At 42.4% G+C, this 115,343-nt stretch carries 107 protein-coding genes; 57 read left to right on the top strand and 50 right to left on the bottom strand.

The window, feature by feature from the left end:
* Window positions 1–345 precede the first annotated feature (345 nt).
* Window positions 346–1,449 carry a 1-acyl-sn-glycerol-3-phosphate acyltransferase gene (locus tag HC752_RS17665; protein WP_190336493.1) on the top strand — a complete coding sequence of 368 codons (1,104 nt, stop codon included), beginning with the start codon at window positions 346–348 and terminating at the stop codon, window positions 1,447–1,449.
* Window positions 1,450–1,813: 364 nt separating this feature from the next.
* Here the strand turns inward: HC752_RS17665 and HC752_RS17660 are convergent, their stop codons facing one another.
* Window positions 1,814–2,410 carry a hypothetical protein gene (locus tag HC752_RS17660; RefSeq protein ID WP_446751447.1) on the bottom strand — a complete coding sequence of 199 codons (597 nt, stop codon included), beginning with the start codon at window positions 2,408–2,410 and terminating at the stop codon, window positions 1,814–1,816.
* A 214-nt stretch (window positions 2,411–2,624) separates the two neighbouring features.
* Here HC752_RS17660 and HC752_RS17655 point away from each other — a divergent pair, with 214 nt between their 5' ends.
* Window positions 2,625–2,876, top strand: a complete 252-nt coding sequence (locus tag HC752_RS17655; RefSeq protein ID WP_190336491.1) for a YnjH family protein — start codon at window positions 2,625–2,627, stop codon at window positions 2,874–2,876.
* 51 nt (window positions 2,877–2,927) lie between these two features.
* On the opposite strand, the gene HC752_RS17650 is transcribed toward HC752_RS17655, so the two are convergent.
* A complete protein-coding gene (locus HC752_RS17650) occupies window positions 2,928–3,224 on the bottom strand; it encodes a YfcZ/YiiS family protein (protein ID WP_190336490.1) in 297 nt (98 codons plus the stop codon).
* 505 nt (window positions 3,225–3,729) lie between these two features.
* On the opposite strand from HC752_RS17650, the gene HC752_RS17645 reads away from it, so the two are divergent.
* Window positions 3,730–4,191, top strand: coding sequence for a TetR family transcriptional regulator (locus HC752_RS17645; RefSeq protein WP_190336489.1), 462 nt, complete (start codon window positions 3,730–3,732; stop codon window positions 4,189–4,191).
* 72 nt (window positions 4,192–4,263) lie between these two features.
* On the opposite strand, the gene yiaY is transcribed toward HC752_RS17645, so the two are convergent.
* Both yiaY and HC752_RS17635 read right to left on the bottom strand, forming a co-directional pair.
* Complete coding sequence (yiaY, locus tag HC752_RS17640; RefSeq protein ID WP_190336488.1) at window positions 4,264–5,412, bottom strand: L-threonine dehydrogenase; 1,149 nt, start codon at window positions 5,410–5,412, stop codon at window positions 4,264–4,266.
* Between the two features lie 247 nt (window positions 5,413–5,659).
* Window positions 5,660–6,565 (bottom strand): chemotaxis protein, encoded by a 906-nt coding sequence (locus tag HC752_RS17635; RefSeq protein ID WP_190336487.1) that lies wholly within the window; start codon window positions 6,563–6,565, stop codon window positions 5,660–5,662.
* Between the two features lie 227 nt (window positions 6,566–6,792).
* On the opposite strand from HC752_RS17635, the gene ppiC reads away from it, so the two are divergent.
* The gene (gene ppiC, locus HC752_RS17630; RefSeq protein WP_190336519.1) at window positions 6,793–7,071 is read left to right on the top strand and encodes a peptidylprolyl isomerase PpiC; all 279 of its coding nucleotides are present in this window, start codon (window positions 6,793–6,795) and stop codon (window positions 7,069–7,071) included.
* A 53-nt stretch (window positions 7,072–7,124) separates the two neighbouring features.
* Here the strand turns inward: ppiC and HC752_RS17625 are convergent, their stop codons facing one another.
* The 6 genes from HC752_RS17625 to HC752_RS17600 all read right to left on the bottom strand — a co-directional run bounded on the left by HC752_RS17625 (window position 7,125) and on the right by HC752_RS17600 (window position 15,487).
* Window positions 7,125–8,480, bottom strand: a complete 1,356-nt coding sequence (locus HC752_RS17625) for a TRAP transporter large permease (RefSeq protein WP_190336486.1) — start codon at window positions 8,478–8,480, stop codon at window positions 7,125–7,127.
* Window positions 8,467–9,057 (bottom strand): TRAP transporter small permease subunit, encoded by a 591-nt coding sequence (locus HC752_RS17620; RefSeq protein WP_190336485.1) that lies wholly within the window; start codon window positions 9,055–9,057, stop codon window positions 8,467–8,469. The genes HC752_RS17625 and HC752_RS17620 overlap by 14 nt, the downstream gene beginning before the upstream one ends.
* Window positions 9,058–9,122: 65 nt before the next feature.
* The gene (locus HC752_RS17615; protein ID WP_190336484.1) at window positions 9,123–10,202 is read right to left on the bottom strand and encodes a TRAP transporter substrate-binding protein; all 1,080 of its coding nucleotides are present in this window, start codon (window positions 10,200–10,202) and stop codon (window positions 9,123–9,125) included.
* Between the two features lie 109 nt (window positions 10,203–10,311).
* On the bottom strand, window positions 10,312–11,343 hold the full coding sequence (locus HC752_RS17610) for a lipase family protein (RefSeq protein ID WP_190336483.1): 1,032 nt from the start codon (window positions 11,341–11,343) through the stop codon (window positions 10,312–10,314).
* 468 nt (window positions 11,344–11,811) lie between these two features.
* Entirely contained in the window at window positions 11,812–14,238 is a 2,427-nt protein-coding gene (locus HC752_RS17605; protein WP_190336482.1) for a PAS domain-containing hybrid sensor histidine kinase/response regulator, read from the bottom strand.
* A gap of 16 nt (window positions 14,239–14,254) precedes the next feature.
* Entirely contained in the window at window positions 14,255–15,487 is a 1,233-nt protein-coding gene (locus tag HC752_RS17600) for an ABC transporter substrate-binding protein (protein ID WP_190336481.1), read from the bottom strand.
* A gap of 306 nt (window positions 15,488–15,793) precedes the next feature.
* On the opposite strand from HC752_RS17600, the gene HC752_RS24830 reads away from it, so the two are divergent.
* Together HC752_RS24830 and HC752_RS17595 are read left to right on the top strand one after the other, a co-directional pair.
* Window positions 15,794–16,018: an ROK family protein gene (locus HC752_RS24830; RefSeq protein ID WP_238930548.1), complete on the top strand. Its 225-nt coding sequence runs from the start codon at window positions 15,794–15,796 to the stop codon at window positions 16,016–16,018.
* The gene (locus HC752_RS17595; protein WP_238930551.1) at window positions 15,912–16,208 is read left to right on the top strand and encodes a hypothetical protein; all 297 of its coding nucleotides are present in this window, start codon (window positions 15,912–15,914) and stop codon (window positions 16,206–16,208) included. The genes HC752_RS24830 and HC752_RS17595 overlap by 107 nt, the downstream gene beginning before the upstream one ends.
* 182 nt (window positions 16,209–16,390) lie before the next feature.
* Here the strand turns inward: HC752_RS17595 and HC752_RS17590 are convergent, their stop codons facing one another.
* Both HC752_RS17590 and HC752_RS17585 read right to left on the bottom strand, forming a co-directional pair.
* Complete coding sequence (locus HC752_RS17590; RefSeq protein WP_190336480.1) at window positions 16,391–16,645, bottom strand: YgjV family protein; 255 nt, start codon at window positions 16,643–16,645, stop codon at window positions 16,391–16,393.
* Between the two features lie 329 nt (window positions 16,646–16,974).
* The gene (locus HC752_RS17585; protein WP_190336479.1) at window positions 16,975–17,289 is read right to left on the bottom strand and encodes a DUF496 family protein; all 315 of its coding nucleotides are present in this window, start codon (window positions 17,287–17,289) and stop codon (window positions 16,975–16,977) included.
* A gap of 420 nt (window positions 17,290–17,709) precedes the next feature.
* Here HC752_RS17585 and HC752_RS17580 point away from each other — a divergent pair, with 420 nt between their 5' ends.
* The 7 genes from HC752_RS17580 (at window position 17,710) to phaC (ending at window position 24,999) form a co-directional block, all read left to right on the top strand.
* The gene (locus HC752_RS17580; protein ID WP_190336478.1) at window positions 17,710–18,372 is read left to right on the top strand and encodes a YceH family protein; all 663 of its coding nucleotides are present in this window, start codon (window positions 17,710–17,712) and stop codon (window positions 18,370–18,372) included.
* Entirely contained in the window at window positions 18,369–18,647 is a 279-nt protein-coding gene (locus HC752_RS17575; RefSeq protein ID WP_190336477.1) for a GIY-YIG nuclease family protein, read from the top strand. The genes HC752_RS17580 and HC752_RS17575 overlap by 4 nt, the downstream gene beginning before the upstream one ends.
* A 166-nt stretch (window positions 18,648–18,813) precedes the next feature.
* The gene (locus tag HC752_RS17570; protein WP_190336476.1) at window positions 18,814–19,953 is read left to right on the top strand and encodes a conjugal transfer protein TraF; all 1,140 of its coding nucleotides are present in this window, start codon (window positions 18,814–18,816) and stop codon (window positions 19,951–19,953) included.
* A gap of 778 nt (window positions 19,954–20,731) precedes the next feature.
* Window positions 20,732–21,472, top strand: coding sequence for an SDR family oxidoreductase (locus tag HC752_RS17565; protein WP_190336475.1), 741 nt, complete (start codon window positions 20,732–20,734; stop codon window positions 21,470–21,472).
* A 25-nt stretch (window positions 21,473–21,497) separates the two neighbouring features.
* Window positions 21,498–22,703, top strand: a complete 1,206-nt coding sequence (locus tag HC752_RS17560) for an acetyl-CoA C-acetyltransferase (protein ID WP_190336474.1) — start codon at window positions 21,498–21,500, stop codon at window positions 22,701–22,703.
* Between the two features lie 85 nt (window positions 22,704–22,788).
* Window positions 22,789–23,136, top strand: a complete 348-nt coding sequence (locus HC752_RS17555; RefSeq protein ID WP_190336473.1) for a phasin family protein — start codon at window positions 22,789–22,791, stop codon at window positions 23,134–23,136.
* A 57-nt stretch (window positions 23,137–23,193) separates the two neighbouring features.
* Window positions 23,194–24,999, top strand: coding sequence for a class I poly(R)-hydroxyalkanoic acid synthase (gene phaC / locus HC752_RS17550; protein ID WP_190336472.1), 1,806 nt, complete (start codon window positions 23,194–23,196; stop codon window positions 24,997–24,999).
* Window positions 25,000–25,109: 110 nt separating this feature from the next.
* Here phaC and HC752_RS17545 read toward each other — a convergent pair whose 3' ends face one another.
* From HC752_RS17545 to napF, 6 genes are all read right to left on the bottom strand, one after another.
* Window positions 25,110–25,247, bottom strand: coding sequence for a TIGR02808 family protein (locus HC752_RS17545; RefSeq protein WP_190336471.1), 138 nt, complete (start codon window positions 25,245–25,247; stop codon window positions 25,110–25,112).
* A gap of 10 nt (window positions 25,248–25,257) precedes the next feature.
* Complete coding sequence (locus tag HC752_RS17540) at window positions 25,258–25,836, bottom strand: NapC/NirT family cytochrome c (RefSeq protein WP_190336470.1); 579 nt, start codon at window positions 25,834–25,836, stop codon at window positions 25,258–25,260.
* Between the two features lie 25 nt (window positions 25,837–25,861).
* Window positions 25,862–26,320 (bottom strand): nitrate reductase cytochrome c-type subunit, encoded by a 459-nt coding sequence (locus HC752_RS17535; protein ID WP_190336469.1) that lies wholly within the window; start codon window positions 26,318–26,320, stop codon window positions 25,862–25,864.
* A 76-nt stretch (window positions 26,321–26,396) separates the two neighbouring features.
* Entirely contained in the window at window positions 26,397–28,886 is a 2,490-nt protein-coding gene (gene napA, locus HC752_RS17530) for a periplasmic nitrate reductase subunit alpha (RefSeq protein WP_190336468.1), read from the bottom strand.
* The gene (locus HC752_RS17525; RefSeq protein ID WP_190336467.1) at window positions 28,883–29,185 is read right to left on the bottom strand and encodes a chaperone NapD; all 303 of its coding nucleotides are present in this window, start codon (window positions 29,183–29,185) and stop codon (window positions 28,883–28,885) included. The genes napA and HC752_RS17525 overlap by 4 nt, the downstream gene beginning before the upstream one ends.
* A 12-nt stretch (window positions 29,186–29,197) precedes the next feature.
* Window positions 29,198–29,695: a ferredoxin-type protein NapF gene (gene napF / locus HC752_RS17520; RefSeq protein WP_190336466.1), complete on the bottom strand. Its 498-nt coding sequence runs from the start codon at window positions 29,693–29,695 to the stop codon at window positions 29,198–29,200.
* Window positions 29,696–29,947: 252 nt separating this feature from the next.
* Between napF and narQ the strand changes: the two genes are divergently transcribed.
* The 5 genes from narQ to HC752_RS17495 all read left to right on the top strand — a co-directional run bounded on the left by narQ (window position 29,948) and on the right by HC752_RS17495 (window position 37,074).
* A complete protein-coding gene (gene narQ, locus HC752_RS17515) occupies window positions 29,948–31,666 on the top strand; it encodes a nitrate/nitrite two-component system sensor histidine kinase NarQ (RefSeq protein WP_190336465.1) in 1,719 nt (572 codons plus the stop codon).
* Window positions 31,653–32,285, top strand: coding sequence for a response regulator (locus tag HC752_RS17510; protein ID WP_190336464.1), 633 nt, complete (start codon window positions 31,653–31,655; stop codon window positions 32,283–32,285). The genes narQ and HC752_RS17510 overlap by 14 nt, the downstream gene beginning before the upstream one ends.
* A 178-nt stretch (window positions 32,286–32,463) precedes the next feature.
* Complete coding sequence (locus tag HC752_RS17505) at window positions 32,464–33,558, top strand: autoinducer 2-binding periplasmic protein LuxP (protein ID WP_190336463.1); 1,095 nt, start codon at window positions 32,464–32,466, stop codon at window positions 33,556–33,558.
* Window positions 33,559–33,576: 18 nt separating this feature from the next.
* The gene (locus HC752_RS17500; RefSeq protein WP_190336462.1) at window positions 33,577–36,183 is read left to right on the top strand and encodes a LuxQ periplasmic sensor domain-containing protein; all 2,607 of its coding nucleotides are present in this window, start codon (window positions 33,577–33,579) and stop codon (window positions 36,181–36,183) included.
* A gap of 510 nt (window positions 36,184–36,693) precedes the next feature.
* The gene (locus HC752_RS17495) at window positions 36,694–37,074 is read left to right on the top strand and encodes a hypothetical protein (protein WP_190336461.1); all 381 of its coding nucleotides are present in this window, start codon (window positions 36,694–36,696) and stop codon (window positions 37,072–37,074) included.
* A gap of 161 nt (window positions 37,075–37,235) precedes the next feature.
* Here the strand turns inward: HC752_RS17495 and HC752_RS17490 are convergent, their stop codons facing one another.
* Together HC752_RS17490 and HC752_RS17485 are read right to left on the bottom strand one after the other, a co-directional pair.
* Complete coding sequence (locus HC752_RS17490; protein ID WP_190336460.1) at window positions 37,236–38,495, bottom strand: hydroxymethylglutaryl-CoA reductase; 1,260 nt, start codon at window positions 38,493–38,495, stop codon at window positions 37,236–37,238.
* A gap of 325 nt (window positions 38,496–38,820) precedes the next feature.
* Window positions 38,821–40,611 carry a PAS domain S-box protein gene (locus HC752_RS17485; RefSeq protein ID WP_190336459.1) on the bottom strand — a complete coding sequence of 597 codons (1,791 nt, stop codon included), beginning with the start codon at window positions 40,609–40,611 and terminating at the stop codon, window positions 38,821–38,823.
* A gap of 293 nt (window positions 40,612–40,904) precedes the next feature.
* On the opposite strand from HC752_RS17485, the gene HC752_RS17480 reads away from it, so the two are divergent.
* From HC752_RS17480 to HC752_RS17470, 3 genes are all read left to right on the top strand, one after another.
* Window positions 40,905–41,513 (top strand): histidine phosphatase family protein, encoded by a 609-nt coding sequence (locus HC752_RS17480; RefSeq protein WP_190336458.1) that lies wholly within the window; start codon window positions 40,905–40,907, stop codon window positions 41,511–41,513.
* A gap of 334 nt (window positions 41,514–41,847) precedes the next feature.
* Window positions 41,848–42,540 carry an AzlC family ABC transporter permease gene (locus tag HC752_RS17475; RefSeq protein ID WP_190336457.1) on the top strand — a complete coding sequence of 231 codons (693 nt, stop codon included), beginning with the start codon at window positions 41,848–41,850 and terminating at the stop codon, window positions 42,538–42,540.
* On the top strand, window positions 42,537–42,851 hold the full coding sequence (locus tag HC752_RS17470) for an AzlD domain-containing protein (RefSeq protein WP_190336456.1): 315 nt from the start codon (window positions 42,537–42,539) through the stop codon (window positions 42,849–42,851). The genes HC752_RS17475 and HC752_RS17470 overlap by 4 nt, the downstream gene beginning before the upstream one ends.
* Before the next feature lie 132 nt (window positions 42,852–42,983).
* On the opposite strand, the gene HC752_RS17465 is transcribed toward HC752_RS17470, so the two are convergent.
* Entirely contained in the window at window positions 42,984–45,920 is a 2,937-nt protein-coding gene (locus tag HC752_RS17465; RefSeq protein WP_190336455.1) for an HD domain-containing phosphohydrolase, read from the bottom strand.
* Window positions 45,921–46,258: 338 nt separating this feature from the next.
* Here HC752_RS17465 and HC752_RS17460 point away from each other — a divergent pair, with 338 nt between their 5' ends.
* From HC752_RS17460 to HC752_RS17445, 4 genes are all read left to right on the top strand, one after another.
* Complete coding sequence (locus HC752_RS17460; RefSeq protein WP_190336454.1) at window positions 46,259–47,005, top strand: phosphatase; 747 nt, start codon at window positions 46,259–46,261, stop codon at window positions 47,003–47,005.
* Between the two features lie 221 nt (window positions 47,006–47,226).
* Window positions 47,227–47,583 carry a hypothetical protein gene (locus tag HC752_RS17455; protein ID WP_190336453.1) on the top strand — a complete coding sequence of 119 codons (357 nt, stop codon included), beginning with the start codon at window positions 47,227–47,229 and terminating at the stop codon, window positions 47,581–47,583.
* A 133-nt stretch (window positions 47,584–47,716) separates the two neighbouring features.
* The gene (locus HC752_RS17450) at window positions 47,717–49,153 is read left to right on the top strand and encodes a PepSY-associated TM helix domain-containing protein (RefSeq protein ID WP_190336452.1); all 1,437 of its coding nucleotides are present in this window, start codon (window positions 47,717–47,719) and stop codon (window positions 49,151–49,153) included.
* A gap of 369 nt (window positions 49,154–49,522) precedes the next feature.
* Window positions 49,523–50,461, top strand: a complete 939-nt coding sequence (locus tag HC752_RS17445) for a ribonuclease E inhibitor RraB (protein ID WP_190336451.1) — start codon at window positions 49,523–49,525, stop codon at window positions 50,459–50,461.
* A gap of 71 nt (window positions 50,462–50,532) precedes the next feature.
* On the opposite strand, the gene HC752_RS17440 is transcribed toward HC752_RS17445, so the two are convergent.
* Window positions 50,533–51,447: a LysR family transcriptional regulator gene (locus HC752_RS17440; protein WP_190336450.1), complete on the bottom strand. Its 915-nt coding sequence runs from the start codon at window positions 51,445–51,447 to the stop codon at window positions 50,533–50,535.
* A gap of 182 nt (window positions 51,448–51,629) precedes the next feature.
* On the opposite strand from HC752_RS17440, the gene HC752_RS17435 reads away from it, so the two are divergent.
* Window positions 51,630–52,154 carry an NADPH-dependent FMN reductase gene (locus HC752_RS17435; protein WP_190336449.1) on the top strand — a complete coding sequence of 175 codons (525 nt, stop codon included), beginning with the start codon at window positions 51,630–51,632 and terminating at the stop codon, window positions 52,152–52,154.
* 43 nt (window positions 52,155–52,197) lie between these two features.
* Here the strand turns inward: HC752_RS17435 and HC752_RS17430 are convergent, their stop codons facing one another.
* Window positions 52,198–53,109, bottom strand: coding sequence for a LysR family transcriptional regulator (locus HC752_RS17430; RefSeq protein WP_190336448.1), 912 nt, complete (start codon window positions 53,107–53,109; stop codon window positions 52,198–52,200).
* 134 nt (window positions 53,110–53,243) lie between these two features.
* Between HC752_RS17430 and HC752_RS17425 the strand changes: the two genes are divergently transcribed.
* From HC752_RS17425 to HC752_RS17385, 9 genes are all read left to right on the top strand, one after another.
* Window positions 53,244–54,440 (top strand): glycine C-acetyltransferase, encoded by a 1,197-nt coding sequence (locus tag HC752_RS17425; protein WP_190336447.1) that lies wholly within the window; start codon window positions 53,244–53,246, stop codon window positions 54,438–54,440.
* Window positions 54,440–55,471: an L-threonine 3-dehydrogenase gene (tdh, locus tag HC752_RS17420; RefSeq protein ID WP_190336446.1), complete on the top strand. Its 1,032-nt coding sequence runs from the start codon at window positions 54,440–54,442 to the stop codon at window positions 55,469–55,471. Before HC752_RS17425 ends, tdh begins: the two co-directional genes overlap by 1 nt.
* Window positions 55,472–55,597: 126 nt before the next feature.
* Window positions 55,598–56,128, top strand: coding sequence for a hypothetical protein (locus tag HC752_RS17415; protein ID WP_190336445.1), 531 nt, complete (start codon window positions 55,598–55,600; stop codon window positions 56,126–56,128).
* Between the two features lie 252 nt (window positions 56,129–56,380).
* On the top strand, window positions 56,381–56,770 hold the full coding sequence (locus HC752_RS17410; protein ID WP_190336444.1) for a DUF3224 domain-containing protein: 390 nt from the start codon (window positions 56,381–56,383) through the stop codon (window positions 56,768–56,770).
* 76 nt (window positions 56,771–56,846) lie between these two features.
* Complete coding sequence (locus tag HC752_RS17405) at window positions 56,847–57,578, top strand: sulfite exporter TauE/SafE family protein (RefSeq protein ID WP_190336443.1); 732 nt, start codon at window positions 56,847–56,849, stop codon at window positions 57,576–57,578.
* A gap of 40 nt (window positions 57,579–57,618) precedes the next feature.
* On the top strand, window positions 57,619–58,116 hold the full coding sequence (locus HC752_RS17400; RefSeq protein ID WP_190336442.1) for a GNAT family N-acetyltransferase: 498 nt from the start codon (window positions 57,619–57,621) through the stop codon (window positions 58,114–58,116).
* A gap of 3 nt (window positions 58,117–58,119) precedes the next feature.
* Window positions 58,120–58,650, top strand: coding sequence for a GNAT family N-acetyltransferase (locus tag HC752_RS17395; protein WP_190336441.1), 531 nt, complete (start codon window positions 58,120–58,122; stop codon window positions 58,648–58,650).
* Between the two features lie 47 nt (window positions 58,651–58,697).
* Window positions 58,698–59,435 carry an SDR family NAD(P)-dependent oxidoreductase gene (locus HC752_RS17390; protein WP_190336440.1) on the top strand — a complete coding sequence of 246 codons (738 nt, stop codon included), beginning with the start codon at window positions 58,698–58,700 and terminating at the stop codon, window positions 59,433–59,435.
* 150 nt (window positions 59,436–59,585) lie between these two features.
* Complete coding sequence (locus tag HC752_RS17385; protein ID WP_190336439.1) at window positions 59,586–60,149, top strand: NnrU family protein; 564 nt, start codon at window positions 59,586–59,588, stop codon at window positions 60,147–60,149.
* Window positions 60,150–60,262: 113 nt separating this feature from the next.
* Here the strand turns inward: HC752_RS17385 and HC752_RS17380 are convergent, their stop codons facing one another.
* The 3 genes from HC752_RS17380 to yccS all read right to left on the bottom strand — a co-directional run bounded on the left by HC752_RS17380 (window position 60,263) and on the right by yccS (window position 63,439).
* Window positions 60,263–60,700, bottom strand: a complete 438-nt coding sequence (locus HC752_RS17380) for a hypothetical protein (RefSeq protein ID WP_190336438.1) — start codon at window positions 60,698–60,700, stop codon at window positions 60,263–60,265.
* A 68-nt stretch (window positions 60,701–60,768) separates the two neighbouring features.
* A complete protein-coding gene (locus HC752_RS17375) occupies window positions 60,769–60,936 on the bottom strand; it encodes a hypothetical protein (RefSeq protein WP_190336437.1) in 168 nt (55 codons plus the stop codon).
* Between the two features lie 334 nt (window positions 60,937–61,270).
* Window positions 61,271–63,439, bottom strand: a complete 2,169-nt coding sequence (gene yccS, locus HC752_RS17370) for a YccS family putative transporter (protein ID WP_190336436.1) — start codon at window positions 63,437–63,439, stop codon at window positions 61,271–61,273.
* 199 nt (window positions 63,440–63,638) lie between these two features.
* On the opposite strand from yccS, the gene helD reads away from it, so the two are divergent.
* The 4 genes from helD to HC752_RS17350 all read left to right on the top strand — a co-directional run bounded on the left by helD (window position 63,639) and on the right by HC752_RS17350 (window position 67,474).
* A complete protein-coding gene (gene helD, locus HC752_RS17365) occupies window positions 63,639–65,705 on the top strand; it encodes a DNA helicase IV (protein WP_190336435.1) in 2,067 nt (688 codons plus the stop codon).
* Between the two features lie 16 nt (window positions 65,706–65,721).
* Window positions 65,722–66,321 carry a DJ-1/PfpI family protein gene (locus HC752_RS17360; protein ID WP_190336434.1) on the top strand — a complete coding sequence of 200 codons (600 nt, stop codon included), beginning with the start codon at window positions 65,722–65,724 and terminating at the stop codon, window positions 66,319–66,321.
* Window positions 66,305–66,670: a VOC family protein gene (locus HC752_RS17355; protein WP_190336433.1), complete on the top strand. Its 366-nt coding sequence runs from the start codon at window positions 66,305–66,307 to the stop codon at window positions 66,668–66,670. The genes HC752_RS17360 and HC752_RS17355 overlap by 17 nt, the downstream gene beginning before the upstream one ends.
* 201 nt (window positions 66,671–66,871) lie before the next feature.
* Entirely contained in the window at window positions 66,872–67,474 is a 603-nt protein-coding gene (locus HC752_RS17350; protein WP_190336432.1) for a YceI family protein, read from the top strand.
* A 108-nt stretch (window positions 67,475–67,582) separates the two neighbouring features.
* Here HC752_RS17350 and HC752_RS17345 read toward each other — a convergent pair whose 3' ends face one another.
* From HC752_RS17345 to HC752_RS17325, 5 genes are all read right to left on the bottom strand, one after another.
* Complete coding sequence (locus tag HC752_RS17345; protein WP_190336431.1) at window positions 67,583–68,038, bottom strand: methylglyoxal synthase; 456 nt, start codon at window positions 68,036–68,038, stop codon at window positions 67,583–67,585.
* A 427-nt stretch (window positions 68,039–68,465) separates the two neighbouring features.
* Window positions 68,466–68,645, bottom strand: a complete 180-nt coding sequence (locus HC752_RS17340; protein ID WP_190336430.1) for a hypothetical protein — start codon at window positions 68,643–68,645, stop codon at window positions 68,466–68,468.
* A gap of 194 nt (window positions 68,646–68,839) precedes the next feature.
* Window positions 68,840–70,480 (bottom strand): VRR-NUC domain-containing protein, encoded by a 1,641-nt coding sequence (locus HC752_RS17335; RefSeq protein WP_190336429.1) that lies wholly within the window; start codon window positions 70,478–70,480, stop codon window positions 68,840–68,842.
* A 71-nt stretch (window positions 70,481–70,551) separates the two neighbouring features.
* A complete protein-coding gene (locus HC752_RS17330; RefSeq protein ID WP_190336428.1) occupies window positions 70,552–71,787 on the bottom strand; it encodes an L-lactate MFS transporter in 1,236 nt (411 codons plus the stop codon).
* A gap of 215 nt (window positions 71,788–72,002) precedes the next feature.
* Window positions 72,003–73,217, bottom strand: coding sequence for a sensor domain-containing diguanylate cyclase (locus HC752_RS17325; RefSeq protein ID WP_190336427.1), 1,215 nt, complete (start codon window positions 73,215–73,217; stop codon window positions 72,003–72,005).
* A 361-nt stretch (window positions 73,218–73,578) separates the two neighbouring features.
* On the opposite strand from HC752_RS17325, the gene HC752_RS17320 reads away from it, so the two are divergent.
* The 3 genes from HC752_RS17320 to HC752_RS17310 all read left to right on the top strand — a co-directional run bounded on the left by HC752_RS17320 (window position 73,579) and on the right by HC752_RS17310 (window position 75,788).
* Entirely contained in the window at window positions 73,579–73,935 is a 357-nt protein-coding gene (locus tag HC752_RS17320) for an NADH:ubiquinone oxidoreductase (RefSeq protein ID WP_190336426.1), read from the top strand.
* Between the two features lie 399 nt (window positions 73,936–74,334).
* Entirely contained in the window at window positions 74,335–75,339 is a 1,005-nt protein-coding gene (locus HC752_RS17315; RefSeq protein ID WP_190336425.1) for a response regulator, read from the top strand.
* The gene (locus HC752_RS17310) at window positions 75,339–75,788 is read left to right on the top strand and encodes a PAS domain-containing protein (protein WP_190336424.1); all 450 of its coding nucleotides are present in this window, start codon (window positions 75,339–75,341) and stop codon (window positions 75,786–75,788) included. The genes HC752_RS17315 and HC752_RS17310 overlap by 1 nt, the downstream gene beginning before the upstream one ends.
* A 121-nt stretch (window positions 75,789–75,909) precedes the next feature.
* On the opposite strand, the gene HC752_RS17305 is transcribed toward HC752_RS17310, so the two are convergent.
* Entirely contained in the window at window positions 75,910–76,905 is a 996-nt protein-coding gene (locus HC752_RS17305) for a 2-hydroxyacid dehydrogenase (RefSeq protein ID WP_190336423.1), read from the bottom strand.
* Window positions 76,906–77,317: 412 nt separating this feature from the next.
* Here HC752_RS17305 and HC752_RS17300 point away from each other — a divergent pair, with 412 nt between their 5' ends.
* Entirely contained in the window at window positions 77,318–78,361 is a 1,044-nt protein-coding gene (locus HC752_RS17300) for a GMP reductase (RefSeq protein WP_190336422.1), read from the top strand.
* 188 nt (window positions 78,362–78,549) lie between these two features.
* Here HC752_RS17300 and HC752_RS17295 read toward each other — a convergent pair whose 3' ends face one another.
* Window positions 78,550–79,005, bottom strand: a complete 456-nt coding sequence (locus HC752_RS17295) for a hypothetical protein (RefSeq protein WP_190336421.1) — start codon at window positions 79,003–79,005, stop codon at window positions 78,550–78,552.
* Between the two features lie 281 nt (window positions 79,006–79,286).
* Here HC752_RS17295 and HC752_RS17290 point away from each other — a divergent pair, with 281 nt between their 5' ends.
* The gene (locus HC752_RS17290; RefSeq protein WP_190336420.1) at window positions 79,287–79,538 is read left to right on the top strand and encodes a GNAT family N-acetyltransferase; all 252 of its coding nucleotides are present in this window, start codon (window positions 79,287–79,289) and stop codon (window positions 79,536–79,538) included.
* Between the two features lie 282 nt (window positions 79,539–79,820).
* Entirely contained in the window at window positions 79,821–80,618 is a 798-nt protein-coding gene (locus HC752_RS17285; RefSeq protein ID WP_190336419.1) for a Cof-type HAD-IIB family hydrolase, read from the top strand.
* Between the two features lie 125 nt (window positions 80,619–80,743).
* Here HC752_RS17285 and HC752_RS17280 read toward each other — a convergent pair whose 3' ends face one another.
* Window positions 80,744–81,202, bottom strand: coding sequence for a MarR family winged helix-turn-helix transcriptional regulator (locus HC752_RS17280; RefSeq protein WP_190336418.1), 459 nt, complete (start codon window positions 81,200–81,202; stop codon window positions 80,744–80,746).
* Between the two features lie 90 nt (window positions 81,203–81,292).
* On the opposite strand from HC752_RS17280, the gene HC752_RS17275 reads away from it, so the two are divergent.
* Both HC752_RS17275 and HC752_RS17270 read left to right on the top strand, forming a co-directional pair.
* A complete protein-coding gene (locus tag HC752_RS17275) occupies window positions 81,293–82,438 on the top strand; it encodes an Acg family FMN-binding oxidoreductase (protein ID WP_190336417.1) in 1,146 nt (381 codons plus the stop codon).
* A gap of 563 nt (window positions 82,439–83,001) precedes the next feature.
* Window positions 83,002–83,589: a tetratricopeptide repeat protein gene (locus HC752_RS17270; RefSeq protein WP_190336416.1), complete on the top strand. Its 588-nt coding sequence runs from the start codon at window positions 83,002–83,004 to the stop codon at window positions 83,587–83,589.
* Between the two features lie 115 nt (window positions 83,590–83,704).
* Here HC752_RS17270 and HC752_RS17265 read toward each other — a convergent pair whose 3' ends face one another.
* From HC752_RS17265 to phhA, 5 genes are all read right to left on the bottom strand, one after another.
* Window positions 83,705–84,091 carry an ectoine synthase gene (locus HC752_RS17265; protein WP_190336415.1) on the bottom strand — a complete coding sequence of 129 codons (387 nt, stop codon included), beginning with the start codon at window positions 84,089–84,091 and terminating at the stop codon, window positions 83,705–83,707.
* A gap of 29 nt (window positions 84,092–84,120) precedes the next feature.
* Window positions 84,121–85,386: a diaminobutyrate--2-oxoglutarate transaminase gene (gene ectB, locus HC752_RS17260; protein ID WP_190336414.1), complete on the bottom strand. Its 1,266-nt coding sequence runs from the start codon at window positions 85,384–85,386 to the stop codon at window positions 84,121–84,123.
* 23 nt (window positions 85,387–85,409) lie between these two features.
* Window positions 85,410–85,949: a diaminobutyrate acetyltransferase gene (gene ectA / locus HC752_RS17255; RefSeq protein WP_190336413.1), complete on the bottom strand. Its 540-nt coding sequence runs from the start codon at window positions 85,947–85,949 to the stop codon at window positions 85,410–85,412.
* Window positions 85,950–86,302: 353 nt separating this feature from the next.
* A complete protein-coding gene (locus tag HC752_RS17250; protein WP_190336412.1) occupies window positions 86,303–86,641 on the bottom strand; it encodes a 4a-hydroxytetrahydrobiopterin dehydratase in 339 nt (112 codons plus the stop codon).
* A 9-nt stretch (window positions 86,642–86,650) separates the two neighbouring features.
* Window positions 86,651–87,439: a phenylalanine 4-monooxygenase gene (gene phhA, locus HC752_RS17245; protein WP_190336411.1), complete on the bottom strand. Its 789-nt coding sequence runs from the start codon at window positions 87,437–87,439 to the stop codon at window positions 86,651–86,653.
* A gap of 347 nt (window positions 87,440–87,786) precedes the next feature.
* On the opposite strand from phhA, the gene HC752_RS17240 reads away from it, so the two are divergent.
* Window positions 87,787–88,413: an outer membrane beta-barrel protein gene (locus HC752_RS17240; RefSeq protein ID WP_190336410.1), complete on the top strand. Its 627-nt coding sequence runs from the start codon at window positions 87,787–87,789 to the stop codon at window positions 88,411–88,413.
* Between the two features lie 36 nt (window positions 88,414–88,449).
* Here the strand turns inward: HC752_RS17240 and HC752_RS17235 are convergent, their stop codons facing one another.
* A complete protein-coding gene (locus tag HC752_RS17235) occupies window positions 88,450–90,039 on the bottom strand; it encodes an EAL domain-containing protein (protein WP_190336409.1) in 1,590 nt (529 codons plus the stop codon).
* A gap of 423 nt (window positions 90,040–90,462) precedes the next feature.
* Here HC752_RS17235 and HC752_RS17230 point away from each other — a divergent pair, with 423 nt between their 5' ends.
* Window positions 90,463–91,656, top strand: coding sequence for an acetate/propionate family kinase (locus HC752_RS17230; protein WP_190336408.1), 1,194 nt, complete (start codon window positions 90,463–90,465; stop codon window positions 91,654–91,656).
* An 80-nt stretch (window positions 91,657–91,736) separates the two neighbouring features.
* Here the strand turns inward: HC752_RS17230 and HC752_RS17225 are convergent, their stop codons facing one another.
* From HC752_RS17225 to HC752_RS17215, 3 genes are read right to left on the bottom strand one after another with little or no spacing between them, the layout of a single operon-like run.
* Window positions 91,737–93,743, bottom strand: a complete 2,007-nt coding sequence (locus HC752_RS17225; RefSeq protein WP_190336407.1) for a flavohemoglobin expression-modulating QEGLA motif protein — start codon at window positions 93,741–93,743, stop codon at window positions 91,737–91,739.
* On the bottom strand, window positions 93,724–94,764 hold the full coding sequence (gene gshB, locus HC752_RS17220; RefSeq protein ID WP_190336406.1) for a glutathione synthase: 1,041 nt from the start codon (window positions 94,762–94,764) through the stop codon (window positions 93,724–93,726). The genes HC752_RS17225 and gshB overlap by 20 nt, the downstream gene beginning before the upstream one ends.
* The gene (locus HC752_RS17215) at window positions 94,764–95,114 is read right to left on the bottom strand and encodes a DUF413 domain-containing protein (RefSeq protein WP_190336405.1); all 351 of its coding nucleotides are present in this window, start codon (window positions 95,112–95,114) and stop codon (window positions 94,764–94,766) included. The genes gshB and HC752_RS17215 overlap by 1 nt, the downstream gene beginning before the upstream one ends.
* 922 nt (window positions 95,115–96,036) lie before the next feature.
* Between HC752_RS17215 and HC752_RS17210 the strand changes: the two genes are divergently transcribed.
* A complete protein-coding gene (locus HC752_RS17210; protein ID WP_190336404.1) occupies window positions 96,037–98,091 on the top strand; it encodes a hybrid sensor histidine kinase/response regulator in 2,055 nt (684 codons plus the stop codon).
* A 149-nt stretch (window positions 98,092–98,240) separates the two neighbouring features.
* Here the strand turns inward: HC752_RS17210 and cqsA are convergent, their stop codons facing one another.
* A complete protein-coding gene (gene cqsA, locus HC752_RS17205) occupies window positions 98,241–99,413 on the bottom strand; it encodes an alpha-hydroxyketone-type quorum-sensing autoinducer synthase (protein WP_190336403.1) in 1,173 nt (390 codons plus the stop codon).
* 222 nt (window positions 99,414–99,635) lie between these two features.
* Complete coding sequence (locus HC752_RS17200) at window positions 99,636–100,598, bottom strand: TDT family transporter (RefSeq protein WP_190336402.1); 963 nt, start codon at window positions 100,596–100,598, stop codon at window positions 99,636–99,638.
* A gap of 668 nt (window positions 100,599–101,266) precedes the next feature.
* On the opposite strand from HC752_RS17200, the gene HC752_RS17195 reads away from it, so the two are divergent.
* On the top strand, window positions 101,267–102,262 hold the full coding sequence (locus HC752_RS17195) for a CobW family GTP-binding protein (RefSeq protein WP_190336401.1): 996 nt from the start codon (window positions 101,267–101,269) through the stop codon (window positions 102,260–102,262).
* A 50-nt stretch (window positions 102,263–102,312) separates the two neighbouring features.
* On the opposite strand, the gene HC752_RS17190 is transcribed toward HC752_RS17195, so the two are convergent.
* The 3 genes from HC752_RS17190 to HC752_RS17180 all read right to left on the bottom strand — a co-directional run bounded on the left by HC752_RS17190 (window position 102,313) and on the right by HC752_RS17180 (window position 105,639).
* Window positions 102,313–103,101 (bottom strand): EAL domain-containing protein, encoded by a 789-nt coding sequence (locus HC752_RS17190; protein WP_190336400.1) that lies wholly within the window; start codon window positions 103,099–103,101, stop codon window positions 102,313–102,315.
* 528 nt (window positions 103,102–103,629) lie between these two features.
* Complete coding sequence (ylqF, locus tag HC752_RS17185) at window positions 103,630–104,565, bottom strand: ribosome biogenesis GTPase YlqF (RefSeq protein WP_190336399.1); 936 nt, start codon at window positions 104,563–104,565, stop codon at window positions 103,630–103,632.
* A 297-nt stretch (window positions 104,566–104,862) separates the two neighbouring features.
* On the bottom strand, window positions 104,863–105,639 hold the full coding sequence (locus HC752_RS17180; RefSeq protein WP_190336398.1) for an EAL domain-containing protein: 777 nt from the start codon (window positions 105,637–105,639) through the stop codon (window positions 104,863–104,865).
* 786 nt (window positions 105,640–106,425) lie between these two features.
* On the opposite strand from HC752_RS17180, the gene HC752_RS17175 reads away from it, so the two are divergent.
* Window positions 106,426–107,358 (top strand): LysR family transcriptional regulator, encoded by a 933-nt coding sequence (locus HC752_RS17175; protein ID WP_190336397.1) that lies wholly within the window; start codon window positions 106,426–106,428, stop codon window positions 107,356–107,358.
* Here the strand turns inward: HC752_RS17175 and HC752_RS17170 are convergent.
* The gene (locus HC752_RS17170; protein ID WP_190336396.1) at window positions 107,310–109,991 is read right to left on the bottom strand and encodes a bifunctional acetate--CoA ligase family protein/GNAT family N-acetyltransferase; all 2,682 of its coding nucleotides are present in this window, start codon (window positions 109,989–109,991) and stop codon (window positions 107,310–107,312) included. The genes HC752_RS17175 and HC752_RS17170 overlap by 49 nt on opposite strands.
* Before the next feature lie 354 nt (window positions 109,992–110,345).
* On the opposite strand from HC752_RS17170, the gene HC752_RS17165 reads away from it, so the two are divergent.
* Together HC752_RS17165 and HC752_RS17160 are read left to right on the top strand one after the other, a co-directional pair.
* Complete coding sequence (locus HC752_RS17165) at window positions 110,346–110,939, top strand: SPOR domain-containing protein (RefSeq protein ID WP_190336395.1); 594 nt, start codon at window positions 110,346–110,348, stop codon at window positions 110,937–110,939.
* Window positions 110,940–111,127: 188 nt separating this feature from the next.
* Window positions 111,128–112,123: a D-alanine--D-alanine ligase gene (locus tag HC752_RS17160; RefSeq protein ID WP_190336394.1), complete on the top strand. Its 996-nt coding sequence runs from the start codon at window positions 111,128–111,130 to the stop codon at window positions 112,121–112,123.
* On the opposite strand, the gene HC752_RS17155 is transcribed toward HC752_RS17160, so the two are convergent.
* Entirely contained in the window at window positions 112,120–113,076 is a 957-nt protein-coding gene (locus tag HC752_RS17155; RefSeq protein WP_190336393.1) for a tyrosine-type recombinase/integrase, read from the bottom strand. The genes HC752_RS17160 and HC752_RS17155 overlap by 4 nt on opposite strands.
* 100 nt (window positions 113,077–113,176) lie before the next feature.
* Here HC752_RS17155 and HC752_RS17150 point away from each other — a divergent pair, with 100 nt between their 5' ends.
* The 3 genes from HC752_RS17150 to HC752_RS17140 all read left to right on the top strand — a co-directional run bounded on the left by HC752_RS17150 (window position 113,177) and on the right by HC752_RS17140 (window position 114,969).
* Complete coding sequence (locus tag HC752_RS17150; protein ID WP_190336392.1) at window positions 113,177–113,527, top strand: DUF3319 domain-containing protein; 351 nt, start codon at window positions 113,177–113,179, stop codon at window positions 113,525–113,527.
* A gap of 36 nt (window positions 113,528–113,563) precedes the next feature.
* Window positions 113,564–113,875 (top strand): stress response translation initiation inhibitor YciH, encoded by a 312-nt coding sequence (yciH, locus tag HC752_RS17145; RefSeq protein ID WP_190336391.1) that lies wholly within the window; start codon window positions 113,564–113,566, stop codon window positions 113,873–113,875.
* A gap of 503 nt (window positions 113,876–114,378) precedes the next feature.
* On the top strand, window positions 114,379–114,969 hold the full coding sequence (locus HC752_RS17140; RefSeq protein ID WP_190336390.1) for a hypothetical protein: 591 nt from the start codon (window positions 114,379–114,381) through the stop codon (window positions 114,967–114,969).
* Window positions 114,970–115,343: the final 374 nt, after the last annotated feature.

Here is a 115,343-nt window from a genome sequence, read left to right as displayed (position 1 = left end):
GTAACTGAGGAAAAGAGTATCTTTTATTACCCTAAATGCCAATGAAAACTACGGTATTTAACGGATTAACGCGTCAGAGTTCGGTGATTTTTATCGTGATGATGGAATGACCAGTAAATTGAGGATCCTGAACCTTACACAAAATGAAAGCATGAAGAAAAGTCACGCAGTGTTCATTGGAAATTGACCCATTGTGATTTCAGTAACCTACCACCGCGCACAACAATTAAGTGGGCTGAAGTATATAATCTGGTCTGACCTTAATTGAATGAAGCATTCATTAGCTGCTTGTTTTCTCAAGTCCGCGTAGAATGTGCCGGATTTTAAAATTGACGTATAAATTAGATGACTAATAAAACGGATCCTTATAAAGAAATTCGTCCGTACAATGATGACGAGATTCCCGCCGCCATTGAACGCCTGATTAATGATGAAGAATTTATCTCTGCTATCTTAGAGCACCGCTTCAGTAACCATGCAAGTTGGTTTAAAAATACAGTAAGCCCAATGGTTAAGGTTTATCTTAAATTTAAGTGGGCTAAATTGGATTCCGTTGAAGCAATTCAGTTAGAAGTTGAAAAATATCTAAGCAAAACGCTCAATGCGACCACTGACGGCGTGACCTATTCTGGATTGGAGCAGTTGGATAAGAATACCCCTTATTTGTTCATATCCAATCACAGAGATATTGCAATGGATCCTGCATTGGTGAACTGGGGTTTGTACCACAATCAGCACAAAACGGTCCGTATTGCTATCGGCGATAACCTTTTGAAGAAACCTTGTGCCACTGAGCTAATGAAGCTGAATAAAAGCTTTATTGTCAACCGCAGCGCAAAAGCGCCTCGGGAAATGATGAAAGCACTCGGTCAGCTGTCTTCTTATATAAAGCATTCTTTAGACACCGGTAACTCGATTTGGATTGCGCAGAAAGAGGGCAGAGCGAAAGATGGGAACGACAAAACCGATCCTGCCATTCTAAAAATGCTGCATGTTGAAGGGCGAAAGCAAAAGATGCCTTTCGACGAATACATAAAGACGTTGAGAATTGTACCTGTAGCGATTTCTTACGAAAACGATCCATGTGATATTGCTAAAGCAAAAGAATTGTTTGAAAAAGCCGAGTCCGGTAGCTACGAGAAAAGTGAATTTGAAGATATTGAAAGTATCATTCAAGGAATTGTGGGGTATAAAGGCCGTGTTCATGTTAGCTTCGGCAGCGTAATTGAAGGCGGCTTTGAAACACCTGATGAATTGGCGCAGGAAATAGATGATCAGATTCATTCCATCTATAAGCTATTTCCAATCAACTATTATGCCGCTGCTGATACCGAGCATGCTGATTCCAGAGCAAAGGAATTATTGGACGGTAAACTACGAGAATTACCTGAAGGAGCGCATGATTTCCTTAAGCAGATGTACGCTAATCCAGTTGTGAACCAAGGCTAGGTTGTTCGGGCTTATTCTAAAATCATCCTGACCTAAAGTCATCTTGCTCATGATGCGCTCGCTTCCGAGTTCATCGCCATACAAGTTGGAAAAGAGCGCTATTATCTGACGTTCTTTTCCTTACTAGGTCTGATCCGTTGTAAAGCTCATGCTGCAACCATTGTGTCTCTCTTACTTAGCCCGGAATACCAACTCGCTTTCTGATGGCTCTTTTCACGTAATACTCTGCGTTGAATCCTTTCCCAGTAACCCGTTATTGGTTCGTGGTTTCGCCTTGCATTGAGTAAAAATATCTCATTAGCATAACCCAATAAGAAATTTCTATATTTTAATAGGTTAGCCAAGCTCTTATCCCGAGTTCAGCTTATCTAGCCACTGCGCCTCCAAGTTTTAGGTCTTTTGGCCAGTAGGTGATCTGGTTTCCGCCGAGGTAGATATTGCCATTAACCGTTAGCTCATCAGGCAGTTTGGTGATATTCGACCCCCCGATATATAAACTGCCTTCGACAGTTAAACGTTGTGGAAGCTCTTTTAAAGGTGTACGAATAACACTAAGGTCCCCCGTGACAATTAAGCCCGGTGGTAAGGTTTCAAGAGGGGTGTCTGTAAAGTTAAGGTAGCCACCTACTTTAACACCGGCATTCCAAGTGGTTATTTTTGAACCAAGAAAGTTGCCATACCCTTTAATATCGGTTCCTTTAGCAACAAATGAGAGTTGACTGTTTGAGGCATCCAAGCTGCCTCCAATGCTCAACCCCTTAGGCAGCTTTTCAATGGATGTTTTTGAAATATTGAGGTTTTTTTTAACCACCATTCCATCGGGTAGAGATGTGTAGTGTGTATTTCTTAAATTAACATTGCCATAAGAATCAATGTGGTTGAGCAGTTTATACGGATCCAGCGGTTTGGCGTGTACAACGCTGCTTAATAGCAACACAACAAAAAAGTATCCTGCTTTCATACGCATTCAAGATTAAACGGTGATTTTCATTTGATAGTAAGCGCAAAGTGTTGTTATGTATACCTAGCAATCTCAATATCCAGCGAGGGCATCTTAAAGAGACATTGGTATATAGGTTTGAAAACCCTGCTAAAGTTATAAATGCACTAGCGCATTCACAGTATGCTAAATCGAGGTCTTTCCTTTTTATAAATAATTTAACTATAGGGTCATTATGAGCAGACACCTTGTATTTATATTCACAATTCTCTCTGTTGGTGTTAATGCCAAAACGGTTACAACGCCAAAATCTCCAGTAATTGTTACTGATGGAACATTGTTTGAAAAAGTGTGTTATTACGAAGATAAAGCTTACACACTCGGTGCGGTGATTCAGGTAGGCGAGTTGTATTTAACCTGCGGTAAAGAGCAGGAATTCGAGTTGAATGGGGATCTAAGGTGGCTTCAATTGAAACAGGATGAGTGAAAAGTCGGGTCTTGTTTTGAGGGCGGCTAGAAAATCCGCCCTAATTGATGCTTATCGTGCTAGCGTTCGTGTCTTCAATTCAAAAATGAGTTTTTCGGCGCTGCAAGTGAATTGGAATCTTGTTTCAATACCAGCCTCGTCTTCAAGGCGTTGGCTTTCATATTTCACCTCGTTAGATACCGTATTGGCTAGATCTATGTATTTGTTTAGTTCAGATTCTAATGCCGCGAAATCACGACCAAACAAAGAAATGTTTGCCACATCGTCGCCTTCTTTGATGATGAATCCCATCTCTGCGCTGCATCCGCATGCTTCACAAACTTGATTGTCTTCTGCTTTCGTTGTCATAACGTATCCTCTTACAGTTAATGGGGGTATGTTACTCCTCTGATGCAGGTAAAACCACAGAATTTCAGCTGGTTGGGGTTAAATCATTAGATTCAACGGCCTCATAGGATAGTGTTTTGTAACGATATATTCATTTCATTTATGTGATCTTTATCACGAGGGAGTGAATCAAAATGTCGTTTTGTCGGGTCATGAAATAAGGTTGTATTGCCCAATTGAGTAATTTGTAAGAAAATCCAGTAAATCGGAATCATTTGCAATAGTGTTACTTTTAGTAAAATTCTATTGCCCGATATTTGGGTAAATCGAATAAGCGAATTTTTATCGATCTCGCTCTGTCGAGTTTACTTCTAGCAAATCACAAGTTTCGTGAACAGTGCTTCGTGAACAGTTGCTTGTATATTTTTCAATCTGTTGAGATTTGAAAAATATAGAACATAATACTATAAGTCGCTCATGCGCGAGTATGAGTGTACTTAAACATATAAAATAGAAGAGCCCTAACATGCCAAAGCGTAGTAAAGAAGATACTGAAATTACCATTCAAAAAATTATGGATGCGGTTGTAGACCAACTAATCACATTGGGCTACGACAAAATGTCTTACACCACTTTGAGTCAACAAACAGGCGTCTCTCGTACGGGTATCAGTCACCATTTCCCTAAGAAAACGGACTTCACAGCAGCACTAGATGGTCGAATCTTTAAGATGTTCGTAACACACCTAGTTCTGGATGAAGGTGTTGAGAGTTTTAAATTCAGCTGGGTTAAGGCTCTTGATAATACAGAGTTTTTGGCAATTCTTAGGTTGTTATTCCATCATGTCGTGACATCGGAAAGTGCGCACGAATTTGCTAAAGCTGGAATAGAACGTTTATATAAGATGGTAGAAGATAACTACGGTGATTCTGCTCGTGAGGATCTCGATGTGTTGTTTGGAAAAAGCTTAGTCCGTATGGCGGGCTAATCCTAAGCAGTATGTTGAAAAGAAAACCAGCCAAGTGGCTGGTTTTTGGTTTAAGAGCAGAGGCTTTTGAGCTTACATAGCTGCCGCAAAAATGGACGAAATTTCATCGTGGGTTGCTTGCTTGGGATTTGTCAGTCCACAAGCATCTTTCAGTGCGTTTTCTGCAAGCAATGGAATGTCTTCGGGTTTGGCTCCTAAAGCTTCGAGTCCTGTAGGAATACCTACATCTAAAGACAACTGTTTTATGGCATTTAGTGCAGCTTCTGCACCTTGTTCATCGGTTAAATTTGTGACGTTGACTCCCATTGCTGCTGCAACATCTTTTAATCGTTCAGGACACACCTGAGCATTATATTTTTGCACGTGCGGAAGTAATACCGCGTTACATACGCCATGTGGGAGGTCATAAAATCCACCAAGTTGATGTGCCATGGCATGAACGTAGCCCAGAGATGCATTGTTGAATGCCATGCCTGCCATAAACTGAGCGTATGCCATTTGCTCTCGGGCTTTTATATCTTCCCCTTGATTTACCGCCGTTCTTAGGTGTGCTTGGATCAGCTCTATCGCTTTGATGGCTACCGCATCGGTGATTGGCGTAGCGGCAGTAGAGACATACGCTTCTATTGCATGAGTTAATGCATCCATTCCCGTTGCGGCGGTAAGCGAAGCAGGTTTCGCAAGCATCAGTTCGGGATCATTAACAGACATAAGTGGCGTTGTGTGTTTGTCCACAATTGCCATTTTAATATGACGTTCTTCATCAGTAATGATGCAGAAACGTGTCATTTCAGAAGCTGTGCCAGCCGTAGTGTTGATGGCAATAAGTGGAACTTGCGGTTTCTCAGATTGGTCAACGCCTTCGTAATCGGCAATTTTTCCGCCATTGGCAGCAACCAGTGCAATACCTTTAGCGCAGTCATGGGGCGAACCGCCACCTAAAGAGATGACAAAGTCACACCCATTTTCTATCAATAACTCTAAGCCTTCATTTACGTTAGAAATTGTTGGATTTGGCTGGGTTCCATCATAGACAACAGTTGCAATTGCCCTGTCGGCAAGTAAATCGTTAACTTGTTTTACCACTCCGATTTGGTTTAACACTTTATCTGTTACTACTAGCCCCTTCTTAAACCCTTGAGATTGAATGCTATCAACGGCTTGAGTTAAACAACCCGCCCCCATTAGATTGACGGTAGGGATGTAAAATGCGCTTGTCATTTAGACTCTCCAATATTGTTATACATGCATCATTGCCTCTCCTTTTATTAGGAAAGGTCGTTTTGGTATATGCTCACTTTGCTTATGAAATTGGTTTGGTTTGTTGATCTGAAACAACGATTAACACCTATGTTTATTGATTTCATATTTATGTGATATGTATCGCAATGGTGATTTATTGAAGAAGGAAAGGAAGGAATGAAAAAACCGGCGAATTCGCCGGCTTACTGTTGATCTGAATACTGGGTTACGCAGTGCTTACTGATTCCTCAATTTGCTTAGCACCTCTGAGCATTGCTTGTACAAGTTCGGTGGCATCAAACTTTGTAAGGGCCTCATGGGCACCGACTTGATGCGCTCTGTCCACACAAATTTCGCTCGATAGTGAGGTATGTAGAATCCTATACGATCGGCTCAAAGCCGTATCATTTTGAATTTCAAATGCGAGCTCATACCCATCTAGCCCAGGCATTTCGATATCACTGACCAAAATATCGATTGGCTTTTGGTTAGCAGCATCTTCTTTCATTAAATTCAACGCATCTATACCGTTTTTACACACCTGATAAGGGATATTAATGCTGTCTAACGCATCAGACAGTTGCTTTCTTGCGATGCTAGAGTCGTCGACAAGAAGAATATTGAGAGGTTTTAGGCGCTCGCGTTCTATATCCGTCAGAATCGGTATACGCTGACTATCATGCTCTGGGTATATTTTGGATAACAAAAGCTCGACATCCAGCATTTGAACTATTTTGTCTTTATGGCGCGTTATGCCTGTCACGAATATATTGTTGCCTAATGTATCTGGCGTGGACTCAATCGAACGCCAATCACACTCAATAATTTTTTCAATATCACGCACCATAAAGGCAACAATTGTGCGTAAGCAATCTGTAACAATTAAATAGCTATTCTTATATTCCTCACGTGCAATAGGGCGAAACCCAATTGCGGCAGCCATATCAATCACAGGAACCGTCAACTCACGAATTGGAATGGTTCCGATTACATGAGGGTGAGAGTAGGGGATTTGTGTTGTTTGAGCATAAGGTACAATTTCTCTAACTTTCAATGTGCCAATGGCAAAGCTCTGCTGAAGTGTTAGCTTGAACATCAGCATTCCCTGAGACTGATTGGCTTTGCTTTTCATAAATAAATCCGCGTAAGTAAACTCACTTTCATTTTACAATTAATCTGACCCTTTGGCTCATTTTTTGATCAATAAAAGTGAATCTATATGTTTCGTTAGTGGCTCATTCGATGCTTTCGAATAGATGTGTATGGCTAAGTTGTGATTATACCTTAAAAGAATCAAACAATGCAGATAAACAATGTTTGAGTTACAATCCGTGCCTTTCAAACAAAGAGAGAACTTCCATGGCGAGAACGGCAGCAGCTTTACATATTTTGGTTAAGCATAAGGAGCAAGCAGAAGATATTGTTAATCAAATAAAGAAAGGCGCTAAATTTCAATCGCTTGCAAAGAAGTATTCCTCTTGTCCATCTGGAAATAAAGGTGGCGATCTTGGTGAGTTTAAGAAAGGTCAAATGGTTCCTCAATTCGACAAAGCTGTCTTTAGTGGGGAAGTGTTAACACCCATGGTGGTCAAAACCAAGTTTGGTTGGCATGTTATCAAGGTTCTTTACCGTACCTAATTTAAAAGGTCAGGCGTTGCCTGACCTTTTTTGTATGGTATGCGTTTTTTACTTTAGTAACCGTAAGCGATGCCAGGTAGCCATGTGACGATTTGCTGAAAGTTAAACACGATAGCGAGCGCGATAACTTGTAGCAAAATAAATGGAACGACACCTTTGTATATATCACCGATAGTCACGTTATCTGGAGCGACGCCCTTCATGTAGAAGAGTGCAAATCCAACTGGTGGGGTTAAAAATGATGTTTGCAAGCAAACGGCAAAAAGTACGGTAAACCAGATTAAGTCGAACCCTAGGGACGAGACGACCGGAGCAACAAGTGGAAGCACAATCAATGTGATTTCTATCCAGTCTAGGAAGAACCCTAACAAGAAAACCGCGATCAAAATGGCGATAATAATACCGCTTGGTGCCAAATCCAGATTAGTTAACGCACTTTCTATCAGCTCATCCCCGCCCAGCCCTCGAAGCACTAAAGAAAAGGCGGTTGCCCCAATAAAAAGCGCAAAGATGAAAGCAGTGGTCTTGGTGGTTTCTTCTCCAACCTCTTTTAATACGGTTTTATTGAGTGCTCCTTTAGACCAAGCGAGAAGTGTTGCACCTGCCGCGCCCACGCCAGATGCCTCTGTTGGTGTCGCGATACCAAAAAATATCGAACCAAGAACAGCAACTATAAGACCAGCTGGTGCGAGAACCGCTTTAAATACTTGTAAAATCACAAGAACGGATACGGGTTCAGCGGTGTCAGACAAAGGCGCTTTACTCGGCGCGACTAACCCAGTGAAAACGATGTAGCCCACATAAAGAGCAGCCAGCAACAAGCCTGGGAAGAGAGCGCCAAGGAACAAGTCACCAACGGAGAGACCAATTCGGTCGCCCATCATGACCAGCATAATACTTGGGGGGATCAATATGCCTAACGTTCCGGTGGCGCAAACTGTTCCACATGCGAGTGATTTGCTGTAACCCTGCTTTAGCATCAAAGGTATACCAAGGACGGACAGCAAAACCACAGCCGCTCCGATGATGCCTGTTGATGCTGCGAGTAGTAATCCCACAATGGTGACAGTAATAGCCAATCCGCCTCTGACACGGCCAAACAAGCGAACTAGATTCGTCATTAAATCTTGTGCGACACCTGAGCGATCAAGCATTAAGCCCATATAGATAAACATGGGCAGTGCGACCAATACCCAATTGTTCATAGTGTCCCATATTCTCGGTACAACAATAGATACATATTGCCAATCAATGCCGATCCATGTCTCTGCCCACGTATCTAAACCAAGCGCGATAGCGGAAAACAAAATAGACACACCGCCAAGGATCCACGCGACAGGAAATCCACTAAAAAGCAACAATATAAACGTCGCGAACATAGTAATGGCTAATATTTCATTGATTTCCATTCTCACCTCCATCCTGGGCGAATCTACCAGAAATCAGCGCAATACTAATGCGAGAAAATCGAGAGATAACAGCGATCAAAAGAAAGGCAAAGCCTACTAAAAGAATGGATTTAATAAACCATCGATAGGGAAGCCCTCCCGGTGCGGAAGAAACTTCACTGAGTTGCCAAGAGTATGCAATAAAAGGGAGTGAATAATTTAAAACAAGGACGATGAAAGGGACCAAAAGCGTAATGATGCCAATCAACTCTATCCAGCATTTCGTTTTTATAGAAAAGTGATCATAAAGAATGTCCACCCTGACATGGGAATCGGTAATAAAACAGTAGCTAAGACCCAATAGCCAGCCGGCGGAGTATAGATGCCACTGCAGTTCTTCGAATTCAACCCGGCCCTCGCCAATCAAATAGCGCATCAAAACGTTTATAACGATGATCGACATTAGAATTGGCCAAATCCAAATCATATAATCATTCACTTTACTTATTACCTTATCTAAGATGACCGATAATCGGGTCTCTGGAAGCTGGCTAAGCAGTGCCTTTTTATTGGATTCTGGGAAAGATATGGAGCTCATTCTTGGCGTCCTCTGAAAGAGTGGCGTCCATTGACGCCACTAAATAATGATTGTTCTAGTTGATTTTAGTAGTTGTTAGGTAAGTAAGCTTTTGACTTCCAAATGTCATATTCTTTAGAGAACGCCTGCTGCGATTGGTAAATTTCTTTAAAGTCTGCATCTTTAGCTGAAATTTCACTCATCACTTCATCTGTGAGCGTTTTAAGCTGTTCAAGTACATCGTCAGGTAGTTGACGAGCCGTCACGTTTTTAGCTTCAAACCCTTTTATGACAGCGCCTTGAAGGGCTTCTCCGCGTGTAAGCGCTCGAAAAGTACCGGCCGTACATGCCATATCGATCATGGCACGCTGGCTATCGGAAAGAGATTCCCAAGTTTCAGTATTCACAATTAAGTGAGAGGCAGTGAAAGTTTGGTGCCAGCCGGGGAAGTAATTATTTTTGGCAATTTTGTCAAAGCCCATCATTTGGTCGATGGCAGGCATAGAAAATTCACTCGCGTCAATGGCGCCTTTCTCTAAAGCAGGGAAAATTTCGCCTCCAGGTAAAACAGTGACGGAAGCCCCTGCTTTTTGCATGACTTTTCCACCCAGCCCAGCAAAACGAATTTTAAGCCCTTCAATGTCTTTTAAAGAGGTGATTTCTTTCTTGAACCAGCCTGCGGTTTCGGGTCCGATAACCGAGCATAAAACAGGGCGAATGTTGTGTTTCGCATACAGCTTTTCTGCTAACGCTTTGCCTTCACCATCGTACCACCAAGAAGCGTAAGCCCAGGGCTCCATTCCAAACGGAACCGCAGCAAATAGTGCGGCAGCGGGGATTTTTCCTTGGTCATATCCTAGCCAAGTGTAACCTGCATTCAGCTGCTTGTTTTTAACAGCTTCGGTGATTTCAAATGGCGGAACCAACTTCCCGGGTTCATAAATTTTGAATTGAATATCGCCGTTACTGGCTTCTTTTATTTGTTCAGCAACGTATTTGATGGGATCGCCTAATGCGGGCAAGTGCGTCCCAAATACGGCTTGAACTTTCCAGCGTACTTTACTTTCTGCGTTGGCTGGCATCCCTGCAACCGCTGCGGCAGAGATGGCAACCGCGATTCCGGTTTTCACAACGGCATTTCTTTTAATAGATAGCTTCGTTTTCATGATAAACACCTTATTTTTAACTAGGACATATTTTTAACTAGGACAGACAATTTCTGTCGGCATGTTTGATGTAATCAACCTGAAGGGTGATCTTGGTTTATGAACGTTGTTAAAACCCTAAGTCGGCTAGCAAGCTTGGCAATGAGTTGATTGCAAAGTTGGTTTGCCAAAACAGAACATCAAGGGTGTCATCTGTCCAATCGATGTAAAACATGGCTGTATAGCTATTGATATCGTTATCAATCGCGTTGTAATCATTCATATCGATGCGATAAATGGGTTGAGAAAGAAACATCAACTCTTCTTTAAGAGGGGTTGTGAAATGGCGTGTTAATCCATTGTTCACGTCTGGTAATGGGGTGAAACGTGAAGCCGATAAGTAGTAAATATCGCCATACTGTTTTGATGTTGGACCGAGAGTGTCAGCATCTTGTTGATAGTCGAGATCCGAAACAAACTCACCTTCTAAATTGAAATTCGTTACCTGCTTGGCATTTCTTTGCCATCGATTAGACGGTTTTCCTTGAGCGGCATGTTTGGACTTAATGCTATTTAAGACTGCGTTGGCAAGACCTGAAGCATCGAAAGCGGTTGCGGGGTCCCCAGTTGTAATTGCTGCTGCTGTTGCCAAGCCTCCACCAAGGCTGTGACCCGTGTAATGTATTTGATATCCAGGATATTGATTCTTGATTTCAATCGCCTTTTCTATGGCCATTGCATACTGAGCAGGAACTACGTCTTGCACCATAATGCCATTCGTCACCCAGTCGGACGTGCCTAATTCACTGCCTCGGAATGCCACGACAATTTGATTGGATTTTTTATAGATACCCGCGTAGAAACCTGAATCATAATCAACAACGTTATTCACTCTTGTCCAACCACGAGGTGAGCCGTTATTGGTATGGACAACTTCCGCAAACTCTAAATAATCTAACGCTTTGGCTGCTTGATTAATTGAAGGGGGTTGGTGGGTTTTATAGGTAGTACCAGTTGAATTGGCGGTGTTTGTGTAATTGGGAACCAATACCGATTCGATATACGCGCCTACACTGTTCGCTTCTTCTTGCGTTAGGGCGTAAGTTTGGGTCGATACAAGACCAAAACACAGTAACGTCACAACGTTATGTTTCAGTTTCATGCTCATTTCCTTAAGTCTTCTAGTTGTTTCCATTCTTCGTGATTCTCATTCCAAAAGTGGTAGGTGTTGGATATGTTTTGAGAATCACAATTGTTATATTGAGACTAATGGTCTCAATATAAACAAGGCTAATGCGTTTGAAGCACATGTTCAATAAGATTTTGAGCGACCAACAGATCAGATAGGCAGAATGAAACAAGGAATGATGGTGAGAAGACGCCCGTTACTGTAGGAAATATAAAGAAAATCTTGCAGTACGTGCGGTGTTAATTTGCGTTACAGTTCATTAACATCAATGATTAATACTGTGGATTATGTCTCATTTTATGTATGGGTATTCACCATAAAAAGTGGGTGAGGAGAAGAGTATGTAAATGAGTAACGCCAGAGATATCGACGTTACTGTTAATGAATTGTTTTTTAATTAAATCAATTTATTAAATCATATTGTGTAGGTCGATTAGTGTCCTATGCCATAAGATTTTTATGCAGTCGATGAAGCATATTATCAAGCAGCGTTTCTTTAATTGGCTTCACTAAGACGTCGTCACATCCGACGTTCATCATTGCCTCGCGGGTGGTTGCGTAGGCATCTGCTGTACACCCTATTATGATTGATTTCTTTCCCTTTATTTCTTGTGCTCGAATGAGCGTTGTTGCCTGTATACCATCCATAATGGGCATATGGTTGTCCATTAAGATAAAGGGGTAAAACGTGGTTTCAGTCAACTCTGTTGCCGCTTTACCAGTTGTTGCAAAATCGCAATCAAACCCCCGTGCTTGAAGGAATTTCTTCATGATCATGCTATTGACGCTATTGTCTTCTACAATGAGTGCTTTCATCCCGTGCGCTTGGTATTCCATGTGATTGTCTTGCGCTTGATCTGTATTTGAATGACCTAGTTGCAGCTCGACACTGGCCATAAATTGGCTGCCGCGATTTGGAGTACTGAGCAATTCAATTTTTCCAGACATGGCTTTACAAATCTGTTTTGCGATTGCGAGCCCCAGCCCCGTTCCACCGTAGTTTCGAGTTGTACTGCTTTCTGCTTGAATAAATGGGTTGAAAATGTCTGATTGTCGGTCTGGATCGATGCCTATTCCGGTGTCCGAAACCGACACGGTGAGTATAGGTTGCAGGTTTTCCGGCTTCGTACTTAAGCTCACCTTAACGGTAATACAGCCTTCAGATGTAAATTTAAGAGCATTACTCAGTAAGTTCGTTAAAACTTGCCTAATTCTTCCGCTGTCTCCGAGTAGCCATACCGTATCGTCAATTGCATGTATACACTTAAAGTCGATAGACTTCTCTTCGCAAAGTGGAGTGTATGTCGCTTTGATTTCATTGATGAGTGTTAGCAATGAGAAGTGTTCTGGGACCAACACCAATAATCCCGCCTCGATTTTTGAAAAGTCGAGCAAGTCATTGAGGAGTGACATCATATGAGAACCTGAACTGAGTAGAGTGTTGAGGTACTCTTGCTGTGTGTCCGTGAGTTCAGTTTTAGCTATTAACTGCGCAATGCCTAAAATACCGTTCATTGGAGTCCGTATTTCATGGCTAATACTGGCTAGAAAGTGAGATTTTGCCGTATTCGCTTTTTCCGCTCTATCGCGTGCTTCTTCTAGTGAAGCTTGGAGGCGTTGTTTTTCTGAAATATCTCTTTCTACCGCAATAAACCCTTCTATTGTGCCATTTTCATCTAAGACTGGGTTGATATCGATGTCTATCCAATACGGATCACCGGATTTATTGTAGTTAAGAATTTCTTCTCGTATGCCTTTACAGTGACTTACGGCTTCTCGGATGCGACACTTTGTGTTTTCGTTGGTGTTTTTGCCTTGGAGTAATTCCCCCGGTTTCTTTCCGATAACTTCATTCATTTCATATTGCGTAAGATGAGTGAAAGCGTTATTTACCCATGTGATATTTCCCTCTACATCCGTAATAATTACGATATCTTTAGCATGCTTGGCGACTTTCGCTAACCTGCGCGATTCTTGCTCTTGAATGTTAAGTTGTTTGGAATACTCAGCCAATTTCTGGCGGGACAAGGTAAGTTCTTCGAAGGGTTGAACCAGCAGTTTTCGACCAAACAAATAGGCACCAATTAAGCAAACAGCAAACGCGATCAGTGTCGTATTGATAAGGTTGTAAAGCAAAGTGCTTCTCTGTTGATTCTCAAGATCGGTATTAATGCCATACAGCAGTGTTAGACCAAATTGATTAACAGGTACCTCAAAAACGCGCCACGGGAAGGCTTGTGGTGGACGAGGGTTTACGTTGGTTTCTAACTGCTGAAGTGCGATCCATCGTTGACCGTCTTCCATTAGACCAGAAAAGAATTCTTTACTCTTAAATTCAAACTCCACCATAAATACGCCTTCAATGGAGTTATTGTAAGTAATTGGGACATACAACCAGAAAAATTGTTGCTGATTTTTTTGAACAAGAGACACAATGAACGAATCATTATTGATGAGGATTTTATTCACGTAATCCAAAGACAGTTGATCACGATACGAAAAATCTATCTCACTGAATACGAGATCACTTGCTATGTCGAACAATGCCACCTTGATCGATTCGTTGAAAATACGTTCTTTCTTTATGTGGTCAAATATTTCTTGATCGCTCACTGAGTTGCCCATCGCGGCATTGACCAAAGCAGGAGAGGAAGACAAGCGCTTAAAAGCGGTTTCTCTGTCTTTAAGGTATTGCAAAACGTATCGCTTCGCTGATACCTGCTCAATTTTGGTGGCTTCTGATTGAATGGATGTGAGGGCTATTTTACTTTGATGGTTAATCACCACGCCGCCAATCCCAGCGAATAGAATTGCCACAATAGTAATGAATAATATAAATAATTGTCTTGCCGATAGAGACTTAAGCAAACGCAAACTCCTCAACTCAGTTTAAGGTTTTTTGAATAACCGAAATGTTGTTTTCTGGATTGAATTTAGCCATGCATAAATCCGCTAATCCCAATGCTTCATGGGCATCAGGGTTTTGAACGGAAAACTCACTGAAAGGCTTATGATAAGTTTTGACTAACCCTTTTACTGGCTTATCGATCTTTTCAAGAGCCATGCGCAACTTGGATCGGTTTACCGTCATATCATCACCCAGTTCGATTTGGGACAAAGCTTGAATCAGGACTTTGGACAAATCGTAACCATGAATAAACCCTGTGGGCGCCTTGATGTCGTTAGCCGATTGAATTTCCGATGGGAATAGCTGCATTGCCTGTTTGAGTACATTGGAGGAAAAGGCCGTCTGTGATGATGATAAAAATGAAAAGCACGTTTGAATGACGTAAAGGTTTAAACGAGAGCGAACGGTATGAGGGACTTTCTCTGCAAAATCTCCTCCCGTAATTCCCCAGTGACTGACAACGGGAAGCCTTTCTTCTAGTGGAAATGAAGCCATCGCATTAACGATCTGAACACCTTCGGAGGCATTAGAAACCATTAAGATGCAATCCGCATTCTCTCGTATTATTTCTCGAATCTTAATGCGAGCGCCAGATTCGTTGATACCCCAGTTAAACCAAGTGACGTTAGGGACAGGCAGCCCAAAGCTTTTTATAGCAACGGTCATGTTTCTTTCGTTTGATTTTCCCCAAGGTGTTTCCTCTAGCAACAAATGAGGTTTTTTGCATTGTCTGTCTTTCACGGCAAAGTTTGCCATTCTTTCGCCTGCTTTTTTGTCATCGACCGAGAGCCTGAATACCCAGTTTTCTTTGCTTGGGTAGCGCGTAATTGGTGCCCCCGCCGCCCATGGGACAAGAATCAGTATGTTATTTTTATTGATGTACTCTCGGTATTTGATCAGCGGGGGCGAATGTAACCCTGCAAACATGACTAATGCATTCGGATCGTTAAGGTATGTCGTCATATTTTTTTTGCTTCGGAGCGAATTGCCTCTATGATCCAAGACAACGAAATTGACCTCTCGCCCCTGAATCGTGTTCCCCACCTCTTGAAAGGCAGTTTTAACGCCTTGCTCAATTGAGCGGGCAGATTCAATGTAGTTGGAACGATCGGCGTCAAGGTAAATATTTATAGTGGAAGTGTTGGCAAAAGCGCAAATGGGTACGAAAAGTGTTGCAATAAAACCCAGTAACCTACTTAACAATGTCATGTATAAACGCCTTACGTACATAGAAGTTTTGATTTTTCTTAGAGTATAGAAGGTATTTTTATATCAGCTCATTGAAGAACGAATCGCACACAGCAAAAATAAAAGCAGGTGCGTTAACATCTGCTTTTTTGGGGATACAGAATGTGATTTAACCGTATTCGTTCAGCTTAACTAGGGGAGCCTTTTTTTAATGCGGCATATCACTATTGGCGTTGTGTTATTTCATAAGGACTTTTTGCGTACACTGCTTACCCATTTCTTTTCCGTAAATCGCATTAAAGGGTAGAGCAATTCGACTATCCGGTCTTGATTGATAACGACTGTAAAGTTGCGGCGGTCGGTGAATATTATTCCGGGCTTTGGGAAGAGACAAAGCATTTGGTTCTGATTGAAATTGGTCATGGTATTGGTGGGGCTGTGATCGTTGACGGGAAACTTTATTCCGGTAGACACAATAATGTGGGTGAAATTGGAAGACATTCCGGACATTTCTCATCCGATTGTTGCGAATTGGATCAAACGCTCTGCTGAAAGGTTGATGCCAGCATTGTTGCTTACTCTGAGTTGGTTTGATCCCGAGTGCGTCGTTATTGGCGGCACCTCGCCGAAGGCAATAAGCGACGCATTGATCAGAGAGATGGATCTAACCGACGAGTGGAACAGCTGTTTTGATTACCCCGTTGCGGAGATAGCCTCTTCTAGAGTTGGAAAGTATTTGTAGTCTTACGGGGCAAGTATGTATCCCGTCTTTCAGACATTATCTTATCAAACATGATGCTTTCTTATTAAACACAGCGCTTTCATATCCAATATAACAAAAGACCCAATGGCAATGCTATTGGGTCTTTCTTTGGCACTTCTTTTATTTAAAGTTGAAGCACTTCAAATAGTAGGAAAAAGCACTTACGCTTTTGCTGCTTCCAAGTTTTCTGCTTTTTTCTCGTTATACATCTTGAGAAGGAAGTAGACGTTCACGCAAGCGATAAAACCGTTGGTAACGACCACAGGCATAGCATCGATCATCAAGCCATAGCTTGTGAAAAGTGCACACCCAATAAAGTTAAGTACTCGAAGCAATACGATGTCTTTCATCATGAGCGAGATTGCTACCATGATTGACGAAGCGTAACCCAAAATTTCTACAGTGCTGAATTCCATTAATTGACCCTCATAGTCTCATCGGTTTTACTGCTACCAATTCTTCTCTTCATGAGATGGTGGGGGTTATCCGTGCCCCGAATGGTCATTTTGTCTAACTATATCAAGAGCTGAATTGCTGGGGAATACAAGGTGTTAAGGAAAGTGAAAGTAAGCGATTACGCAAACGTTAAACGTAAAAAATAAATGGCTCTATACCGATTTATGTTGAGCGGATCAGTCAGTTTTGGTGCAGATATTGTTAAAGGAAAAAGAAAAACCCCTGCATGGCAGGGGTCTGAAAGCGAATATTAGATTAGGTTCAAACTAATACAGATAAGCGAGTTGGTTTATTTTTTACCTTGAGTTTGCTTGTCTGCCTCTGTGAGTTCGCGGATCTTGCGGCTGATGTCGCGGCGTACTTTAGAGATTTCTGCGCTTTTGATGATATGGTCATCAATGCGATCTTCATAATCGGCTTTCATGTTCTTAATAATAGCGACGATTTCATCAGGCTTCATTTCTGGCTTGATGTAGTCCAATAGGTTTTCTAGTAGATCAACACGCTTAGTGTTATCACGAATTTTCTTATCGTTATCTTGCAACTCACGTTTTAGTTTGTTTTTACGACGAGCTTGGTTAACGATTTCAAATACGTTGTTCATAGGATTTTTCCCCAAAATCAAAACGAGTAACTTTTTTTGATTAAAACATAATGCAGGAGCGCTTAACAGACTTTAGATCAATCCCTTGCGTCTTATGATGAAAATTTAAACATACACACTGAGAACAGTTGTGTTGAGCTCCTGAACCGCTATATCATCTTCCTAAGTATCTAAACAATTACCACGAAACTATGACACCTATCGATGAATGCAACACCAAAGAGAGCAACGCTTCCACGAGAAGTAAGCTAAGTTCTTCATATAAAGAAGGTCGTCAGTTGCAAGAAATTACTGAAATAGAACTGAGTCGAAGTAAAATAGTTGTCCTATCTTTGGATGGCATGCCACTACGAATTCCTTTGATCACTAACCATTAATTCAGGGGGCGTTATCAAAGGTAGAAATAAGAAGGAAGGTTGAATGAGCATTGAATTGAGCGCTATTGAAGCTCGTGTGATTGGCTGCTTAATTGAAAAGGAAGTGACGACGCCAGATCATTACCCGCTTACTTTAAACAGCTTAACGTCTGCGTGTAACCAGAAAAGCAATCGAGAGCCCGTGCTTTCATTGTCAGAAGGTGAGGTGCAAAATGCCTTGGACTCGTTAATACAACGCAGGCTCGTTACCGACGAAAGCAGCTTTAACTCTCGTGCGGCTAAATATCAGCATCGGTTTTGTAATACAGAATTTGGAAGTTTGAAATTTACGGCACAAGAAAAAGGCATTGTATGCTGTATGTTGCTCAGAGGAGCACAGACTCCGGGGGAACTTCGTACTCGAACAAATAGGCTTTGTTCCTTTATTGATGTCAAAGAAACAGAAAGTGTGCTGGAAGGGTTAGCTGCACGTGAAGAGGGGGCGTTAGTCGTAAAACTACCTCGTGAACCCGGAAAACGCGAATCTCGCTATCAGCACTTATTCTGTGGTGAAGTTGATATTGAGTCACAGTTTACTGTTTCAACAGAGTCTACTCACGATACCGCGAGAGTAGCAGCGCTAGAAGATGAAGTGTCTGAGCTGAAATCAGAAATTTCTGAGCTTAAGGATGCCTTAAAACAACTTCGAGCGTTAATCAATCAATGATCAGTGAAGACGCTTGGTTTGTTTACCTTGTAAGAGACAGAAATGCGTCTTTGTATTGCGGCGTTACCGACCACGTGATTCGTCGGTTTCGCCAGCATCAAATTGGAAAAGGGGCAAAATTCTTACGCGGAAAAATGCCTTTAACACTGGAGTGGTTCTATATAACAGACTCGAAGAGCACAGCGTTAAAGCTAGAATATCAAATCAAACAATTGCCAAAAGCACAGAAGGAAAGGCTCATTTCTGGTGAATCTCTTTTTACTTTCCTACCTTAACTTTCTCTTTTTTCCTTCGGTTTAACCTTTTCAAAAGGCGCTGTAGGTCACATTAAATCGCGGTTATTACTCCAGTCATACATTACAATAATCTATTGAAAGAGAGATTATCTTCATATTTTTTATGAAAATAATTGAGCTATATAAATAATAATTGGAATAGGTTATGAAAAACAAAAATGCGGTGGCTTTTGGCTTATCTTTGTTGTCGCTGTCTGTCAGTGCAGCTAATCATGTCGCCGATGGACGTGGAAATGGCATGGGTAATACTGGGATAGCGTCGGGAGAATACTTGGTTGCACCATTCTACAACCCTGCACTTGCGGCGATCAGTGAAGATTCGGACGACTTTGCAATACTGATTCCTGCTGGGGGAGTGAAAGTACGAGACACAGACAGTGCCATTGAACTCATTGATGACGTGAAAAAAACGTTTGAAAAAGTGCAGGCATCACCAAGCACTGCTCTACTTCAAGAACTAAATGGTCAGTTAGATTCCTTGTCTGGTCATAAGCCTCTTACCGTTTCTGGGAACTTGGGAATAGCAGTAGCGATACCAACTCAAGTTGTGTCGGCAAATGTGTTTTCTTCTGGCTATGTCGAAGTGATCGGGATAACAAATGTGGCGTCTAAAGTATCGGATAGTTTGAGTGATACGAGTCAAAGAGTTCAAGATACAGATGTCGATTTGGTTGCTTTTGGTTATACCGAAGTGGGGGTAGCGATAGCCAAACACATGAATGTTGGGGGACAGCAGTTCTCATTTGGTGTGACGCCCAAATTCCAAAAGCTGACGACTTATTCGCAAAGTATCAATGTTAATGACTTCAAAATAGATGAATACAATAAAGGAGAAACAACAGACTCGGCATTCAACCTAGATTTAGGTGCCGTATGGTTGTTGGGTAACCATTTTAGAGGGGCGATAGTAATTAAGGATATCCTAAAGCAATCAATAACAACTGATACAAATTTTGTCTATGAACTGTCACCTCAGATAACGGTAGGGGCAGCTTACATTTCAGAGTTCTTTACCTTAGCTGCAGATGCGGATGTAACGGCTCAAACGCGCTTCGTGGACGTGAATGACGATACACAATTTGTCCGATTCGGGGCTGAGGCAAACGCCTGGGATTGGGCTCAGTTACGATTAGGTTATGAGATCGATACCAAAAACACAGTAGATAATTCGGTCACATTTGGACTGGGCTTTAGTCCATTTGATGTTGTCAACATCGATCTTGCAGGTAGTTATGCAGGAAACAACCAATTTGGTGCATCAGGCAGTTTAGCTTTCACGTTCTAAATTCCCTTCACATTCGTTTAAAGCAACTTGGAAAATAGGACATATAAGCCAAGTTGCTTTTTATCCAATTAGTCAGCTAAAAACGAATAAAAGTGGCGCCTATTTCAAATATTATGATTTAGGTGACGCATCGTTTTACCATGTTGGATGAGCAGTTTTAACATGAGTTTTATGAATGAATGCAGAATGAAATATTCAACCTACCATTAACGCTTGGTTCTTTTTATATTTATATAAAAGTAAATACCATACGATTATATATTCATTAATGTTTTATAAATATAATATTACAAATCACTCAAAAAAATCCTGATGATATAAGTGTCATCGTAATTCAATGATGAATAATGGTTTTATTTGTCACCGCTCTTAATTTGTTTTATGAAAATAAAAATATTATCTCACTTCTTTAATTATACATTTATTTATATATGTTTGTAAGTTGTTGATATATATGATTTTGTTTCGATATTGGCATGCTAATGTTTCTAATTTGTAAACAATAGGTTTCTTGCTTATCGCTTTGTTAACATAAGTGTGTGATATTTGAGACTGTGATCTTGTTTTTAGGATAAATAAAACTTTGCGTATGGATTTATTAGGAATGTTGATTATTTTAAATAACAAGAAATAAAAACGTCATAGAATTCAATTAAATTAAAAAACAGAATCTATGAACGTATTAAACAATTTAATAACGAATCTCATTGAGACGTTGAAATAACGTCAGTTGGTTTTGACGTCTTGCGTCACGCTTGTTGTAAGAACGGAGTCATTAATGGAAAAACTCGCTTTGATCACTGGTTCCAAGGGAGGAATCGGGTCGGCTATTAGCACACAATTGGTTAGTGAGGGGTATCGTGTTATCGCGACCTACTACACTGGTAATTATCAATGTGCAAAGAAATGGTTCGATGAGAAGCAATTCACTGAAGAGCAAGTCTTGCTCTTGGAACTTGACGTAACGAACACTGCAGAATGCAGGGAAAGGCTTGAGAAAGTTCTCATAGAAGAAGGTACACCAGATGTTGTTATTAACAACGCTGGAATTACCAGAGATGGAGTCTTCAAAAAAATGTCGGCTGACAGTTGGTTTGAAGTCATTAATACCAACTTAAACAGTCTATTCAATGTTACCCAACCTCTTTTTTCCGCTATGTGCGAGAAAGGCGGTGGGCGAATTATCAATATTTCCTCAGTAAACGGTCTAAAAGGTCAGTTTGGACAAGCTAACTACGCGGCTGCTAAAGCCGGGATGATTGGTTTTTCTAAATCACTGGCTGCCGAAGGTGCACGTTCGGGCGTTACAGTTAACGTTGTTGCTCCTGGTTACACAGCGACACCTATGGTTACGGCTATTAGAGAAGACGTACTTGAGTCCATTAAAAGTGGCATCCCAATGAAGAGACTCGCAACGCCAGAAGAGATCGCAAAAGCGGTCAGCTATCTAGCAAGCGATGCAGCTGCCTATATTACCGGCGAAACATTGTCGGTGAATGGCGGTATGTACATGAGTTAACTTCAAATTTATTAAGGATTCTACAATGGAAAAAGTTTATATCGTCGGCGCAAAGCGTACTGCTATTGGCGCGTTTGGTGGCACTCTGAAAGATGTACCCGCTGGTGAACTAGGTGCGGTTGCAATCAAAGGGGCTCTAGAAGCGGCGAATGTTCAACCTGCTGACGTAGATGAAGTGATTGTCGGAAACGTCGTGGGTGCAGGGCAAGGCATGAGCATAGGTCGTCAAGCTGCCATTTTTGCTGGTGTACCTGAAACTGTACCAGCATACACACTGAATATGGTCTGTGGCAGTGGCATGAAAACGTTGATGGATGCCGCTTCACATATCCGCAGTGGTGATGCAGAAGTAGTGGTTGCTGCTGGCGTTGAAGTCATGTCGCAAATTCCTTTTGCTGCCCCAACAAGCTTACGCCAAGGGCACAAAATGGGCGATCTCAATTTCAAAGATCTGCTTGTATCAGATGGCTTAACCGATTTTTTCAATCAGTATCATATGGGTGTGACGGCTGAAAATATAGCCAAAGAAGTCGGTTTAACTCGCGAAACTCAAGATGAATACGCACTGTCGAGCCAGCAAAAAGCGGTTGCTGCGATAGAAGCAGGGAAATTCAAGCAAGAAATTGTGCCTGTTGAAGTGAAGAGCCGCCGAGAAACGATCATATTTGATACCGATGAATACCCCAAAGCGGATGCAAGCCTAGCTGGTTTGCAAAAGCTACGACCTGCCTTCGATAGAGAAGGTACGGTAACGGCGGGCAACGCATCTGGCATTAACGATGGTGCAAGTGCGCTCGTCGTAGCCTCTGAGTCCGCAGTAAAGCGTTTGAATCTAACGCCTCTTTGCGAGTTGGTTTCCTATGCTCAGACAGGTTTGGATCCAAAAGTAATGGGATTGGGACCTGTTAAAGCCGTGACATCCGCTCTAAGCAAAGCCGAACTTTCTATCTCAGATGTGGATGTGTTTGAGCTCAATGAGGCGTTTGCCGCGCAAGCATTGGGTGTCGTTTATCAACTGGCTGACCATCATGAAGTAGAAAAAGAAGCAATTCTTTCAAAAGCTAACCTGAATGGCGGCGCAATTGCACTAGGTCACCCTTTAGGGGCATCTGGAAACCGAATCATTGTATCTCTAATTCATGAGATGGAGCGTCAGGGCAGTAGTTCCGGTGTTGCATCACTATGTATTGGCGGTGGAATGGGAACTGCCGTGGTACTTAGACGCAGTTAAAGGCTGTTTTACTCATTGAGGCTATTGCCTCAAATGATTTGAAATCGATTCACTCAATGGAAATTTGTTTATCAGGAGAGACATCATGTACACAGATATTTTTAAAGTATTCACTGACCAAACTGAAAAAACGTTTGAACCTTACACAAAGTTCAACAAACTGATCACGAAAAACGCTGAAGTAGTGACCGAACTACACCTAAACGCTTTGCGCGCATACAGTGAGTTAGGTCTTTCTCAGCTGAAAGCCGCAAGTGAAGTAAGAGATGTCACGTCTTTAGCTTCATTCAGCAACCAGCAATTGTCTGTACTTACGCGTCTTTCTCAGCAACTAACAGAAGACAGCAATAAACTGCAATCCATTGCAACTGAATTCAAAGATGATGTTGAGAGTATTACTACAGAAAATCTGAAAGCTTCTACTCCAGCTTAAGATGATGGCGCCACCCTACTGGGTGGCGTTTTCTTGATCCGATGAAAGGGTTTTATCATGTTTCAAAACTTCTTATCGGACTACCTTGTTAAGCTCCAAGAGAGCAACCAGCAATGGTGGAAAGATCTTGAGCAAGGCAAGGCAGCCGTAAATACCCCTCTAAGCAAGGCAATGCAAGAAATCAGCCTTGAAGATACCGCAGAATTACTAGAAAAAGCCGCTCAACAACCAGCTGCATTGCTGGAAGTTCAAACTAAATGGTGGGAGCAGCAGCTAGAAATTTGGCAAAAAGTCGCACTTCAAGCCAATAAAGATTCGGTCATAGAATCTGAAAAAGGCGATAAACGTTTTCAAGACAAAGCTTGGCAAGAAGACGCTTTTTATAACTTCATTAAACAATCTTACCTATTGTTCAGTCGTACCTACATGGACACGATTAACGCAGTTGAAGGGTTAGATGAGAAAACGAAAGAAAGATTGAATTTCTTTTCTCGTCAGACAATTAATGCGATGTCACCAAGTAATTTTATTGCGACTAATCCAGAGTTACTTAAACTGACGATGGAGAAAAATGGCGAAAACTTGGTAACTGGTCTTCAGCACTTCAGAGAAGATGTTGAAGCAAGTGCGGACATTCTTAAAATCCGCATGACCAATACGGACTCATTCCAGATCGGTGAGCACGTTGCAAATACGAAAGGGGAAGTGGTTTTCCAAAATGAGCTATTTGAGCTCATTCAATATCGCCCTCTTACAAAGCAAGTCAATGCAACACCTCTATTGATTGTTCCGCCGTTCATCAATAAATACTACATTCTTGACCTAAGAGAGAAAAACTCATTGGTGAGGTGGTTGCTAGAACAAGGTCATGCCGTATTTATGATGTCTTGGCGCAATCCGGGACCATCACAGGCAAAAATTGAGTTTGGTGATTATGTAACCGAGGGAGTAGTAAAAGCAGTAAATGCCATTGAATCGATTACTGGTCAGGAGCAAATTAATGCTGCTGGGTATTGTATTGGTGGAACGGTATTGGCTTCTACTGTTGCTTACTATGCTGCGAAAAGAATGAAAAAGCGCATTAAATCCGCGTCTTTCTTCACGACGTTACTAGATTTCTCACAGCCTGGGGAAGTTGGTGCGTACATAAATGACACTGTCATTCGAGCGATTGAAGTCCAGAACAATTTACAAGGTTACATGGATGGGCGTTCACTCAGCGTAACATTCAGTTTATTGCGTGAAAACAGCCTATACTGGAACTACTACGTTGATAACTACTTAAAGGGTAATAGCCCTGTAGATTTTGACTTACTGTACTGGAACAGTGACAGCACCAATGTGGCAGCCAATACACACAACTTCCTTCTTCGTCAGCTTTATTTAGAGAATAAGCTTGTGAAAGACAAAGGTGTGAAAATCGGCGGCGTATGGATTGATCTCAAGAAAATCCGTATCCCGAGCTACTTTATTTCTACGAAAGACGATCATATCGCTCTGTGGCAAGGTACTTATTGTGGCGCTCTTAACACCGGAGGCAACAAGACATTTGTTCTTGGTGAGTCGGGTCATATCGCCGGAATTGTTAACCACCCTGATAAGGAAAAGTACGGTTATTGGACAAACGATAATCTTGAGGAGACAGCTGAAGAGTGGATGACGAATGCTGAGCACCATAATGGCTCTTGGTGGTTGCATTGGGATAAATGGCTGTCGCGCTTCAACCCAGAAGAGCAGCGAGAACCATTTAGTATAGGTAACGAAGACTACCCAGTCTTGGGGTCCGCTCCTGGAAACTATGTAAAACAAACGTTGCCAGTAATTGAAGATATAGTGAAAAAGAAAGAAGCGGAAACCGCCTAATATTGCTCGAAGCACAAATACTAACAACACAGTTGGCTAATACAAAAACTCCCACAAAAGTGGGAGTTTTCTTTTCATACATAACGGTCTTAGTAAGCTAAAGGTATCGATTAATTCACTTCTTTATCTTTCCCAAACGATAGTAGCCATAAAGACACAGCAGCTACGCCTAAAAAACCGCTAATGATGATGACTGGCATTGCAGAGTAGCCTAATACGTACCAGATAATTGATTCTAAATTACTCATTGAAACCTCCTTATTGCCAGCCTTCTACGCCATGCATATCAGGTAATTTGTGCGCGATGCCCTTATGGCAATCAACACATGTTTTTTCACCAGAGGCCAAAGCTGAAGAATGCTGCTTGGCACTTCTTGCACTTTGTTCGGAGAAATCCATAAAATCAAATTCGTGACAATTGCGACATTCTAAAGAATCGTTTTTCTTTAATCGCGACCACTCCCTTTCAGCAAGGTAGGCGCGGCGGTCTTGGAATTTCTCTGGGGTGTCTATGGTTTTTAATACAAAGTGAGCAAACAGCTCTTTAGATGCTTGAACTTTGCGAACAATTTTATCGCTCCATTCATGGGGAACGTGGCAATCCGAACAGATCGCGCGAACGCCAGAACGATTAGAGTAGTGAATCGTTTCCTGTATTTCAGCAACGATAGGAGCGTGACAGCCAGAACAGAACTCTTCTGAGTTTGTGGCTTCCATACCCGTGTTGAAGGCTCCCCAGAAGAGTAAACCTCCTGCAAACCCCATAAAAAGCACAACCCCAACGGCTGCCTTGCTAGGGCTTGTTAGTCTCTTCCAAAACGCTTTTAGTATATTCATAATTCGCCTCTTATGGAGTGACCAATCACTTATTTAGTGAGTCGACACTCTTAAACTCGTTTTCTACAAGCGGCTTTGCGTTTGCTTGAGGGACATGACATTGCAGACAAAAGTAACGTCTTGGTGACATGTCTGCTAACACAGCATCTTCACGGTTTACGTAGTGGGTTACACTCACTTTCGTGGCTCCCATTTCTTTTGCGTTTTTCCAACTGTGGCAAGCAAGGCATTTATTTGCGTTCAAAGACACTTCATAACCACGAATGTTATGAGGAATCAGTGGCGGTTGATAAACATAGCTACTATCCAGTACCTGTTCACGTGGGTATTTTTTAAAATCATCTGCAGGGCGAGTGGCTTCCAGCTCGCTTGCGCCGCGAAGCGATTCTACGCCACCAATTCCACCTGGATTTTCAAGTTCAGCAATCGCTGCTCCACTTAAAACTGCACCCACCGACAGCAGTGTTAACATGAGTTTTTTCATTATAAATCTCCGCCTTGTGGCTAAATTTCGATCAGACCGCCGCTACGGCGGTCAGTGCTATCTTTCGACTTTTTGATTACACAATTTTGGTTATTTTCACTGGGCACTTCTTAAAGTCGGTTTGTTTCGATAACGGATCCGTCGCGTCAAGAATAAGCTTATTAATAAGGATTCTAGCGTCGAAGAAAGGCACAAATACCAAGCCTTCAGGCGGGCGGTTTCTGCCACGAGTTTCTACTCGTACTCTTACTTCACCGCGTTTGTTGGACATCAGAACCTCATCACCACGGCGAAGACCGCGTGCTTTAGCGTCAGCAGGGTGGATGTAACACACTGCGTCAGGCACCGCTTTGTATAGTTCTGGTACTCGTCTTGTCATTGTGCCTGTATGCCAATGCTCGAGAACTCGACCAGTACACAACCAGAGATCAAATTCAGAATCTGGCGACTCAGGGGGCGCTTCATAAGGTGCTGAAATAATGAAAGCTTTGCCATCGGGCTTACCATAGAAATCCCAACCAGAGCCTTTTTTCGCATATGGGTCAGAACCTTCTTTATAGCGCCATAGGGTTTCTTTTCCATCTACGACAGGCCAGCGAAGACCACGAGTTTGATGGTATACGTCGTAAGGTGCTAAATCGTGAGCTTTACCTCGGCCAAATGAAGCATATTCTTCAAATAAGCCTTTCTGTACATAGAAGCCAAAATGGTGGGCATCGTCGTTCAGCTCACGAGCTTCCTCAATAGGGTATTTATCTACTTGCCCATTAGCAAACAACATGTCGTACATCGTTTTGCCCTTGTATTGGGGCGCTTGATCTAGCATTTCTTCGGTCCAAACTTCTTCCATCTTAAAGCGTTTGGAGAATTCCATGATTTGCCAAAGATCAGATTTTGCCTCTCCGACGGTACTAACTTGTTGATACCAAGCCTGAGTTCGACGTTCAGCATTCCCGTATGCCCCTTCCTTCTCAATCCACATTGCTGTGGGCAAGATCAGATCAGCAGCTTGAGCTGTGGCGGTTGGGTAAGGGTCCGAACACACGATAAAGTTTTCAGGGTTTCTGTAACCAGGAAGACGTTCGTTGTTAATGTTTGGTCCTGCTTGCATGTTGTTATTACACATCACCCAATACGCATTGAGCTTACCGTCTTTTAACATACGGTCTTGAAGAACAGCGTGGTATCCAGGTTTTGGTGGAATAACGCCCGGAGGAATGTTCCATATTTTTTCTGCGTATGCACGGTGCTTAGGATTCGCAACGACCATATCGGCAGGCAGGCGGTGAGCAAACGTCCCCACCTCTCGCGCCGTGCCACATGCTGAAGGCTGCCCAGTTAACGAGAATGGGCTGTTTCCTGGAGTGGAAATTTTTCCGGTAAGCAGGTGGATATTGTAGATCAAGCTATTCATCCAAACGCCACGGGTGTGTTGGTTCATTCCCATCGTCCAAAGCGACATCACTTTGGTATTTGGATCTGCATACTGTTTGGCCAGCTCGATGAGTTTGTCTTGAGATACCCCCGACATTTCAGAGGCTTTTTCGACGGTATAAGGAGCAACAGATTTCTTGTACTCTTCAAAGGAAATGGAACTCATTTTCCCAGAGTTCGGGTTTTGAGCTTTAATCTGCATAGGATCATCGTCACGTAATCCGTAGCCGATGTCCGTCGTCGCTTGCTTAAAATGGGTGTGCTTGTTTACAAAATCCCAGTTAACGGCATCATTTTCGATAATGTAATGTGCAATAAAGTTAGCGATAGCAAGGTCAGTTTGAGGCTCGAATATGTAGCCCTGATCAGCCAGTTCAAATGAACGATGGTAATAGGTTGAAAGAACATTGACTTTGACGTGCGGAAAGCTTAATCGGCGGTCGGTGATGCGTGTCCAAAGTACTGGGTGCATTTCTGCCATGTTTGAACCCCACAGTACGAAAGAGTCTGCGTGTTCAAAGTCATCATAGCATCCCATTGGCTCATCGATGCCGAATGAGCGCATGAACGCACCAACGGCAGATGCCATACAGTGACGCGCATTTGGATCAATATTGTTTGACCTCAGACCCGCTTTCATCATTTTAGCAGCAGCGTAACCTTCCATCACAGTCCATTGACCAGAGCCAAACATTCCGACACCCGCAGGTCCTCGTTTTTTCAATGCCTCTTTCCACTTCTCTGCCATGATATCGAACGCAGTATCCCAAGAGACTGGGGCAAAATCGCCGTCTTTGTGGAATTTGCCGTCTTTCATGCGCAGCAGCGGTTGAGTCAGGCGATCTTTCCCATACATGATCTTAGAAAGGAAGTAACCTTTGATGCAGTTAAGGCCTTTATTGACAGGCGCCTCTGGATCCCCCTGAGTTGCAACGACTTTGCCTCCCTGAGTGCCCACTAATACTGAACAACCCGTTCCACAAAAACGACAAGGTGCTTTGTCCCATGTGATTTTAGTTTGATCGGAGCTAGCAATCAGATTGGTGGCCGAGGCAGGTAGCGTTACACCTGCAACAGCGGCTGCCGATGCTGCTGCGTTTGCTTTCACAAACGCACGTCTTGTCATTTTCATACTTCATCCTCTAATTGGGAATGTTGCGTTCCGGTGTTTTCGTCGTTATCTAGGTCAGTTTCAATTTGGTGATAAACCAATACTGTGCTCAGGACGTCTGGCAAGTTATTAATTGCGTCAATGGTATCTGTGATGAAGCCTTGATTTTCTGTTTCCAAAACCACCACAATTTTCCCTTCTGGGCTATCACCGAAAACGTCTGCGTTTTCAAATTCCTCAATTCGAGATTTAGTCTGCAACAGGTGTTCCGGTGAAACCTGCACCACTAAGCTGGAAATATGCACTTCATTTAGTGACATCGTTATCTCTCGTTATTTTGTATGATCGCAAATTTGCATGCTCACATTGATGGATGACGTTGGGCACACCGATACACACGCACCGCAGCCATTGCATTCATCAAGAGTTAAATGGGGTTGCGCGACTTTTCCTACCACGAGCTTGAATTGAATCGCCATGGTTTCGCATTGGTCACCGCAAGATCGGCATTCGACCTTTTTTAAGGCAAGACATTCGTCATTAATTACCGCTTTAGCCGGCCATGCCATTTCGTTCTGGTCTAAAAAAAGAGGCTCAGGACAGACATCTGCGCATTGATAACAAAACGTACATTCACCGAGACCGAAATCAATGATGGGGAAGCCGCCGCTGCCGTGTTTAATGATTTGTGTTTCACACGCGTTCACACACTTATTACAGCGAGTACACCGATCAGTAAATTCGATGGCATTATTTAACCAAGGCAAGCGAGGTTGAGTCTCGGCTTCTTGTTTTCGTGTGAAAAAACGCCTTCGAAATTGATCAACCAAAACAGCCTCTTAATATAAATCGCAAAAATCTGTTAACAGCTCTTCACTACTGAGTATGGATAGTTTAGTTTTAGCCACAATTGATAAAATAACCCTAAAGGGGTAATCAGTATCTAAACTGTTTTAGATCAATAAAAAATCAACAATTCAAGTGCTAATGGTTATGAGATGACTGGTAATCTGTTCAAATGGGTCCATTAGGAAGCCGCCGAGGTTATCGTTTTGGACTTAACATCGATATGAGAAAACAATTTGTTTAAGTTACCCAAAAAACCAGTAACAAGCACAGTCGCACAAGCCTTGTTGCTTATCCTATTGCTCTCGATAACAACAACGAGTTTTGCGATTCTTACGTTGGCTTCAAGCCTTAATGATGCTGAAGCCGTAAACGTAGCGGGTTCTATGCGAATGCAAAGTTATCGGCTCGCCTATGATATTCAAAGTGATTCACTTGAATTCAATTTGCATGTAGAACAATTTGAACGTTCTCTGTTTTCACCTTCAATGTCAGCCCTTCATAATTGGACGGTTCCAGCGGACATTCAACAAGAATATCTGTTGGTTATTCAGCGATGGCGGCAGCTTAATATCTTGCTGCATTCGCAACAGAATGAGGCGTATTTAGGTCAGGTTGCCGATTTTGTAGAGCAGATCGACGAATTTGTCTTTGGGTTACAAGAATATTCTGAACGGAAATTGATCGCGCTATCGTGGATAGGAGGAGTGGGGTTGGGGGGCATTCTCATCATTTCTACTTTTGTTGTTCGCTACGTTAGAAGAGAAATTGTTAACCCATTAAATAGGTTAAGTTACGCCAGTTACGAAATTCAAAATCGGAATTTTGATGTCGCGCTACATGTCTCAGGGAATAATGAACTCTCGCGATTAACGGAAACGTTCAACTCCATGGCTACCGAATTAGGGCATCTCTATCGCGGGTTAGAAACAGCGGTGGAAGAAAAAACTCATAGGTTGCGCCATGCTAATCAGTCATTGCAAGTGCTGTATCACTGTTCGCAAGCACTTAACGTTTCTCGGATTACCAAAAGCCATATCGAAAAAGTCGTTGATTTTATGTTCAGCTTGGAAGGCGTAGCGGCGGTAAAGCTGACATTAGGCGGTGCGCAGCAAAGTGAAGTAATTGAAAGAGGTATAGCCAAGCCACACAATAAATGGAACTGTACTTTGCTTGAGTTGGATAATCAGGTGCTAGGAACGTTAGAAACCCAATTTATGCTACCGTGCCCTGACCAAGAGTTGATCAACAGCATCACTCAGATCCTTACTCAGGGAATATATTATTCTCAGACTCAAAAACAAGAAGAATACCTCATTCTAATGGAAGAAAGGGCTACGATAGCACGTGAACTTCATGATTCTCTTGCACAGTCTTTATCCTACCTTAGAATTCAGGTGAGTTTGCTAAAGAAGAGGCTTAACAGCGATTCAGCAGAGAAGCGATCAGCCTTGCCATCTATTATTTCGGATATTGATTGTGGATTGACGGGGGCTTATACCCAACTTCGAGAATTGTTAAATACGTTTCGTCTTTCTATTAAGGATGCGAATTTTGATGAAGCACTTGTCCAAATGATTATCCCGCTAAGAGATCAAACCGATTCTGTTATTACTATTAATAACCAAGTCGCGTCATTGAACCTTAAAGCCAGTGAGCAGGTTCACGTACTGCAATTAGTGCGGGAGGCTGTTCTGAATGCGGTGAAGCATGCCAAGGCAAAGAGCATTGTAGTCAATTGCACAAAGTTTGGTAATGAAATGCGAGTGGTCGTAGCGGATGACGGCATTGGCTTTGATATTCATAATCAAAAACTTAACCACTACGGATTGAGTATTATGGAAGAGAGAGCAGGAAGGCTCAACGGGCGGTTAGAGATAGAAAGTGAACCAGAAAATGGTTGTATAATCCAATTAACTTACACAGTAAGAGAGGATCAAAATGGCGATCTGTAATGTACTTATCGTTGACGATCATCCTTTGATGCGTAAAGGAATCGTTCAACTTCTGAGCTTTGAAGACGAATTTAGCGTTGTGGGGGAGGCAAGTAACGGTTCCGACGCGCTTGCGATAGCTTTAAAAGTGCAACCGGATTTAATTTTGCTCGATCTCAATATGAAGGGTATGTCAGGTCTCGATACTCTAAAAGCCCTTCGCTCTGAAGAAATAGAAGCCAGGATCGTCGTTTTATCGGTATCAGACAGCCCAAATGACATTGATGTTATGGTGAAAGCTGGCGCTGATGGCTATTTGTTGAAAGATACGGAACCGGATGATTTGATTGAATTGATAAAAGACTCAATGTCTGGTAATCCAATTTATAGCGACGAAGTTCGTAAATATTTATTAGAAAGAAGCAATAAACCATCGGTTATGGACCTGCTTACTGATCGTGAACAACAGATCTTACGAGAAGTCGCGAAGGGGTTTCGTAATAAGCAGATTGCGGATAGTTTGTTTATTTCGGAATCCACAGTAAAAGTGCATATGAAAAGCCTGCTGAAAAAGTTGGAAGTACCCTCAAGAACCGCTGCCACCATTCTTTATTTAGAGCATTTTGGTGATCCTAGATAATAAAATGCATATGTGATTTTATCCATATGTTATGTAATGCGCATTCAGGTCGTGCTAAATGTTGCCATGAATTGCGTTAAGGATAGGCAGTCAGTCTCATCCTTTGCAATTGCGATACAAATTCTTTTTTATATCAACTATATTATCGTGAGGCATCACGTAAATTGGTGATTAAAATATGAAATTGCGACATCTTTTGATTGGCTTAAGTTTGGCTTTCACACCCGGCTTAGTAGCAGCACAAGCACTTAATGGTTACTGGGAATACAGTGATTACCTAAAAACATTTCCTGAACAGCAAGGGCTGGTAAGAAACTTTAGCAAGGTAGTACGCTCTGAACCTGTCCCTCTTGCCGTAAGACAAACGAAACCTGTAACGATTTCCGTTATCTATCCTGGCGAACAAGTCTCAGATTATTGGAGACGTAATATCACGGCGTTTAGCAAGCGTATGGATGAACTCGGTATTGATTACCAAATCAACAAAGTGTTCACTCGCCCTAATGTAGATATTCGGCAACAAAGTGCTTCGTTAATGGAGGCGATACGTAATAAGTCAGGGTATTTAATCTTTACCCTTGATACAGGTCGCCATCGAAAATTCATTGAACACGTTCTAAATAATCCTGATACGAAACTCATACTGCAAAACATTACAACACCACTTAAAGCGTGGTCTCAGAATCAGCCGTTCATGTATGTCGGTTTTGACCATGCAACGGGCAGTCGTGCGCTTGCAAGCCATTTTAAATCCCGTTTTCCTCGCGGCGGCGACTACTCTGTTCTCTTCTTTTCTCAAGGCTATATAAGTGCTGCTCGCGGCGATACCTTTATTGAAGCGATGAGCAATGAAGGGGATGCCTATCAGCTGCGTTCGTCATTTTATACAAAAGCGAGCCGTCAAAGTGGGTACGAGGCAGCAAAAAATGCACTTTCAGATGGTTACAACTTGTCCTTTATCTATGCGTGTTCCACGGATGTTGCGTTGGGTGCAACCGATGCAATTAAAGAGTTGGGACGCAAAGATATCGTCATTAATGGCTGGGGCGGTGGAAGTGCAGAGCTTGAAGCGATACAAAAAGGTGAGCTAAGTGTTACCATCATGAGAATGAACGATGATACCGGTGTTGCGATGGCGGAAGCCATAAAAATGGACTTGGAGAATAAACCTGTCCCAACCGTTTATTCGGGAGATTTTGAGATAGTAACCAGTCAAGACAGTGAAGAAAGAATACAAGAATTAAGGCTTCGTGCTTTCAGATATTCTGACTAATGGAAAAGCTGAGCTAGGATGATTAAAAAACTTACGACTAAAAGGCGCTCTCTGGCAAACCTAATCGTTCGCTTGATCGTTATTATCTTTGGCGTTTTAACTGTCGGTGTAATGGTTCAGAGTTACCACTTTTCATCTAACATCATTAAACAAGAAGTGGCCCGTACCTCATCTCAAACCTCTAGCTTGTTGCAAAATCTGCTTGATTACAAACTTGCAACGTTAAAGAGCCGCCAAGACAGTAATGCCCTTAATATCACTCTCCAAAATAATTTAGTTGGTATCCAATCAAACAGGATTGATTATTTCTTCCTCAATTTAGAGCAAAACGATCCCCTCAATACCCCAGATTTTAGGTTTATAACCACAGACAGTGGCAATGTAGAGTGGAGTGATGGAAGCGGCTTATTTTATGGCTTAACTGAGATAAATCTGCAACAGATCTCTACTTCCATCAGTTTTGGGCGTGATTGGCATTATCTAAGCCAAGATACAGTTCTAGGCGAAAGGAACTTGTTGGTTCGACGCACTCCGATTATTAGCTTGGATAATGGTCAGGTGCTGGGGCATTTGTATATTGCTGTCGTTCTCAATCGAAACTTATCTTTGATAGATCAACTTCAGATCGCCTCTAATAGTGATGCGGTTATTATGATGATCGGGAATACAGCCATCGCGAGCACCATACAGCCAGAAGAGCCACTGTACGCAGAAGTTTTGAAGGATCTTAACCAAGGGGATACGGGCTCTTCTGGTGGGCATCTATTCAATGCAACCAATTTGCGCATCAATGGGGAAAGTACCCCAATATACATCTATACGATTCAAACCAACTCAAACATATTGACACTAGAGGAAAATTATAAGGTTGGTCTAGCCATCAGCATGTTCACAATGTTTGCGTTAGCACTGTTGACTCGTCAAATTATTCAAAGGCTTGTATCCAACGAATTGAAAAGTTTGATGGAGTACACACGGTCGGCTAGTGACAGAATAGAATCATCTGAGTTTCAAGGTTCAAGCATTTATGAGTTTGATCATGTTGGTCATACCTTAGAAAAAACGTTTGAAGAACTGAGGGAAAAGGACAAGTCATTTCAGGATCTATTTAATTTTTCTCTCTCTCCGATCATTGTTTGGAACACCGAAGGCGGTGTACTCAGGATGAACCCCGCCGCTGAGCGAGCACTCAATTCGAAATTGGACTTAAGTAATAGCGATATTGATGACCGATTTAAGAGTTTCCAAAGCAAAGTTGCATTTTATTTAAGAATGGTGATGACGGGGGAAACGTTAATGGGGGTGAATGTCCCCATTGAGAATAAGATCTATCGCTGGAATTTATCGCCACTTGGATTGGATAATGAAATCCATGCGGTCATTGGTCAAGGGCAAGATATCACGACCCTTATTGAGGCAGAAAAGCAAAGTAACTTGGCTCGAATTGAAGCGGAACGCAGCGCTGTCGCAAGGGCTGATTTCTTAGCCAAAATGAGCCATGAAATTCGTACGCCTCTCAATGGTATTTTGGGGATCAGTCAGATCTTACAATGCACCTTAACGAAAGAAGAAAACAAAGAAAAAGTCGATATTCTTTACCAAAGTGGCGAACACCTTCTCACTGTGCTCAACGATATTCTTGATTTTTCTAAGATTGAGCAAGGCAAGCTGAACATTGAGTTTAATGACTTTGTGTTCAAAGATTTAGTGAAATCGCTGGAAACAATCTATACCCCTCTTTGTATCAATAAAGGGCTCTCCTTCGAAATTCAGAATCACATACCCGACGAACAGATCATTTGTACAGATCAAGTTCGGTTGAATCAGATTCTATTTAATTTACTCAGTAACGCCGTTAAATTTACCACTACTGGCGGCGTTATAGTGCGGTTCGAACTTGAGTGCATTGAGCCAGGGAAAGAAGTTTTGAATTTTGAAGTGCGTGACTCTGGTATTGGGATTACTGAGAGTAGTCTGGAGATCATGTTTGAGCCTTTTGTTCAAGCCGAATCAACTACAACACGTGAATATGGCGGAAGTGGTTTAGGGCTTGCTATCGTTAAAAACTTGCTCGATCTCATGGGTGGCTCAATTAAAGTCACGAGCTTATTAGGGGAGGGGGCTTCTTTCTGCATTAAGTTGCCAGTAACACCCATCAGTGCCGTTCAGTCGGAACAGGTAGAGTCTTCAAACCCAGACCCATCATCGTTGTTTGAAACTCAAATCAGAGTGTTGTTGGTCGAAGATAATAAAAGCAACGCTTTCATTGCTAAAGCATTCTGTCACAAGTATGGAATGGATGTGGATTGGGCTGAAGATGGCTTAATTGCAATGGAGAAAGTCAAAACAAATGAATACGACCTGATATTAATGGACAACCAAATGCCCAATTTAGATGGTGTTGAAGCTACGCGGCGTATGCGTCAAGATATGGGAATCACCATACCCATTTATGCCTGTACCGCCGATGCGTTTGAATCTACCAAAGAGGCATTTATGAACGCCGGAGCCAATTTCGTCATTGTTAAGCCTCTTAAAGATAAATCTCTTTATAATGCATTTTATCACTTTAAGACTAATGACTTATTGCCAATTAAAAGCCCTGAATCTGCGACAGATTCATAAATAAAAAGGCGGTTTACAAATCTCTTATTATAAGAAACCGCTAACATGCCTTGTATCTGATACATGGATCAAAATAATAAAAATTTGGCTGGATTATATTTAGGCACCTTTAGATACTTTGATAGTACGAAGTATTGATTGATAACAGAAGTATTGAGCGTTTAGAAAAATCTGAAACCTGCGGCTAAGACAGGAAAGAATTCTAAGTGCATTTGTATAAAAACGTTGGTCAGGGAAGACAACATGATCAGGCTTGCTAAACCGAGCATCCTAAGTCAGGAAAATGTATTGGTCCTGCTGGTGCCCGCCATTTTGTATTACTCGCTAGTGCATTTATTTGGAATGTTCTGGTGCATCTTAATTTTGTCTGCTTACGGATGCTTTGTTTCGGTTTACTCAACGAGGAAGAGCATTATTGCCTTCTTTTTTGCCCTATTTGGTTTAATCGAGTGGTTGGTGTCGTTGTATGTTCCGGTTTCACTTATAGAATCGTTTCCGCAATTTTCGCTTATGACCAGTGCGTTAAAAATTGGCCTGATAATGTTGGTATTTTCATTTCTGCGTTTTCCATTACCAATGTTGCTTGCTGAAGCCACTTACCCTCATTTAAAGGCTTTGCATCGGCAGTTTCCAGATGAATATCTGAGGATGTGGCAAAAAATCAGCGTGATGTGGATAACCAGCTTTGCTATAAAAGCAGCGCTGTTTTATTTGACCCTTGCTGTACCGGCTGAACAGGTTTATTTGATGGGTATCCTTCTTGGCTGGCCGCTTTATTGTGTGTTGATCTTGGTGAGTATTATTTTTGTGAATGTAAAAGTTCTTGGCTTCTATAGAGAATCTCTAACAGCCGGAGGCAATCGCTCACATATCAATGGGTATTTTTCTTAATGAAATAACTCGCTGAGAGAATCAAAAAGCCGCCAACTCGTGATGTGACATGAGTTAGGCGGCTTTTTCTGTATCTCTTGCTTTAGTTTAACGTCAGCTTTGAATAACTTTGTTATTAATAATTGATGGGTTAAATATGGATTACCCAGAGGTAAGGTTAGTTAACGTGATAGCTTGCTGTGTGCTTTTGTAAAGTGCCCAGAGCAAAATGCGCCGACAATCGACAATTCGCCTGCCAAACAAAGGGAGGCACACACTTCCGCGAGTGCCCTCGCTTTACCTGATCCACTCAACCCCATAATGTCCAGACAAGCTTTCTGAGACGGAAGCCCCGTACCGCCACCAACGGTACCAAGCATTAGGTTGGGCAGCGTAACGCTAGCATATAGGTTGCCATCATCTTTAATGGTCATACGAGACATACCCACGGCAGATTCGGCAACACACGCTGCATCTTGTCCACAGGCGATGTAAAGGGCTGCGAGTGCATTGGCAAAGTGAGCGTTAACGCCAATAGATCCGCTAAGCAGTGCGCCAGAGGTGGTGATTTGACCGAACTTAACCATGTCTTCGGGCGTGGTGTGCAAAAATTCCTTTACCAATTCTCGGGTAATATGAACTTCCGCTGAAACTTTCTTCCCCCTGACACTTCGCATAGTGTGTGCATTTGCTTTTTTGTCGCCTGATAAGTTGCCATCTAGAATAGCGTGGCTTGGCTTAATTGGAGACTGTTTCAAGATAAATTCATACACAGCGTTGGTCGCGATAGTCACCATATTTTGACCTGAAGCGTCACCTGTCAGAAATTCGAAAACTAAAAACACGTGATTGCTTTCAATGGTGATGCTGATGTCTTTTAGCTTTCCATGTCGGGTTGTGGATTCGGCTAGCGTTTTAAAAGTGTCGTATTGACTGGTCGCCCAACCAACAAATCGCCCAGCAAGCGCCAGATTGTCGAACAGAAAAGCGGGTGTTCTTGTCACACCTTCATTAATTAACATGGCAGAAGCGCCACCTGAAGCGGTTATGAGCCGGCATCCTCTATGGTAGGACGCTACAAGGGCCGCCTCAGTGGTGGCGAGGGGAACAAGGAAATCCTCGTTTGCGAACAGCCCGTTGACACGTAACGGTCCTGCAATACCAAGAGGGACTTTGACGGACCCTATGAAGTTTTCAATATTTTTGCTGTACTCTTTTCTCTGTTTAAGTGTGTTTGCATCGAGCAATGCATCACGTATATCGGGTTGTCCGATGCAATCCCATCGACGTTCAATGGCTTTATCTGTTAAGAATGGTGAACGCGGAAGCGCAATGGCTGGCGGCGTATAATCTGGAGCAAGCTTATTATCAATTTGTCCTAAAGAACATTGTTCTTGAATGGAGTAATGCTCTGTACTTTCTAGTGCATTCAGTTTTGGCATGAGTGAAGTATGTCATTATATTTTGTTAAAGATTCTACCCGCGAAGGCAGATAAAACAAGGAAGAGTCACCGAAACTTACAATATCAATAGAGGATAACGAAGCAGGGTTGATGTTTTAGCTTGAAAAGTAAACAACTCATATTGGGCGTAAAATACATTTCATCCGGATTTACTCTGACAATCTCTGAGTCCAAAAGTTGCCTACTGTTATCGTAGGTTTGAACGAAAATAAGTTTCTGCGTGCCCTAAGCACGCTTGGTTTGTTTGCACGCTAACATCAAGAGAGGGGGAAGCCTCTCTCTAAGTTGGTTATTTGAACTTACATTATTCGCTTGCTTTAAGTTTCAATACATTTGCCAGCTCGGTTAATAGTTTTTGCGTATCATCGCTGAGTCGGTTTATTTCGTTGGTGGATTCAGAAGAACGTGATGCCAACTGCCTGACCTCATCGGCTACGACGGCAAACCCACGACCATGTTCTCCTGCACGGGCGGCTTCTATCGCAGCATTTAATGCAAGAAGGTTCGTCTGGTCTGAAATACCATCGATGACTTTGGCAATTTCGGAGATTTCATTACTTGACGTCCCTACACGGTCCATGATCTCTTTCATACCGTTACGCTGTTTCACTTCTGAAGAAATATCTTTAATGAACGCCGTATAGATTGTTCTGCCATCGAGGCTGACTTTTGAAAGAGAAAGTAGCCCCCATGCCTCTTTTCCATCAGGTCTATTGATAGGAACCTCACGGCTTGTGCCAACAATCTTATTTTCACCTGTCTTGATGTTACGTTGTATAAATCCATCGTGATTGGGTTGAAGTTCCACAGGCACCAGCATCTTAACATTATTACCAATCACATCTTCAGGGGTGTATCCCCAAAGTACTTCAGCCGCTTTGTTAAAGAAACTGACGGTTCCGTGTTCATCAATTGTGATAACCGCATCAAGTGCTTGAGATAAGGTCTGATTAATGGTTTCTTGTGCGGTGCGCTCTTCTGTAATATCGCGAACAAATGCGGTGTAAGCGATTTCGCCGTTTACCTCAATCTTAGAAAGTGAGAAGCTGACCCAGATTTCAGTACCGTCTTTTCGTTCCATCAATAGCTCTCGGCTGGAACCTACAATTTTGTCTTTGCCTGTTCGTCGGTTTGCATTCACGTAATCATCATGACGTGATTGGTGAATTTTTGGCACTAGCATCCTTACGTTCTTGCCAATAACCTCGGATCTTTTGTATCCCCACAATATTTCTGCGGAGGGGTTAAAGAAGGTGACGATATTGTCTTTATCAATGGTGACAACGGCATCAATTGCTTGATAAAGCACTTGCTCCATTTGATCTTTGGCGGCTCTTTCTTGGGTAATATCACGAGCAAAGGCGGTGTAACCCACTTCACCATCCAATTCGATTCTTGATAGGGATAGATTTGCCCAAATTCGCCGACCTTCTTTTGTCTCTATTTCTACATCTCGGCTTGTTCCGACAATTTTATCAATTCTTGTTTCTCTGTTGGCGTTAACCAGTGAGTCGTGCTTGTCTCTTAGTTCTCGTGGAACAAGCATTTTCACGTTTTTCCCTAACACCTCGTCTTGTTTATAGCCCCATAAATGCTCAGCGGCGGAATTCATATAGGTGATGCAGTTTTTCCCGTCTATGGAAACAACGGCATTGACGGACTGAGCGAGCACTTGTTCAATGCGCTGTTGTGCGTTGACTTCTGCTGAAATATCCTTCACGAAGGCAGAATAGCCGATCCCATCTGGTAGTACGGTTTTAGATAAAGCCAAACTTACCCAAACCTTAGTCCCGTCTTTTCTGATCAGCTCTAGCTTTCTGGATGTGCCGACAATAACATTCTGTCCAGTGGTTCTATTTCGATTGACGTATTCATCATGATTAGGTTGAAACTCTTGAGGTACTAACATTTTAACATTGTTGCCGATCACTTCTTTTGCCGTGTATCCCCACAGCTTTTCTGCGGCTCGGTTAAAATAAAAAACTTTGTTACTTTTATCTATGGAAACAATTGCATCTAATGCATTGTCGATAATTTGATTGCTCACGTTTCCATTGTTTTGGCTTTTTCCGCCCAAGATTGAAAATAATCGCATTACTCGATCCTAATTTTGTTTATCGACGCTGTGCCGGCTAGCACTGGTTATTTTATTTGAGTCTAGACACCGATTCACAGTAGTTCCAATTTGGAACATAAATTTCATTTTTAAGTTTATGTTTTGTTGACGTTCGTTTTTCTTCCCACTCTCTCTTCCCCCTAGGCACTTTTGGGAATAAGGGTATTTAGAAGCGTTTTGAACGTGAAAATGGGAAATGAGTGCAATGTTTGTAAATCAAAATGGTATAACGTTGTTTGGGTATGCCAAATCATCTTAGTTAGGAGGACAGAGTGACACGAATACATCTTTTTAGGCATGGGCAAACGCAGTGGAATCTCCAGAAAAAATTGCAAGGGCATGAAGATTCGCCACTGACTGAATTAGGAATTGCACAAGCTCAAGAAGCGAAATCCAAATTAAAAGGTGTTCGGATGGATTCTGTTTGGTCTTCTCCAAGTGGTAGGGCAATGCAAACAGCAAGTTTGCTCGCCGATGTAGAGCTCAATCAAGTGAAAACGATGGAAGGGTTCAGAGAGATCAACCTAGGCAGTTGGGAAGGTCAGAGCACTGATTATATCAATGTAATCGACAATAAAAGATATACCGATTTCTGGAATCACCCTGATCGTTATGTACCCGATACTGGTGAGTCGTTCGAACAAGTAAGAGTAAGAGGGCTGCAAGCACTTGAGGATCTTGCTCAAGAATGTTCCGGTCAAACCGTTGTTCTTGTTTCTCATGCTGGCTGGATAAAAACGGTCATCACAGCATTGTTGAACAAGGCACCAACAGATATTTGGCAAGAGCCTTTTGCGCATAACTTGAGTGAGTCAATCTTGTGTTATGAGAACGGTAATTGGCGCGTCGAAAAATTCTGCGACATTACGTGGAATAAATGATGGCATCAACCGGAAATCCAAGTGAGTAATATGGTGCCAATTTGACTGAGAGTATTGTTGGATTTAATATTTAGAGAATGCGCGCAACAATTTATGGATGATTTACCGTAGGTCAATATTTCATTAGAAGTGCTCACGACCATGGCACATTTCAGTGCGTATCATTTTGCGCTTTCACGATCAAAGCTACTTTCACCGACACTGTAACTCTGCATTGGGCGTGACACCTATGCAATATGCGAGAGCCGCCTAACTAAGTACACCTTTCATTTTATAACGCGACAGGCACGGCACCTCCTATCGCTTAAGAAAAATGCACACTTTAGGAGAAATAATGATCCAAGAATCTCGTAGCAAGCTCTTTATACAAGGCTCACTAAAAATGTTGCCACTGAGCATTGCTGTGGTTCCTTGGGGTATTTTGGCGGGTTCATTTGCCATAGACAGCGGTTTAACGGCGTTAGAAGGGCAAGCTTTTTCCCTTATTCTGTTTGCAGGAGCCGCCCAGTTGGTCGCAATGGGGATGATTAAGGCAGGGGCAACATTAGGAGCCCTTGTTTTAACGGTATTCTTCATTACATCTCGCCATTTCCTGTATAGCGTGGCCATGCGAGACAAAATTAGCCCTTTGCCGTTCAAATGGCGGTTTGTATTAGGTTTTCTTTTAACGGATGAATTGTTTGCATTTTGTGGAAACCAAACGCCGAATCAATTTAAGCCGTGGTACGCTTTTGGAGCAGGCTGCAGTTTTTATTTGATTTGGAATCTGGCTACATTGATAGGTATTGTTGCTGGTACTACGATCCCAAACTTAAGTGAACTTGGGTTGGAGTTCGCTGTTGCTGCAACCTTCATTGGGATTGTTGTTCCCACAATAAAAAGCACAGCGGTTTTGGTTTCGGTCTTTGTTGCCTTGGTGTGTTCGGTTTATTTCGCATGGCAACAAGTTGAGGGTGGTTTGGTGATGGCGAGTATTTTGGCCATGGTAAGCGGCTATCTTTGTGAAAGGTTTAAAGACAAGGCATGATCTATCTTTATATATTGGCGATGGCATCCGTGGTTTTTTTCAGCCGTTATCTATTTCTAGAACCCAAGTTACCGCTCAGATTAAACCCTCAATTTCATCGCTTATTAAGTTATGCGAGCCCTGCGGTACTGACTGCTATTCTTGCGCCTATCGTCTTTGTACAGGAAGGTGAGATCCAACTCAACGTATCTAACCCGTATATTTGGGGAGCGTTGTTGTCATGTTTTATTGCGTGGAAAACAAAAAACGTACTGACGGCTACGTTAGTGGGTGTTTGCGCCTTTTTGATACTGAAGCATGTGTTATTTTGAGCATTCCTTTGCTGCCACTTCCTCAGTAATGTTATGAATTCAGGTTTCAGGCTCGCCGCTTACCAAGCATGTTAGAAAGCGGCGTGCCGCATGGATTCAACCTAAGTTCTTCACTTAGCTTATTCTAAAGATTTAGGATTCCATTTTAGTGGGATTGTTCACCGTATTTGAGCACAAATTCTTAGATTCATGAGCCATCTTAGAAAGGTATATCGATACCTCTGCGATGTGTGCGTTTTTATCGAAATCGACAATTTGCTCCTCTTGCAAGTAGGATTTTGCGTATTTCATATATACCCCTTTTTGTAAAAAGAGTAAGTACAGCTCGGCATCAATATGACCGGAGGTCGCAAGTTTAGTCATGATGGACAATGATTCTTTTAAACTTTTTGCTTTCTTGTAGGGGCGGTCGCTTGCTGTAAGTGCTTCAAATATGTCGGCAATCGCCATTACTCGAGCGGGTATAGATAACTCTCCGGCATATTGACCACGCGGGTAACCTTTTCCGTCCATTCTTTCATGATGGCTCCCGGCGATTTCGGGAACGTTTTGCAGATACTCTGGGTAGGGTAATCGATCAAGCATGTCAATGGTTTGAATGATGTGGTCGTTTATGATGAACCTTTCTTCGTCGGTTAATGTTCCCGCGCGAATAGACAAGTTGTAGAGTTCACCACGGTTGTGATGGTATTCGCCTGGTTTCAGAGTGAAGTTTTCTTTCCACATTTGTTTCGGGTTGAACCCTTGAGCCCATGGAATGCAATGCACTTGTTTATCGGATAAAACCGATTCCATGACCGGTAAAGGCGAAGCCGGGGCACAGCGGTTTTTTTCTACCCATGAAATGCCAAGCCTATCGCATATCGTTCTCTTCCACTGTCGCTTGCTGATTTCCTTTATGCGCTCAAGCTTTTCGTCATTCATGTACTCACTACCGACATTACATTCGGCGATGAATTCAAAATCTTTATCTAATGCTTGGAGTTCATCATCCAATTCTTTTTTAAGCCGAATTTTGTTATGTCCGGCACTGACGCCTTTCCAATATTTTGTATGTGCGGTTTGTTTGAGTAATTCAAATCGCATACGGACTTCGTGGATTCGGTCGTAAATGGTTTCGAGTTTGGTTGCTTTGTCTACCACATATTCTGGCGTGATGATTTTCCCACAATCGTGCAGCCAAGCGCCTAGATGCAATTCTTCCCACTCCTTTGCAGACATAGAGAAGTCGGCGAAGCGCCCAGTGTCGTCTACAACGGCTTGTGTGAGCATTTCAGCGAGAGCGGGAACGCGCTGACAGTGTTTGCCAGTGTATGGGGATTTGGTATCTATCGCAGACGCTAAAAGCTCAATGAAGGCATTTAACATGTCTTTTTGTTGTTGTATCTGATCGATATTTTCTTTTGCTATGGCGGCAAAGGAAAGCAGCTCTCGTAAGAAATCGTGCTTTTCTTGCTGCGCTTCGGTGACTTGTCGTTCGTAACCCAGTGTTAGAATGCCCACTAAGCTTTTGTCACGATTCAGTAGTGGGAAAAGGTAAAGATCGGAGTTATAAAAATACACCGTGTAGGGCCTCATCACCGGATCATCTTTAGATAGATGAACGGTTTCACCGTCTTTAAGTTTCTTGTAAACCTCTGGCGTGTTATCCAGCAGAAGGTTGATGTTGATTTTTAAAGGGATAATGGTCTGATTGACGCTTTCATCAAACTTCTTTGTCGCCTTGTTCCATATAGAAAGGACGATGGTTTCCGCTTTGGTGACAATGTAACTTTGATGTGTAATGTTTTTAGCGAGTAAGGAGAAATCGCGGTTACTCGCGGTGTCATGCAGCAATTTGAGTAAATCGTGAAGTGTATGCTCCATCAGTTCGACAGATTGAGTGAGGTCATTCACTTCTTTAATCATACTTATTGGGTAGCGTGTTTTGGTGAACTCAAATCGGCGTATGTTGTCTGTTTGCTTATACAAATTATGCAGTGGGCTAGCGATACGTTTTGCTATGTACCACACAATGACAAAACAGCCGAGTAACATGAGCATGGCCACAGAGACTTGTTTATCTCGCATGGAGTATAGGTTGGCGAGTAGGGCGTCCTGCGGGGTCGCTTCTGCGAGCCACAGCTTCACATTACCTGTAAGTTCTACGGGTGTTAAAGTTACCGACCAGTCGACACCTTCATGTGTCACGGTATGATATTGGTAGCCCAAAGGGGCATGAAGGCTGAGTTCAGAGAAAACGGTGTTCTCAAGTTGCACGTTTAAAGGTGAGTTATTTGTCGTATTGGGCGGTGTCTCCATATGATGCGACGCCAAGGGTCTTAATGCACTGTCAAAGAGCAGTAACTGGCTTTGTGAGTCGTATGCCAGCTCACTGATGCTGTTATGTAACCCGCCTAGCGAAAAATCGGCAGCAACGACAAACTCTAGATTGGCGGTTTTTCGAACAAACGTTACCCCAATATCTTTTAGCCAGTAGAAATAGTAGGGCTCCGTTAAGTGGATTTGTCCATCATCGGTGGCGTGGCTGTACCAAGGGCGATTACGCGGATCGTATTGATTGTCGTAACGGATAGACGCAGATACAACTTGGTTCTCACCATCTAAAAATATGGATTCATTTCTACCTTCGGTGTTTGTGGAACGAAATAAGATCTCACTACCAGAAGGGGCGTTGAATTGTTTGGCGGTTTTTGGGTTGTATAAAGGCCGATACAGCGTAAAATCGCCGTTTTCAGAACCGTAATAAAGCGCGACCAAGCTCGCATTCCTCTGAAAGATCATTTCCAGCGAATCTAGCCAGCCCCCTTTTTCAAGGGAGTCATGTTGGTGGCGAATGAAATGACTCATAGCCATGAAATCTAATGTTGTTAAAACTGGTGCGACTTGCTCTCTAAATAACGTTTCCAGCTTTACACTGTTTTCATTACTTAATTCCTCAGCGGAGCCTTGTAACAATTGTTGGGAATGATGGTAGCTTATTGCAATTAAAACACTTCCAATAACCGTAGCGAGCGCCATAAAGAGACTAGTAATATGGATGCTAAGAGGATAGCGGTGCTTGATCATACTTTTTCACCATGCAGCAAACTGACAAATTTCTATGTAAACCTGAACCAAATAGGTAATGGCTCAAGTGTGTTTATAGTTGAGCGGTATTGTCTCTATTATTTTTTTAAAGTGTTGTAACTGATACCTATGAAGTATCGTAGAGTGCCTTTCATATGCAAAATGTAGATAAGGTAAATGACGCATATATATTGAAATGTTTGAGCTAGATCTCCCCATGCTTTCGGAAACAATGTCACGTCGAAACACATTTTGTTATTTCTATAGGTATGAACTCGATGTCTGATATGATTTTGCTTACGTCATTATCGGGTTAGATATATTAGCGAGTCACCTATATGAAATTGCTTGTCGATACACATACACACACCTATGCCAGTGGGCATGCTTATAGCACGCTTATAGAAAACGCCAAGGCTGCGAAGGAACGTGGCTTAGCGATGTTTTGTACGACCGATCACTCTGAATCCATGCCTGGAGCACCGCATTACTGGTTTTTTAGTAACCAGCGGATACTTCCTCGGTTCATAGAAGGCGTCGCCGTTATTCGTGGTGTTGAGTCGAATATAATGAATACAAAAGGGGAGATCGATATCCCGCCTTCGGTTGATAACAACATCGATTGGGTTCTCGCAAGTTTTCACGAAGCCGTGTTCACGCCTATTGGCAAGGCAGCGCACACCGAAGCGCTGATCAATGTCATTTTATCGGGCAGGGTGGATGCCCTTGGGCACTTGGGTAACCCGAGTTATGATTTCGATTTCAATGCGGTGATTCAGTGCGCAGTGGAAAACAACGTGGCGATAGAAATCAACAATACGTCCTTAAAAGGGAACAGCCGAGCTGGAAGCGTGGAACGGTGTACCGACATTGCCGTCATTGCTCAAAAGAAAGGCGCATTCATTACCACAGGTTCAGACGCGCATTTTTGTATGGATGTTGGGGATCTAAATCTCGCCGCGAACTTAATTGAGCGCGTGGGAATTGCAGAAGAGAAGGTGATAACACATTCTCCAGAGCAGTTTCTGCATTTTCTCACGTTACGTGGCAAAAAAATCATTGATGACTATTCGATGTATTATTAACTCAGTACCTTTCCTGATTCGTCAAGCGGTCATCAAGTGAGTTTGGGTAACCACGAAAGGCTCTACACATTGCTTTGATGATCGGTTGAATCTGGATAGACGGATATTCTGCATTGCAATCGCCAGAGATGAACGATGTGATCACCGTTAAGTCATTCCGTTCCTCTTTTGAAAGCACTATAAATAAAAGATACCCTCCAGCGGATCAACAAGGAAGGGTTATGAACCGACGTTCTCCAACTAACATTTGTATGCTATTTGCCTGTGCCCTAAGTTGGGTGCTGGTTACGCTTATGCCTGTTATTAATGCGCATGGCAGTAACGCTGGCGTATGGGCGATGCTTTGTACCGTGAACGGTTTAGAGCGAGTTCAAATAGAAGAAGGGCAAGAGTTTCAAACTCACAACAGTAAGCCTTGTCCGTTCAGCCATTATTCCACCTTTCATCATAGCCACCTTCCAACGACACCGATCTTTCAACTGTTCCGTTTTGCTATGGAAAGCCAATATGTTTTTTTGGCTCGAAACGTGCGCTATCAATGGCAAACACCCCGTGCACCCCCTTCATTGATTTTCTGAACAAACCCATAACAAAAATTATCAAGCACTCGTATGCCTAGGATTTTGGGTTCGCATTACGCTTAGCTCAGTGAAGCGTAGAACCACAAAAAGACGGCAAGGAGTGTCTTTAGCATTTATAAAGGAAATGATTATGTTGGGAAGTACCCAAACCGTTCAACCTAAGCACTTTGCACGCGCAAAGTCCCTCTACTTTCTTACTTGGCGATGGCATTTTTACGCGGGGTTATTTGTTATCCCGTTTATGTTGATGTTGTCTTTAACTGGTATCGTTATGTTGTTTGATGATGAATTGGAAAGCATTCGATACGGTGACATACTGGTTGTTGAACCTGCGGATTCACGTATCGCCGTATCTGAGCAGCTGGCTTTAGTTAAGCAAGAATATGGCGGCGCAACGGTGACTCAGTTTATACCCGCCGCATCAGATACCTCTCCAAATCGCTTTAATGTGAGATTGGCTAATGGCTCAAACCTCCTTATTTTGGTCAACCCTTACAACGGGGATATATTGGGCAAGATTAACCGAGATGACAGCTGGTATGCACTGGCTAACGAGATACACAGTACGTTGCTGGTGGGCGATGTCGGCGATTATCTGATAGAAATATCATCTAGCTTATCCATCGTTCTTTTAGTCACAGGCATATACCTTTGGCTACCCTCCGATAACGCATCAAAAGCGGGGTTCCTAAAAATTCGTTCACAAAGTGGTGTACGGATTTTTATGCGAGATCTTCACGCCAACCTTGGCGGTGTGCTATCACTTGTTTTGCTGTTCTTTTTGGTTTCCGGGCTCGCTTGGTCGGGAGTTTGGGGAGGAAAGTTCGTACAACCTTGGAGCAGTTTTCCAGCTCAAAAATGGGCGGATGTGCCACTTTCAGACGAAACGCACGCCAGCCTAAACCATGGTGCGGAAGAAGAGGTGCCTTGGGGGTTGGAGAAAACCCCTTTGCCCGAATCGACAGGGCATGAACACCATGGCGGGCATGCGGGTCATCAAACTGACGAGCCGGCTCAGTTCGCCTCGACCGTGTCGATTGATGATATCGTTGCCACTGCCAGCAAATTAGGGATGACGCAATACCAACTAAACTTGCCGAAAAGCGAGACGGGCGTATTTACTCTCGGGGCAAACACCATGAGTGGCGACATTACCGACCCAACTCAAGATCGCACCACTCACATAGACCAGTATTCCGGTGAGATTCTGGCGGATGTCACTTGGGACGATTACAACTGGATGGCGAAGTTCATGGCCGCAGGTATTGCGCTTCACACCGGTGAAGTCAGCATCATCAACAAGCTATTGAACGTATTCTTCTGTATCGCCTTTATCGCGGTTTGCGTAACGGGTGTGGTTATGTGGTGGAAGCGCCGCCCCGCGGGTAAGAAAACATTGGGCGCACCGCCGCCATTTGAGAAAAGTGGAATTTGGAAGCTGGGCGCAGTAACCATGGTGTTGGTCGGGTTTGCATTTCCATTGGCTGGCGCAACGATCGTCACCGTACTGATTTTGGATGCGTTACTTATGAAAGCTACACCAAAACTGCATAATTGGTTTGCGTAACGCAGAGGCTTTAAATCGCCTTAGCGAAGTAGCAAACCATATCAAATTGAGTGGGTCGTACGTAGGCTGACGCTTGGTTAATTAAACGCTCGGTGTGCTTCATCGAGCGTTTTGTTTTTCGGACTAATAAGCGTTTTTCGCATTATCTAAATGCATAAAAAATGAACTTGCTCTAGTTGCAAACCTGCGTGTTAGTTTCTTAACGTTAACCTAAACAGAATAATTCTATCTTTTTGATTTAATTATCTGATTTATAATGATAAGTTTATTCTTACAAAAAAGTCATTAATATTTTAGTGATGAACAATTTCGTAGAAAAATCTGTATTTGAATATAGAAACTTTTTTCTTGTCAATGGTATGAGTGTTTATGAATACGATAACTAGCCTATTAAAAGTAACGGTCAAATCGGTTCTCTGCTTACTAATTGTTAGTGCATCAGGTAACTCTATGGGGAACACTTATTTTACTTGGGATAACTTTGTAAGTGAGTTTGAGGCTCAGAAGGCTTCCTCACAAGATGTTTACAATAATTTGGTCAATAATGGTCTTAAGGACTTTTCTCTTTTAAAGTTTGATTTTCATTTCGTATCTGACAGTGAGGTAAAGCTAGACGCACTATCAGTGTTCCTTAAGAGTAGCTACCCATATGACTTTGGTGAGATTATTCGGCGTGAAGACCGCTTGTGGGAACTCGCAGGTGTTACAAATGAAATCCCCGTAACTAAAGAAAACCTTATGTATTGGACGCTTGATCTTTATAAACGAGGCTATGAATTTGATGCATACTTCGACGCTTTTGGGGCGTCTTTAGATAAAGCTAATCAAACTTTTCCGGATTTTGAAAATAAGAAGGAAGATAAATTTTTTGATAAAGGGTTTAATTACTACAACAGTGGTAACTTAAGTGGCGCTATTTTCGAATGGACTAATGCCCTTCAAATAAACCCGTCCGAGCCAAATACTTTGTATTCTAGAGCAATCGTTAAAAATGAGCTTTATATATGGAGAGCAGCCCTTCGTGACTATGACAGAGCGATAGAGTTAGCTCCTCGCTTTGCAAGTGCTCTTCTAAACCGAGGCTCGTTAAAGGATGATCTCAGTGATCATGATGGCGCCATTGAGGATTACAACACAGTAATTCGCCTATATCCCGAAGATGCTGAAAACCTCAAAGATGCTTACTTTAATCGCGGTAATTCTTACCATCGGTTGGGTGTGCTTGAAAAGTCCTGTTTGGATTGGACAAAGGCTTTAGAGTTTGGCGCTTCTCATGCTGGAGAAAGGCTTAAGCAACATTGTGAGTAATGCCCATACAAATAACTACGGGGTCTTTTAAGGGATATTTATTGTGTGGTTAAAGCTCCCTCGGGAGCTTTTTAGTTCCGCGACGTAGCCAATTCTTGCTTCACGAAATCAATAAAACTCGAGACTTTGGCAGACATGTGTTTGCGGCTTGGGTAAATCAAATACATGTTAATTTGTACTTTGGGGTATTCACTGAACAATTCGACCAGTTCGCCTGTTTCTAGCTCATTGCCTAGGTTAAATGTAGGCATTCTAGTAATACCGAGCCCCTCTTTACACATGGCTAATTCAAGTTGTGGGCTGTTTGTTAGAAGTTTGCTCTTTACTCTGACTGACTTTTTGGTTCCGTCTTTCTCCCAATAGGTCCATTGAGAGGGATTTTTAATCAAGCTATAGCAGATCGCTTTGTGATCTTTTAATTCTGAAGGGTGGATAGGGGTGCCACAACGGGCTAAATAGGCCGGGGATGCAAAGGTGACGCTATCACTGGTCATCACTTTCTGGCTGATTAATGTTGAATCTTCAAGCTGGCTGGATGTACCTCTAATGGAAATATCAATGCCCTCTGCAATCATGTCGACTTTGTGATCACTTAAGTCGATATCCAAATCGACATTTGGGTATTGCTCTGAATATTTCGCCAAAACAGGCTTAATCCGAGACAAGCCAAAGGTGACGGGGCAGCTAATTTTAAGCGTACCTCTTGGTGTCGCGTTTTTCCCACTCAGTGTTTCTCCCAATTCCTCCACATCTAAGATCAACTGCTGGCAGCGGTCGAAGTACAACTCTCCCTCAGGCGTTAAGCTTAGTGTTCTGGTAGTTCGGTGTAGCAGTCGGGCGCTGAGCCTTTCTTCTAGCTTGTTGATTTCTTTACTGATGTAAGACGTAGAATGCCCTGTGCTTTCCGCTGCTTTGGTGAAACTGCCTTTCGATACCACTTCGGCGAAAATAACCATGCCATCAAGTAATTGAGTGTCGGTAGCCATGATCTTCCTTAAATTATGCAATTAAGAGTCATATGGAAATAATGATTTTACAGCGACACTATTAATCTTCAAATAGAATCAATGTAAAGTGTCTATCAATCGATACAAATCAGAATCATAAAAAGCGGTAGATTGAAGTAAAAGCCACGTCTGTCGTTAAACAAAATTAGGAAGGTATAAATATGAAAATTATAGCATTTGCAGCAACCAGTAGCCGTGAGTCTATCAACAAGCAGCTTGTGACTTATGCGTCTAGCCTAATTGATGGCGCTGACGTTGAGGTGTTGGACATCAACGATTATGAGATGCCTCTGTTTAGTACAGACAGAGAGAAAGAACTGGGGCAGCCGGCAGAAGCGAGAGTATTTTATGAAAAGCTGGGCAGTGCAGATGCTATTGTGATTTCCTTTGCTGAACATAATGGCTCATACACCGCTGCATACAAAAACCTATTCGATTGGACATCACGCATCGATATGAAGTTGTTCCAGAATACGCCTGTGGTTGTTTTGGCGACGTCACCAGGCCCTGGCGGCTCAAGAAATGTGTTGGCAACCGCCGTGAGTGCCATTCCCCATTTTGGTGGCTCTGTTGTCGGAGAGTTCTCGTTACCGAGCTTTTTCGATAATTTCGATATAGAGCAGGGCAGGGTAAAAGATGAGGTGTTCAATACGGCATTAACGGAATTGATGGCAAAGGTGCAATAACATTAGAATCAGCACCCCTCTGTTTTAATGGGGTGCATATGGCCTAATCGCTCGCGAGCTTCTCCACAATGTAATCGATGAATACGCGCAGCCTTGCAGGCATGTATTTTGTCTGCGCGTATTGCATGGCGACTGCACCATGGTAGTTACTTTTCAGTGTCCAATCCGGCAACACTTCCACCACACTCCCTTCTTTTAAGGCATCTTTCACCACAAAATCGTGGAAAATGCCGATGCCTAAGCCACTTTTTACGCCCGCTAATCGCATTTGGGAATGGTTAACGGCGTAACGACCTGAAACTGCAATCGTAAAGAACTCGTCGTCTTTTAAAAAATCCCAGATGTGGTCGCTGTCTGTTTCAGCGAGATACAAGCAATCATGTTCATTAAGGTCAGTCGGGTGGCTGGGTTTCCCTTTGCTGATCAAATAAGTAGGGCTGGCACACAAAACTAAGTTCGTTTTGCGTATTTCCTTTAATACCTGATTTTCATGAGGTTTATCGGTGAGCCGAAAGGCAATATCGATATTTTGATTCAAGTCGATATCGCCATCGACCGCACGCAATTTCAACTGGATATCTGGATAAGTCTCTAGGAATGGCAATATATGGGGTTGAAGAACCGAGTTTAAATAGGCTTCGGGGGCGGCCACCGTAATGCTGCCGGCCAACTCGGTATGGTCGGCTTCGGAGATGTCTATCGCCTGTTGTGCGGCGTTGACCATCACGACACTTTGCTCATACACCTTTTTCCCTGCTTCTGTAATCACCAATGAGCGCGTGGTGCGTTCAAACAGTTTGACAGCCAACGCCTGTTCCAATCGTGTAATAAGCTTGCTTAAGGCGGAAGGAGTCACATTCAGTTTCTTGGATGCCGCCGTAAAGCTTCCTTCATTTACGACTAAAATAAAAGCAGCGAGATCGGGCAGCAGGGCAATGAGTTTTTGATTCAGCATGTGGCGATGTATTCCTTATTTGTGCCTGCAATTCACTAATGGTTTTCCATTGTAAGGGATAATAGTCGCTAATGAGTTCATTTAAAATAGAAACTATCTGTACGCCAATACAATAACAATGAAGGAATGAGAACATGTCTTCTGCATTTTATCAGCAAATTCAAAACCAAATTGAAGAAGTAAAAAACGAAGGGTTGTATAAATCGGAAAGAATCATTACTTCTGCTCAAAAGGCAGCGGTTTCTATCTCAACTGGCGAAGAGGTGCTTAACTTCTGTGCCAACAACTACCTAGGTCTTGCTAATCACCCTGATCTCATCGATGCGGCGAAAAACGGCATGGATGAGCACGGTTTTGGTATGGCGTCCGTTCGTTTTATCTGCGGAACACAAAACTCGCATAAAGAACTCGAACAAAAATTATCAACGTTTCTAGGTAAAGAAGACACGATCCTTTACACCTCTTGTTTTGATGCGAATGCGGGGCTTTTTGAAACCATTCTTGATAAAGAAGATGCGATCATTTCTGATGCGTTGAACCACGCTTCCATCATTGATGGGGTTCGTCTGTGTAAAGCGATGCGTTTTCGCTACGCAAACAACAACATGGATGAGCTAGAACAGCAGCTTATCGCAGCGAAAGAAGCAGGTGCTCGTCATACGCTTATTGTTACCGATGGCGTGTTCTCTATGGACGGCGTGGTGGCCAACCTGCCAGCCATCTGTGACCTTGCAGACAAATACGATGCGTTGGTGATGGTTGACGATTCTCACGCTGTAGGCTTCATGGGCGAAAACGGTGCAGGCACACACGAATTCCATAATGTTGTTGATCGCATCGACATCATTACCGGTACCTTAGGTAAAGCGATGGGGGGTGCGTCGGGTGGGTATACATCAGGTAAGAAAGAAGTCATCGACTGGCTGCGTCAACGTTCTCGCCCGTACTTGTTCTCTAACTCTGTGGCGCCTGCCATTGTGTCTGCGTCTATCCGTGTGTTGGATCTGCTTGCTGAATCGGGCGACTTACGCACTCAACTTTGGGAAAACTCGGCGCATTTCCGTGCTCGTATGGAAGCGGCGGGTTTCACAATGGGTGGCGCAGATCACGCCATCATCCCAATTATGCTGGGTGATGCAAAGGTTGCTGCTGAATTTGCAGAGCGCGCATTAGAAAAAGGCATTTACGTTGTCGGCTTCTCATTCCCTGTTGTGCCAAAAGGGCAAGCGCGTATTCGTACACAAATGTCCGCCGCGCATTCTCGCGAGCAGTTAGACAGAGCAATTGATGCCTTCATTGAAGTAGGCCGTGACATGGAGATCATCAAATAATGAAAATTAAAGCACTTTCGAAACTCAAAGCTGAAGAAGGCATCTGGATGACCGAGGTGGAAAAACCTCAAATAGGTCATAACGATATTCTTATCAAAATCAAAAAAACCGCTATCTGCGGCACGGATGTACACATCTATAACTGGGATGAGTGGTCGCAAAAGACGATTCCAGTCCCTATGGTTGTCGGGCATGAATATGTGGGGGAAGTGGTTGAAATTGGTCAAGAAGTTCGCGGCTTTGACATTGGCGACCGTGTTTCTGGTGAAGGGCACATCACGTGTGGTCACTGCCGTAACTGCCGTGGCGGACGTACACACCTGTGTCGTAACACTGAAGGTGTGGGGGTAAACCGCACGGGCTGTTTCTCGGAATACCTTGTATTGCCTGCGTTCAATGCCTTCAAAATCCCAGATGAAATCTCGGACGAATTAGCTTCAATCTTCGACCCGTTTGGTAACGCAGTACACACTGCACTTTCTTTTGACTTAGTGGGTGAAGATGTATTGATTACCGGTGCGGGTCCTATTGGCATTATGGCAGCGGCAGTGGCAAAACATGTAGGTGCTCGCCATGTTGTGATTACAGACGTGAACGAATATCGTCTTGATTTAGCTCGCAAAATGGGCGTGACACGAGCGGTAAACGTCGCGGAAGAAAAGCTTGAAGACGTGATGCAAGAACTGGGTATGACAGAAGGGTTTGATGTCGGGCTTGAAATGTCGGGTGTACAAGCTGCATTCAGCACCATGCTTCAAACAATGAACCACGGTGGTCGTATTGCGCTTCTGGGCATTCCACCATCGAACATGGCGATCGATTGGAACCAAGTTATATTTAAAGGCTTGGTGATCAAAGGTATCTATGGTCGTGAAATGTTCGAAACATGGTACAAGATGGCAAGCTTGATCCAATCTGGATTAGACTTAACTCCGATTATCACTCATCAGTACAAAATCGATGATTTCCAGAAAGGGTTCGACATTATGCGATCGGGCATGTCTGGCAAAGTAATTCTTGATTGGGAATAAACGTTCTTACAGTTCCCAATAATGGCAGCTTCGGCTGCCATTTTTTATATCAATCTAGATATAATCCCTCATGAATATTGCTCTAAACATTAGGTAGTTACGTCTACTCTATTTAGGTAAGGGATTATGAGAATCAACATAACGGGTAATGCCGGTTCAGGAAAAACGACACTCGCAAAAGCGTTAGGTGAGGCTTTGGACCTGCCCGTTGCTAGCTTGGACGGGGTAGTTTGGAAAGAAGGCTGGGTAACGGCTTCAAAAGAAGAAAGAACTCGTGGTGAACAAGGATTGATTCAACCTAAGAGCTGGATAATTGAAGGGGTATCTAAATCAGTTAGGGAAAATGCCGATTTTATAGTTTTTCTAGATATTCCACGCCATATTTGTTTGCTTCGCTGTCTAAAAAGAAATCTTCCATACCTTTTCAAATCCCGACCAGAACTACCAGATAACTGCCCAGAGATTCTTATTCTACTAAGCTTGATCAAGCTTACATGGCTTTTTCCTTTAAGAGCTAAAGTCTCCATTTTAAAGTCTCTCAGCCAACAAAAGGGCACTGTGATTAATGAGCCGACCGAAGTCGAAAAGCTAGTTGCACAAATCATAGTCGCAATGGATATAATCAAGCTACCTCAAGGTGCAGGATTCAGAAGATAAGCTCTCAAGGGCGAGTTTGCTTGGATTTCATAATGCGTTACCGATTCTTGATTTAGAACCCCTAGATCTACAAATCGGTGGCTTGCCTGAAAACCAAGCAATTCTCGCTGAACCTAGCATCTTGAGGTAGCTTGAGTATACTGATGTTGCTCGAATGTAAATCCACCAGCCAATTGGCGGCAAGGCAGTTTAGCCAAACCTCTCGCCGTTTTTCTTAATTTTTGTCTAAATGCATAACAAGAAGGAATTGAAATGAAGATTACAGGTACGTTTGATATCAATCTCGATCCAATGGATACGTATGCTCAAGGAGTGGAAGGCACAAAGCTCGGTCATATGTCTATCGATAAGACTTTTCACGGAGAACTACAGGCGAAAAGTCACGGGGAAATGTTAAACGTTCTTACCCCAGTCCAAGGTTCGGCCGGTTATGTAGCCATAGAGCAAGTTGTTGGCGAATTGTCTGGTAAAAAAGGTAGCTTTGTTCTTCAACACTATGGCGTGATGTCTAACGGCAACGACAGTCTCATTCTAGAGGTTATTCCTGATTCAGGGACTGGAGATCTGGTTGGTTTAGAAGGGCAAATGGCCATTTGGATTGAAGATGGGCTACATCACTACGAATTTGAGTATCAGTTGTAGACATCGATCAATAGCTTGAGTTTTCAAATTAAAAACGGCCAAGTCACTTTTCACTGTGAATGGGTAAGCTTAGACAATGAGTATTGAATACACGCTAGGCTTTTTGTCATTTCTCACCTCATTGGTGGCAGGTGTCATTGGTTTTGGGGGAGGGATGTTACTGATCGCCATATTGCCTACGTTTCTGCCACCCAGTCTGATCATCCCTATACATGGTATTACTCAGTTAGCGAGCAACTCTTCAAGAATGCTCTTTTCTTTAAAAGACGTACAGTGGGCGTTACTTCCCAAATTTTTAATGGGATCACTGGTAGGCGTAGCGCTGTTTGGGTACTTATTATCGAATATATCGATGGAGTATGTTCCGGTTGGAATCGGGCTCTATATTCTACTTAATCTTTGGAGCCAACGATTTTCGAAGTTTATTAGCCGATACGAAAGTTATTATCTGATTGGAATGATCCAAACAGGGTTGGGGCTGATTGTAGGGGCAACAGGGCCTTTGTCTCTTTCCGTACTAACAAAAGAACTAAAATCAAAAGACCACATAATCGCCACCAGCTCCATGTTCATGACCATCAGCCATCTAGCCAAAATTCCGGTATTTATGGTGATAGATACTTCTCTTTTCGGTTCTGTTCAGCTTCTTGTTTATATGGTAATTGGTTCTATTTTGGGCTCATTTGTGGGAACAAAGTTAAGAATGGCGGCGAAGAACGAAAAACTCATTATGTGGATTAAAATTTTGCTCACTGCCATGGCAATTAAGATGGTGGTTAGCGCATTACTTTCGCTTTCTAACCTATAAGTGAATATAGTGTAACGTTCAGATAAATAAAGAGAATAATATGGAAGTGTCGCTTAAGGAAATAGATCTTACATCCCGTCATATTTTGGAAAACCTCTTTCCTCTTTATATCTACGACATGTCTGAATACATGGGATGGAGCCCTAATCAAGAGGGGTTATGTGTTTACAATAATTCGAACTTTGATGTTTATTGGGATAGAGAAGATCACACACCGTATTTTATCTGTGTTGATGGTGACATTGCAGGGTTTGTGTTGATTCGAAAGTACCCAACAAATCTTAGCCTCTACGATATTGAACAGTTTTTCATCTTGCGAAAATACAAGAGAAAAGGCGTTGGGAAAGAGGCTATTGCACAAGTTTTGAATCACTACCCAGGTGAATGGCAGATAAGAGTGCTGCTTGAAAATTCAGGCGCATTGGCTTTCTGGGAGGTGGCAATTGCGAATGCGGTGGGGCGTAAATACACATTAGAAAAAGACATCGACGTAGATAAAGAAATGCATTTTATACGTTTTAACGTCCTAGATAGGTAACAAATGGAAAATAGACGAATTCGGTTGGAATCCCCTACGGTCGAGATTGCACCCAAAATGCTTGAAGCAATCATCGAAAGCAAAAAAGAACTTGAAGAATACTTACCTTGGGTGCACAACGCATTGACTCTTGAGCAAGCGACGAAAAGCGCACAGGAAGCGGTAGAAAAATACGAAAACTTTGTTGATGACATTCGATACAGCATTATTTGCAAGGAATCAGGAACACTGCTTGGTGCAATAGGATTGATCATCAGAGATCAGTCTGTGCCTTTTTTTGAAATAGGGTATTGGTTGAGAACTTCTGCTGCGGGCAAAGGCATCATGACAGAAGCCGTTGCTCTACTTGAAACCTATGCTTTTGAAGAACTAGGTGCAAACCGTATTGAAATTAAAGCGGCAGAGTCAAACCAGCGCAGTTGGATGGTCGCAGTACGATGTGGCTACCAGCTTGAGGCCACAATGAAAAATACGCGAAGAATCAAAAACGGGGATTTAGACAACACTGTCATTTACGCAAAAACTTCTCCATAATTGGCAAGTATGCTGAAACAGGCTGGAATAAAAACGAGGGACTGAAAATGAAAACGGCTTTGATAACAGGTGGTTCAAAAGGCATCGGTTTAGAGATGGTACGGCGATTACTTGATCAAGGTTTTCAAGTGATAACTTGCTCAAGAAATAAAAGCGGTTGGGATGAGTCCATCCGTCAGTACCCAATTCTTGAAGCCGTCGATTACCATGTTACCGACATTTCAGATGAAGCAGCATTAAAAATGTTATTTGGACATGTTGCGCAGCGTTACGGAAAACTCGACATTGCTGTGAATAATGCATCGCCAGCGATAGGGTCTCTTGGGCAATTTCACACCGTCGATTCCGAAAAGTTAAAAGATACGCTTAATCACGATTTTTGGGCTCAAGCACTCTGTTTGCAAAGCGAGCTTAATTTGATGTCTGAAGGCGCGGCAATTGTGAATGTGAGCTCAATAAATGGGTTGAGACCAACGCCTAATGCGTCAATGTACAGCGCGGCAAAACATGCTATTGAGGGTTTAACGCGTTCTTTAGCAATTGAAAATATTGAGCGCGGAATACGCATCAATGCTGTCGCCCCCGGTGTCACTTGGACCCCTCGGTGGGAGGAACGAGCGAAAACAGATCCAAACATCAGAGAGAGTGTATCTCAAGCTGTTCCCATGAAACGATTCGCCAAAACGAAAGAAGTCGCCGATGCGATAGAATTTTTGCTTTCCGATAAGGCCAGTTATGTTGTTGGCCATACACTCGTTGTGGACGGCGGTATGACGCTTAGTTAGCTGAAAGGCGTACCTAGGTGTATTTACGCTGTTTCAAAGCCGAGCCAAGTGCTCGGTTTTTTCATTCCACACAAAGGATGGGATCCAATCCCCATCAAATTCATAACACTTGCTTAATAATGAAGAAAAACAAATATAAGGAAGTAAGCCATGTTGTTATTGATGTTAGGCATTCTTGTGTGGAGTGTCATCCATTCCATACCGTCACTCACCCCACAAGTTAAAGTTAGCCTAATCGAGAAAGTCGGTCCCAACGGTTACAAAGGCATTTTTTCATTGGTGGTTATCGCTGGATTACTGATGATTATATTCGGCTGGCGTAGCACCGTACCGAATTACTTGTACGTCCTTGGTCCGGAATTTCGTGGGTTAACCATGTTACTCATGCTGGTGGGTTTTATTCTGTTTGGCGCAGCCCAAGGGAAGACGCGATTGAAGCAGTACATTCGTCACCCTCAATTGATGAGTGTGATCGTTTGGGCTGTGGCGCATTTAGTTAGTAATGGCGAGCAGCGTTCCGTGGTGTTGTTTGGGGGATTGGCACTGTGGGCAGCCATCCAAATATGGCTTATCAATCGACGAGAGGGCGAGTGGGTTAAGCCAGATATTCCACCAGTTTTGCAAGAAATAAAAACGCACGTAATCAGTTTGGTTCTGTATTTTATTACCGCATTTTTCCTACACGTATACCTAACGGGTATTCCACTTAAATAATGATTAAAAATCGTGTTAACGGTTCCCAATACGAGAATATATGTCACCTTGCATTGGGTGGGGGCGATTAAGGGACGGGGAGAGTGTGTATAGAACAAGCCAGCTTAGGGAGCCTAAACCGATATGTCGAGCATAGAGCCGATCATGTCGTTGGAACGAGAAACCACGCTGGCTCCAACGCTATTGTAACTTTTGGCTTGATTGAGTTTTACAGCAGCTTCAATGTAATCAGATTCGTCTCGGCGTTCATTTGTGATTGCTTTTAGCTTGGTGTCGCGTTCTTCTTCAGCGCTAGGCAGGCGATTGAACGATTCTTGGTAGTCAGATTTGGTGTCTCTTACCGCATCGGCTTCTCGAGTGTCTTCGGTTCGTTCTGAAGCCCGAATTTCTTCATCAGCTTGAATTTCTTGAATTCGTTCATCGTCCGCCATTTTTTCCGTGCGTGCCTTTTCCAGACGAGCCTCTTCATTGAGCTCCTCTGTGGCTTGCCTTGCCATGGTTCTCGACTGCTGGAGAATAACATGACCGGAATGTATTGATGAGACTGGCATAGATCTTTACCTCAGAATCTACCTGTAGATTAAACTTTAACCAGTAAAAATTCAACTTTATGAAGTAATCACTCTTTAAAAAGGTGACAGATAGCCTCGATTTCTTCATGAGTAAGCTCAATCTGAGTGCCGTTTTTGTCTAGCTTCCCTTCAATTTCTGTACGCAAGTCTTTCAACTGAGCAGGGGTCAACTCCAAAACTTTACTCCTCAATTGTTCATATTGATGCTGTGGCATTTCTCTTTTCCTGACCTTAATGATTTCTCTTTTCCTAATTGCAACGAGTTAATGTCTCAGTGACACCGATGGCGAAACTTTGTGCACTGAATACTAACGCAAACCTACATTAAGGACATTAAGGGCATCAAAACCATTATTTGTTCAGTTTTTGTCAGGAAATGAGCAAATAATAAAAGATATGTGATCTTTACCCATAGACACATTACCGAGACGTGACAACGAGGATTAAGGAATACATGAAAGAGCGCGTACAGACCATCATTAGGTAAGCAATGCAAAATGGAGGAGGGCATGGCAGCCCTCTGTTGGTTGAGCGTTTAGGTTGCGATATTTATCGAGTGCTATTCGGAACTCGCGCCGCAAATTTTGCGGCTAACGAATGAAGTTCGGGGAGCATTCGATAGATCAAATGAAGTTGTTGCAAGACCAATCGAGCCGAGTTTTCATCTTCATCTCGCCATTCACTTAGCCGTTTTCCAATGTCTGTTTCTTCAATACTTGAGGTATCGCATTCCTCACAATGGTTGTTTAACTGGTTGTAAAGGATCTCAAGATGCTGGTGAATGGCTCTGTGCGAATCCAAAACAAGTTGGTGGATGGTTTCATCTTGCAATCGCGTTCGGTGAGCCCCCAAAGCAGAAACATAGCTCAGTAAGGCGTGATTCAAAGTAAGAAAGCGAAAGCTCTCGTCGACGGCGGATCGATACTTACCGGGTTCCACCAGCATGTTACTGATTGAAGAACTGAGGTTGGCGTCCTTATTGTGCGCCTCACGTCTTGAAATACGGTACGCCAAGGTGTCTTTTTTTCCGACTCTATACTGACCAATAATTTGAGCGAGATAGTTTTGGTTGGCGATAACCGATTCTGCCATCACTTTGTGTAATCGTTTCGAGTGCCAATCCGGCAAGATAAATGCGACGGCTAATACCGCTAACGCGCACCCGATCAAGGTGTCCATTAGGCGAGGTAATACTACGGCAAACCCTTCACCCAATTGGTTGAAACAAAATAGAACTAAAAGGGTGATAAAGGCGGTCGCAAAGCCGTAATTATTAATCCGGAAGGCAAAAAACAGAATACCGGAAAGCACTATAAAAACGAGCTGGCTTTCTAAGGAAGGGAAGAACGTAAGCAGCAGCACACCGACCAATAAACCAGCAATTGTACCGAGAACTCGTGCGATGAGTTTTTGCTTAGTCGCACTGTAGTTTGGCTGACATACAAAAAGTGTAGTGAGTAAGATCCAGTACCCTTTATTAATGTCGAAAGCCTGAATCAAACCGTACCCTGCGGTTAAAGCGATCGACATTCTTACCGCGTGACGGAACAGAATGGAGCTAGGTGTCATGTTGCTTTTAATCCGTAACCACATCGTTTTTGGGGTATGTGCGGTCGTATCGTCTAGCGCATCATCATTTTCGTTTTGCTTAACGTCGGGATTACTGACGTTACAGAGTTGCTTTTCAACCGTAGATAAGTTTCTAAATAGGTAACTCAACTGGCTAAGAGATAGGGACCAATCTTTTCTTTTTTGTTCCTGCAAAAACAAAATGGAATCGTTAAGTTCATTTAACACTTTATTGTTTTTGTCGTCGTGTTCGTATTGATTCCCCAGACGCAAAGACTGAGATATTTCTCGACAAGCACTTGCTTGCATTTGCAGCAGGTGTTTAAAGCGAAACAGCACGTCACTGTGCTTGAATTGATCCGCGAGATCTTGATAGCGAAAGTGGGTCGAACTGACTCGCTCATGAATGTCTTGTGCAAGGAAGTAAATATTCAGGAACCTATCGCTAGGACCGTCTATATGCCCTCGTTTAGAGCGAGACAGCAATGTGGCTTTGCATTGGTTTAGGGACGTAACGGTCGCGGCATTTAAATTGGCTTCACGAATGCGGTGAGGCTGAGGTGTCAAATTGGTCATGGGGTGGAACAGCTCACTTTTAGCATCGAGATAATGGGCAAGTTCTTCAAACACTTTGCCTAAGCTTTGTTGCACAGGCTGCATTGGCCAAAATATTTGCCAAATCATGGAAATGAAGTAATACCAAGCCGAACCGGCCAAAAGCATTACGGGTTGAAACCAAATAGTAGGGCTTTCATGCGCGCCTAACATGGTATAAATCGCAATCAAAAGGGAGCCAAAGGCAATGCTGGCGTAGCGTGGACCTATTGCACCGAGCATGATGAAGACAAACGTTGAAGTGAATAACCCAATGGTAAATAAAATGGGTTGATAAAATAAAAGCTCAATGGAAAACGCGGCGATAGCAAAACAGATAAAAGTAAGTATAAGTGCTCGCATTCGTCCCCAAAAGCTGTCGTCGGTTTCCGCGAGGGCTGCGGCGATAATACCTAAGATGAGTGGGACAATGGCCGCGTTTTGTTCGTAAAACCAGCAAGGGATAACCACCCCAATAAGAGCAATAGTGATGCGAACGCTGTAGTTGACGGTTTTATTAGACCAGTAGTGGCGAAAAAGAGTAAATAGAGGCACAGTTTTATGATTTCGTATTTTGTCAAAGAGAAACACGCAGTAGTGTAACTGATGACAGTATCAAGGATATGACATAGCACCAAGAAAAAGTGAGTATGATGAATTAATGCTCAGTGTGAAAGGACTTAGCGTTGTTCTGGAGCGCGGTGTGATTTAAGATTCCCCAAAGACCAAATTATACCGAATTAGGGTTGAGTAAATGCAGTTAGCGGCATCACGATCTGCCAAGTTTTTCATTCAGACGGAATACAATGAAGTCACTATCGAAGACGACAAACTCGTTTTGTACTCTGCACAAAGTGAAGAGCATATTCCTTTTTCGGTTTGGGACGGCTCTATTACGTTAAAACGTGGTTTGGTTTGGGGCAGTTTAGTCTTTCATGCGCATGCAAAAAACGGCACTCAACGAGCTTGGTTGGTGCAAGGTTTGCCTTGGGTGGATTGTCAGGCTTTCATTCAGCATGCTCAGAAAGAATATTCCGATTGGCATTTTCACCAATGTCACAACCTAAATGAAAAACTGCCAGCATGGCGGGAAGCGCTGAACCTCATTCGAAATCAACCCTCCTACCTACAAACCTCTCAACTTCAAGCTTGGAAAGACAGCGTTATTAACGATTTCAGTGTGTTGAATATGAGTTTAGAAGAAGCCGAGCAGCGAATGCCCCAAGCGATGGTTGAGGTGGCTGACTGGCTTACCAATGGTGCTGAGAATCAGAAAACACGCAATGTAGAATGGTTAGAAAAAGAGCGTGAATATTGGCAAGTATTATTTGCACAATGCGAATCGAGCCCGCTTAATCTTTCACAGCAACAAGCGGTGTTAATGAACAACGATCATAACCTGATACTGGCGGGGGCGGGGACGGGGAAGACAAGTGTTCTTACGGCCCGTGTTTCTTATCTGCTCCAAAGCCACCAAGCCAAACCAGAAGAGTTGTTGATGGTGGCATTTGGACGTGATGCGGCGGATGAAATGCGTCAGCGGTTAGAAAGCAAACTTGGCAGTGATGGGCAGGTAATTACAGTCAAAACGTTCCATCAATTAGGCTTAGATATCATCCGTCATGTTGAAAATGAAGCGGTAGAAATTACGCCATTGGCGACCAATGACAGCATGAAGCAGGCGTGGTGTGTGCAATGGCTAAAGCAGCATTGGGCAACGCAAAATCAATTTAAACGCTGGCAAAAACATTTATCACAATGGCCAATTGCTTATTTGAAAGGGGATGATGAGCTCGGTTCGCAATCCGAGAACCCTAAACTCATTGCGTGGTTACAAAAACAGCTAGAGCAGTTGTGCGCAATGAACATCGGTAAGAAGCAAATCCAACAACGCCTCGTTGAACATGAAGAGTATTCGCGTCTTAACAGTGAATTGCAGCTTGTCTGGCCATGTTATCAAGCGTGGGTACAACTGTTAAAAGACAACAACCAAATCGATTTTGACACGATGATCACGCAGGCAACTAAGTATGTGGCTAATGGTAAGTATCGACCGCAATGGCGCTATGTTATGGTCGACGAGTATCAAGACATTTCGCCTGCTCGACTCGAGTTGTTAGAGGCGATTTGCCATCAACCTAAAACAAAACAACGGGCTTCTTTGTATGCGGTAGGGGATGATTGGCAGGCCATTTATCGGTTTGCAGGCGCGGATGTCAGCCTAACGACAGACTTCGACTCCCGATTCCCTGGGGCCTCCGTCCATTACTTGGATACGACATATCGCTTTAATAACATGCTCGGTGACGTAGCAAACACGTTCATCCAGAAAAACCCATCGCAGTTGCATAAAAACGTGACAAGCAACAAGATGGCGAAACAAAAGTCAGTAATACTGTTGCATATGTCTATACTTGAAAAATCCCTTCTAGAGCTGGACAAAAAGCAGACCTCCCCAAAAGAGGTATTACTACTAGGGCGCAATCATTACCATTGTCCTGAGCAGCTAAAAGATTGGCAAAAATCTTGTTCAAACTTGGACATAAAGTTTATGACATGTCACGCAAGCAAAGGTCAGGAAGCGGATTTTGTCTTTATTTTGAGCGTTGATGAAGGCCAGTTTCCAGCGTTGGAACGCCAGCGTCATCTCGATAGTGCACTTATTCAATCCCAAGATACGTATGCGCATGCAGAGGAACGTCGTTTGTTTTACGTTGCTTTAACTCGCGCAAAATCTAAAGCGTGGGTAATGTACGGTGCTCAACCTTCTTCATTTGTCGAAGAGCTGAGAGAAGGAGGTTACCCTGTTGTCAAAAAATAAATAGGCTAGGGTAACCATGAATATCGGCATTTTTATCTATGAAAACGCAGAACCTATCGACTTTACAGGACCTTATGAAGTCTTTGCGACAGCCAATAAATTCGCCGCACACGACGACGTGCAGTTTCTTCCTTATTTGATCAGCGAATCTGGCGATGCCATTACAGCAAGGCATGGCTTTCAAGTGATTCCACACCGCTCTATCCATAATCACCCAGAATTAGACGTATTGATTGTTTCAGGTGGTGTTTACAGTCATGAAATGACAAATAGCCGAGTCATTCGCTGGCTGCAGGACCAAGCCACGAAGGTCAAAATCGTCTCTTCAGTGTGTAATGGCGTCTTTTTACTGGCTCAAGCGAATTTGCTCACTGACAGACGCATAACAGCACATAAGCAATATTTGGATGATCTTGCACAGCAATTTCCAAACGTGAAACTTGTTAACGGTGTTCGATGGGTAGAGGATGGGGAGATTATTACTTCTGCAGGGATGTTGGCAGGAATAGATATGAGCCTGCAACTTGTGTCTCGCCTTTCAAAAATGGAACTTGCCTTAAAAACAGCCGATCAACTCGACTTTCATTGGAGATGCAAACATGTCGTCGCTTACTGATTTTGAACATCATTCAATCAATTACATTGAATTTGCCGCAAACAACCTAGAAGAAACCAAGCGTTTTTTTGAGCAAGCGTTTCAGTGGGAGTTTACAGATTATGGTGAAGCGTATACGGCTTTTACCGCAAAGGGTTTAATGGGGGGATTTTTTCAGTCGGATGTGGTGAGTGCAACAAAAGAAGGCGCGCCGCTGCTGGTGCTGTTTAGCCGTGATCTTGAGCGCTCGTTTGAAGCCGTGAAATCCCAAGGCGCAGAAATCACACGATCTATTTTTACCTTCCCTGGCGGGCGTAGATTTCAGTTTAAAGAACCAAGTGGTAACGAATTGGCCGTATGGGGCGACTAGCCATCATTATTTTAATACCCATATGATATGCATTAAATTTATTATCTATGAGACATCCGGCTGTGATTTACTAAGGTGAACTAAACGCAGGATGTTTGGTTTTACAAAACCACCGCTCTTTCTTGATAAGCAAACTGAAAAGGCACTTGAGCGAAAAGAGCTCGTTAAAAAGAGCGTAAAGAATCTCGAAAGGAATTGAGTATGAAAAAGTCCGCAAGACGACTATTAATGGCTTCAGCGTTGTTCTCGTTATCTGTTTTATCTGCATTCCCTGCGCTTTCAGCGCGCGACCAATATTTGTTAGACTCTGATGTCTCTTCCGTAAACTTTGCGTCCATAAAGAAACAATATGTCGTCGAACCCGCCAGTTTTACTGGCATTGATGGAAGAATCGATGCGAATGGGGCATTCACTCTCGACATCGAATTGGCGTCTGTTGATACTCTTGTGCCAATCCGTAATCAGAGGTTGAGTGAGCTTTTCTTCAATACAGGCAAATACCCTAAAGCTACCTTGAGTGGGAGAGTTGATCTCACTGAAATATCGAGCCTCACCCAACCTACGATCAAAAACATTGAAGCGACATTAAATTTCTATGGTATTGACAAAGAAGTGACGTTGTCTCTTTTGATTGTCAACACCCCACAATATATTGTCGTCAGTTCGGTTAAGCCCGTCATTGTAAGTGCAGCAAGCTTTGGACTGCCAGACGCGAACTTAACAGCACTGTCGGAAACCGTCGGGGCGATCGCCATTTCACCAACGGTGTCCGTCAATGCTTCGCTTGTTTTTAAAAGAAAATAGCATAAACAAAAAAACGCCGAATGACGGTCACTCGGCGTTTTCATTTCGTTGTATCTTCTTAATGTTGTGATACCTACCGAGAGGTGATAAGCGCCTAACTTTATTCTGTTACGTTCGCTCCGCAAGATACGCATCGTAGTCGGGTATTTCTATGTCCACTTCTTCATTGAGTAACGTGGATGCAAACAAAAAGTTAGCGGTAGCGCGGTTTGTGGCGACTGGAATATTCCATACACTCGCAATACGAAGTAATGCTTTCACGTCTGGATCATGTGGAACGGCATTGAGTGGATCCCAAAAGAACACCATTAGGTCAATTTTCCCTTCCGAGATTAAAGCCCCAAGCTGTTGATCACCGCCCATTGGACCACTGATTAAATTTTTTATCGCCAAGCCCGTGTTTTTACTGAGCATATGGCCGGTTGTCCCAGTGGCATAAAGAAAGTGCCCTTTAAGCGTTTCTTTGTTCTCTGTTACCCAGCGCAGCAATTCTGGCTTGTGATTATCATGCGCGACCAGAGCAATATTTTTGTGTGCAGGCATTTTTCTTATTGTTTTCTTCATTCTTAACTCCTTGAACGATTCGCCTGACTATTGTGCCAACGTTTTAAGACAAAACACAACAAACGGTGGGTGAATCTGCAAACTGACAGGCTACTTTATTATGTATTTGGGGATAGTGAGCACACATAAAATGGGTGATACTTGGGATTCTACAAGGATTACGCTGAGTGCATTAGTAAGTCGAGAGCATTAGCTAAGTTGAGTACATTAGCTAAGTTGAGTACATGAGCTAAGTTGAGTACATGGGCTAATTAAAGCCAAACGAATCGAACCGGAATCTAGGCTTTTCGAATCCAAGGCTGCTTTGAAAACGTTCGATCTTTAATCGGATAAATGACTGGGATTAAAAACCCCGGGGGTTGAGAACCGGGGTTTTCCTGTATTCCTTGTGTCGCGATGAAAGTCATCGCGATCGGGCTAACAGATGTTAATCGTCGGTTAAAAACGAGCCGCTTAAAGCATAGGGATCTTCTTCCATTCCATAAGCGATTCGTCTTCTTAGTTGTTCCAATTCATTTTCTAGCAAGTACATTTGGTCGAAGTTGCCTTCAGAACATGCGATGAAAATCTGTTGTTCCAAGTCTTCAATTTTGTCTTGAATACCCATGTTAAACCCCCCCACTATGGAATGATTTTCAGAGCGATTGACCCAAACAAAAGGGTGACTCTTACACGAATTATAGCCAACGATTTCAGTTGGATCATAAGAACTCGGTTTAGGCAAAAATAGAGGAAGGTACAAACCAATAACTTATAGGTGACTGCTTATAAAATTTAATTAATAACCAGCGACTTATAAACTTAAAAAAAACGCCAATTATTTTGTATTTTTTTTGGGAAATTTACGTAACAAACTTGGGCATTTATTCCAATCTGTTGGCATGCATGCAACCACCGTACTTGGTTTTGCTGTAGCTTATCGCCAGGTCCCTTTACTTCGATGAACCTAAATTGATTGCCTTTAAACGCCACCAAATCAGGTTGACCAGCGCGGAAATTCCGCATATCAGACAGCATCACTTTGAACAATTCGACCAACTTTTCTTTCGGCAATGCACGTTTCGCAAGTTGGATATGTTCCCGTGTCAATACCTCCCAAATGACATAAGGGTTGGCAATACCTTGTTTTGAAATGTAGCGTTTCTCTAGGCTTTCGTATCCATCGTCTAAAAATTCATGGAACGCTTTATCTAATTCAATCGCTCTCTTTTGTGAAAATTCGGGGCGATAAAGATCCAGTGGTCGATATTGGTACGCGTGGTTGAACGCACCTTGCACGGGCGCAAAAATGCAATCCCAAAACGTCAAACCAAATAACCCGTTTAAAAAGCTGTTTTCAAGATAAAATACATCCCAACCTTCACGGCTAAAATACTGTTGAGAGGCGATCTCGACCCTGTCTTGAGACAGATCCAACTCGATGAATACTTCCTCAAATGTTGGCTTTTTTTGTGCTTTGGCATTGTGCCCAAGTTTTCTTAGTAACTTGCGTTCAATTCGCTGTGCCACTTCTTTTTCATCGACATCATATGGAGATTGAATCATCTCTCTTACAAGCTGCAAAGCGTGTTCATCTTTATTTTGCTTCTCCCATATTCGAGCACGTCGTTCTCGGCTAGGGGGGAGGGCATGTTCGTCAAACCATTCAAGAGCTTTATCGTATTGCTCGTAGCGTTCTAATTCGCGTGCGAGCTTATTGATAAAGTGGGCGCGTTTTTTATTGATGTCGTTGTGGACGCAAGCTGGTGGGAGAACGCGCAACCAATGATTCACTTGATCTAATGTGGGTTTACGTTGGTCATAGTATTGATTGTTGAACTCGTGAATTTGGAGCAACAAATCCAGTTCATCGCGGTGCTTAAAATAACGAAGTTCGTGGTTAAGTTTGTAATGTTCAAATTGATTTAAACCGAGATCGGAGAGCACAAATTGCGTGAAATCTTGTTGGGTATTGGTGAAAAATAACGCGGTAAAGATCGACATCAAATTTGCGTGAAGCAACCGAATGCAGGAAAACTCAAACTGTTGAGTCTCTATGTCTTCGTCTGGTAAAGCCTCGATAATCGCGGCTTTAGGGAACGATTTTTGAATAGCAGGAAATAGAGTTGTTATTTCTGGCTTTGTGAGTAATTCCTGCGCAAGCGTTCTTGCACTTAGGGCTGAAGGCAGCTGAATTAAGCTTTGTTGTTCGAGCTCGATAAGGCAAGCCGGTATATTGTGTATTTCGTTGTAAACAAGCTTGTCGCTTCGAAACCATTCCCCTTTACGCGATAGCATTCTTATCAGCAAACATTGCGACGGAATGCTCATTGATTGAAAGCGACCAATCCAGAGTAATTCGTCTTCGGATAAAAGGTCACCGTAGAGAGAAACCGCGTGATCGAGAAGAATGTGAAAGTTTTTGCGGTAGTAGTCGGGCGCGAGTTCAGGAGTTGGGTGCATTTAAATACGTATAAAACAAAAAGAGCCTACCCCTAAGGGTAAGCTCTTTTAGAGAGGATGTTCAATCGGAATTAGGCAGAAGCTTTAAGTAACTCTGCTTTCTCCTCGGTGATTGGTTTGGTTACCAATGCGAGCGCAACACAAACGCCCATCATGACCGCTGAAATAGTATACGCTAAGCCAAATCCAGTGCCATTTGCCATTGAATAACCAACAACCGCAGCACCAATGGCACCGCCGATACCCCAAGAGGTATACAGTACACCGTAGTTCGTACCATAGTTTTTAAGACCATAGTATTCAGCCGTGATGGATGGGAATACAGCAAGCAGAGTGCCGTAGCCGACCGCTGCGATAGCCGTTCCGATGATCAATGTGAATTCAGAAGTGAAGGTTGCAAACAGAATCATATTCACACCTTGAAGAACAAACGCTAAAAGAAGCGTGCGTACGCCACCAATTTTGTCGGAAAGTATGCCTGCTGCCACACGACCGCCTGAGTTAAATATCGCAAGGATAGACGCTAGGTAAACCGCATTCGGCAAGTTAGCTTGAACACTCGCAATGTTGGTGATGTTACCAATGATCATCAAGCCCGCTGATGCCGCGAATGCGTACATGATCCACAAAGAATAGAACTGAGGCGTTTTTAGCATGTTACGCCAAGTGATGTCGGTCGGTGTTTTGGTTACGATAGGCGCTTTGCCGGCTTTCACTTTTGGCGCTTCCGGTGTGTAACCTGCTGGTGGATTATTGATGGTACAAGCCAGCGGAACAGCGATGATCAGTACGCCAACACCCAAGATCATGAAGCTTGAGTTAATTCCGTAAGAAGAAATCAGCGCAGACGTCACAGGGGCTAGATAAACGGCTGCCAAACCAAAACCGGCGGCAATTAAGCCATTCACTAACCCTTTCTTAGAAGAATGAAACCACTTCATTGCGGAAGGAGAGAGGCAAGCGTAGCCAAAACCAATGCCAGCACCAGTGATTACGCCAAAAGTGATATTCAGCATAAGAACGGAATCGGCATAGCTTGAACCTATCATGCCAAGACCTGTTAGGGTTGTGCCTAAAATAAGAATGTTTCGTGGACCCATACGATCCTGAAGTACGCCAGCGACAAGAAGACAGATAGAAAAGGTAATCGTGGCGATTGCATAAGGCTGTGATGCATCGGAAGCGCTCCAACCGAAATCACTGACTAATGCTTTGTTAAAAACACTCCAAGCGTACAGAATACCCAAGCAAAGGTTGATACAGAATCCGGCGAGTAGAATTCGCATCGCTCTATCGATTTTTTTCATTTTTTATCTCAAATCACCCGCGAGGGTTTGTTAGGTTCTAAAATATTTTTTGTCTTTATCAAAAAAAGACACAAGAGGTGCGCGCGGATTATAAACAATCCCGATGTGATTGGAATCCCCTTATCAAGATAAATTCGCATAAATTTAGAGATCGGCGTTTTATAAGTTAGGGATAGGTATTGACACTGTTGAAAAGTTGTTAACTTAAAGTTGAATTAGCTGTAGAAATCTTTGTCGGTAGTGACGATGCAGTTTTTTCCTAATCTTTTTGCTTCATACAATGCGCGATCCGCACGTTGAATCATGGCGTTGTAATTTGGGTCTTCTTGACAAGAACTCGCAACACCAAAAGACGCGGTTGTCGCCTCTTTAAAGCCCCATTTGTTTATCTTAGATTTTATTGCTTGAGCGTAGCAAAGTGCTTGCTCGTATTTATGATCGCTCATGCAAACGATAAACTCTTCACCTCCCCATCGTGCACTAAATGCTTGGTCGCCCAATATGTCGTTTAAAACTCTTGCGAACGCTTTGAGTGTTTTGTCGCCGCCGGCATGACCGTATTTATCATTGATCGCTTTAAAATCGTCCAAATCAATCAAAATGCAGCTTATCGATTGATTGAGGGCATAACGATTTTCTAACGTTGAGGTCATGAACCGGCGGTTATGAAGACCGGTGAGTGAATCGTGATTGGCTTGATAGGTGAGTTTCTCTTCTAAAAAGAGCTGTTCGGTAACATCTAATACTGAAACCTGTACTGCGGGTTGCCCATCCCAGTCGATTAAACGTTCAGAAAGCTTAAAATAGGCGGTGGAACCGTCAACCCGCGTGCTTCTAACGGTTACGTTTTGGCTGGTACTCTTGCCATCCAGTAACATCTGATACCGAGAGAGAGCAACTTCCTGATAGTTTTTAGGAATATGATTAAACACTGATCCCGCCAGCATAAAAGAGTCGACATTTTTGTACCCGAGCATTTTCGCATACATCTGATTCGCCAAAAGCGGTTTGAAATCTCGGTGAACAAGAAGACCTTGAAGCGATCCCTCGACCAACTCTCGATAGCGCCTTTCATTTTCACGCAGCTGAATCATGGCTGCTTCTTGTGCTGACATATCAATAATGGTGACTTGTAAAGCGGGCTTTCCTTCCCATTCAATAACATGATCAATAGCCAGCACTGAAAATTCTCTGCCATTTCTATCGACATTAATAGACGAATGCATTCTTGGTCGCTGCTGTTGGGACAAAATCTTCCGATAAGTCTTAATGGCCTCTTTATGATCACTTGGTGCGATGAGGTCGAGCAAACTGTCCAACTGATAGATCTCGTCTACGGAGCCAAATCCATAGATGTTGGCAAAAGCGATATCAACGTAGAGTGCCTTGAAGTCGCGCTGAATAACAACGCCATAAGTACTATCGAACAAAGTGAAGACTCTATCTAATGGTAGTGATAATGAAATGGTAACTCACAACCCCGTAGGGAAGGTGATGATCGACCTCTCGAAAACGACATTTCTATTGCTTTAGTGATGAGATTTTTCAATGTTAATTTTATGTGAAAACACTTTAATTAAGTTGCATTTCGATAGAAAAATCGAGCGTTTATCGAGTAAGTAAAGATTTTTTGTGTTAACCATTTGTAAATAATCACTTATGCGAGGAAAAAATGTACGTTATGTAACATTTATTTACTTGAAATTGATCGGTAAATGAGCAAAATGGCGCTGAAAACTAAGATTCCGATAATGAAAGGACTCATTTCCTAATTTAGGCAATGGTGAACATATGAAACTGATATTAATATTACTGGCTTCTGTCTCTGCGGGTGTGGCTTCTGCGGATCACTTTCATTCTTTCATGTTAGGCCTTGCTGTTTCAGCATTGGCTGTTGGTAGCTGCTACTGGTTCTGCTTCCGCAGCACTCGCTTCCCTGCATTGGCCGTTGTACTCCTGCTTTGCGGTATGCTCTCTAAGCTTGCTATTACCGTGTCTGGCGTAATGATTGGGGTAAACGAAGGCTTGATGACTTCTCCGTTAGTCTTTTCATTGACCTATCTTTATTTCTCTATTGTTATTACGTATTTGTGGTTCAGTTATCGTCAAAGCATTACTGAGTTTCCTAAGCGTTACAGAACTTCCTAAGAAGATCGCGACGGCAAAAATGCAAATAGCAATCTGATAACGTACAAAGTCGTTGCCACAGCAAAGACGGAATGAATGGCCTTCCTAAACGGAGGGCTTTTTTTTGCAATAAAATGTACCAGAGTCACAAGCGTAAGATTTTTAGGGATAAAATAGAGATTTCAGTAAAATTCGCTTAGTAATTAACCACTTATACAATAGCCCGTTTCTTAGCCTATTTATATCCTATATTGTATATAGAAGTGGTGGGAATCTTGCGCTGATTTTATCTTTAGATGCTTTCCAATCCACCCTTCTTTTTAAAGGTGCCCAAGTTAAATTTTAGTGAAAAAAGTACTATGGTTTGGGTATAAGCATTTATTTTATGTATGCATTTCATACGCGACCTATGGTGAATCAATGTCATTTCCTATTCTTATCTGTGACGACTCTGCACTGGCCCGTAAACAGATGGCGCGTTCACTTCCCGCTTCATTAGGGGTAGATATCACTTTTGCTGTTCATGGGCTCGACGCATTAGAACAACTTCAAACGCGTGACTTTAAACTGATGTTTCTCGATTTGACCATGCCAGAGCTGGATGGGTACGGTACGCTTGAACAGATCGGGAAGCGTGGCATAGACATTAAAGTAGTGGTGGTGTCGGGGGATATTCAACCTAAAGCGAAAGAGAAGGTGTTGTCATTGGGTGCAAAGGCTTTCTTGCAAAAGCCTATTGATAAAGATCTTCTAAAAGAGGTGCTTAAATCACTGATTGAGCCACCTACACAGCCACAAATTTACATGCCAACGTCAGTCGAACTGCCTGTGCTGAAAAGGCGCGACATATACATGGAAGTGGCGAACGTCTCGATTGGTCGTGCCGCTGACGCACTTGCTCGCCATTTCGACGTGTTTGTACACCTACCACTGCCTAACGTGAATATTTTTGAAGTCAGTGAACTGCACATGGCGTTGCGAGATTTGGCCGACAACGACCAAGTATCGGGTGTTTGCCAAGGTTTTAGTGGTGAAGGGATTGCGGGAGAAGCCCTTGTATTACTGAGTGATTCTTCGGTAAGCGACATCAATAAACTGATGAAAGTACCAGCTGACAACGAGCATGAAGAACTTGAGCTGCTTATGGATGTATCCAATATTCTGGTGGGTTCGTTCTTAAATGGACTTGGTGAACAATCAGAAGTACGCTTCTTCCAAAGTTCTCCTGTTTTGCTAGGACAGCATATTCCTATCGATTCCGTTATTCAGTCTACTTCTGGTTCTTTCACCAAAACCATGACCTTCGAAGTAAGTTACCACATCGATGGCACAAACATTAAATGTGACTTGTTGTTTATGTTTGTAGATGAATCTCTTCCTTTATTGGATAACAAATTAGCCTACTTGATGGAGGATGAGCTGTAATGCTGAATCTACCCGCAGAATTCGAACAGTTCCACTGGATGGTGGACATAGTGCAAAATGCCGAAATGGGGCTAGTGGTGCTGGATAGTGAATACACTATTCAGGTTTGGAATGGATTTATGACCCATCACAGCGGAAAACAAGCGCACGAGGCCATTGGTAAATCTTTGTTTGAGGTGTTTCCTGAAATCCCCAGAGAATGGTTTATCCTGAAAGCCAAACCTGTATTCAACATGGGGTGCCGCAGTTTTATTACATGGCGACAAAGACCGTACTTATTCCGTTGCAGAAACGTTCGCCCCATCACGCAGCAGGCAGACTTTATGTACCAAAACATCACACTTAACCCGATGCGAACACCAACTGGGCAGGTTAAATCGATGTTTTTATCGATTCAAGATGCGACGGCAGAGGCTGTTATTGCTGGTGTAGCAGAAAACACTCGATAGCGAGGTTTTGCAGTTTGGCTTAAACAAGCAGGCAAAATAAAGAGTCCTATCAAAAAAAAGACCCGATAGAATGGCTCTATCGGGTTTTGGCATCATAAGTGGTTGGTGAGTTGATCAAAACTTATGCTTTTACTTCGTTTACACTGCCACCAGTTTGGAATACATCCGCAATGTTCTGTAGCGTTACCGATGCAATACTGCTTAGAGCATCGTTCGTTAAGAACGCTTGATGACCCGTGAAAATGACGTTGTGGCACGCAGACAAGCGTCGAAACACATCATCGACGATGACATCACTCGATTTATCTTGGAAGAACAGTTCTTTTTCATTGTCGTAAACGTCTAGCCCAAGTGAACCAATTTTACCAGATTTAAGCGCCTCAATAGCATCTGCGGAATCCAGCAAGTCTCCACGGCTGGTGTTCACAATCATGACACCGTCTTTCATCTGAGCAAATGCATCGGCGTTCAACATATTTTTGTTTTCCGGAGTGGAAGGACAGTGCAGGCTAATGACATCCGCATATTTATAGACGTCTTCAAGTGAGCAGTATTTTACGCCTAAATCGATCGCTAGCGGATTCTGGTAAGGATCGAAACACAAAATTTCCATCCCTAACCCTTTTAAAATACGCATGGTTGCTAGCCCAATTTTCCCCGAGCCTACAATACCGGCGGTTTTACCATGAAAGTTAAAGCCGACTAAACCTCCAAGGTTAAAGTTGGCATCGCGTGTGCGCTGATACGCTTTGTGATATTTACGGTTAAGGCAGAGCATTAAACCTACAGCGTGTTCGGCAATGGATTCCGGTGAATACGCGGGCACACGTACAACTTTTATATTCAATTTCTGAGCCGCATGGAGGTCAACGCGATCGAATCCCGCACAGCGCATCGCAACCACTTTTACGCCAATATTGGCAAGCTGTTGCAAAACGGAGGCCGATAAGTCGTCATTTACGAATGCGCATACCACTTCGCAGCCCGAAGCTAGTCGAGCCGTTTGCTCGGTTAATCGGAAATCATGAAACTCAAAAGCATAAGAATAATGCCGGTTTTCGTGATGAAAACTTCGTTCGTCATAAGATTTAGAGCTAAAAAATGCGATCTTAAGCATGACTATATCCCTCAATATAGAGTTAGTTATTAATATAAGTGGTATTGATACGCGTGATTGAAAGAAAAATAAACCCCAAATTTATTAAGCGTTAACTGATTGTTATTAAGGGGATTGACGGGCTGTAACGGGGTGGGTTATGAGGAAAATAAAAAGGACAAAAGTAACATCGAAAAGTATTTGGTATGGTATCTCCTTAAAGGTAGCACAATAAAACGACGATTATCAGTCTTGTCAGGAGCCTTTAAGTGCCTATAATGTTGAAAACCGGAGTGTCTGCCAACGCTCCGGTTTTTTTGTGTCCGAAAAACGTGACACTCTTTTGCTAAAGAGATTCGCGCTTGCTTGAAAGAGGACCTGCCAGCCAACTTTCTACGGGCATGCAATACACAGTTAAAGGAAATTACATACCATGCGTATCGAACAAGAACTCAAGTTAGGATTTAAAGATGTCCTGTTTCGCCCGAAACGTTCTACCTTAAAAAGCCGATCCCAAGTAAATTTAACCCGCGAGTTTACATTCAAGCATAGTGGTCGTCAATGGTCTGGGGTGCCTGTCATTGCAGCAAACATGGATTCTGTTGGAAGCTTTGAAATGGCGATAGCCCTTGCGAAAAACGGCGTTATGACGGCCATACATAAGCATTACACTGTAGAAGATTGGGCAGAATTCGTTAAGACATCGAATAAAAGCGTGCTCGGCAATGTCATGGTGAGTACTGGTACTTCCGAGGCTGACTTCCAGAAAACCCAAGACATCCTCGCCCTAAGCGACGAGTTAATTTTCATTTGTATCGATATAGCCAACGGCTACTCTGAACACTTATGTGAATACGTATCTAAAGTACGCGCGGCGTTTCCTGATAAAGTGATTTCAGCGGGTAACGTAGTAACAGGCGATATGACGGAAGAACTGATTCTAGCGGGCGCGGACATCGTAAAAGTGGGTATTGGTCCGGGCTCAGTATGCACCACGCGTGTAAAAACTGGGGTCGGTTATCCGCAACTTTCTGCGATTATTGAATGTGGTGATGCGGCACATGGATTAGGCGGTACGATCATTGGTGACGGTGGTTGTTCTTGCGCTGGAGACGTTTCTAAAGCGTTTGGTGGTGGTGCCGACTTCGTCATGCTTGGTGGCATGCTAGCTGGTCATGAAGAGTCTGGTGGGGAACGGCTTGAGAAAGATGGCAAAACCTACATGAAGTTCTACGGCATGTCTTCACAATCGGCGATGGATAAACACTCTGGTGGTGTGGCCAAATACCGTGCGGCGGAAGGAAAAACGGTACTGCTACCGTTCCGTGGACCTGTAGAAAACACCATTCAAGATATTCTTGGAGGTGTACGCTCCACTTGCACCTATGTTGGTGCGGCTAAGCTGAAAGAACTGACCAAGCGTACCACTTTCATTCGTGTTCAAGAGCAAGAAAATAATGTGTATGGGAAAGAGTAACGATACGTTACTACATAATGCAAAATAGCCTAGTCGCTCTCGAAAATGATGACGTGAGAAAGCTGATTCTGATGGCTGTCATGCGTATCGATATGGTATGAAAAGAATAGACTAAGAGTGCTCTACGAAAAACGCAGCGCCGAATCGTTTGCTGCGTTTTGAATAATAATGCTCGCCAGCTTCAGAGGTTATTTGTATAAACCTTCCACTTCCTTAAAAAGGGTGGTGATTTCACGTGTTCTTGTAATACCGCGCTTTTCCAAGATCCAGTCCTGAACCCCTTTATAAGCTTCCCTGAAGGTGCGATTCTTTAGCTGCCAATCGGTCGATACTTGCTTACCATTGACAGAAACTTGCGCTCTAAGGACTTCGACGACACTCCCGTTGCTGGTTCGTCTAAGGCGCTTGCTTAACCCTTTAACTGAGCCATCGGGGTGGAATATTTGATTGACATCGAGTGTGAGCCGTATCTCTCTTACTTTTCGTTTTTCAGAGAGGTGATTTTGGAATTCACGAGCCGACTTTTCCGCTTTTTGAGGGGTTCCAAACTTAGAGAAAGGGAAGTATTTCTGAACGTTGAGTACTTTATCTTGTACACGGTAGCCTTTTGGCGATGTTTTGGTAGGGTAAAGCATTACTGTCATTACTTGAGTCTCTCTATTCACGCTATCTTATTTTGAGCTGCCAGATTAAGTTGGTGGCAATAAGTATAAGCGCTTTATTGCGCATTTGTTTGGACTGCGTGTACTAGCAATTCATTTGATTGTACAAGCAGCACGTCATTCAGTTAATTGTACACCAAAATAAATATACTAATGTTAATGTTCTAACAAAAAACAAGTTTAGTGTTTTATAACAAGATGTTAACTTGAGCTCTCAGTATTGAGAGGAAGCTCTGGATATAAAAATAGCAAAAGAAATTGATATGGTCGCACTGATGGAGCTTGCGGAGAAAGTATCCAATTCCGATATTTTACCTCATTTCAGTGAAGAGAGAAGGATGACCTTTATATCAAAAGTGCTTCTGGACGTAAAAACAGCGTTCGACACCGATGCCTTTCACCGTGTTAAAGCTGCTGACAATGATAGGGTAATTGGCTTAGGTGCGTTGCGAGAGGGCTCTTACATTACGCATTTATTTGTCGCTACAGAGCACCAAAGTGACGTGGAGGGCTAAAATGCGATACCAGCACCTCTTACACAATCTTTATCGAGCGATGTAAGGTTAATGGCGTCAGTGGTTGCTGTTTCGTTTTATAAAGCGTAAGGGGACGGGGTCTGGATCGGAAGTGAGCGGGATTCGATTTGTCCCTATGTGTTACTTTTTTAAGTGAAATCTAATAGTGGAACTTGCTGTTTTTCATTTTAATTTATTGATATTGTGCCATTTTGTCGCTTATTAATTGGACTGAATTTTTGTCGTTAAGGCAAAGTAACAGATACGTATTTCGGAGTCGTTTTGTTAGAAAAGATAAAGTTTATCGCCACCGATATGGATGGCACCTTGCTCGATAGTTCAAAAAACCTTCCCTCAGACTTCTATCCTGTTTTCAATGAATTACGCAAAAAAGAGATTCTTTTTGCTGCCGCTTCAGGTCGGCAATATTACAGCCTGTTGAGTATGTTTGAATCTATAGCCGATGACATGCTTTTTATTGCAGAAAACGGTGCGATCGTTATGCATCGAGGGAACGAATTGTACAGTGCTGTTATTCCTAAAGAAGACGTGCACGATATTGTTGTTACTGTTCGGGGTATTGCAAACTCAGACATCGTTTTATGTGGAAAAGATTCAGCGTACATTGAAACAAACGATCCAAGCAAGTTTGAGGAAATCCAAAACTATTACCATCGCGTAGAAAATGTTGACGACTTACTCGATGTCGATGATGAATTCATCAAAATAGCTGTTCTGAATTATGAAGGCACTGAAGAGCACGTGTACCCAGTTGTGTCTAAAAAATTCGGGGACTCTCATCAAGTGGTTGTGAGTGCCAAAATTTGGCTAGACTTTATGCATAAAGACGCTTCAAAAGGCACAGCAATAAAACATTTGCAGAAACTGTTCGGTTTTAGTTTTGAGCAGAGCATGAGTTTTGGCGACTATTTTAACGATGTCGAAATGCTCAAAGAAACGTATCACAGCTACGCAATGGCAAACGCCCATCCTGAAATAAAAGCGCTTGCTCGCTTTGAAGCACCACACCAAGATGCGCAAGGCGTGTTAACGGTAATCAAAGATAAGGTGCTTGCCTAGATCAGGGATGAAAGTACGGCTCGTGCCTGTAGGTTTCTTGCTACGGGCATGACGTTACAGTCGCAGGTTCTAATGCTAGGGAGCTCAATTATTTTCCTTACCCAAGGCTGCCTTCACAGGGAAAGTCAATTGAGATCTCGATGCTCATCCAGCCATTCTTTTAACTTGTTGGAATGCTGTAACATTTGCTGCATTTCGTCATTCTCCCAATTCTTAAAACAAGCATCAATTGTGGGCAAGAAACTTGTGAAAGCGAGCTGAACCTTATCTAATCCAGCGCTGTTTATTTTAATCCACTTTTTTCTTCCATCCGTTTCGTCTTTTCTTATTTCGACTAACCCATCTTGTGCGAGCTTGTTGATCACTTTAGTAATACCAGGTTGGTTCATTTGCATAACCTGGGCTAATTGGCTGATGGTCTGTTCGCGTTCCGGCTGGTTTGAAAAGTGATTGAGTAAATTGAACTGTGACTGGTTAATTCCAATAGGTGCTAGTGCTTTGTTTAGCCAAGAGTCGGTTAGTTGATTAATTATTCCCAATGTAATCATGATATTAATGGACGCTTGTTGTTTTTCTGTCGACATGATGAATGAAACCTCTTGATATATATTCCAAGGAATGTATATTTATTCCATGGAATGTAGTTTAACAAACGAATTAAAGAGGGTATAGCCATGGATAGACGGAATTTTATTAAAGTGATAGGCGCTGGGGCTGTCGTTTTGGCTGCAGCGCCTGTTGTGGTCAGTCACGTTTCAGATTCTGCTGACCTTTTTAGACCCGTTCTAACTTACTCGGATCTGAGAAAGACACTTATTAGCTACGCGATGCTGTGTCCTAATCCTCATAATATTCAGCCGTGGAAAGTGGATTTTGAAGATGAGAATACGATCCTGTTGTATGTCGATGAAGGTAGGCTGTTACCACAGACGGATCCGATTCATCGCCAAATACACATTGGGCAGGGTACATTTATTGAAAGCTTAACCGTGGCTGCAAGCCATTTTGCTATGAGAGCGGACGTACAATATTTTCCGCAAGGTGAGTACGGTAATCAGGTGTTGGAAAACAAGCCAGTTGCCGCGATTAAACTGGTGCCAGATGCGAGTATTCAGCCAGATCCTTTATTCTCTTATCTTGTTACACGTCAATCCAATAAGACCGAATACACAAATGCCAAGCTTACCGATACTGAGCTGAATGCAATTCTTAATGTTGTGAAAACGAATGGCAGCGATTTGAGATTGATACAAACGGAAAAGTACAACCAAGAAATGCGACACTTCCTGAATCAAGCAATGGAAATAGAAGAGCAAAAAAGTGCGCGCAGCTTGGAAACAATAGGTATGTTCCGTTTTAACGACGATGAGTTTAAACAATACCGAGACGGCTTTGGTTTGCCACAAAATGGTGTTGTGGGTGCTAAACGGTGGCTAGCCGAGCAGTTCTTTTTGAGTCGTGAGTCGGCTGAGAAAGATCCTACGGCTTTTGGAAAAGAAGGCATAAAACTGACAAAGGCGGTGACGGAGAGCACACATCATTTCGCTATATTGGTAACGGAAGGAAACACAAGGACAGACCAATTAGAAGTAGGGCGTTTGTACAACAGAATCAATTTAGTAACGGCATCAATGGGCATCGCACAACACCCAATGAGCCAAATCCTGCAGGAGTATGAAGATATGCTTCCACTGCAAGAACGCTTCAAACAGTACTTTAATGTTAACAAGTCACATACCGTGCAAATGGTGTTTAGACTGGGTAAAGCGAACCCCACACCAGAATCCCCTAGAAGAGAAGTGAGCGATTTACTCATGTAGTTTGAATATCCGTTATATTTTTAGACGAGTGAAAAGATCGGTAGCGGTCACAACATGCTATCGATTTTTAGTTCGCTACTTGGGTATTCAATATTAATAACCTTTGTCTTATCTCTGCTATTCGAAGCTCTGACCAACTGTTATCGTGCTCGCATATTTTGTTGATGTACTCAATTAGACTGGAGTTGTGCATTGTTTGCTCACTTAAAATGTTTACAAGGAGGCAACATGAATAGAACTCACAGCTCACATCGCGGTGGTCATAGAGGAAGCCCGAGAGCGCCGTCCTGCCAACCTAACTCAGGAGTAAATTGGCAGCGTTCCTCAAGTAGTCCACCTAAAAAGCCTCAGAAAAATGTGAGTAACACTAAGTAATTCAGTAAGGTAACACATGTCTGGCATCTATGATTCTGTGTATGGTAACGATGACTAGGTGCCTTTCTAGATGGTGTGCTTTACCTTCAATTGAGAATGCGAGTCACTTATCATTAATGTGTAATGTTAACCTAGCATTTACGTTTTCGTGACATACTCTAGTTTAATCGACAGTTAATATTCAGACTATGGAATTGTCAGATATAGAAAAAGTGAAACTATTTATCACTTCACTGATTCAAGAAGATTTAAGCGATGAGGGGCTTATGGATGCCTCTAAAGAGCTTTTTAAAGATACAGCTAATTTGCTCAACAAGGATTTTATGGAAGCGCTTCTTTCTCGAAGAGTGAGTCAAGCGCTAGCAAATATAAATATCATTGTTGAGTTTGCTTATCGAGGCTCGCCTGTCGCTCAGCTACTAACTGGTGTTGATAGACTGTTCGGTTTGGGATCGGAAAAAAATGAAAGTGAGGGTATCTTTTGGCTGGAGCGCTCCTACCGTGGTAGGAATGCAACCGCTGCAATGATTCTTTATACCGTTTATGCGAGTGGTATCGGTGTATTTGAGGACATGGTGAAGGCTAGGAGTTATTTAAATAGTGCTGCCGATCTCAATGTGCCCAAAGCGCAATACATGCTTGCACTGATGTCACTGAGTGGCGAAGGCGGTGAAGTGGATGAAGATCATGCTATTGAATATATGTATCGGGCAGCGAAAAACCATTGCCAAGATGCTATTGAGTTTTTGTCTAGGAGCGAGCTGATTCTTTCTTAGTCAATGCACGTGATATTTGAGTAATTATCCCCCTACACCTACACCTTCACTTAGACGAATAGCGATCTTAACGCGTGCAGCCGCTTAAGATCGCATTGAATTAAATCAGAGTCGCCTAATCGACAATAGGATATACGCCGTTTTCGTCGTGAACTTCATTGCCAGTAATCGGTGGGTTAAATACGCACGCCATGACCATATCTTTGCCTTTATACGCTCTTAGGTAGTGCTCGTCATGTTTATCTAGGATGTAGAGCGTACCCGGTTTGATTGGGTACGTTTTGCCGCCAATGATTTCAATTTCGCCTTCACCACTCATACAGTAAACGGACTCAAGGTGATTCTTATAGTGAATGTGAGTTTCCGTATTTTCGTAGATAGTGGTGATATGGAAAGAAAAACCCATGTTGTCATCTTTGAGCAACATACGAACGCTTTCCCAGTTGGCTGATACCACGCGGCGTTCACTGTTTTGGCATTCTTCTAAAGTCCTTGCAATCATTCTAAAGTCCTTGCAATCAATCTGAATTTCTAAGAGGCTTTTTTAACTATCTGTTGAGCGGCGACCTCAGAAGACGCTTCAAATATTTCTAAGCCTTGAGCCAATTCTGCTTTTGTAATCGTGAGCGGGCAGAAGAATTTGACCACTTCGTCATTTGGCCCCGCTGTTTCGATGATCATACCGCGTTCAAAACAGTTACGAGTAATGAGGCTTGCGACATCAGGTTTTCTACATTCAATTCCAATCATCATTCCACGTCCTTTTATTCTTTTAAATAAGTGAGGAAATTTATGGAGTGATTGTTCTAGGTGTGCGCGAATTTGGCTTGAACGCTCGGAGATGTGTTGTTCGAAATGACTATCTGCCCAATATAGTTCCAACGCTTTTGTCGCCGTTATAAAAGCGTGGTTGTTACCACGGAACGTCCCGTTATGTTCACCAGGATTCCAAACATCCAGCTTTGGCTTTAGTAATACAACCGCCATTGGCAAGCCAAACCCACTAATGGATTTAGAAAGCGTGACGAGATCGGGCTTGATTCCCGAAGGCTCAAAGCTAAAGAAGGTTCCAGTACGCCCACAGCCAGCTTGAATGTCGTCGACAATCAATAGGATTTGATGCTTTTGACAAATGGAACTCAGTTTTTGAAGCCATTCATTGCTGGCTACATTCAAACCGCCTTCACCTTGCACGGCTTCTAGAAGAACAGCCGCTGGCATATCGAGACCACTGGAGCTATCTGAAAGCAAGGTTTCAAATAATGATAGCCCATCAACGTTAGCGTAATTTTCGTAGGGTATACGTGTTACCCCTGTAAGCGGCATTCCCGCGCCGCCACGATGGTGTTGATTACCAGTAGCAGCAAGTGCGCCCATGGTGCACCCATGAAACCCATTGGTAAACGCGACCACATTTTGCCTACCCGTGAATTTTCTCGCGAGCTTTAATGCTGCTTCGACCGCGTTAGTACCAGTAGGACCCGTGAACTGAACTTTGTAATCCAGATCGCGTGGTGCGAAGATATATTTTTCCAATGCATGCAGAAACTCCGCTTTGGCTTCAGAGTGCATATCTAAGCCATGCGTGATGCCATCGTTTGTAATGTATGTGAGCAAAGCATCCTTTAATATCGGGTTGTTATGCCCGTAGTTTAATGAGCCTGCACCTGCTAGAAAATCTAAGTACTTATTGTCGTTCTCTGCTTCTAACCAACTCCCCTGAGCTTTTTGAAAAACAACAGGAAAGTTATTTGAATAGGATCTAACTTTAGATTCCTTTTTCTTAAAGATATCCATTGTGGGACCGCTTTTTCCTTGGGTTAAAGTTTAAGTAGAGGGATGCGATACAAATATTCGGTATCGTGCTTGCCTTTGAAATGTACGTCTTCATCCAAAAATGTGGATTTAATTCCGGTGTTGCCATTTTCTTTGTCTAATTTATTGAATAGGTTCCATGACGCCTGATTTGATTCGGTGATTGTGGTTTCTACACACTCTACTGCTTTCAAGTTTTCTCTTTTCAATAACGCCTTCAACATTGAAAACGCCAGTCCTTTTCCCCTGTGATTTGGGGAGACGGCAACCTGCCAAACAAACAAATCTTTCGGTGAATTAGGCTTGCAATAACCGGATATGAACCCAGCTAATTCGCCATTACACTCCGCAACAATGCACGTCTCTTTGAAGTGAAAAGATTGTAAGAAATTACAGTAAGAGGAGTTGGTATCTAGAGGGGGACAGCTCTCTATCAGCTGGTGGATGTCATCCCCGTCTTGCTTGTTAGGGCTTCGAAATATCCACTCTGTTTCTGGCTTTTCTAATGGGTCTGGGTTCGCTACCCAAGCGGTTGAAATGGTCATTTTATGTCACGAATATATTTAGAGGTCTAAGTATTATTTATGGTTAAAAGGGTACATTATTTAGAAATCAAATCAAGGGTAACTGAAAAATCTTATGTTTTTTAGGGTAAGAATGACTAAATTTCGTTTAAAATGATTGAGTTCAAAATGTTAGTGTGCGAATCGTTAAGTTGACCAAGTTATCGTTGGAGTTGTTACTCATGCGTCAGGTTGTTAGCCATGCGTCAAACGGACACAAGCACCGAGCTTTTTGGGGGAGTAGCGTGAAAATACAATGGGGGTTTCAGGGAAGGGGCATGACCAACACATAACCTCGGCGAGATTGAGGTTATGTGTGGCTTTAGTGCGGTGATTTAGAACAAGGCATCTGTTTTTGCGGCGCAGATAAAATCATTTCTATGGAGCCCCTTGATCGAGTGACTCCACCACTGAACCGTCACTTTCCCCCATTCGGTGGTAAGGGCAGGATGGTGACCTTCTTTTTCAGCCATCTCTCCTATTAGATTGGTAAACGCTAAAGCTTGCTTGAAGTTTTTAAACGTATAGATTCTTTCAAGTTGCAAAATGCCATTTACATCGATGAGTTGCCATTCGGGGATCTGTTTTAGTAGTGTTTTGGCTTCTTCTGTTTCAACTTTTGGTGCATCAAATCGGCATGCTTCACAAGATGACTCTAATAGTGTTTCTGACATGGTTTTTCCTTACTCGTGTTCCAGTTCATACATTGGTGCATGTAGACCCAACGTTTTTGCGTGTTTAATGAGTGACATAATATCGAGGTTGGCTATTTCGAACAGCTCGTTAATATTGTCTATGTAAAAATATTTTGGTTGCATGATGTTGATTCGGTATGGTGTGCGAAAAACATCAATGGGGTCTAACGGAGCGAATACTGGTTTGTCGCTGTACACATACTGAGTCTCCCCTGGGCTAGAGAGTATGCCTCCACCATAAATGCGCATCCCTTTGGGGTTTTTGATTAGCCCAAACTCAACGGTAAACCAATAGAGCCTAGCAAGGTAAACCCTGTCTTCTTTTGAAGCGTTTAGCCCTAACTTGCCGTAAGAATGGGTAAAAGCCGCAAAAGCCGGGTTTGTGAGCATGGCGCAATGCCCAAATATTTCATGAAAAATATCGGGTTCTTGAAGGTATTCCATTTCCTCCCTTTTCCGAATAAACGTTGCGACTGGAAACTTACGTTCAGATAACATTTCGAAAAATCGGTCGAAGCTAATTAAGGCAGGTACAGCCTCACATTGCCAGCCTGTTTCTGAAGAGAGGACCGCGTTAATTTCATGAAGCTGCGGAATACGTTCATGTGGGAGGTTGAGTTTTTTTAGCCCTTCCATGTACTCGGTACAGGCTCTATTTTGTATGCAGTTAAGTTGCCTCCGGATGAGTGTGTTCCACACATTATTTTCTTCATCAGTCCAATGAATGACGCCATTTTCATCCGCTTTTTTTGACTGATACTGGCTTTGCTTAGTCATAAATCACCACGATGTTTCGAATATGTTGCATTAATGTGGTAACTATCGATGAAAACTAAATTATCGTCTACAAAATCATCAATTTCCCAAAATCTCAGCCTGTAACAATTAATTTACATGCGTTTTTTAGAGCCCGGTGATGCTTGAGGGTAAGAGCAATAAGGTGCTCTAAATCACGTAATGAACAGAAGTTGTCACCGGATGCATCAATCATTCTATTGATATGCATATTAGTTGTGTAGAATTCCGCGCGCTTAATCAGTTGTGAGACTTTGGTTCTATTGTTGGATTATTTTCTTGCAAAATTTAATTTACCCATAAAACACTCAAATCAGTTGGATGTCGTTTTGAAAAAACAGTTTGCTTTCGTTTTCGCCAGTACCGTCGTATTGTCCGCTCATGCTGGGGCAGAAGTTCGCCCAGAGACTTACCAATTATTTACTGCAAAGGTTGGTGGATCTCGTTTCCACTCCCAAGTGGCAAGTGTTGGTGATTATGAGTTGGTAGGGCGATCTTTATCACTTGAATATTCACGTATGACATCAATTTGGACAGAGGAAAATGATGTATATTTAGGCGTTTCTTTCTCTGGTGATATTCATTACAACTCAAAGAAAAAGTCCGATACACCTTCCTTATACGAAGTAGAAGAGATCAGTTCTCTTGTTTTGAATGTCGCACCAAAAATAACGCATTCGCTAACCGATCGCATCGATATTTATGGTGCTGCTGGTTTATCTTATGGGTATGTTGAAGCGCTAGAATATAAAAAAACATTGACGGTCGATAAAGATTCCAAGCCAAAAGCAAAAGGGGCGGGTTACATGTGGGCAATTGGAAGCAGTTACCGATTGCATAACAATTTTGAGTTTGGTGCTGAGTTACGGGGTAACAAATTGGCACTCAAGAAGGTTGATAAAAAAGGGGATGCAAACCTGTATGCCTTCTATGTCACAATGGGATACGAGTTTTAACGCATTATCGATTTTGTCGTATTCAGCGCGGTTGGACTAAATGGCATTTTTTAGATGATGCTGTTTCGTCCAATAGACAATGTCCTCTAAAGTTTGTGCGCGGCCATTGATAAATCCTTGAAAATAATCACAATTCGCCGTATCAAGCAATGCCATTAGTTCCGTTTCTTCTACGCCTTCGGCGATCACGGTACAATTTAATCCGTGTGCTAGTGAAATTGAAGCGCGGACAATGGCATGATCCGAATCACTTATGTGCATCCCCGATACAAAAGAGCGGTCAATCTTAATTTGATCAATCGGTAACTCTCTTAGTAACGTCAGTGATGAGTAGCCAGTGCCGAAGTCATCCAAACTTATCTTGAATCCAATAGCCCTTAACGCTTCCAATACTTGCTTAGTATTTTTCATGTCTTTCAGCATGTCGCTTTCTGTGACCTCGAGGACGAGTCGATTTGGGTCGATTTGGCCGCTGTCTACTAATTGTTTGAGGTTATTAAACAGTGCGCGGCTATTGAGGTCTTTTGCTGAAAGATTTAAATGAATGCTTGCATCTATACCGGACTCGCTAAAAATTTTCATATCAAGTATGACTTGGTTGACCACCCAATCTGTGATGTCACGAATGATGTGTGATTGCTCCGCGATAGGAATGAATTTCTCGGGTGATATGAAGGTTCCATCGGGTTGTGGCCAGCGAATTAACGCCTCATATCCGTATAGAGAATTGTATCTGGTGTTAACAATCGGTTGATAGTGAAGCTCAAATTCTTGATTGTGGAGTGCTGATGTTAATTGGCTGGAAATGGTGAGCTGTTCATTAGCTTGGTCTTCTAGGTTACTTGAATAGAAATACAAGCCGCAGCCTGAACGCTTTGCTTCATACATGGCAACGTCGGCTTGCTTTAGGATCTGATCTTTTTCTGTGCTGTATTCTGGGTAGATACTGACTCCAGTACTGATGGAAGTGATGACGCTGTATTCTCCAAGGTGGTATGGATGGCTTAGTTCTTCCAAAATTTCATAGTAAAGTGTTTCAATTGGCTTTCGACCGCCAGTACGCAATATGATGACAAATTCGTCCCCTCCGATTCTTGAAAAGAAAGCTTGTTTCGGCAACACCATACTCAGCCTCTGGCTAATTTGCTGAAGCAGCATGTCCCCAAATTGGTGTCCCATTGCATCATTTACGTATTTAAAATTGTTTACATCGAACAGTAAGACAGAGAAGGGGGTTCTACGCTCGATATACTTGTCGAGTTGACTCATACAAAATTGTCGATTGGGTAACTTGGTTAAGGAATCGTGAAGTGCGTTATAGCGCTCAAGTTGAGCTATGTCGTCAATTTGATTGATGGTTTTTTGGCTATAGCTGACGACCAAAACAACAAAGATACTGCCACCAAATAAGATAGTAGCGATGCCAAGTTCAATGAAACCGGCTGAGTGCTGGTTCAATAAATACAAAAGAAACAACGTGTAGCCAAAGCCGAATGCAATAATGAGGGCTAGCAATATTTGCCACCCTAACTCATGTGTTTTCTGACAAATCTGGATAGCGGGTCTGAGCCCTAAGCCCAAAAATACAACTCCCAGAAAAACGAGCAAGTCAGCAACTAGAATCACATTTAACCCTTAACAATGGCAGCGCGAATTTGCTTTGCGCATAAGCTGTAGATGCATCAGAACTCTGTTTCTTACATCCATTACATCTATTACAAATAAAGTATAGACAACGTTACAAACATATTTCGCAAAATGGTTAGTTTGGTAGGTTCTTCAGTTTGATAATTCAACATGCTTAGCGCTTTAGGGGATCTAACCGCTATAGAGTTGATGCCTTTTTATATTAATACAGATGCTTATTGGTGCTCTTTAATTTTCTACACTAAGTCAATGCTTTGCTGCGCTAGATCAACAAAACGCGTATTCTCCTAACCTGATGATTAAAATAAAGTTGATAGATTAAAAAATCATTGAATAATGGATTCATCTTCGATGAAAGCATATCGCTTCAGAATATTAGCTAAAAACAGGATTCATAACCTTATGCCTCATTCCTTCGTTCTGGTTATAAACTCAGGGAGTTCTTCTCTTAAATTTGCTGTGATTGACTCTGAAACGGGTGGCACCGTTATTAGCGGCTTAGGTGAATGCTTCGGATTACCTGATGCGGTAATCAGTTGGAAACATGATGGCAATAAGTTTGAAGAGAAGATTGGTGAACCTGAAAATCATCATCAATATGCTATTAATCGAATTGTGGGATTAGTGGATGAATGCAAGTTAACTGAAAACATTGTTGCTGTAGGTCACCGAATTGTTCATGGTGGCGAACGGTTTACTCATACTGTTCGAATTAATGAAGATGTCTTACAGGAAATTGAGAGCCTTTCGGATCTAGCTCCGTTGCATAACCCAGCGGGTGCGATAGGTATTCGTGCGGCAATGTCTGTTTTCCCTGCTTTGCCTCAATTTGCTGTATTTGATACGGCTTTCCACCAATCTATGCCTCAAAAAGCGTTCACTGAGGCGATATCGAACGAATTGTACAGAGAGTATGGTATTCGTCGATACGGTTTTCATGGTACAAGCCATTATTTTGTTAGCTGTGAAGCGGCCAAAATGCTCAACAAACCAGTGGATGAATCCAGCTTTATCTCGGTTCACTTAGGCAATGGCGCATCTGTGTGTGCCATCAGTAATGGTGCTTCTGTGGACACTTCTATGGGCTTTACACCGCTCGCTGGGCTAATGATGGGCACACGCTCGGGCGATTTAGATCCAGGCATCATTGAATTTCTAATGAAGAAGGGGTGGAACCAAGAAAGGGTGTTTGAAACGCTGAACAAGAAATCGGGTTTTCTTGGCGTTTCAGGGCTGACTTCAGACGCCCGTGGCATTCTGGATGCCATGGATGAAGGGCATGAGGGAGCAAAGCTGGCCTTTGACGTCTTTACGTACCGTGTTGCAAAGTACATTGCTTCTTACCTCGTTCCACTCGGGCACCTTGATGCCATTATCTTTACCGGAGGTATTGGTGAAAATTCACTACCAATTCGCCGTGAGATTTTGAAAAATCTCAAGCTCCTAGGTTTTGTTGAGGATCCGAAAGGCAATGAAGCCGCAAGATTTGGTGAAGCAGGTATTATTGCTCGGTCGGATATGTTGGGGGCTATCGCCATGGTCGTTCCAACCAACGAAGAGTTTGTGATTGCCCAGCAGTCCGTAGCATTGCTATAACGGGTTGCCACGATGAAACGTTAAAGCGAGCATATAGCTCGCTTTTTCGTCATCATAGGTGAGCTCGCCGTTGGCGACTATCAAACCACCAGTGATTCGATAAGATAATCCAGTGTTTGATTACTACTTTCTTGGGTGTTAGTTGGAGGCAAGAAAGCGGGCGATTTGAGCCAGCCACGACTCATTAGTTCATCCAATAAGTCGTGGTAGCGGAAACTGCATTTACCTATGTACAGATTCTCGATAGAGCGGGATTTTTCGATGTTCAACGCTTGCAAGAATCCCTTCAAATAAAGGTGATCTTTTGTAAAGCCGCCACCACGATAGACACGAGTAGTCAATGAAAACGCGCTGTCCTTATCAAGATTCAAGTCATCTATTAGGTAACTGTATGTTTGATAGAAATTCTGTTCTTTCAACATTGAATCAACGGCAAGAACTCGTTTAGCCAGCATGTTAAGGCGTTCATGTGACAAATACCCTGATTTGTACTCGGCCAATATTGCTAATCCCTCTTGCGATACCGTAGAGCCCGGTAACCCTAAACGAAAAATCTTCAATGTCTGAGCACGGGCGTTATAGTTGGTCGCCATATGCACTCCAAGTTCATGCTGTACTAAACGCTCAATCTCTCGATTTGAAAAGTTCGATTTATTATTGACAAAGAGAGTTGGCGGGTTCGCAGTTACCATTGCTTTGGCTGCTAGCGTATTTGAACCGGAAACTTTACATTTCATTCTTAGATCGCGGGCGGCTTCCGCCAGTTTCTCTATCGCCTTTGTAGCGTTAACGTGCTCATGGATATCCTCATCAAGCAGTTTTGCATACAAAAGAAACCGCGCATTATCTAAATCCTGATTACTCGGACGTCCATGGTATCGCAATGCATTGTATAGAAAAGCCTCGCTACCAACCGAGGTCAGTAAATCCAACTTATCATTGAGCTTTTGTACCATATCACTATAAAGGTGGCGCATATCAGGATCGGAGATCCCCTCAATGGGTAGCCGATAAAGCTGCTGTTTAAACTCACTGACGTTAATGGGGAGTTGCCGGTAACGATAGTTTGGTTTGTAACGACTTGGTGCAGACTCGAAGCGCTTACGTTCAACATTTAGGTTGGTAGGGTTGACGTATTTTAATGTTTCTACTCCACAGGCGAGTTGGTATAACTGTTTATCGACAGCGATAAGGTTAGGTTCAATACTCGAACTCAACATGTCAGCTTTATTGATACGGCGCTTTTTATTGAACTTACGTTGAACAAATGCGCTTGTTTGGCTGAATGCTTCCTTTAAACCAGAATGAAGCGCGTCGAGCACTAATGGGAAAGGGGTGCCGGATTCTTCCTCCATAAACACTTTTTTGACCTCGGTGGGCAAAACCAAAGTGCGGTCAAAATGGGCATTAGTATGAGATATGAGGTAGCCCCTTCCTTCAAACACTGAGTCCATTTCCGCACTGGTCGTCACGTTAGGCAGAGAAACCTTCGACAGCTCTGAACAAAAACGATGCACCACCGTTCCCCAACGCTCCATATCGATTTGGGCGGTGCCAATGTTAAACACGGGTGCATCGCTTCTTTGACGTTTATAATTGTATGAGTGCAGATCAAACACCACAACGCTGTCGTGCAGTGATTCAAGTTTAGAGATGATGGCTTCATAAACGGTGTAAAACGCCGTGTGCTTTCGGTGGCTTTCTGCTCTGTGCTTCGCTCCGAGTGGTTTCTTCCAAACCAATCGATTCCACGCCGACTTATAGTATGTACTTAGCGTCAATGCGCGGTTGAGATCATACTCAAACCTTGAATCCAAACCGACGAGAGTGATTGGCTGTGAGGCAATCATATCATCAGTAAACGGGTCTTCTTCGAATAGACGCTCAGAATTCTCTAACACACAGCGATGGAGCAGTTCATCACGGAGACGCGAGCCAGCATGAATGGCGGTACAAACAACGGGAAGATACTCATCAATTTTGACTAGGCATCCGGCATCAGTAAGTTCGCCGGAAAAAGGTTGCCCTCGCTGAATCAGCGAGAGCATTTCTTTAAGAGTGTATTGCTTATGGTTCAATGTGGGCATTCTCAACAGCCATACGGAAGGTGCTCTTTCTCTGCTGTAGAAGATCTTTCGAATTGACTATATTTTCGACAAAATCAATTACCGGACGTTGAAGACGCACGCGATTCAACTTGTTGATACGCATAATGCCCCCTGGGCTCAATACGTTAACCTCAACAAGTTTGTTGTTTATGACATCTAGACCAGTGAAATAAAGACCATCACGCACGAGCTTAGGACCAATAGCCGCGCACAACCGTCTTTCTTCTTTGGTAATGCTGTGCTTCACTACGTGTCCACCTGCGTGAATGTTCGAGCGGAATTCACCACTCGCTGGCACGCGTTTCATTGCGCCAATAGGTTCTCCATTTAGCATCAAAATACGCTTATCACCTTCTTCGGCTCCTTCTATGTAGTCTTGTAAGATGACATAGTTACTTTGTTCGCCTTCTCCTATATAGAAATCAAGCAAAGAGCGGAAATTCTGCTGAGCACTTTTCTCAATGACAATCACACCGTGACCCCCAAAACCATTTAATGGCTTAAGAATCATTTTTTCACTGTCACTTTCTTCAAGTACTCGTTGTAGGTAGTCGCGATTTTTAGAAACGTGCGTCGCCGGAATGAATTCGCTCGCTGTGCCTCCCATACTGGCCGTGTACAGTTTGTTGTTAGCTAGACGTAGACCCTCAAGATCATTGATGATCAGGGTGTCATCTTTAATTGAGTCTAAAAAGTTAAGTGCAAGATTGTCCAAGGGAGGGTTTGCACGCATGAAGATGACATCGAATCCTGCCATAGGTAATCGAGCTTTAGAGAACTCGACTTGGCGGTAGAACGTAGGAATTTTATCCGAAATTTTTTGCCCTTTTTTGATGACATTACAGAAACCAAATACGGTACTGTCTCGAATAGTCAGCCCACTGGTCGAAGTAATTGCAACGGTATGCCCACGTGAAGCACACTCATGAACAAGGCGAAGTGTAGTATCGGATTCTGGGCACACGCGATCCCAAGGATACATAAGGAAACAAATGTGCATTAGTTATTCTCTACCAAATCGAAGCGATTGTAGCCATCATCAGAGACTGAGGAGTTACTATTCAAAGTGTGGAAAGGTTTTTTACTGCGAGAAAGCTTCACGTACTTCATCCAAGTACGCTCTATTTTAGTACTAGGATCTTTTTTGCCGTGAACAACGTCTAGGAAGTCAGATTCAGCTTGGTTCTCAGGTGCTAACTTACGGGTTTCAAGTCCAAGCAACGTTTTTCCAAAAAAGGTTAGGATTTCATCTTCAGCTAATGTGAAGTCTCCAGATTTAGAGAATCCATGTGAGAAATGAACGTTGTCGTAGAAGTGTGCTTTACCTTGCCGAATTTCTTGAAAAGGCATCGGAATTGTCTCAATTATACAGGGTGACTAGTATGCGAAAGATATTCGTAGAAAGAGAAAGATAACAACAAATAATTTTTGTCGTAATGATTAATTTGTTCGATTCCCTTATTGTGAGATCATCCGTCAATCAAATTAAGGGATTGAGAGCAAATCTACAAGGTCATTAATGAAGTATTTGCTTTAGTCAAGCAATCGATTGGGCTATTAAAAGTCAGAACTTCTATAAAAGTCACCTACCGGAAAAAGTTACCTACCGGAAAAATACGTTACTTCGACTCACTGTATCTGCATAGTTTTCTATTGATTAAACCCTACCCAATGCACGAATGATCTCACTCTAGAATCTCCTAACGGTGAGGAGCATTTTAAGGAGCCTTATCGATATACTGATTCTTTATTTGTGTCAATCCATTCCTTTTGAATGAGAATTTGAGGTTATTAGGGAGGCATGCCTTCCAATTGTACCGGAAGACATTTTAAGAAAAGTTTGAGTGACTTGAAGGTATTTTAAGTCACTGGAAGGTATAATGATAACTTAATCAGTTTAAGAGTCATCATGTGTACATCTAACGTGAAGTTCGGCATTTCTGACGTCAAAATGAGAGGGTGGTTTCTTCCGTTATTTAATGTATATCATTCTCACTTTTGGGATTGAATGAGTAAAAAGTGGCGAAGCGTAGGTACGATATGCTCTCTAGCTTATAGGGGGAAGGATTGAAACTGGAAGAAGCCGTCTTTACAATTCGAAGTAGACATTGTGCTTTAGCTAATTATTTAATTTAAAAAGGAATTATTTAACTGGTCGCAGAAATTTGGCGCGGATCATACTTCACTCAGTTTCAATGAATCGAGTATTATTCTGTGCTATAACTAACCCGACTATCTGATAAGAAGAATCGTGCTTTGGCTAGGGATATGAATGCAGTTTGATCGCGCTAAAAAGATCTATGAATACGCGGAGCCTAATCTGACCATTGTGGCTTTAATGGGGATAATTGGTTTTCCCGCTTATTACTTCGTCTGGACATGGCTGGCTCCGGAAAGCTATGAAAATTTAGGCTTTAGAATTGTATGTGGGTTGTTGCTCGTCCCCATATTACTTAGAGATGTTCTGCCTATCTATTTGAAGCGCTACTTACATATTTACTACGTCATATCACTAGGCGTGTGCATTCCATACTTTTTTTCCTACATGCTGTTAAAAAACGACTGGTCTATGATCTGGAGCATGTCGTTAATGTCCGGGATTTTCCTACAGATTTTACTGATTTATGACACCCGAATTGTATTTTTTCAAAGCCTTGCTGGGTATAGCGCCGCTTACGCTACCATATATGTACAAGGTGATCCTGTAACGTATTTTGAGTGGACTTTAATGCCCGTTTTCTTTTTTACGTATGCATTTGGTACGCTATTTTATTATCGAAACTTCACAGAAAATGAATCGAAAGTATCACTGGCAAAATCGTTTGGGGCAGGGATTGCCCATGAAATGAGAAACCCTTTAAGTGCAGTATACAGCTCCATTGAGGTCGTAAAACATTTACTGCCTGAACGCAGCGCTCAGCAGCTATCCGACTTTTATCCCCTTGACGCAAAAAGCTTAGATGAGATTAATGGGATTCTTGATGATTCTCTGAATGCCATAGAGCGCGGTAATGAAACAATCAACCTTTTACTGACTTCAATTGATGAGCATAAGCTTTCCACTTCCAGTTTCCGACGACATTCATTAGGGGAAACATTGGAAAGCGCAATTGAAGGTTTTCATTTTAGTAGTACAGCTGATAGAAGTTTGATTCGACTCACATTTGATGAGTCCGAACCTTTTTTCGGTAGTGATGTATTACTGCGTTATGTCATCTTCAATTTGTTGAAAAACGCACTGTATTACAAGCATCGAACAAATTTTCAGATTGACATCAAACTTGTTGTTGGAGAGGAATTTAATTCCATATTTGTAGAAGATACCGGACCAGGCATCGATAGTGACAACATCGAACAAATATTCAGTGATTTCTATACGTCTGGCAAGAAAGGCGGCTTTGGATTAGGGCTACCGTTTTGCCGCAAAGTCATGCTCGCGTTTAAAGGGTCCATCATTTGTGAAAGTGAAGTAAACAAAGGCACTCAGTTTGAACTCAGATTCCCTAAGTACGAGTCTGAGCGCGTCTTTGCTTTGAAGAGCAGTGTAATAAAAGACAAATCTCTGCTGTATCTCGGTGGGGCTGGGGAAACACTCAGTGCGCTTCAATCTCATGCTTTTTTTACGGGGTATGAGTTGACTCATAGTGACCCTGTAACCTTGGATTTAAACATAAGCAAACTTACCCAAGATGTCATTTTGGTAAACCTATCTAGTTATCAAGAAGATAAAACACGCTTCATTTCCCTTGAAAAGGCACTGTGTGGTTTTGAGGGAAAAATCGTTTACCTTTACTCCGGTAACATACTGAATTACCTGTCATTGAATCGAATACTGTCCTATGAGTTGCTTGAGGTAACCGCCTTCACAAAAGGATTAGCGACCAAGTTAGATAAGCTATTTTTTGAAGAAACAGCCAAGGGTAGTGATGCATCAAGAGTAACGAAAGGTTATAAGGGAAGCACAACCATTTTAATAGTGGACGACAATGCTTCCCTGCGGCTTTATTCGTCTACTCTTTTGGAAAGGCAGGGGTACAAAGTTCTTCAAGCCGAGAATGGTCGAGAAGCGCTACTTTTACTCAATTCGAATGATGTCAATCTCATTCTAATGGATTTAGAGATGCCAGAAATGGATGGAATAGAAACCACCGTAGCAATACGAGATAGGAAATATCAGCATAATGGAAAAGATATACCGATCATTTGCTTTACTGGTGAAAAATGCGAGAAAACGCTTAAGTCTATTTCAGAAAGCGGTATGAATGACTACATTCTGAAACCAGCATCAAAAGACGTACTGATCCAGAAAGTGTCAACTTGGATATAAATTGAGCCGGAGACAAAAGTTGGGTTACTGCGTTGGTAAGTAAAATTATCTTGCATATAACCCAACTCATTTTATTTCCTAGTTAATTAATAGTTAGAGCGTGTAAATAGAAGAATAAATTTGAATAAAGAATTCAAGTAAATTTCATATTAAGCTAACAAACCTTGTTTTTTAGCTAAATTGAAAATGTTTAATACTTTATCTAATTGTTCTTCACTGACATCACTATTAACAGAAAGTCGAATTACGCTTTTATTCTTTGGTGTCGCTGGGCTACAGAATACGGCACCAAAAATTCCGTTAAGCTCTAAGAAATCACGCACTTTTTCGGTGTTTTCTTCTGTTCCTGTTTCTACTGCAACTATTTGTGAATTACTGTTTGTTTCTATATCTAATGATTTTAATCCAGATATAAGTTTATGAGATTTATCGAATAGTCTTTCTCGTCGGTCATCACTTTTTTTAATCAGCTCCAATGTTGCTTTTAAGGCCTCCATTTCATATGGGATTATGCCCGAACTAAAAATCGCTGGTAGAGAAATAAAAGGAAGGCATTCATGTACCTTGTGATGGCACAAGATTGCGCCAGCACGGTAGGAGAACGTTTTCGCTAGGCTGACTGTAACAAAGTCCACGTTGTCTGTTAAACCGAGCTCTGCGAGCAACCCAGCACCATTGGGGCCGTGTGTGCCAATCGAGTGAGATTCGTCTACGATGATAGCGCAGTCATGATCGTTTGCTATCTGGACGAATTCTTTGAGTGGTGCAACGGTACCGTGCGTACTGTATACAGAATCAATAACTACGATGCCAGGTCCGTATTTCTTTATCTGCTTAAGTAAGTTTTTTGGCTTATTGTGTAGGAACGGGTGAATCTGACTACCCGCGTTTTGCGACCCATGCCATAAAGACATATGGGCAAAAAAATCAATATAAACGTGGGTGTCTTGGTCGGCAATCGTTTGGAGTAAACCAACGTTCGCTGCCCAACCCGATTGGGTGGTAATGCAGTGGTCGAACCCTAAGAAATCCGCAAATTTCTGTTCAAATGAGCCTTCCTCTACGACTTGGCTTTGGAATACGGCAGACATAATAGGTTGACGAGTCGCCTGACTCAGTGCATTAATTTGCCGAGCCTTAATAAAGTCGTGATTGCATATGGCTAAATAATCATTGCTTCTGAGTATGATAGAATCGTCATTAGGTTGTAAGCCTTGTACTATGTGTTTGCCGTTACTCCTAGAATAGATGTGCTTTTCGAGATATGACTCGAGTTTATTCTCAATAAAAGACGGCAGCGGTTTAGCGGTAAAATTACTCATGATATTTCTCTTCTATGGATATTTGTGAGGTCGTCTGACCCTTTTATTAATATCCCGAGAAATAGATTCGTCATTGTGCAATATTTATGTTTTTGGCGCTGATTGCAAAAAAAGCCATCCTTTATTTAACTATTTATTATCTAAAATACCCTTTAGGGAGTGTGGCTAAATAGTTTTGTTAAAATAAACAAACTATATTCCATTCGTTTTAACCATAGGTTACTAGGGTTTAGTTACCTTTAATGATAGTTCCGGCCAGTACATTTTAAGATAATTAGCAGACACCCAAACCACCAATATTGTCGCTATTGTAATTTCAAAGAATCCAAACCAATGTAACCATACCCACTGAGTGTGTTGCTCTGCAAACCATGTGGTTAATCTTTGCATAGCGATTGCACTGATTACAGAAGGAAAGGTGACGGCAGCAATCGATGGCTGAAATTTCAGCCTCATAAGCTTGAAGTAACAAAGGTAGATAAGCAGAGTCATTGTAATTGCGATACCCGATAGCGCACCGGCTAGAATGGGATCTGGATTTGGGAAATTAACTAGATAAGCAGCCAGTGAAAGGTTAACTGGTGCTGCCATTATCGCTAGGGTTGGGCGAGCTGGTCGCGGGAGCTTCCCTGCGAAAACCAAACGGTACAAAACCATTGGCAGCATAACAAAGTAGATGGCAATGCACACCATCGCCATGTTTTGTGAAAAAATCGTGTGTCCTAATGCGCTTCCAGCAAGCGTTGAGCTGATCACCCCAACTGGGTAGAGAAACCAGCTAGGGAAAATATTAGTGAACTTAAAATGGCGAATCTGAAATGAGAAAAACAGCACCATCATAGTGATATGTAAAGTGAGCGCGGCAAACCAAAGTGGATGTGCAATGGTGGGGAGTAAGATGGCGAGATAATCACATAAGACTAATAACGCCATACTCATCGGAGCCATAAGGCTTCCACGAAGTGGGTGCTTTATATCATGAAGAAACACGCTCGGAGAGGCGATATACCTAATGAGAACCGGAGTAAGGAGTAAAGAGCCAACGATGGAACAAAATGGGCGAATAACATCACTAAGCAAAGGAAAGTAAAGCGCCCACGCTTGACCAAGGCCGATAAACCCCAATGCGAGCGACGCTTGTGCTGTTGGGACATGTTGGAAGTAAATAAAGCGTTTCCAGTCCAATGATGTAATTCCTTATACTACCGAGTTCTAACGCGCGATGATTTTAGCCTATTTGTGCATATTAAAATCGCGCGAATATATGGCAACGTTTGCTACGCCGATAGCCATCAATAATGACATATCAAAGGTGCATAAATTGAGTGCGCGTATTATACCCAAGGGCTTCTAATCTGCATTGGCTACGAAGAAATAATGCGAGGTGTGCCGTTTTAGTTTTGAGTGTTTTCTCGGCTGACCATTTTAATGGCAAAAGTGTGACATTGGCAGTTTATTTAAGCGATCTTTCTGTTGAATCGTTTGCAAAATTGCCGATATGGACAATACTGAAAGTGTAGAGCAAGCATGACACTTCATTGAAGGGAGAAATTTGGCTCTACATAAAAATTTGGTAGAAAAACACGTAAAACACAGGAAATCCTCGTAAGTTGTTAGTACCCGATTGGTCGCTAATTCGCAAACTCACGATTGAGAACGAGGTCTGAGGCGTATCACGTTATGTGGTACGCCTTTTTAGTTTTTATTCTATTGCGCTGACTTATTACTATTGCTTGGGCTGAATGATCTATTAGCCTTGATCACACCAGCTGTTGGGAAGTGTAATGGTATAACATTTTGAGTATAATCCCGTGCTGGTTAAAGCTGAACAACATTTGCTCAAAGGAAATACAATGGTTCCAACGAATATTATCACTGGATTTTTAGGTGTAGGAAAAACAACGGCAATTCTCAACCTTTTAAAACAGAAGCCAGAGCATGAATCATGGGCTGTTTTAGTTAATGAGTTTGGAGAAATTGGGATTGACGGCGCACTGTTGACCGACAAAGGGGCGCTTATTAAAGAAGTTCCTGGTGGCTGCATGTGTTGTACGGCTGGTGTTCCTATGTCCGTCGGGATTACAGCATTGTTACGTCAAAAACCTGATCGTTTGATTATTGAACCGACGGGTCTAGGGCATCCTAAACAAGTCATTTCTACGCTGCTTTCCGAGCAATACAAAAATTATGTAGATTTGAAAGCAACGATTGCTCTCGTTGATCCTCGTAACTTACAAATTGAAAAGTATATAGAAAATAAAAACTTTATTGACCAACTTGCCAGTGCGGATGTTGTGATAGCAAACAAAGCCGATAAGTGTACCGAGTCGGATTTACGTTACTTTAAAGATTGGGCTAAAAAACAAAAGAACATCAAGCAATCAATAGTAACCGAAAACGGCGCTTTGGATTTTGAATTCCTCGATATTGAGAGAGCAAAATCATCGGCTCAAGCAAGCAATTCCCACTCTTCTTCTGAGGTAGAAAGAGCTGAACAACATGAGCATGCAATAGACTCACCCGAGTTCATTCTGTCACCTGATCAAACCTACTTAAGAAAGGAGAACAAAGGGCAGGGTTTTTACAGCTGTGGTTGGGTTTTCGGTTCGGAATGTGTCTTCAATTTTGAACAGCTAATGAGCATGCTGCGTGATTTAACTGCCGAGCGAGTAAAGGGTGTGATTAATACGGATAAGGGGTGCTATTCTATCAACAATGCTAATGGTGTCATTTCTGTTAATCAGATAAGCCTAGAGGGCTTTGAAACTCGTATCGAGGTCATCGACACACAGCTTATGCGCTGGGATCAGCTGGAATCTGTGTTTTTGAAGATCTGCGGCCTCGATTAGTACCATTCACGCCATATCAGCCGTTTCGAACCCACGTCAAAACGTTACTATTATACTTTTGAAACGCACTTAAGGGGCTCAGGCATCGAAAAGAGATAGCCTTGATAGAAGTCTATGCCTAATGCCATCATCGCGTTGTATTGTGCTTTTTCTTCGACACCTTCAATGATGACCTTTGCCCCAATACTTTTAGCCTCACGCACGATGTCTAATAGTGCCGTTTTATTCTCCAACATATAATTCACTAATAGGGAGCGATCGATTTTCACGATCTCCGGTTTGATCAACTGGAGTCGGTTGAAGTCGGAAGATTTGACGCCAAAATCATCCATAGCGACTTGGAAACCGGCCTCTTGCATTGCGGTAGTAGCATCAAGCAGTAGTTGGTTGTCAAAAGCGGCACTTTCTACAATTTCCATTACGATCTGTCGTGCGTTCAATCCTAACTCAGTAATCCTTTTTTCAAGCAAACTCGCTTTGATGGTCATAAAGGCATTGTATTCACCCGAAATCGGTAGAACGTTTAAAAAAAGCTTAAGATTGGCTCGTTTCGATTGCGAAAAATTCCTAACGTGAATTGCTCGGGTAAGACGATCTAGGTTGATCTTTTTAGCGATGGACACTTGTTCTGATTCAAACAGAATATCTGGGCGAATACTTTCCCCAGTTGTTTCACTTCTAAATCTCGCGAGCGCTTCGTAGGCGAAAGGTTGCAATGTTGGCGTTACGATGGCGTGAAAAGTACTCGTAATGATCAAATTGTCGTATTTTGCATAATGCAGCCCAGCATCGTCTACGAAACAATGTGTATTAAACTCTTCACGACTATTTAAAATCATAAGCAACCTAGTAGGCATTAAAGGTTAAACCACAACCATTAACAGACGTGCAATTTAAGGCAATGGATCTACTTGTATGGCAAGAACGATAACCAAATTCATTTTGTGTAAGCCTAGGTACTATATCAAATTATCAATAAGCTATTACAGTGCGTCTTGTAGGGTTTAAACAAGAGTTCATAGACGTGTCCCAAAAATGAAAATCTTTGCATTAACTAGCGGTAAAATTTTCTGGATAGAATGACGGTGACTACCTGCATCGAAACGGATTTTCAACAGTATTAGTTACAACAAAATTGTTGGCGACAAAATGCGCTGAGACAAATCATCGTTTGAAGGGGGGATTGTCGATATAAACACGGCAACTCAATTCAGAAAGTATCAGCCAACATTAAAATGACGGGCACAAATTTAGGGTGTCTCAGGGAAGCGCATTCACCTCACCATAAGTCGGCCGATTGATGGACTTAAAGTGAGGTGGTGCATTCGTTGGTAAGTGTTTATCTGAACTAATACAACTAATACAGTTTATCGCTTATTTTTTAAGTAACGTTTACGGCGTTCTTCTTTCTTTTTGACTTTTTCTTCTGCCTTTCGTTCGGCTTCTTTTTCAACTTCTATGAGCTCTTGTGTAATCATCTCTGGGCGCTCCAGAGTAATCTGACCAATAGTACCGCTTCGCAGTTCATGAAGGAGGATCTCGGATGCTTTATGTAAGTCGACGCGGCCGCCTGAGCGAAGAGCGCCTCGTTTGCGACCGATCTCTTCCATCAGTTCAATATCTGAAGTCGGCAGGTTTTCTAATTGGTAACGCTCTTTTAGAAGGTTAGGGTAATGTTCAGCCAAGTACTCGACAGTGTAAAAAGCCACTTCGTCATATTCCATCGCGGTATCTTTTACGGCACCTGTAGCGGCGAGTCGAAACCCACTGTGTGGATTTTCTACCTTTGGCCAAAGGATGCCTGGAGTATCCGACAATACGATCCCATTTTGTAAATTAATACGTTGCTGGCGACGAGTCACGGCAGGCTGATTCCCTGTTACTGCAATAGTACGACCTGCAAGTGTGTTGATGATCGTGGATTTTCCTACGTTCGGAATCCCCATAATCATAGTGCGAATATTCTTCCCCATTTGTTCGCGGTGGGGCGCTAACTTACGGCACAACTCCATGATCTTATGAACTTCTTGTGGGTTAGACGTTGTGATAGCCATGGCTTTTACGCCCTTTTCCTTTTCGAAGTGCTCTATCCAATAGTCGGTCATAACAGGATCGGAAAGGTCACGTTTGTTCAAAACCTTAACGCAGGGTTTGTCCTTACGAAGCGAAGAGATCATGGGGTTTTCAGAGCTAAAGGGAATTCTCGCATCCAATACTTCGATGATAACGTCGACTTGAGGAATGACTTCTTCGATCTCTTTACGGGCTTTGTGCATGTGACCCGGAAACCATTGAATTGACATAGAGTAAACCTAGGGGAAATAAAGAGTTTGGGCTCATTGTAAAGCCAAAAAATAAAGAGTAAAGGCAGATTGTGACGCTTAAAGCGGATTACTGCGTTAGCCAAGCCCTATAAAGTTGAAGGCAATGTCCTTCAACTTTAGATCTTCAACCGTAGAGATGACGTTAGCAAGCGTTAGTTGCCGAGCTTTCTTGTTGATTGGCGAACAACAAGTTTTGGCTGTAACAAAACTTTGCGAGGAGCGACGTCTATTATTTTTTGAAGGAATCTTGATTTGGTTTAGTAAAAGAATGCAAATTTAGTTAATAGAATGCAAAGGTTCAGGATGGGCTAAGTGGTAACCTTGAAACATATCGATATTCAAAGAGACCATGTGTTCGAATTGTTCTTTCGACTCAATACCTTCAATGACGGTTTTCGCACCGACTTCTGCGGCGACACGCAATGCAGAAAGTAGAGGTGATGCGATACCGCCCATAAAATCATTCATCAAACTCTTATCAATCTTCACTATCGAGGGGTTGATGAGTTTCACTCTATCTTTTGTTGAGGCTTGTTGACCGTAATCGTCTACGGCAATACCAAATCCATTTTGCGTCAGCAATGAAGTCACCCGAGACAACATTTGATTGTCGTTAACTTGAAGCTCTAGAAATTCGATAACAATTTGCTTTGTTCGGATTTTAAGCTCACCGAGTCTATGGACTAAAACAAAGCGGCTTAAATCGTGGAAAAGATTATGCTCAGGATCGGGAAGAGCATTGAGAAAGAGTTGTTTATTTCTATGTTTCGATTGAGCAAAGTTAAGTATGTGTATAGCTCTGCTTAGTGCCTCTACATCTATACGGGTTTCGATACAAAATGTGTTGGTATGAAAGAATAAATCGGGACGAATGGTTTCACCTGCTCGATCAGACATTCTAACCAGAGCTTCCACCCCAATGATTTCTTTGTCAGAATTGAAAATGGGTTGGAAAACACTTCTCAATACGAAATTGTCGTATTCTGCGTAATGTTCACCCGATTTGTCTTGCTTAAGGCACAGTGTAAAATTTTCTGAATTAGATAAGATCATACTTTCATACAAGCTCAAAAAAATACTAACTTCGATACGTTAATATTTAGAGTAATTAAAAATCCACCCTATTCTGAACAGATTGAGAATATTGTCAAGGCTATTTATTTTGTTATGTTAAGTATAAGTAAATCAGGTGTGGGTTGTTATAGTTATCTTGATATATATTTGTTTTTTAAGTAAAAAATCAATAATTACGATAGTTTTCATAATTATTAATAATAAGTGTGTTATAGAATTTATTTTACAAAATATAGCTCTCGTCACATTCTTTATATATTAGGCTTTTTCATAGATCAAACGTAGATCACATATGGTTATAAGTTGTACGTTATTTAATGTGTAATAAATACTAATTTCATTAATTAAAATAACTTTTTTCATTTGGATCATAAATATGATGTCATAAGATCTTACGATCCATGATTAATCCATCAATCAATGTTCGATATTTACGCATTATCTTTCATCGTGACAGTCTTTATTTCCAATATGTTTCTCGTGTGCTTAGAGTAATGGCTGTTCTACGCGTTCTATCGTGTGATCGATTTAGCGTATCTTTCTTTTGAGCGAGTGTGTTTTAGATGCGGGTGTGTTTTTCTTAGAAACCAGTATGTGAACTCCTGCATCTACGGACTAGGGATGCTTTCTTTGGCTATAAGGCGATATCAGCAAGAACGCACGGCTGTTTTAGAGATATTTAATCGACATTTTGAAAAACAATCGCACACGTGGACGATTTGTATATTATGTTGACTGAGAGAAATCGAAATCAGAGAGATACCGTTGAACAGCCCAATCACATTAGAAGCGCTACATATTCTTGATGCTATTGATAGACGTGGTAGTTTTGCCGCGGCCGCGAATGAACTTAGCCGAGCGCCATCTTCTCTTAGCTATCAAATTCAGAAGTTGGAGCAAGATCTTGACCTGGTTATTTTTGACCGCTCCGGACACAAAGCCACGTTTACTCATGCGGGGAAATTACTGCTCGAACGTGGAAGGTTGTTACTCAGTGCAGCCGAAGATATGGTTTCTGATGCCAACGTATTAGCGCATGGTTGGGAGTTGGATTTAACAATTGCTCATGATGGTATTGTCCCCGTCAATACGTTTTTTCCGTTGGTGGAACACTTAGGAGCCGTGAGTAAAACGCGTGTTAAATTGCAGGAGGATATTTTAGCTGGGTGTTGGGAATCGCTTGCGTACGATCGTGCGGATCTTCTCATCTGTCCAAAGCCAGATACCTACCCGCAAGATGTAAAAGCGGAACCCATCGGTATGATGTCGATGACTTGGGTTGCGGCTTACGATCACTATATACATCAGAGAAAAGGGGACTTTGATAATGATTCACGGAGCCATTATCGCGCTATTGTGATTGCAGATACCGCAAGGGAAGCCCCAGCACTGAGTAGAAATATTTTAGACGAGCAACCCAGATTAACGGTGACAAGTTTTCACGCTAAAGTCGAAGCGTTGATTGCGGGACTTGGCATAGGAACCATACCAACGCACATTGCAAAAGAAATGATTGAAAAGAAGCTCCTAAGAAAAATAGCAGGGACGGAAGACGACCCTGTTGAAATCGTTCTTGCTTGGCGAAGAAATAAAATGGGTAAAAGTAAATCTTGGTGTATTCAATACATCAAGAAAAACTGGAAAGTGGATTACTCATTTAAAGGTAGCCTCATATCGGCTATGCCATCTTCAAATTGAATGTCCAATTCAAACCCCATTTTTTGAGCGAGCATGATCATGCCGCGATTTGTCGGCATGGTCATACCTGACATCTGCTTGGTGCCTCTTTCTTTGCAGTATCGAATCAACTTATCCATCAACACTCTTCCCAATCCACACCCTTTGAGATCTGAGCGCACGAGAATGGCAAATTCAGCATCAAAATTTTCGGGGTCGGAAAGTACCCTTGCAACACCAATAATGCGTTTTTTGCCTTCATAGTTTTGTTGGGCAACGAAGGCCATCTCTCTATCAAAATCTATCTGCGTAAAGTTAGCTAATGCTTCGTGATTAAACTCACCGACATCACTGAAAAAACGTTTATAGAGATCGTCTTTCGATACGTTAGAGATGAACTCAGCATGATCAGGCTCGTCCTCAGGGAGAATAGGGCGTAGCAGCACTTCGCTGTTGTCTTTCAAAACAACGTACTCTTCATGCTCAACTGGATAAGGGCGAATGGCTAGGCGTTGGTGTGAATCACCGTCAAACTCTTCAATGGTTAGGTCTGCATCTAAAATTGTAAAATCGCTGCCATTGGCAAGTACTGGGTGTATATCCAGTTCCTTAATTTGCGGACAGTCTATGACCATTTGGGAGATACGGACGAGAAATTCGCTTAGTCCATCGATGCTCATCGGGTTAGGCAATTGCTGGACTCTAAGCTTGTTTCGCTTGAGGGCACGAACGATAAGATAACGAGCCAGCGTCATATTCAACGGTGGAATCGCGGCGGTCGCATCCAGTGCTTCATTCCATTCGGAACCCCCTTCCCCTAATAATATGACAGGACCAAAGGTTGGATCGGATTTGACTTTAATTCTGATTTCTTGAGCCCCAGCCCGATTAGCCATGCCTTGAACGAGTAAGCCTTGTATGCGCGCGCTAGGGTAAGTAAGGGAAACTCGGTCGAGTATAGATTGTGCAGCAGAAGCGACTTCTGCACTGTTTCGTAAATTCAGCATGACGCCTTGCACATCGGACTTGTGTGCGATGTCTGGCGAGCGAAGTTTCACCGCAACGGGATAACCGATATTCTCTGCGATATGAACCGCTTCAGATGGGTCGCTTGCTAGCCAAGTTGGTAAGGCATTGAACTTGTATTGCTTAAGTAAGAAATCTATTTGGTGCGTGTCTAAATGGGTATTCCCTTCAGATAACTGGTTATTTATCCAGTCTCTAGCAAGATCAACATCATTGTGTTCAATTTGACCGGCTGACGCTGGTGTTTCCATTAGTTGTTTCTGATTACGCCTATATTCCACCAAATGCATGAATGCAGTAACGGCGCTTTCTGGTGTTCGGTAAGTGGGGATACCAGCTTGCGTAAAAAGCTGACGTGCATCTTTGGTACTTTGTTCACCGCACCAATTCGTTAGCACGTTAAAACGTCTAGCATTTGGGTGCTTCTTGACGCAATCAATAATGGCTTGTGCGGTCTCGGTAGAATGTGCCACCGCAGATGGGCTGTGCATTATCAGCAAAGCATCAAACTCGTCACCGTCCATCAAAGTACTGATCGTATCAATATACCTTTGGCTATTGGCGTCACCGATCATATCGATAGGGTTACAACCAGACCAACTGGTGGGCAGTAAAGCTGAGAGCCTGTTGGTGGTATCCTCACTCAATTCAGCCAAATTCCCGCCTTTATCCATCAAGGTGTCAATGGCCATAATGGCGGGACCGCCACCATTTGTCACAATAGCAAGGCGTTCACCTCTAAGAGGGACGGAATGAGTCAGCGTTTCTACTGCGGCAAACAGCTCATGTGTGTTTTTTACGCGTAGCATACCAGAACGCTGTATCGCAGCATCGTATATGACGTCCAAGCTCGGTATGCTGCCTGTATGTAAGGTTGCGGCCTTTTGTCCGGCGATGGAACGACCGCCTTTTAACACGAGTATCCGGCGATTTCGGCTGGCAGCGCGCGCCGCAGACATAAAACGTCTTGCATCTTTAATGCTGTCTATGTACAACAATATCGCCTCGGTTTTACTATCGGTGCAAAGCGTGTCAAGTAGCTCATCGAAATCGATGTCCGAACCATTTCCTATTGAAATAAAAGCAGAAAAACCGATCTGCTTATCATTTGCCCAGTCCAAAACCGTGGTACAAACAGCCGCAGATTGAGAAATGAATGCGATTTTCCCAGGAAGAGCAGTAACAGGAGAAAAAGAGGCGTTGATATGGTGCCAAGGTAATATGAGCCCTAGGCTATTTGGACCGAGAATTCGTACGTTGTATCGCCTCGCCAGCTCAAGGCATTTTTCCTCATAAGACCCACCGCTACTGTCGGTTAAATGCATGTCAGAAGACAGTATAACGACAGCCCCAACGCCTTTTTTTGCGATTTGTTCAAAGATCTCAACGTTTCGGGATGCATGAGTGCATAAAATGGCTAAATCAGGGATGATTGGTAAGGATTCAACGGTAGAGTAGGCGAGTACACCGCATACAGACTGGTATTTTGGCGACACGGGCATGATAGCGCCCTGAAAGCCACCTTGGAGCAAATTGTTCATTACGATGTAACCAGCACGAGTAGGTAGCTGAGAAGCACCGATAACCGCGACCGATGTTGGACTGAGAAGCTTATTTAACCGATTCATCAACGCTCCATAAACACATAAAAAACAATTTAATAAGTACAGGCTCTAGTATATAACGATGTAATGAATGATTTCAGGATTCAACGCCAAATTCTGACGTTAACTCTTTGGGATGAAATAATATAGGGACCATTTTTTAAGCCATCGTTTAGGTCGATAACAGTGTGTGATCTATCGCAGTGTTTGGTGCCGTTCGCTTCAAATGAATAGCAAGAAAATTCAATACTCACTCCTCTAGCGTGAATATTGTGGGAATCGTCACGAGTTGAGTTACAATTAACCGGGTACTGCACTTGATTCTGCTTGAATCAATGTGCATGATTTGAAAAGAATAAATTAGCGTAAGCATGACACATGAAAAAAATTTCAATTATTAGTCTTTCAATTTTATTGGCAGCTTGTGCCTCGGATACATACGAGAAAGGGGTGACCAGTGAATCTTATAGCGAAAATTACAAAGTAGACTCGATCCAAGCGCCAATTACTCAGCAAGCGCAAATACAAGAAGTTTCGATCAGTGAAACGACGAATATGGTTGCGCAAACGACTGCATCACCAGTTGCAGTTCAAGAAGAGAAGAAAGTGGTTAAACTTGCTCCTAAACCGCAAGTTCAAAAGAAGAAGATTAAGATCCTTCCTCCAACAAATAACCAGCTGAAATCAAATCCACGCTATGGTTACACCATTCAAGTTATAGCATTGGATAGGGAAAATAAGCTCGAACAATTTGCTAGTCAGTTACCCAAAGGGCAACCAATTTGGGGGAACTATAAGCAAGTAAATGGAACAAATTGGTATACCATCCTCTATGGAGATTACGCAACGTCGGCGGAAGCTAAAGCGGCTATTGCTACTTTGCCGGAGGATTTCAAAAAGTTGAAACCTTTCCCTAAAAGCATTGACGCAATAAAAAACTCTGACTATCCAGTTATGGATAAATTGAATTAGGTTCCAATGTACGACGAAGAGGGCGAAGGCCCTTTTTTTGCGCTCAAATTTTATAAAAGTTATAAATAATGACCAGTAAGGCTTATATGCTGACCAGTTGCGCATCAAATTACCTAAAATTTACTGAATATCGGTATTCAAACCTTTAGAATAATGGCAGACAGTTTTTCATGGAAAGGCTCCATAAGATGACGAAAAAAAATATCCTTTTACTATGCGGCGGGGGATCCAGCGAACACGAAGTTTCTCTGGTGTCAGCCAATTTTATCCAGCAACAGCTCCAATTCAATAGCAGCTTCAATGTTATTCGTGTTGAAATGACAAAGGAAGAGTGGCGTCTAGACTGCGGTACAAAAACGGAGATGGATATTGCGAATTCCATGCTTAAAGGCGACGCTCACGAATTTCATATAGACTACATTGTTCCCTGCTTGCATGGGTACCCAGGAGAAACAGGGGATGTTCAGTCTATGTTTGAGCTTGCAAAGATCCCATACCTTGGATGCGGTCCAGAAGCGTGCTCAAATAGTTTTAATAAAATCACCTCAAAGCTTTGGTACGACGCGTTAAGCATTCCAAATACACCTTATATTTTCCTTTCAGACAATGACGAGCAGTCGTACCAAAAATCATTGGACGCACTCCAGAAATGGGGAACGATATTCGTGAAAGCGGCAAGACAGGGCTCATCAGTTGGTTGTTACAAGGTCACAAAAGAATCGGAACTTAGCAAAGCCATCGATAATGCTTTTTCGTTTTCAGAACAAGTTTTGATAGAAAAAGCGGTAAAAACAAGAGAACTAGAACTCGCAGCATTTGAATACCAAGGGGAACTCATCATCACCAAGCCTGGCGAGATTATGGCGCCAGAAAATGGCTTTTATACTTATGAAGAAAAATACAGTGCAGATAGCCATTCAGTTACGAAAGTTGAGGCTGAAAATTTAACGGAACAACAAGTTGAAGAAATTCGGGCGTATGCTAGAAAAGTATTTCATCATATGAGGTTGAAGGATCTTTCACGAATAGACTTCTTTTTAACAGATGATAATGAAATCTACCTAAATGAAGTCAATACATTTCCGGGAATGACTCCCATTTCAATGTTTCCAAAAATGGTTGAACACCACGGTATTAATTTCACCGATTTTTTAAGTGATGCCATCAATAAGTCACTACGTTAATCCCAAGGTTTAATCGTTACAAACTTTAACTTTTCTTTATCCGCAGTGCCTACTTTCCCCAAATATTGGGCAGGCATTGCGGGGCTCAACCATCTTCCAAAGTCTTGAATTTCTTTTAGTTTATAACCTTGAGATGCCAGTTCTGTTACCGCCCCTATACGGCTAGATTGCCCCGAGAAATGGTCATCGCCAGACAACCCTAACAATGTGCTACCTCGTCTAAAAATACGATAGATCGACGAGTCGTCCAATGTGGACTCATACAGGTTCTCGTGCTTGTCGATACGACAAAAAAGAACGTTAGTATGATTTATTTCTATCCATTTGCTAAGGGCACGAGAAGAGTTTGCACTCAACTCATACGCTTTATCACCCAAGTGAATAACGGCTAAGTTGTTTTTAAAAGCAATATTTTCAACATTCAACTTTCTAAGTTCTGAACGTTTAAGTGCGCATTCGAACATGATGCTATAGATTGCGAGATCGCGAATGTCCTTGGCTAAGATCGATGAAGAAAGCAGAATGTGCAAATCAAGTAAATACTGGCTTGTAAAAGCGTGTGCGCTTTTATTGTCACCGTGCTTTTGAAGTCGGAGTGCGCTAAGGACAAACCTGACTTGGCGATGATTGGTAGGATCTGAATAAGAATGAATTTTATGTATTGTTCCGATAGTTAGACTGCATCGTCGGATCGAAGCGAATTTCTTCTTAGAAGATTCCTTTTCGATAAATCGCTTAACGGCAGTTACAGAAGCGGGTAGGGAAGCAACCCCATTTTCTGCGCAAAAGGAAACGAAGTTATTCCAATCATTAACCATCGACTTCAATGAATTCACCGAATACTGACCATCGGTAATTTTGTCTAACTCTTCGAGGTTAACTGATCGTGAAAACAGTTTTATACTTGCAGCTCTAATTGATAAATCTGTGATAGGAGTTATATTTTTCTTCATTTTCACGCACTATAACTAAGCATATTGTTAACAATTCTACTTGCGAATCCAAAGATTACAATTATTATTAATAGAAACAAAGAGCTAAGAGTTCAATAATATGGCAACGAGTATACACCGAGGTTTTACTTTGCAGTCATCCAACGGCGAAGTATGGCAAGTTAAAATAAAAAACCGAGTACTTTCCGGAAACTTGGCTTCTGTTAAGAAAAGCATTGACTGGTGGTGTGATACTGCATCTCTAATTGATCCCAAAGAGTTTGCAACCTTAGAGGCAAGGAAAGTTGCTGCCGGAACAGAAGAAAATTACGTCGGTTTCCAATTGAAAAACGATACTGGCGCGCCTAACGCATGGTATTGCTTCTTTAATGGAAGATTAATTAAGGGTGGAAAACTCGCCATTCAAAAACACATAGATGCGCACTTGGCTGCTGCTGCCAAAAAAGGATAAAATAAAGTTCTTTGTCGATAGAATTGAGAAGTAAACATGTCCCTAGTGTATTCAACAGAAATTGGACGTATTAAGCCAGAAGAAATCAAAGAACAACGCCCTAAAGGTGATGGCATAGTTAGGATCCAGCGTCAAACTAAAGGACGGAAAGGCAAAGGTGTGTGTATTGTCACAGGGCTAGATTTAGATGATGCGCCTTTGAAACTGCTCGCAGCAGAACTAAAAAAAGTATGCGGATGTGGTGGCTCAGTAAAAGATGGCACTATTGAAATCCAAGGCGACAACCGTGACAAAATAAAAGCGCATCTTGAAAAAAAAGGTCACACGGTTAAGTTAGCCGGCGGCTAAGACTAAGACAGACAGCTTTTATTACTTAAGTAAAGCACCACAGATCAGAATGCTAGTAATCATGGCTTAATCTCCGATTAAAGTAATGATTATTAGCTATTTTATGGTAAATAGGATTATGGTTAAATAGCACGAATTTCGGCAGTGCTACCACAAATACTACAAAGAAGAGGCGAAGATTTTACGCAAGCTTAAATCATATTTAACATAAGATAGATAATGCGCACTATTATCAGTGTTAACACATATGGAGACAAAAGTAATCGATCAAAAAGAATCAGAAAATACAAGTCAAATCTTTGAGAATCAATCACATATATTCAACGAGCAATTGTCAATTAAATGACCGAAAAGAAACTGTTTGGGATAATATCCCATAAAATAGCTGATCAATGTCACATCTAACCGCGGATATCCCTATACATTTAATACTATGAATCGCATACTTAACCGAACAAACCTGTGGGTTTACTTATAGCAATATTAATGGGTATATTATAATTATGAAGAGTCGTTTCGTTCTGATTCTTGGAACTTTGATCCTGCCAGGATGTGCAACAACGCCAGATAGCAATGATGATACAAAATCAACGTTACAATCCCACATTTCTAATACGTTAAAAGACAGTATCAAATATTATCCTTACTCATGGACAACTCAAAAATTCAACGCTTATTTGCAACTGCCTTCAAACAAAGCGTTTGCGGTACATTGGAAAGGTCAGCGTGCGATGGCATTTGGTTTCGCAAGCGGTAAGCTTTCTATAGAAGCAGCCAAAAAAGAGGCTCTGTTTCTCTGTTCAGCAAGATCGACTGATCCAGAAAAATGTAAAATTGCCGCATTTGAAGAAACAGCGATAGACATCGATACCAAAGGCTACCCTGTCGAAGTATCTAGTATTAAAGATATAGAAACGTTCGATAAGTTTAACTCTAGCAATAGCCATTCAGCAATTGCAGGAAATCAACTTGGACTGCTGGGGTTTGCAAATGAAGTTCACTCGCAGTCGGAAGCGGAAGATATGGCTATGAGGCAATGCCTCAAAAGAACACATTATACTTTACCTAAATGTAAGATCATCGCTTCTAAGTAAATAGCGTTACCGACTTCTATCCTAAGATAAGGCTCCTTGTATAAGGAGCCTTTTTTGTACGCCGGAGAAAAAACTGAAAATTAATTACAGAATGTGGATAAGTTGTTATTAAGTTGGATTTTTGGTTCTTTTAGCCATAGCGTGTACTCACTGACCAGATTTCAACAGTGGCGATTATTTATAGATCCGCTAATGAGTTAATGTCTTCAACTCTTTGATATTAAAATAAAAAATAAATTTTTTAGGCGTTTATTCTGTCGTGATTTGGTTGTTTTTTATTTGCAGCTCACAATGTCACTTACCAGCCGCGTAACTGAATTTTTTAAAGGATACGTCGGAATTTAGAGTATCTATTTGGTTTTTTCGTCATTGTG

Origin of the sequence: Vibrio sp. S9_S30 (assembly GCF_014694455.1) — a bacterium.
Taxonomy (GTDB): Bacteria; Pseudomonadota; Gammaproteobacteria; order Enterobacterales; family Vibrionaceae; genus Vibrio.
The sequence above is the reverse complement of the archived record's forward strand: the minus strand, read 5'-3'. Positions and strand labels throughout refer to the sequence as shown.

Coding starts and splice junctions, on each gene's coding strand:
- HC752_RS17665 (WP_190336493.1), top strand. CDS start 346: ATGACTAATAAAACGGATCCTTATAAAGAAATTCGTCCGTACAATGAT.
- HC752_RS17660 (WP_446751447.1), bottom strand. CDS start 2,410: ATGAAAGCAGGATACTTTTTTGTTGTGTTGCTATTAAGCAGCGTTGTA.
- HC752_RS17655 (WP_190336491.1), top strand. CDS start 2,625: ATGAGCAGACACCTTGTATTTATATTCACAATTCTCTCTGTTGGTGTT.
- HC752_RS17650 (WP_190336490.1), bottom strand. CDS start 3,224: ATGACAACGAAAGCAGAAGACAATCAAGTTTGTGAAGCATGCGGATGC.
- HC752_RS17645 (WP_190336489.1), top strand. CDS start 3,730: ATGCCAAAGCGTAGTAAAGAAGATACTGAAATTACCATTCAAAAAATT.
- yiaY (WP_190336488.1), bottom strand. CDS start 5,412: ATGACAAGCGCATTTTACATCCCTACCGTCAATCTAATGGGGGCGGGT.
- HC752_RS17635 (WP_190336487.1), bottom strand. CDS start 6,565: ATGAAAAGCAAAGCCAATCAGTCTCAGGGAATGCTGATGTTCAAGCTA.
- ppiC (WP_190336519.1), top strand. CDS start 6,793: ATGGCGAGAACGGCAGCAGCTTTACATATTTTGGTTAAGCATAAGGAG.
- HC752_RS17625 (WP_190336486.1), bottom strand. CDS start 8,480: ATGGAAATCAATGAAATATTAGCCATTACTATGTTCGCGACGTTTATA.
- HC752_RS17620 (WP_190336485.1), bottom strand. CDS start 9,057: ATGAGCTCCATATCTTTCCCAGAATCCAATAAAAAGGCACTGCTTAGC.
- HC752_RS17615 (WP_190336484.1), bottom strand. CDS start 10,202: ATGAAAACGAAGCTATCTATTAAAAGAAATGCCGTTGTGAAAACCGGA.
- HC752_RS17610 (WP_190336483.1), bottom strand. CDS start 11,343: ATGAAACTGAAACATAACGTTGTGACGTTACTGTGTTTTGGTCTTGTA.
- HC752_RS17600 (WP_190336481.1), bottom strand. CDS start 15,487: ATGACATTGTTAAGTAGGTTACTGGGTTTTATTGCAACACTTTTCGTA.
- HC752_RS17590 (WP_190336480.1), bottom strand. CDS start 16,645: ATGGAATTCAGCACTGTAGAAATTTTGGGTTACGCTTCGTCAATCATG.
- HC752_RS17585 (WP_190336479.1), bottom strand. CDS start 17,289: ATGAACAACGTATTTGAAATCGTTAACCAAGCTCGTCGTAAAAACAAA.
- HC752_RS17580 (WP_190336478.1), top strand. CDS start 17,710: ATGAGCATTGAATTGAGCGCTATTGAAGCTCGTGTGATTGGCTGCTTA.
- HC752_RS17575 (WP_190336477.1), top strand. CDS start 18,369: ATGATCAGTGAAGACGCTTGGTTTGTTTACCTTGTAAGAGACAGAAAT.
- HC752_RS17570 (WP_190336476.1), top strand. CDS start 18,814: ATGAAAAACAAAAATGCGGTGGCTTTTGGCTTATCTTTGTTGTCGCTG.
- HC752_RS17565 (WP_190336475.1), top strand. CDS start 20,732: ATGGAAAAACTCGCTTTGATCACTGGTTCCAAGGGAGGAATCGGGTCG.
- HC752_RS17560 (WP_190336474.1), top strand. CDS start 21,498: ATGGAAAAAGTTTATATCGTCGGCGCAAAGCGTACTGCTATTGGCGCG.
- HC752_RS17555 (WP_190336473.1), top strand. CDS start 22,789: ATGTACACAGATATTTTTAAAGTATTCACTGACCAAACTGAAAAAACG.
- phaC (WP_190336472.1), top strand. CDS start 23,194: ATGTTTCAAAACTTCTTATCGGACTACCTTGTTAAGCTCCAAGAGAGC.
- HC752_RS17545 (WP_190336471.1), bottom strand. CDS start 25,247: ATGAGTAATTTAGAATCAATTATCTGGTACGTATTAGGCTACTCTGCA.
- HC752_RS17540 (WP_190336470.1), bottom strand. CDS start 25,836: ATGAATATACTAAAAGCGTTTTGGAAGAGACTAACAAGCCCTAGCAAG.
- HC752_RS17535 (WP_190336469.1), bottom strand. CDS start 26,320: ATGAAAAAACTCATGTTAACACTGCTGTCGGTGGGTGCAGTTTTAAGT.
- napA (WP_190336468.1), bottom strand. CDS start 28,886: ATGAAAATGACAAGACGTGCGTTTGTGAAAGCAAACGCAGCAGCATCG.
- HC752_RS17525 (WP_190336467.1), bottom strand. CDS start 29,185: ATGTCACTAAATGAAGTGCATATTTCCAGCTTAGTGGTGCAGGTTTCA.
- HC752_RS17510 (WP_190336464.1), top strand. CDS start 31,653: ATGGCGATCTGTAATGTACTTATCGTTGACGATCATCCTTTGATGCGT.
- HC752_RS17505 (WP_190336463.1), top strand. CDS start 32,464: ATGAAATTGCGACATCTTTTGATTGGCTTAAGTTTGGCTTTCACACCC.
- HC752_RS17500 (WP_190336462.1), top strand. CDS start 33,577: ATGATTAAAAAACTTACGACTAAAAGGCGCTCTCTGGCAAACCTAATC.
- HC752_RS17495 (WP_190336461.1), top strand. CDS start 36,694: ATGACCAGTGCGTTAAAAATTGGCCTGATAATGTTGGTATTTTCATTT.
- HC752_RS17490 (WP_190336460.1), bottom strand. CDS start 38,495: ATGCCAAAACTGAATGCACTAGAAAGTACAGAGCATTACTCCATTCAA.
- HC752_RS17485 (WP_190336459.1), bottom strand. CDS start 40,611: ATGCGATTATTTTCAATCTTGGGCGGAAAAAGCCAAAACAATGGAAAC.
- HC752_RS17475 (WP_190336457.1), top strand. CDS start 41,848: ATGATCCAAGAATCTCGTAGCAAGCTCTTTATACAAGGCTCACTAAAA.
- HC752_RS17470 (WP_190336456.1), top strand. CDS start 42,537: ATGATCTATCTTTATATATTGGCGATGGCATCCGTGGTTTTTTTCAGC.
- HC752_RS17465 (WP_190336455.1), bottom strand. CDS start 45,920: ATGATCAAGCACCGCTATCCTCTTAGCATCCATATTACTAGTCTCTTT.
- HC752_RS17460 (WP_190336454.1), top strand. CDS start 46,259: ATGAAATTGCTTGTCGATACACATACACACACCTATGCCAGTGGGCAT.
- HC752_RS17455 (WP_190336453.1), top strand. CDS start 47,227: ATGAACCGACGTTCTCCAACTAACATTTGTATGCTATTTGCCTGTGCC.
- HC752_RS17450 (WP_190336452.1), top strand. CDS start 47,717: ATGTTGGGAAGTACCCAAACCGTTCAACCTAAGCACTTTGCACGCGCA.
- HC752_RS17445 (WP_190336451.1), top strand. CDS start 49,523: ATGAATACGATAACTAGCCTATTAAAAGTAACGGTCAAATCGGTTCTC.
- HC752_RS17440 (WP_190336450.1), bottom strand. CDS start 51,447: ATGGCTACCGACACTCAATTACTTGATGGCATGGTTATTTTCGCCGAA.
- HC752_RS17435 (WP_190336449.1), top strand. CDS start 51,630: ATGAAAATTATAGCATTTGCAGCAACCAGTAGCCGTGAGTCTATCAAC.
- HC752_RS17430 (WP_190336448.1), bottom strand. CDS start 53,109: ATGCTGAATCAAAAACTCATTGCCCTGCTGCCCGATCTCGCTGCTTTT.
- HC752_RS17425 (WP_190336447.1), top strand. CDS start 53,244: ATGTCTTCTGCATTTTATCAGCAAATTCAAAACCAAATTGAAGAAGTA.
- tdh (WP_190336446.1), top strand. CDS start 54,440: ATGAAAATTAAAGCACTTTCGAAACTCAAAGCTGAAGAAGGCATCTGG.
- HC752_RS17415 (WP_190336445.1), top strand. CDS start 55,598: ATGAGAATCAACATAACGGGTAATGCCGGTTCAGGAAAAACGACACTC.
- HC752_RS17410 (WP_190336444.1), top strand. CDS start 56,381: ATGAAGATTACAGGTACGTTTGATATCAATCTCGATCCAATGGATACG.
- HC752_RS17405 (WP_190336443.1), top strand. CDS start 56,847: ATGAGTATTGAATACACGCTAGGCTTTTTGTCATTTCTCACCTCATTG.
- HC752_RS17400 (WP_190336442.1), top strand. CDS start 57,619: ATGGAAGTGTCGCTTAAGGAAATAGATCTTACATCCCGTCATATTTTG.
- HC752_RS17395 (WP_190336441.1), top strand. CDS start 58,120: ATGGAAAATAGACGAATTCGGTTGGAATCCCCTACGGTCGAGATTGCA.
- HC752_RS17390 (WP_190336440.1), top strand. CDS start 58,698: ATGAAAACGGCTTTGATAACAGGTGGTTCAAAAGGCATCGGTTTAGAG.
- HC752_RS17385 (WP_190336439.1), top strand. CDS start 59,586: ATGTTGTTATTGATGTTAGGCATTCTTGTGTGGAGTGTCATCCATTCC.
- HC752_RS17380 (WP_190336438.1), bottom strand. CDS start 60,700: ATGCCAGTCTCATCAATACATTCCGGTCATGTTATTCTCCAGCAGTCG.
- HC752_RS17375 (WP_190336437.1), bottom strand. CDS start 60,936: ATGCCACAGCATCAATATGAACAATTGAGGAGTAAAGTTTTGGAGTTG.
- helD (WP_190336435.1), top strand. CDS start 63,639: ATGCAGTTAGCGGCATCACGATCTGCCAAGTTTTTCATTCAGACGGAA.
- HC752_RS17360 (WP_190336434.1), top strand. CDS start 65,722: ATGAATATCGGCATTTTTATCTATGAAAACGCAGAACCTATCGACTTT.
- HC752_RS17355 (WP_190336433.1), top strand. CDS start 66,305: ATGTCGTCGCTTACTGATTTTGAACATCATTCAATCAATTACATTGAA.
- HC752_RS17350 (WP_190336432.1), top strand. CDS start 66,872: ATGAAAAAGTCCGCAAGACGACTATTAATGGCTTCAGCGTTGTTCTCG.
- HC752_RS17345 (WP_190336431.1), bottom strand. CDS start 68,038: ATGAAGAAAACAATAAGAAAAATGCCTGCACACAAAAATATTGCTCTG.
- HC752_RS17340 (WP_190336430.1), bottom strand. CDS start 68,645: ATGGGTATTCAAGACAAAATTGAAGACTTGGAACAACAGATTTTCATC.
- HC752_RS17335 (WP_190336429.1), bottom strand. CDS start 70,480: ATGCACCCAACTCCTGAACTCGCGCCCGACTACTACCGCAAAAACTTT.
- HC752_RS17330 (WP_190336428.1), bottom strand. CDS start 71,787: ATGAAAAAAATCGATAGAGCGATGCGAATTCTACTCGCCGGATTCTGT.
- HC752_RS17320 (WP_190336426.1), top strand. CDS start 73,579: ATGAAACTGATATTAATATTACTGGCTTCTGTCTCTGCGGGTGTGGCT.
- HC752_RS17315 (WP_190336425.1), top strand. CDS start 74,335: ATGTCATTTCCTATTCTTATCTGTGACGACTCTGCACTGGCCCGTAAA.
- HC752_RS17310 (WP_190336424.1), top strand. CDS start 75,339: ATGCTGAATCTACCCGCAGAATTCGAACAGTTCCACTGGATGGTGGAC.
- HC752_RS17305 (WP_190336423.1), bottom strand. CDS start 76,905: ATGCTTAAGATCGCATTTTTTAGCTCTAAATCTTATGACGAACGAAGT.
- HC752_RS17300 (WP_190336422.1), top strand. CDS start 77,318: ATGCGTATCGAACAAGAACTCAAGTTAGGATTTAAAGATGTCCTGTTT.
- HC752_RS17295 (WP_190336421.1), bottom strand. CDS start 79,005: ATGACAGTAATGCTTTACCCTACCAAAACATCGCCAAAAGGCTACCGT.
- HC752_RS17290 (WP_190336420.1), top strand. CDS start 79,287: ATGGTCGCACTGATGGAGCTTGCGGAGAAAGTATCCAATTCCGATATT.
- HC752_RS17280 (WP_190336418.1), bottom strand. CDS start 81,202: ATGTCGACAGAAAAACAACAAGCGTCCATTAATATCATGATTACATTG.
- HC752_RS17275 (WP_190336417.1), top strand. CDS start 81,293: ATGGATAGACGGAATTTTATTAAAGTGATAGGCGCTGGGGCTGTCGTT.
- HC752_RS17270 (WP_190336416.1), top strand. CDS start 83,002: ATGGAATTGTCAGATATAGAAAAAGTGAAACTATTTATCACTTCACTG.
- HC752_RS17265 (WP_190336415.1), bottom strand. CDS start 84,091: ATGATTGCAAGGACTTTAGAAGAATGCCAAAACAGTGAACGCCGCGTG.
- ectB (WP_190336414.1), bottom strand. CDS start 85,386: ATGGATATCTTTAAGAAAAAGGAATCTAAAGTTAGATCCTATTCAAAT.
- ectA (WP_190336413.1), bottom strand. CDS start 85,949: ATGACCATTTCAACCGCTTGGGTAGCGAACCCAGACCCATTAGAAAAG.
- HC752_RS17250 (WP_190336412.1), bottom strand. CDS start 86,641: ATGTCAGAAACACTATTAGAGTCATCTTGTGAAGCATGCCGATTTGAT.
- phhA (WP_190336411.1), bottom strand. CDS start 87,439: ATGACTAAGCAAAGCCAGTATCAGTCAAAAAAAGCGGATGAAAATGGC.
- HC752_RS17230 (WP_190336408.1), top strand. CDS start 90,463: ATGCCTCATTCCTTCGTTCTGGTTATAAACTCAGGGAGTTCTTCTCTT.
- HC752_RS17225 (WP_190336407.1), bottom strand. CDS start 93,743: ATGCCCACATTGAACCATAAGCAATACACTCTTAAAGAAATGCTCTCG.
- gshB (WP_190336406.1), bottom strand. CDS start 94,764: ATGCACATTTGTTTCCTTATGTATCCTTGGGATCGCGTGTGCCCAGAA.
- HC752_RS17215 (WP_190336405.1), bottom strand. CDS start 95,114: ATGCCTTTTCAAGAAATTCGGCAAGGTAAAGCACACTTCTACGACAAC.
- HC752_RS17210 (WP_190336404.1), top strand. CDS start 96,037: ATGCAGTTTGATCGCGCTAAAAAGATCTATGAATACGCGGAGCCTAAT.
- cqsA (WP_190336403.1), bottom strand. CDS start 99,413: ATGAGTAATTTTACCGCTAAACCGCTGCCGTCTTTTATTGAGAATAAA.
- HC752_RS17195 (WP_190336401.1), top strand. CDS start 101,267: ATGGTTCCAACGAATATTATCACTGGATTTTTAGGTGTAGGAAAAACA.
- HC752_RS17190 (WP_190336400.1), bottom strand. CDS start 103,101: ATGATTTTAAATAGTCGTGAAGAGTTTAATACACATTGTTTCGTAGAC.
- ylqF (WP_190336399.1), bottom strand. CDS start 104,565: ATGTCAATTCAATGGTTTCCGGGTCACATGCACAAAGCCCGTAAAGAG.
- HC752_RS17180 (WP_190336398.1), bottom strand. CDS start 105,639: ATGATCTTATCTAATTCAGAAAATTTTACACTGTGCCTTAAGCAAGAC.
- HC752_RS17170 (WP_190336396.1), bottom strand. CDS start 109,991: ATGAATCGGTTAAATAAGCTTCTCAGTCCAACATCGGTCGCGGTTATC.
- HC752_RS17165 (WP_190336395.1), top strand. CDS start 110,346: ATGAAAAAAATTTCAATTATTAGTCTTTCAATTTTATTGGCAGCTTGT.
- HC752_RS17160 (WP_190336394.1), top strand. CDS start 111,128: ATGACGAAAAAAAATATCCTTTTACTATGCGGCGGGGGATCCAGCGAA.
- HC752_RS17155 (WP_190336393.1), bottom strand. CDS start 113,076: ATGAAGAAAAATATAACTCCTATCACAGATTTATCAATTAGAGCTGCA.
- HC752_RS17150 (WP_190336392.1), top strand. CDS start 113,177: ATGGCAACGAGTATACACCGAGGTTTTACTTTGCAGTCATCCAACGGC.
- yciH (WP_190336391.1), top strand. CDS start 113,564: ATGTCCCTAGTGTATTCAACAGAAATTGGACGTATTAAGCCAGAAGAA.
- HC752_RS17140 (WP_190336390.1), top strand. CDS start 114,379: ATGAAGAGTCGTTTCGTTCTGATTCTTGGAACTTTGATCCTGCCAGGA.